72 protein-coding genes, 3 tRNA genes, 1 other RNA gene and 1 pseudogene are annotated in these 107,101 nt (G+C 64.0%); 48 read left to right on the plus strand and 29 right to left on the minus strand.

The annotated features are described in order from the left end of the window. The 8 genes from MSG32_RS00005 (at nucleotide 1) to MSG32_RS00040 (ending at nucleotide 5,001) form a co-directional block, all read left to right on the plus strand. Nucleotides 1-76 (plus strand) — tRNA-Glu (locus tag MSG32_RS00005). 35 nt (nucleotides 77-111) lie between these two features. After that, nucleotides 112-186, plus strand: a tRNA-Gly gene (locus MSG32_RS00010). A gap of 368 nt (nucleotides 187-554) precedes the next feature. Then, nucleotides 555-1,523 carry an ABC transporter ATP-binding protein gene (locus tag MSG32_RS00015; RefSeq protein WP_043333884.1) on the plus strand — a complete coding sequence of 323 codons (969 nt, stop codon included), beginning with the start codon at nucleotides 555-557 and terminating at the stop codon, nucleotides 1,521-1,523. After that, a complete protein-coding gene (locus tag MSG32_RS00020) occupies nucleotides 1,520-2,293 on the plus strand; it encodes an ABC transporter permease (RefSeq protein WP_043333883.1) in 774 nt (257 codons plus the stop codon). Before MSG32_RS00015 ends, MSG32_RS00020 begins: the two co-directional genes overlap by 4 nt. A gap of 132 nt (nucleotides 2,294-2,425) precedes the next feature. Beyond that, nucleotides 2,426-3,304 (plus strand): NADPH-dependent 7-cyano-7-deazaguanine reductase QueF, encoded by an 879-nt coding sequence (gene queF / locus MSG32_RS00025; protein ID WP_248376834.1) that lies wholly within the window; start codon nucleotides 2,426-2,428, stop codon nucleotides 3,302-3,304. Between the two features lie 150 nt (nucleotides 3,305-3,454). After that, on the plus strand, nucleotides 3,455-4,015 hold the full coding sequence (locus MSG32_RS00030; protein ID WP_054555640.1) for an NAD(P)H nitroreductase: 561 nt from the start codon (nucleotides 3,455-3,457) through the stop codon (nucleotides 4,013-4,015). Between the two features lie 94 nt (nucleotides 4,016-4,109). After that, nucleotides 4,110-4,697: a YiiD C-terminal domain-containing protein gene (locus MSG32_RS00035; protein WP_248376835.1), complete on the plus strand. Its 588-nt coding sequence runs from the start codon at nucleotides 4,110-4,112 to the stop codon at nucleotides 4,695-4,697. Nucleotides 4,698-4,913: 216 nt separating this feature from the next. After that, nucleotides 4,914-5,001 (plus strand) — tRNA-Ser (locus tag MSG32_RS00040). Nucleotides 5,002-5,120: 119 nt separating this feature from the next. Here MSG32_RS00040 and MSG32_RS00045 read toward each other — a convergent pair. Together MSG32_RS00045 and MSG32_RS00050 are read right to left on the minus strand one after the other, a co-directional pair. Beyond that, the gene (locus MSG32_RS00045) at nucleotides 5,121-6,449 is read right to left on the minus strand and encodes an HlyD family type I secretion periplasmic adaptor subunit (RefSeq protein ID WP_248376836.1); all 1,329 of its coding nucleotides are present in this window, start codon (nucleotides 6,447-6,449) and stop codon (nucleotides 5,121-5,123) included. Then, the gene (locus tag MSG32_RS00050; protein WP_248376837.1) at nucleotides 6,446-8,227 is read right to left on the minus strand and encodes a type I secretion system permease/ATPase; all 1,782 of its coding nucleotides are present in this window, start codon (nucleotides 8,225-8,227) and stop codon (nucleotides 6,446-6,448) included. The genes MSG32_RS00045 and MSG32_RS00050 overlap by 4 nt, the downstream gene beginning before the upstream one ends. 731 nt (nucleotides 8,228-8,958) lie before the next feature. Here MSG32_RS00050 and MSG32_RS00055 point away from each other — a divergent pair. The 4 genes from MSG32_RS00055 to MSG32_RS00070 all read left to right on the plus strand — a co-directional run bounded on the left by MSG32_RS00055 (nucleotide 8,959) and on the right by MSG32_RS00070 (nucleotide 27,179). After that, complete coding sequence (locus MSG32_RS00055; protein ID WP_248376838.1) at nucleotides 8,959-23,277, plus strand: carbohydrate-binding protein; 14,319 nt, start codon at nucleotides 8,959-8,961, stop codon at nucleotides 23,275-23,277. Between the two features lie 558 nt (nucleotides 23,278-23,835). Next, nucleotides 23,836-24,117: a peptidylprolyl isomerase gene (locus MSG32_RS00060; protein WP_043333877.1), complete on the plus strand. Its 282-nt coding sequence runs from the start codon at nucleotides 23,836-23,838 to the stop codon at nucleotides 24,115-24,117. Nucleotides 24,118-24,211: 94 nt separating this feature from the next. Then, entirely contained in the window at nucleotides 24,212-25,801 is a 1,590-nt protein-coding gene (locus MSG32_RS00065) for an ABC-F family ATPase (RefSeq protein ID WP_248376839.1), read from the plus strand. Between the two features lie 181 nt (nucleotides 25,802-25,982). Continuing rightward, nucleotides 25,983-27,179, plus strand: a complete 1,197-nt coding sequence (locus MSG32_RS00070; RefSeq protein ID WP_248376840.1) for an NAD(P)/FAD-dependent oxidoreductase — start codon at nucleotides 25,983-25,985, stop codon at nucleotides 27,177-27,179. Between the two features lie 28 nt (nucleotides 27,180-27,207). Here MSG32_RS00070 and MSG32_RS00075 read toward each other — a convergent pair whose 3' ends face one another. Continuing rightward, nucleotides 27,208-28,116 (minus strand): LysR family transcriptional regulator, encoded by a 909-nt coding sequence (locus MSG32_RS00075; protein ID WP_107336115.1) that lies wholly within the window; start codon nucleotides 28,114-28,116, stop codon nucleotides 27,208-27,210. 254 nt (nucleotides 28,117-28,370) lie between these two features. On the opposite strand from MSG32_RS00075, the gene MSG32_RS00080 reads away from it, so the two are divergent. Continuing rightward, complete coding sequence (locus MSG32_RS00080) at nucleotides 28,371-29,567, plus strand: MFS transporter (RefSeq protein ID WP_248376841.1); 1,197 nt, start codon at nucleotides 28,371-28,373, stop codon at nucleotides 29,565-29,567. A gap of 96 nt (nucleotides 29,568-29,663) precedes the next feature. Here MSG32_RS00080 and MSG32_RS00085 read toward each other — a convergent pair whose 3' ends face one another. The 4 genes from MSG32_RS00085 to MSG32_RS00100 form a co-directional block, all read right to left on the minus strand. Beyond that, a complete protein-coding gene (locus MSG32_RS00085; RefSeq protein WP_052384593.1) occupies nucleotides 29,664-30,014 on the minus strand; it encodes a YqjK-like family protein in 351 nt (116 codons plus the stop codon). Nucleotides 30,015-30,048: 34 nt separating this feature from the next. Further along, entirely contained in the window at nucleotides 30,049-30,471 is a 423-nt protein-coding gene (locus MSG32_RS00090) for a phage holin family protein (RefSeq protein WP_043333873.1), read from the minus strand. Next, nucleotides 30,471-30,809, minus strand: a complete 339-nt coding sequence (locus tag MSG32_RS00095) for a DUF883 family protein (RefSeq protein WP_082388358.1) — start codon at nucleotides 30,807-30,809, stop codon at nucleotides 30,471-30,473. The genes MSG32_RS00090 and MSG32_RS00095 overlap by 1 nt, the downstream gene beginning before the upstream one ends. Nucleotides 30,810-31,291: 482 nt before the next feature. Next, complete coding sequence (locus tag MSG32_RS00100) at nucleotides 31,292-32,506, minus strand: phospholipase A (RefSeq protein WP_248376842.1); 1,215 nt, start codon at nucleotides 32,504-32,506, stop codon at nucleotides 31,292-31,294. Between the two features lie 413 nt (nucleotides 32,507-32,919). On the opposite strand from MSG32_RS00100, the gene mscK reads away from it, so the two are divergent. Continuing rightward, a complete protein-coding gene (gene mscK / locus MSG32_RS00105) occupies nucleotides 32,920-36,465 on the plus strand; it encodes a mechanosensitive channel MscK (RefSeq protein WP_248376843.1) in 3,546 nt (1,181 codons plus the stop codon). A gap of 173 nt (nucleotides 36,466-36,638) precedes the next feature. Here the strand turns inward: mscK and MSG32_RS00110 are convergent, their stop codons facing one another. From MSG32_RS00110 to MSG32_RS00120, 3 genes are all read right to left on the minus strand, one after another. Next, nucleotides 36,639-37,862, minus strand: coding sequence for an ABC transporter substrate-binding protein (locus tag MSG32_RS00110; protein WP_248376844.1), 1,224 nt, complete (start codon nucleotides 37,860-37,862; stop codon nucleotides 36,639-36,641). Nucleotides 37,863-38,005: 143 nt separating this feature from the next. Beyond that, the gene (locus MSG32_RS00115; protein ID WP_248376845.1) at nucleotides 38,006-39,730 is read right to left on the minus strand and encodes a sensor histidine kinase; all 1,725 of its coding nucleotides are present in this window, start codon (nucleotides 39,728-39,730) and stop codon (nucleotides 38,006-38,008) included. Further along, entirely contained in the window at nucleotides 39,727-40,557 is an 831-nt protein-coding gene (locus MSG32_RS00120; protein WP_248376846.1) for a response regulator transcription factor, read from the minus strand. The genes MSG32_RS00115 and MSG32_RS00120 overlap by 4 nt, the downstream gene beginning before the upstream one ends. Nucleotides 40,558-40,736: 179 nt before the next feature. Between MSG32_RS00120 and MSG32_RS00125 the strand changes: the two genes are divergently transcribed. The 13 genes from MSG32_RS00125 (at nucleotide 40,737) to MSG32_RS00185 (ending at nucleotide 57,545) form a co-directional block, all read left to right on the plus strand. Continuing rightward, nucleotides 40,737-41,900, plus strand: a complete 1,164-nt coding sequence (locus tag MSG32_RS00125) for an AbrB family transcriptional regulator (protein ID WP_348983944.1) — start codon at nucleotides 40,737-40,739, stop codon at nucleotides 41,898-41,900. Between the two features lie 129 nt (nucleotides 41,901-42,029). After that, nucleotides 42,030-42,126: signal recognition particle sRNA small type (gene ffs, locus MSG32_RS00130), an RNA gene on the plus strand. 430 nt (nucleotides 42,127-42,556) lie between these two features. Then, the gene (dnaX, locus tag MSG32_RS00135) at nucleotides 42,557-44,815 is read left to right on the plus strand and encodes a DNA polymerase III subunit gamma/tau (RefSeq protein WP_248376847.1); all 2,259 of its coding nucleotides are present in this window, start codon (nucleotides 42,557-42,559) and stop codon (nucleotides 44,813-44,815) included. Nucleotides 44,816-44,996: 181 nt separating this feature from the next. After that, complete coding sequence (locus tag MSG32_RS00140) at nucleotides 44,997-45,329, plus strand: YbaB/EbfC family nucleoid-associated protein (RefSeq protein ID WP_043333871.1); 333 nt, start codon at nucleotides 44,997-44,999, stop codon at nucleotides 45,327-45,329. Then, nucleotides 45,329-45,955: a recombination mediator RecR gene (gene recR / locus MSG32_RS00145; RefSeq protein WP_248376848.1), complete on the plus strand. Its 627-nt coding sequence runs from the start codon at nucleotides 45,329-45,331 to the stop codon at nucleotides 45,953-45,955. Before MSG32_RS00140 ends, recR begins: the two co-directional genes overlap by 1 nt. Nucleotides 45,956-46,178: 223 nt before the next feature. Continuing rightward, on the plus strand, nucleotides 46,179-47,360 hold the full coding sequence (rnd, locus tag MSG32_RS00150) for a ribonuclease D (RefSeq protein ID WP_131432637.1): 1,182 nt from the start codon (nucleotides 46,179-46,181) through the stop codon (nucleotides 47,358-47,360). A 116-nt stretch (nucleotides 47,361-47,476) separates the two neighbouring features. Beyond that, complete coding sequence (locus tag MSG32_RS00155) at nucleotides 47,477-47,833, plus strand: YcgL domain-containing protein (RefSeq protein WP_348983945.1); 357 nt, start codon at nucleotides 47,477-47,479, stop codon at nucleotides 47,831-47,833. Between the two features lie 69 nt (nucleotides 47,834-47,902). Further along, nucleotides 47,903-48,382, plus strand: a complete 480-nt coding sequence (locus MSG32_RS00160; RefSeq protein ID WP_054555633.1) for a YcgN family cysteine cluster protein — start codon at nucleotides 47,903-47,905, stop codon at nucleotides 48,380-48,382. A gap of 352 nt (nucleotides 48,383-48,734) precedes the next feature. After that, a complete protein-coding gene (locus tag MSG32_RS00165) occupies nucleotides 48,735-49,361 on the plus strand; it encodes a TetR/AcrR family transcriptional regulator (protein ID WP_248376849.1) in 627 nt (208 codons plus the stop codon). Nucleotides 49,362-49,445: 84 nt separating this feature from the next. Then, nucleotides 49,446-50,678 carry an efflux RND transporter periplasmic adaptor subunit gene (locus MSG32_RS00170; RefSeq protein ID WP_248376850.1) on the plus strand — a complete coding sequence of 411 codons (1,233 nt, stop codon included), beginning with the start codon at nucleotides 49,446-49,448 and terminating at the stop codon, nucleotides 50,676-50,678. 3 nt (nucleotides 50,679-50,681) lie between these two features. After that, complete coding sequence (locus tag MSG32_RS00175) at nucleotides 50,682-53,765, plus strand: efflux RND transporter permease subunit (protein ID WP_248376851.1); 3,084 nt, start codon at nucleotides 50,682-50,684, stop codon at nucleotides 53,763-53,765. Between the two features lie 241 nt (nucleotides 53,766-54,006). Beyond that, on the plus strand, nucleotides 54,007-56,634 hold the full coding sequence (locus MSG32_RS00180; RefSeq protein WP_248376852.1) for a YbeU/YbeR family protein: 2,628 nt from the start codon (nucleotides 54,007-54,009) through the stop codon (nucleotides 56,632-56,634). Nucleotides 56,635-56,945: 311 nt separating this feature from the next. Next, on the plus strand, nucleotides 56,946-57,545 hold the full coding sequence (locus tag MSG32_RS00185; RefSeq protein ID WP_082388350.1) for an NlpC/P60 family protein: 600 nt from the start codon (nucleotides 56,946-56,948) through the stop codon (nucleotides 57,543-57,545). 119 nt (nucleotides 57,546-57,664) lie between these two features. On the opposite strand, the gene MSG32_RS00190 is transcribed toward MSG32_RS00185, so the two are convergent. Next, entirely contained in the window at nucleotides 57,665-58,639 is a 975-nt protein-coding gene (locus MSG32_RS00190) for a LysR family transcriptional regulator (protein WP_248376853.1), read from the minus strand. A gap of 222 nt (nucleotides 58,640-58,861) precedes the next feature. Between MSG32_RS00190 and MSG32_RS00195 the strand changes: the two genes are divergently transcribed. Next, entirely contained in the window at nucleotides 58,862-60,181 is a 1,320-nt protein-coding gene (locus MSG32_RS00195; protein WP_248376854.1) for an MFS transporter, read from the plus strand. A 141-nt stretch (nucleotides 60,182-60,322) separates the two neighbouring features. Here MSG32_RS00195 and msrA read toward each other — a convergent pair whose 3' ends face one another. After that, complete coding sequence (msrA, locus tag MSG32_RS00200; RefSeq protein ID WP_248376855.1) at nucleotides 60,323-61,000, minus strand: peptide-methionine (S)-S-oxide reductase MsrA; 678 nt, start codon at nucleotides 60,998-61,000, stop codon at nucleotides 60,323-60,325. Between the two features lie 296 nt (nucleotides 61,001-61,296). On the opposite strand from msrA, the gene MSG32_RS00205 reads away from it, so the two are divergent. From MSG32_RS00205 to MSG32_RS00225, 5 genes are all read left to right on the plus strand, one after another. Further along, complete coding sequence (locus tag MSG32_RS00205) at nucleotides 61,297-63,519, plus strand: FAD-dependent oxidoreductase (RefSeq protein WP_248376856.1); 2,223 nt, start codon at nucleotides 61,297-61,299, stop codon at nucleotides 63,517-63,519. A gap of 67 nt (nucleotides 63,520-63,586) precedes the next feature. Beyond that, a complete protein-coding gene (locus MSG32_RS00210) occupies nucleotides 63,587-64,870 on the plus strand; it encodes an ABC transporter substrate-binding protein (protein WP_248376857.1) in 1,284 nt (427 codons plus the stop codon). Next, entirely contained in the window at nucleotides 64,846-66,609 is a 1,764-nt protein-coding gene (locus tag MSG32_RS00215; protein WP_248376858.1) for a hypothetical protein, read from the plus strand. The genes MSG32_RS00210 and MSG32_RS00215 overlap by 25 nt, the downstream gene beginning before the upstream one ends. Before the next feature lie 59 nt (nucleotides 66,610-66,668). After that, nucleotides 66,669-67,331 carry a CDP-alcohol phosphatidyltransferase family protein gene (locus tag MSG32_RS00220; RefSeq protein ID WP_225347177.1) on the plus strand — a complete coding sequence of 221 codons (663 nt, stop codon included), beginning with the start codon at nucleotides 66,669-66,671 and terminating at the stop codon, nucleotides 67,329-67,331. 82 nt (nucleotides 67,332-67,413) lie between these two features. Beyond that, on the plus strand, nucleotides 67,414-68,112 hold the full coding sequence (locus MSG32_RS00225; protein WP_225347176.1) for a DUF3047 domain-containing protein: 699 nt from the start codon (nucleotides 67,414-67,416) through the stop codon (nucleotides 68,110-68,112). Nucleotides 68,113-68,314: 202 nt separating this feature from the next. On the opposite strand, the gene MSG32_RS00230 is transcribed toward MSG32_RS00225, so the two are convergent. Beyond that, on the minus strand, nucleotides 68,315-68,797 hold the full coding sequence (locus tag MSG32_RS00230) for a peptidylprolyl isomerase (RefSeq protein WP_043333860.1): 483 nt from the start codon (nucleotides 68,795-68,797) through the stop codon (nucleotides 68,315-68,317). Between the two features lie 493 nt (nucleotides 68,798-69,290). On the opposite strand from MSG32_RS00230, the gene MSG32_RS00235 reads away from it, so the two are divergent. Continuing rightward, on the plus strand, nucleotides 69,291-69,575 hold the full coding sequence (locus MSG32_RS00235; protein ID WP_043333859.1) for a hypothetical protein: 285 nt from the start codon (nucleotides 69,291-69,293) through the stop codon (nucleotides 69,573-69,575). Between the two features lie 158 nt (nucleotides 69,576-69,733). On the opposite strand, the gene MSG32_RS00240 is transcribed toward MSG32_RS00235, so the two are convergent. From MSG32_RS00240 to MSG32_RS00290, 11 genes and pseudogenes are all read right to left on the minus strand, one after another. Next, nucleotides 69,734-70,711, minus strand: coding sequence for a lipid A deacylase LpxR family protein (locus MSG32_RS00240; protein WP_107336769.1), 978 nt, complete (start codon nucleotides 70,709-70,711; stop codon nucleotides 69,734-69,736). A gap of 549 nt (nucleotides 70,712-71,260) precedes the next feature. Continuing rightward, entirely contained in the window at nucleotides 71,261-71,764 is a 504-nt protein-coding gene (locus MSG32_RS00245) for a glycine zipper 2TM domain-containing protein (RefSeq protein WP_052384587.1), read from the minus strand. Nucleotides 71,765-72,252: 488 nt separating this feature from the next. Then, complete coding sequence (gene aceA / locus MSG32_RS00250; protein ID WP_225347175.1) at nucleotides 72,253-73,563, minus strand: isocitrate lyase; 1,311 nt, start codon at nucleotides 73,561-73,563, stop codon at nucleotides 72,253-72,255. A 197-nt stretch (nucleotides 73,564-73,760) separates the two neighbouring features. Continuing rightward, nucleotides 73,761-74,531 (minus strand): hypothetical protein, encoded by a 771-nt coding sequence (locus MSG32_RS00255; protein ID WP_225347174.1) that lies wholly within the window; start codon nucleotides 74,529-74,531, stop codon nucleotides 73,761-73,763. A 338-nt stretch (nucleotides 74,532-74,869) separates the two neighbouring features. Continuing rightward, nucleotides 74,870-75,301, minus strand: coding sequence for a GNAT family N-acetyltransferase (locus MSG32_RS00260; RefSeq protein ID WP_225347173.1), 432 nt, complete (start codon nucleotides 75,299-75,301; stop codon nucleotides 74,870-74,872). Beyond that, complete coding sequence (locus MSG32_RS00265; RefSeq protein WP_248376859.1) at nucleotides 75,298-76,542, minus strand: cupin domain-containing protein; 1,245 nt, start codon at nucleotides 76,540-76,542, stop codon at nucleotides 75,298-75,300. Before MSG32_RS00265 ends, MSG32_RS00260 begins: the two co-directional genes overlap by 4 nt. 270 nt (nucleotides 76,543-76,812) lie before the next feature. Next, nucleotides 76,813-78,180 carry an adenylosuccinate lyase gene (purB, locus tag MSG32_RS00270; protein ID WP_248376860.1) on the minus strand — a complete coding sequence of 456 codons (1,368 nt, stop codon included), beginning with the start codon at nucleotides 78,178-78,180 and terminating at the stop codon, nucleotides 76,813-76,815. 149 nt (nucleotides 78,181-78,329) lie between these two features. Further along, the gene (gene hflD, locus MSG32_RS00275; protein ID WP_043333854.1) at nucleotides 78,330-78,965 is read right to left on the minus strand and encodes a high frequency lysogenization protein HflD; all 636 of its coding nucleotides are present in this window, start codon (nucleotides 78,963-78,965) and stop codon (nucleotides 78,330-78,332) included. Beyond that, a complete protein-coding gene (mnmA, locus tag MSG32_RS00280) occupies nucleotides 78,962-80,143 on the minus strand; it encodes a tRNA 2-thiouridine(34) synthase MnmA (RefSeq protein WP_054555617.1) in 1,182 nt (393 codons plus the stop codon). Before mnmA ends, hflD begins: the two co-directional genes overlap by 4 nt. A 201-nt stretch (nucleotides 80,144-80,344) precedes the next feature. Continuing rightward, the gene (locus tag MSG32_RS00285) at nucleotides 80,345-80,794 is read right to left on the minus strand and encodes an NUDIX hydrolase (RefSeq protein WP_043333853.1); all 450 of its coding nucleotides are present in this window, start codon (nucleotides 80,792-80,794) and stop codon (nucleotides 80,345-80,347) included. A gap of 269 nt (nucleotides 80,795-81,063) precedes the next feature. Next, nucleotides 81,064-81,600, minus strand: a pseudogene (locus MSG32_RS00290) (pseudouridine synthase); the annotation flags it as partial. Between the two features lie 100 nt (nucleotides 81,601-81,700). Between MSG32_RS00290 and icd the strand changes: the two are divergent. From icd to clpA, 3 genes are all read left to right on the plus strand, one after another. Continuing rightward, nucleotides 81,701-82,963 carry an NADP-dependent isocitrate dehydrogenase gene (gene icd / locus MSG32_RS00295; protein WP_043333852.1) on the plus strand — a complete coding sequence of 421 codons (1,263 nt, stop codon included), beginning with the start codon at nucleotides 81,701-81,703 and terminating at the stop codon, nucleotides 82,961-82,963. A gap of 498 nt (nucleotides 82,964-83,461) precedes the next feature. After that, nucleotides 83,462-83,863: an ATP-dependent Clp protease adapter ClpS gene (gene clpS / locus MSG32_RS00300; protein WP_082388342.1), complete on the plus strand. Its 402-nt coding sequence runs from the start codon at nucleotides 83,462-83,464 to the stop codon at nucleotides 83,861-83,863. Between the two features lie 33 nt (nucleotides 83,864-83,896). After that, complete coding sequence (gene clpA / locus MSG32_RS00305) at nucleotides 83,897-86,161, plus strand: ATP-dependent Clp protease ATP-binding subunit ClpA (protein ID WP_043333850.1); 2,265 nt, start codon at nucleotides 83,897-83,899, stop codon at nucleotides 86,159-86,161. 576 nt (nucleotides 86,162-86,737) lie between these two features. On the opposite strand, the gene infA is transcribed toward clpA, so the two are convergent. The 3 genes from infA to aat all read right to left on the minus strand — a co-directional run bounded on the left by infA (nucleotide 86,738) and on the right by aat (nucleotide 88,893). After that, nucleotides 86,738-86,956 carry a translation initiation factor IF-1 gene (gene infA / locus MSG32_RS00310; protein ID WP_024953359.1) on the minus strand — a complete coding sequence of 73 codons (219 nt, stop codon included), beginning with the start codon at nucleotides 86,954-86,956 and terminating at the stop codon, nucleotides 86,738-86,740. 380 nt (nucleotides 86,957-87,336) lie between these two features. Beyond that, on the minus strand, nucleotides 87,337-88,140 hold the full coding sequence (locus MSG32_RS00315; RefSeq protein ID WP_248376861.1) for an arginyltransferase: 804 nt from the start codon (nucleotides 88,138-88,140) through the stop codon (nucleotides 87,337-87,339). Between the two features lie 36 nt (nucleotides 88,141-88,176). Further along, nucleotides 88,177-88,893: a leucyl/phenylalanyl-tRNA--protein transferase gene (aat, locus tag MSG32_RS00320; RefSeq protein WP_043333849.1), complete on the minus strand. Its 717-nt coding sequence runs from the start codon at nucleotides 88,891-88,893 to the stop codon at nucleotides 88,177-88,179. A 170-nt stretch (nucleotides 88,894-89,063) separates the two neighbouring features. Here aat and MSG32_RS00325 point away from each other — a divergent pair, with 170 nt between their 5' ends. Together MSG32_RS00325 and lolA are read left to right on the plus strand one after the other, a co-directional pair. Next, nucleotides 89,064-93,152, plus strand: coding sequence for a DNA translocase FtsK 4TM domain-containing protein (locus MSG32_RS00325; protein WP_248376865.1), 4,089 nt, complete (start codon nucleotides 89,064-89,066; stop codon nucleotides 93,150-93,152). A 193-nt stretch (nucleotides 93,153-93,345) separates the two neighbouring features. After that, nucleotides 93,346-94,014: an outer membrane lipoprotein chaperone LolA gene (gene lolA / locus MSG32_RS00330; protein ID WP_054555615.1), complete on the plus strand. Its 669-nt coding sequence runs from the start codon at nucleotides 93,346-93,348 to the stop codon at nucleotides 94,012-94,014. Between the two features lie 131 nt (nucleotides 94,015-94,145). Here the strand turns inward: lolA and MSG32_RS00335 are convergent, their stop codons facing one another. After that, entirely contained in the window at nucleotides 94,146-95,513 is a 1,368-nt protein-coding gene (locus tag MSG32_RS00335; RefSeq protein WP_153636423.1) for a replication-associated recombination protein A, read from the minus strand. 312 nt (nucleotides 95,514-95,825) lie between these two features. On the opposite strand from MSG32_RS00335, the gene MSG32_RS00340 reads away from it, so the two are divergent. From MSG32_RS00340 to MSG32_RS00380, 9 genes are all read left to right on the plus strand, one after another. After that, the gene (locus tag MSG32_RS00340; protein ID WP_043331576.1) at nucleotides 95,826-96,374 is read left to right on the plus strand and encodes a hemerythrin domain-containing protein; all 549 of its coding nucleotides are present in this window, start codon (nucleotides 95,826-95,828) and stop codon (nucleotides 96,372-96,374) included. Nucleotides 96,375-96,626: 252 nt separating this feature from the next. Then, nucleotides 96,627-98,180: an NAD-dependent succinate-semialdehyde dehydrogenase gene (locus tag MSG32_RS00345; protein ID WP_248376867.1), complete on the plus strand. Its 1,554-nt coding sequence runs from the start codon at nucleotides 96,627-96,629 to the stop codon at nucleotides 98,178-98,180. Nucleotides 98,181-98,276: 96 nt separating this feature from the next. Next, nucleotides 98,277-99,737, plus strand: a complete 1,461-nt coding sequence (locus MSG32_RS00350) for an aminotransferase (RefSeq protein ID WP_248376868.1) — start codon at nucleotides 98,277-98,279, stop codon at nucleotides 99,735-99,737. A gap of 3 nt (nucleotides 99,738-99,740) precedes the next feature. After that, nucleotides 99,741-100,850 (plus strand): pyridoxal-phosphate dependent enzyme, encoded by a 1,110-nt coding sequence (locus MSG32_RS00355; RefSeq protein ID WP_248376870.1) that lies wholly within the window; start codon nucleotides 99,741-99,743, stop codon nucleotides 100,848-100,850. 57 nt (nucleotides 100,851-100,907) lie between these two features. Beyond that, nucleotides 100,908-101,936, plus strand: a complete 1,029-nt coding sequence (locus tag MSG32_RS00360) for a cyclodeaminase (RefSeq protein ID WP_248376871.1) — start codon at nucleotides 100,908-100,910, stop codon at nucleotides 101,934-101,936. 134 nt (nucleotides 101,937-102,070) lie between these two features. Next, nucleotides 102,071-102,931, plus strand: coding sequence for an HAD-IB family hydrolase (locus MSG32_RS00365; RefSeq protein WP_248376872.1), 861 nt, complete (start codon nucleotides 102,071-102,073; stop codon nucleotides 102,929-102,931). A 6-nt stretch (nucleotides 102,932-102,937) separates the two neighbouring features. Then, the gene (locus MSG32_RS00370) at nucleotides 102,938-103,993 is read left to right on the plus strand and encodes a DMT family transporter (protein WP_248376874.1); all 1,056 of its coding nucleotides are present in this window, start codon (nucleotides 102,938-102,940) and stop codon (nucleotides 103,991-103,993) included. 264 nt (nucleotides 103,994-104,257) lie between these two features. Next, nucleotides 104,258-105,745 carry a SulP family inorganic anion transporter gene (locus MSG32_RS00375; protein WP_054555610.1) on the plus strand — a complete coding sequence of 496 codons (1,488 nt, stop codon included), beginning with the start codon at nucleotides 104,258-104,260 and terminating at the stop codon, nucleotides 105,743-105,745. A 179-nt stretch (nucleotides 105,746-105,924) separates the two neighbouring features. After that, the gene (locus MSG32_RS00380; RefSeq protein ID WP_248376876.1) at nucleotides 105,925-106,815 is read left to right on the plus strand and encodes a universal stress protein; all 891 of its coding nucleotides are present in this window, start codon (nucleotides 105,925-105,927) and stop codon (nucleotides 106,813-106,815) included. Nucleotides 106,816-106,874: 59 nt separating this feature from the next. Here MSG32_RS00380 and MSG32_RS00385 read toward each other — a convergent pair. Beyond that, on the minus strand, nucleotides 106,875-107,101 hold a 227-nt coding region (locus MSG32_RS00385; protein ID WP_248376878.1), incomplete at its 5' end, for a hypothetical protein.

Consider the following 107,101-nt stretch of genomic DNA (forward strand, 5'->3'; position numbering starts at 1 on the left):
GTCCCATTCGTCTAGTGGTCCAGGACACCGCCCTTTCACGGCGGTAACAGGGGTTCGAACCCCCTATGGGACGCCATTCTGTTTTACGCCGCAGTTTTTGTGTTTCGACAGGCGGGAATAGCTCAGTGGTAGAGCACAACCTTGCCAAGGTTGGGGTCGCGAGTTCGAATCTCGTTTCCCGCTCCAGTCGAATGTGACGTTGCAAGCTGAAGCATGACATAGCAGTACGCCATCGCCTGACAGACACGATCATCGTGTTACGTCACTGGCGATTTTTTTGTGCCTGACATTCCTCCCCGCCCTGTTCTGCGCCGCTCGCTGGTGCTGCCCCCGCGTGATTTTCTCCCTCTGCTTGTTTCCCGTGGCGCACTAATGCCTTTCTGCCGTGTGTCTGATGTGGCAGCGCCGAATGCGTTACCATGCGCATCCAATATCTTGCGTCTGATTTTCATGTTCGCGGACGGCGAAACGGTGCCATCACTGTTGCGCAATTGTTCTCAGATGCGTCTTTTCTGCTGTGCTGGCTGACAGCGTCAATCGATTACAGGTGTCCGATGTCACGACCTGCCTTGTCTATCCGTGGCCTGACCAAGGTCTACGGCAACGGTTTTGAGGCGCTCAAGGGGATTGATCTTGACGTCCCCGAGGGCGATTTCTTCGCGCTGCTGGGCCCCAATGGGGCCGGCAAGTCCACGACCCTCGGCGTGGTGAGTTCGCTGGTGCAGAAGACCGCAGGCAAGGTCGAGATCTATGGAATCGATATCGACAAGGACTTCTCGAAGGCCAAGTATCACCTCGGTGTCGTGCCGCAGGAGTTCAACTTCAATCAGTTCGAGAAGGTGCAGGACATCGTGATGACCCAGGCGGGTTATTACGGCATGCCGATGAAGGAAGCGCGCCCGCGTGCCGAGCGTCTGCTCAGGGACCTCGGGCTGTGGGACAAGCGCGACACCCCGTCACGCATGCTGTCCGGTGGCATGAAGCGCCGTCTGATGATTGCCCGTGCGCTGATTCACAAGCCGCGTCTGTTGATTCTTGATGAGCCGACGGCCGGTGTGGATATCGAATTGCGCCGCTCGATGTGGGAGTTCATGCGCCGCATCAATCGGGAGGAGGGCACCACCATCATCCTCACCACGCATTACCTGGAAGAGGCCGAGAGCCTGTGCCGCAACATCGCCATCATCAACCATGGCGAGATCGTGCATAACACCAGCATGCGTGAGCTGCTCAAGGAGCTGGATGCGGAAACCTTCCTGCTCGACATTCGTGAGCCGCTGACCAAGGCGCCGGTGATTGCCGGGTTCGAGGTTTCCTTGAGTGACCCTCAGCAGCTGGCGCTCGCCGTGCGCAAGGGCCAGTCGATCAATACCGCCTTCGCGGCGCTGGATCGTGCCGGTATCACCGTGGTGTCGATGCGCAATCGTGCCAATCGTCTCGAGGAGCTGTTCGTCGACCTGGTCGAGCGTTCCAACGCCGAAAGCGGTATCGCCTCCAATGTTGCCAAGGAGATCACGCAGTGAACCCCCGTCAGCTATGGGTGGCTCTGGTCACCATCGTCGTCAAGGAAGTCCGTCGTTTCACGCGCATCTGGCCGCAGACGCTGTTGCCGCCTTCCATCACCATGACGCTCTATTTCGTCATCTTCGGCAACCTCATCGGCTCGCGCATCGGCACCATGGATGGCATTAGCTACATGGATTACATCGTGCCGGGGCTGATCATGATGTCGGTGATCACCAACTCGTATTCCAACGTGGCCTCGTCATTCTTCTCCAACAAGTTCCAGCGCAGCATCGAGGAGCTGATGGTCTCGCCACTGCCCTCGTGGATCATTCTGCTCGGCTACATCATCGGTGGCGCCGTGCGCGGGCTGGGGGTCGGCATCATCGTGACCGCCGTGGCCTTCCTGTTCACGGACCTCGATATCCATCACCCCTTCCTGACCATCATGGTCGTGGTGCTGACGGCGCTGCTGTTCTCCATCGGTGGCTTCATCAATGCGCTGTTCGCGCGCAAGTTCGATGACATCTCGATCATTCCGACCTTCGTGCTCACGCCGCTGACCTACTTGGGGGGCGTCTTCTATTCCATCCACATGCTGCCGGAATTCTGGCAGACGGTGTCGCTGGCCAACCCGATCCTCTATATGGTCAACACCTTCCGCTACGGCATTCTGGGCGTCTCGGACATCAGCGTTGGCCCGGCGATGGCCGCCATCGTGGCCTTCATCATCGGCCTGTTCGCCTTCGCGCTGTGGCTGCTGGAGCGTGGCAAGGGCATCCGCAGCTGAAGATGTCGCCCAGACGATGATGGTAAGATGCGCGCTATCGCGCCAGTGCATGCAACGCCGGCTTCTGCCGGCGTTCTGCTGTCTGCGCCCCTGATATCGATGCTTATTGGCCTATTTCACTGGAGTGCTGTCATGGCTCACCCCACTGCCGTCAACGTGCCCGACGAGGCGCGCCCCGAGACCCTCAAGGATGCCCCGCTCGGGCGAGAGTCCGCCTATCCCGAGCACTACGATGCCAGCCTGCTGTTCCCCATCGCGCGGGCAGCCAATCGTGGCCCCATCGGCATCGATGACGCGGCGCTGCCGTTCGTCGGTGAGGATGAGTGGCACGCCTTTGAAGTCTCCTGGCTGGATGAGGCCGGCAAGCCGTGGGTGCGCGTGGCCCGTTTTCGCCTGCCGGCAGCCTCGCCGAACCTGATCGAATCCAAGTCCTGGAAGCTCTATCTCAACAGTCTCAATCAGAGCCGTTTCCCTGATCAGGCAGCGGTGCAGGCAACGCTGGAGCGCGACCTCGCCGCCGCGGCCGGTGCGCCGGTCGAGGTGTGCCTGCTGGAGCTGGACGATAGCGAGCTGGACGTCGGGCGTCTGCCGGGGGAGTGCCTCGATGACTTGCCGATCAGCGTCGAGCACTACACACCGTCGCCGGAGCTGCTCAGCGCCGATGCCGCCGACATCGTCAGCGAAGACCTGCACAGCCACCTGCTCAAGTCCAACTGCCCGGTCACCGGTCAGCCGGACTGGGGCAGTGTGTGGATCCGTTATCGCGGCCCGCGTATCGACCGCGAGCGCCTGCTGGCCTATCTGATCAGCTATCGCCAGCACCAGGATTTCCATGAGCACTGCGTCGAGAACCTGTTCGTCGACCTGATGGCGCGCGTGAAGCCCGAGTCTCTGCTGGTGATGGCGCGTTATGTGCGGCGTGGTGGCCTGGATATCAGCCCGTGGCGTGCCACGGCGGATCTCGAGGCCGAGGCCCGCGCCAGCCTGCCGCTGCGTCTCTCCCGGCAGTAGTCGTCCCCGTCGCCTTGCCAATCAGGTAGCGCCTCGCCAACCAGATAGCGCCTTGCCAATCAGGTAGATAGCAGCGAGTGATGAGACGGCGTACCGGCGACATGCTAGTGTGAGAATCATTCTTATCTTAAGTCTGTGACAGGAGAGACGATGGACGCGCTGACGTTACTGCATGAACGCAATTCCATGGGCAAGTTGATGGCACCGGCCCCGAGCGCTGAGCAGATGGAGGCCATCTATCAGGCCGCCCTGCGCGCGCCGGACCACGCCGAGCTGACGCCCTGGCGCTTCATCGAATTCACGGGTGGCGGGCTTGAGCGCCTCGGTGAGCTGTTCGCCGAGGCGGAGCGCAACAAGTCGCCGGCCGGTGACGAGGCCGCTCAGGCCGCCGCCAGCAAGAAGCCGCTGCGTGCGCCGATGGTGATCGCGGTGATCGCCAGGGTCACGCCGGACCACCCCAAGGTGCCGCGTGTCGAACAGGTGGTCAGCGCCGGCTGTGCCGCCCACGCCATGCTGTATGCCGCTCAGGCCCAGGGGCTCGGTGGCATGTGGCGCACCGGCGGCTACGCCTTTGACCCCATCGTGCACGCAGGGCTGGGCATGGGCGAGCAGGATGAGCTGGTCGGCTTCCTCTACCTCGGTACTCCGGGCGGGCGCCTCAAGCCATTGCCGAACCGCAACAGTGCCGACTTCGTCGAACGCTGGCAGTGAAACGCTGAATGAGCGAGGCCCTTGGTGAGGAGCGCTGAGCGAGGGCCTGAATGAGAGAGGCGCTGAGCGAGGCCCTTGATGAGAGAGACGCTGAGTGAGTGAGACGCGAAATGAGCCGTCGCGCCTGAGTGGTGAGGCCTGGCCTCCGTTGCCTCTGCCGCGTGATGCGCAGGGGCAGCCGGGCAGTCTCGCGGCGCCGGTCAGCGACGACCTGTCACGGTTTCGTGGCTGGCTGACGCAGGCGATCCCGCTGGCCGCTCATCTCGGGCTCGTCGAGATGCAGTGGTCAGAGCCCGAGCGTGCGACGGGTCAGCTGAGCTGGCACCTGCATCTGCCGCCCAATCTCAACGACAAGGGCACTGCCTTCGGCGGCGCCATGAGTCTCGAGGCGACCCTGTGTGGCTGGAGCTGGCTGACGCTCTGGCTGCGTGCCCGCGGTATCCAGCGCGATATCGTGGTGTCGCAGGCCAGTCAGCAGTTTCTGGCCCCGGTCAGTGGCGACTATTACATCATCTGCGCGCCGGATGACATGGCAGCGCTGCACGAGGTGGGCGAGCGCCTGGCGGCAGGGCGGCGAGCGCGACTGTCGCTGACCCAGCAGCTGTGGTGTCAGGTCGAAGGGCAGCCCGCTCCGCGACTGTATTTCGAGGCCCGCGGCGATTACGTGGTGCTGGGGCCGTGACGACGAGTGCGGTCTCGGGCCAGTGCGCGGGTTGAGAGCACAGGGTGCAATAGCAGTGCGAGGGCGCAGGGTCAGTGAACAGAGTGAGAGCGCTGACGCTATCTATCTGAAAGTTTTTGGAAAAAAGGCTTGCGCCACTCGAAGGTTATCGATAATATACGCCGCGTTCTCAAGGGAAACACGACGCAGTCGGGTGACCAATGAGAGCACTGATCTGGAGGGGTGTCCGAGTGGTCGAAGGAGCACGCCTGGAAAGTGTGTAAGTCGAAAGGCTTCGAGGGTTCGAATCCCTCCTCCTCCACCAGATTCAGAAAAGCCCGCATCTCACGATGCGGGCTTTTCGCGTTTCTGAGGGATGGTCTGTCGCTCGCCTCTCATTCAGCGGCGTCTCAGCCACCAGCCTTCCTTATATTCCGCTCTCATCTATTCCGCTCTCATCGCGCGCGCCAGCATGTCCGTCATGGGTTTGCCGATGTAGCTGGCAAAGCTGCGCTCGCCAGTACGGATCATCACTTCCGCCGGCATGCCGGACAGCAGACGCATGCTGTCCGTCATGTCGCCCTTGCCGGCTTCGGTGACACGAATTCGTGCCTTGTAGTAGCGCGCTCGGGTCGCTTCATCCTCGAAGCTGTTGGCGCTCAGGTGGGTCACCTCACCATCGATGATGTTGGACAGGCGCTGGTTGAACGCGCTGAAGCGGATTTCCGCCGGCTGGCCAAGGTAGAGGTGGTCGATATCGTGGTCCGGGACCCTTGCCTCGACGATGAAGCCATCGCCGGCGGGCACGATATCGAGCAGGGGGTCGCCGCTGCGTATCACCGCCCCCAGCGTATGAACCTTGAGCCCGACCACGGTGCCGGCGACCGGGGCGATGACTTTGGTGCGCCTCAGGTTGTCATTGAGCGCGACCAGCCGCTCTTCCGCGTCGGTGACTTCGGCCTGCACCTGACGCAGGGACTCGCCGATCTGCTGCTGGAATTCCTGCAGGCGAATCTGTTTCTGCAGCTCGTTCTCGCTGATCTGCGAGCGCAGACGCGCGACCTCGGCAAACTGGCCCGCGTTGTCGCTCTGGTATTCGAGGCTCTCGCGCTCCATCTCCCGCAGACGCTGATTGTTGATCAACCCATTGCGAAACAGCTTGCGATGGTTGGCAACGTCATCATTGAGTGAGTTGATGCGCCGCCGCGTGATGGCCTGGGTATTCTCGAGGCCTGAAATCTGCTCGTTCATCTGCACGATCTGCTCATCCAGCGCCGCCATGGCACCGTTCAAGGATTGGCGACGGACCTCGAACAGACGCTGCTGGACTTCGAGGACTTCCTGCACCCGCGGATTGGTCGAACTGACCAGCGAATCCGGGAAGACCAGGCTGTCGGCATTGCTGTACTCCGCCAGCAGCCGAATCTCACTGGCCCTTGAGATCAGATATTCGGCTTCGACGATCTTCTGCTGTGAGCGTGCCTGGGTATCGTCGAAAACGATCAGCACATCGCCGGTCTCGACATGATCGCCATCCTCGACCTCGATCGATTCGACGATACCGCCCTCCAGGTGCTGAACCGTCTTGGTAAAGCTTTCCACCGATACGGAGCCCGGCGCGACGACCGAAATGGCCAGATTCGCCATCACCGACCAGCTGCCGAATCCGCCCACCGCGACCAGCAGCACGGCCAGACCGAAGCGTCGATAGCCGTGATCGCGCAGCGGAACGTCACTCTCGGCACTGGTATTGCCGGATGTGGAGTGGGTCATGAGGCGCTCTCCTCGCCGCCCTCATGGCGGCCTCTGGCACTGGGTTTTAGCTTGGTGACGCGCTGGACGCCTGTCGATCGGGCCTGATGGCCGTTGCCTGCCACGGCCCGTGTCACGGGGGGCTCACGCGTCGGCGCGGCCAGTGACACCACTTGGCCATCATTGAGTACGAGGATGCGATCGACCTGCTGCAGCAGGCGCTGACGGTGAGTGATGATCAAGGTCGTGGTGCCTTCGCGACGCAGACGCATCAGGCACTCAGCCAGCGCCTGTTCACCGCTGGCATCCAGATTGGCGTCAGGTTCATCGAGTACCACCAGCACCGGTTTGCCGTAGAGGGCTCGGGCCAGACCGATTCGCTGGCGCTGACCCGCGGAGAGGGCGGCGCCGCCATGCGACAGCCAGGTGTCATAGCCCTGGGGGAGTCGCAGGATCATCTCGTGCACCCCGGCGCTCTGCGCGGCTTGCACCACGAGTTGCGCATCGACCTCCTGGAAGCGAGCGATGTTCTCGGCAATGGAGCCGTCGAACAACTCGATGTCCTGGGGCAGATAGCCGAGGTGAGGCCCCAGCGCGGTCCTCTTCCACTGGGAGATGTCCGCGCCATCGAGTCGCACGCAGCCCAGCTGCACCGGCCATAGTCCCAGTACCACTCGCGCGAGGGACGACTTGCCTGAGGCGCTGGGGCCCACCACGGCAATGTGCTCGCCCTTGGCGAGTGTCAGGTTGATGTCCTTGAGGGTCGGCAGGCGCTCGCCCGGCGGGGCGGCGTTGACCGCCTCGAGCTTCAGCCGGCCCTTGGGGATCGGCAGCGGCATGGAAGGCGCCTCGGCTGGCACCGCCTCAAGCAACTCCTCCAGGCGCGCGCGTGCGGTTCTGGCGCCGCTGAAGCCTTTCCAGCCATTGATCATCTGATCGATTGGCGCCAGCGCACGTCCCATCAGAATCGAGCCGGCAATCATCATGCCCGGAGTCAGGTCACCGGCCAGCACCAGATACGCGCCCAGCCCAAGAATCAACGACTGGAACATCAGGCGCAGTATCTTGGAGGTGTTGGTCAATAGGCCCGCGCGGTCGCTGGCTTTGGACTGCAACGCCAGATACTCACGATGGCGGGCTGCCCAGCGCCCCTGAATGCCGGGCAGCATGCCCATGGCATGCAGCACTTCGGCGTTGCGCAGATTGCTGTTGGCGAGGTCCTGGGACAGGACGTGTTGTCCGTTGGCATCGGCCAGCAGCTGTCTGGTCGTCTTCTCATTGATCAAGGCGATCACGGCCAGCACGAGACCCGCACCCAGGGCAAACAGGCCAAACCACGGGTGAAACAGCGCCAGCACGCCGATATATACCGGCACCCAGGGAGCATCGAAAAACGCGAACAGCCCATTGCCGGACAGAAATTGGCGCAGGGTAGTGAGGTCATTCAGCGGTTGCGCGGACGGCTTGCCCGGGGTGGTCAACGAGCGCTTGAACATGGCGCCGTAGAGCCGAGGGCTGAGCAGCACATCCAGACGATTGCCGACCCGGACAAGGATTCTGGAACGCACCAGTTCCAGCGCGCCCATCACCATGAACAGAAACACGACCACCAGAGTCAGCATCAGCAGCGTTTCCTGGCTGCGTGTCGTGATGACGCGATCATAGACCTGCAGCATGTAGAGCGGAGGCACCAGCATCAGCAGGTTGATGAAAAGACTGAAGAGACCGACGTAGACGAAGCTTCGTCGGCAATGGTCCAGGACCTTTTGCAGGTCATTGCCTTCCTGTGGGGTGGCCATGATCTCGTTCCCTAGCGTCATTGTTGTTCTTTTTATCCAGGTCACCGTCGTTGACGGCTGCCCTGAGCCTGGATCTTTTCATGATGTGCTACTTGGCGATGGAATGAATCGCATTGCTCAGCAATTCATATTGGTTATCTATTTATTAGATTTTTATGTTTTGTTTTTCAGATAGCCTATTGAAATATTGCGTCTGAAAGGTTGGCTAGCAAGTGAATATTTTGATGATCATCAAAAACATTTCAGGGTTTTATATTGTTGGTTTTTGCTGTTCATTTTGCTCACCTCCGAATCTATAAATCCACCTGATTCTCGTCTTTATAAAAGCATGGGGTTTCTGGTTTCCTGGTGGATTAACCTTTTTGGTGCTCGGTATTGTTTTTCTCCTCATCTGACACATGACAAGGGCTTAAAGGGGTGCTTTTTTATTGTTTTAAATAATTATGGTATTGTTTTTATTGGGCTTATTTTAACTTTCTGTTCCTTTGCATATTGCCATTGCAGGGAAGGTGTCAAAAACCTCTTGTCTTGCCATGGGCCGCGTCTAGACTCGTTTTTGACGGGTTGAAGGGGATTTGGCCGGTCATCTTCGAAAGTATCGGGATAGCGTTGGAGTGGAGAAAACACTGGAACTTCAGTTCCGGTGTGGGGGAGTCGTGTCATGAGGTTTCAAGATGGCGTAGCGGTTTCGCCACGATAATAATATTCAGGGGGTAAGGAAAATGTATTCCATGTCATTCGTATCCAGCCGTCTTGACGCCGGCAAGGGACGTCTCCGCAACGGCGACCGTCTGGAAGAAAGGGCTTTCCAGAGTCACGATATCAGTGTCACGCCGTTTCCCTCTGCGTGGGGAGATTCGATCAAGGCAGTGCGAATGACCCTGGAAGATGCCCAGGATCGATTGTCGGTATTTGAGCGCTTCGAGCGCCCCTTTGTCTTTGATCATCTGCCTGCCCCCATGTCCGGCAAGCTCAAGATGATGATCGAGGCGTTGGATGATGCGGGCGAGGTACTGCCCGGATCTGGTGAGCAGTTCGGCTTTGAGATCGAAGCCCCCGATGTCGTCGTCGTCGAGGAGGTGAGTGAGCTGGGCGGCACGCCACAAGCTGACCCGCAAGATGCGCCTCCGGCTGACCCCGGCGAGGCCCTGACCCTCCAGAGCGATGATGTCATCGGCGAGCCCATCGCTCAGGAAGACCCGCTTGCCCAAGCGCTGCTGGCCAGTGATGACGAACCTGCCGCAGGCGCCGAGCCTGTGCTTCTGGCCGAGCCCGCGCCTCTGGCAACGGCGGCGCTCATCGCGCCGGAAAGCTTTGCCACCCTGCGCATCGAGGCGGAAGACCTCACGGACTCAGATGGTGATGGCAATCTTGCCTCCCTGAGTGGCGCCGGTATCGAGGTGGTGTCGGGAGCGCAGAGCCCCCTCAATACCGGGAATGCCTCAGGCAGTGCCTATGTGGACTTCGCCGCCGCGACCGGCGAGACGCTGACCTTCAGCTTCAGCGTTGCCGAGGCCGGCGAGTATGAACTCGCCCTGGGGTATGCGCTGAGCCGCGATGAGGATGGCTCCGAGCGTAATCGCCCTCTGCGTCTGGACGTCAACGGCGAGCTTCAGGATCGAATGTTCGACCTGCCGAGCACCAGCCTGACGAATGACACTTCGGATTTCAGCACCTTCGGTGAGCGTACCATTCGCGTTCAGCTGCAGGCAGGCGAGAACACGGTGTCGTTCACCTCCAACGGGGCCAGTGGCCCCAACGTCGATTATCTGGAAGTGCGTGCGCCGGACCCGGACGTCTACGTCATCCAGGGCGAGGATCTCGACATCGGCCCGAACTCTGATGTCGCCGATGCTGGCACCAATCGCGTGGTGACGGTCGACAACATCGCCAGTTTCACCAACGGCGGGGAAACCTTCCGGGTCGGGGCCGAAGGGGCCAGCTATCTCGATTGGGCGTCGGGCAATGTCGAAGCCTACGGAGAATTCACCCTCGAGGTGGCCACCGCCGGCACTTACAGCGTCACCGTGACCTATGCCAGCAGTTCTGCACGTCCCATTGATCTCTTTTTGGTCGATGACGACACGCAAAGTCAGGTCGGCATCTTCCAGTTCGCAGCGGTAGAGGCGCCGGGCTACTACCCCGATGATGTCGATGATGTGCCCGCGGACAACCAGCCAGGCAATGGCGGGTCTTCCGCGTGGGAAGGCTGGACCACCGAGACGCTGGAAATCACGCTTGCCGCCGGCAGCAATACCCTGCGTCTGGGCGGCGCGACCAATGGCCCGAATATCGACAAGATCGAGGTGGCGCTACTGGAAGCCGACGAGGTAGATCCTGTCGATCTGGTGATTGCGCCAGTGGTGGTGCAAGCCGAGGACGCCGCGCTGGGCGTCGACAACGGGGCCGCCACCTTGGTGCGCGACGCCGCCAATCCCGAGGCCGGTGGCTTTGTCGGACTGCGCCCGGACTTTTCCGGCACCGGTTATGTGGATTTCGGCAGCGCGCCGGGAGATAGCCTGACCTTCACCGTCAATGTGGCCGAGACGGGTGACTACGACCTCAACTTCCGCTATGCCAGCACTGGTACGCGTCCGCTGGATCTGTCGATCAACGCAGGCGAGCCCGCCGCGCTTGCCTTTGTCGCGACGGACCCCAACGCCACCAACGTCGACCCTGAAGGCTTCGATGTCTGGGAGTACCAGACCCTGACGACGCGACTGGAAGCCGGCGACAACACCATCACCCTGGCGATTCCGCAAGGGCGCAACAATGGCCCCAATGTCGATCGCCTGGAGGTCACCACCGCGGGCACGGGGCCGGTAGGGGACGTCGTGGCGGATGATGATGCCTCTCCGCTGGCCTTTGCCGCGGTGGAGCCCCTGCTCAATGGCGCGACCGTCGGCGAAGCCGGCTTCAGCGTCACCGGGCTTGATGCCGACATCACCTTCGTCGGCGTGACCTTCGATGAGGGCGTCACGGTCCAGGAGGTGGTGCCGACGCCGGAAGGCAGCTTCACGCTGGACCTGTCGGGCTTCGCCGATGGAGACCTGTCGGCCACGCTGATCGCCATGGATGCCTGGGGCAACCGTGCTGAACAGAGCGTGGCACTGACGCTGGATACCACTGCCGATGAGGGGGGCGACCTGGCCCTTGCAGGCCCGGAAGAGGCCATCGAATCGGCCGACAGTGCCAGTGTGGTGTTCAGTGTCGTGGGGATCGATGCTGGCTCGACCCTCGAAATCAGCTTCGATGGCGGTGCGACCCGCCAGTCTGTCGTCAGCGATGGAGATACCCTGACGGTGGATCTCTCGGCGCAGGCCCCGGGCGATATCACCGTGACCTTGATCGTGACGGATGCTGCGGGCAACGAGGCGAGTGCCACGGACACGGTAACGCTGGCCGCCGCTGGTGCCGAGAGCCTCGCCGTCAGCTTCGATGACGCTACTCTCAGCGCCTACAGCGCCACCCAGGACAACCCGTCCGACGGCACGGGGGCGGTGGTGGAAGACGACGGCGGCACATTGACGCTGAACGATAACGTCTGGAAACGGGCGGCATTGCCCAGTGACTACACGATCACCGATGCCACCCTCCTGACGGTGGACGTGGCCATTTCCGGCTCGCCAGTGCCCGAGATCGTCGCCATCGGCTTCGATGCGGATTCCAACCCCTTCAATGGCGGCAACAGCGTCTACCAGCTGGGTGGTACCCAGACCCAGGGCGGCTTCGTCGATCTGCGAGGCCAGGGGGGCGACAACGGTGATGGCACCTTGCGCTTCATCATCGACCTGTCGGCGCATGCGGGCACCACCCTCGAGTCTCTCGTCTTCGTCAACGACGACGATGCGGGCGCCAAGGGCAGCACGAGCTTCAGCGCCGTCAGCCTGTCGGAAGCCGATACCGGCGACACCAACAGCGCCCCGCGCGTGGTGGGCGGCGGCATCGCCGACCTGAGTCTCGACGAAGGCGCGAATCTCGAAGTCGACCTGCCCTTCGTCGATGACGATGGCGACGACCTCACCTACAGCTTCCTGGTCACCGATGGCGATGGTCAGCCCGTCAGCGCTCCGGGGCTGAGTGTCAGCGACAATGTGCTGTCCGGAAGCCTTGCAGGACTGGCGCCGGGCAGTTACACCGTGACAGTGACCGCCGATGATGGCACCACCAGCACCGACACCGACTTTGCCCTGACGCTCGAGAACGTCAACGACGCGCCGGTGGCCGAGCCCGTCGCCCTCGAACCGTACTTCGGGGAAGTGGGCGAGGACTTCCTCCAGATTCCGCTGTCGGACTTCGCAGCGCTGTTCTCCGATGCCGATGGCGATAGCCTGATATTGACGGCCGAGGACCTGCCGGCCGGGCTCGAGGTGGTCGATGGCATCATCCAGGGCACGCCCAGTCAGGGCGGCACCTTCGATGTCATCGTGCGGGCCACCGACCCGGGCGGTCTATCAGCGACCCAGACGCTCAGCTTCATCATCGAAGGCACCCAGGTCGGCGATAGCATCACGATCGAGGCGGAAGACTTCACGGATCTCGACGCCAGCAATCTGATCGTCACCGGCAGCGCATCCGCGTCCAATGAACAGCTGATTCGCCTGACCAGCAATGCGCCGGCCACGATTGGCACCGACCTTTCGGCGGGCGGCGTGGAGCCCGGCTGGTACGTCGCACGTCTCTATGTGTTCGATGAAACCGACGGTGAAGGCACCTTGAGCCTGACCATCGGCGACACCGTGCTTGAAGCGCGCAACACGACAACCGACACCCTGAGTGCTGACGTGGTGTTGAATGACGACTTCGGCACCTTCGTCGGCAGTGGCGCGCGCGGCAACGCAGGCCAGAGCGGCAACCGCAAGGAAATCGTCTTCGAGACACCCTTCGAGGTGACCGCCGGTGATCTGGCGAATCTCGAACTGATGGGGGCCGATGGCGAATTGATGCGGATCGATTCGCTGGTCTTCGAGCGCATTGATGAGCCGGTCAACGGCGCGCCGACCCTTGACGGGCTGGAAGAGAGCCTGAGTGTCGACGAGAACGGCACTGCCGTGGCCAGCCTGATACTGGATGACCCGGACGGTGACGACCTGACCGTGACGCTGTCCGGTGCCGATGCGGCGCTGTTCCGCTATGACGAGGTGAGCCAGGGCATCGCCTTCATCACTCCGCCGGACGCGGAGCTTGCCGCTGACAGCGACGAAGATGGCGTCTACGAGCTGACCGTGACGGTGTCCGATGGCGAGGACAGCGTGTCACAGGACGCTCTGATCACCGTGGCCGATCTCAACGAGAGCATCGCCATCACCCAGACCGAGTTTGCGGTGGACGAGAACCTGACCGAGATAGGCGCGATCCCCCTCGTCGATGAGGATGGCGTGGCCCTTGGCCTCAACGCCCCGGTGTTCGCCATCACCGGCGGGGTCGACTCTCCGCTGTTCAGCATCGATCCGAGCACCGGCGTGCTGAGCTTCACCAGCGCTCGCGATTTCGAGCTGGCGGTCGATGACGACGAGGACGGCGTCTACGAAGTCGAAGTCAGCGTCACTGACGGCGATCTCTCCACCACCGAGCAGCTCTCGGTCACCGTCAATGACGTCGACGAGGCACCTTTCTCGCCCCTGAGCCTGCAGGCCGAGGACGGGGTGGTCGAGAGCTTCGATACCGATGCCAACAACACCGACACCCAGGTCCGTGATCCGGACAACCCCGAGGCGAATCAGCCCACCGGCCTGCGTCCGGGCTTCACCGGCAGCGGCTATCTGGACTTCGGGGATACCCCGGGAGACAACGTCAGCTGGCAGATCGACGTGGCCCAGGCCGGTCAGTACGACATCAGTGTGCGTTACGCCACCAACAGCGATCGTCCGCTGGATCTGGTGATCAACGGCGGTGATCCGCTGGCGTTGGGCATGGCCAGTACCGACCCGGATGGTGCCGGTAGCGAGGAAGGCTTCGACCACTGGGAGTTCGAGACGCTCACCGTCACCCTGGCGGCGGGCAGCAACACCATCGCGCTGGCGATCCCGGCGGGTGCCAACACCGGCCCCAACATTGACCGCATCGAAGTGACCGCGGCGGGCAGCGGCCCGATCCCGGAGGATGTCAGTGCCGATGAGGATGGCGATCTCGCCATTGTCGCCGCTGACGAGACGCTCGATGCCAGCCAGCTGGCGGCGGCCGTCTTCAACGTCTCCGGCATCGATGATGACGTGACCAGCGTCGCCGTGTCCTTCGATGGTGGCGCGTCCCGCGGTGAGGTGACGCCGGATGTCGATGGCAACATCACCCTGGACCTGAGCGGCCTGCTTGATGATCAGAGTGGCGATCTTGTCGTCTCGCTGTTCGTCACCGACGCCGCCGGCAACGAAGCCAGCGCCAGCGAGCTGGTCAGCTTCGAGGACGCAGGCGTGGTGGTGGCGCCGATCACCCTGCAGGCGGAAGACGCCGATATCGTCGATGTGGGCGGTAGCGCGATAGGTGAGGAGACGCGGGTGGTCGATGCCGACAATCCCGATGACTTCGGCAACCATCGCCCCGATGCGGTGGGAGATGCCTATGTGGACTTCGGCTCCAATCCCGGCGACCAGATCACCTTCAACGTCAACGCGCTGGAGGCCGGCAGCTACACCGCCACCGTGCGCTATGCCAACGGTGGAAACGCCCCGCGGCCGCTGGATTTGACCGTCAACGGCACTGATCAGGGCCAGCTCGGCTTCGCCAACGCCACCGGTACTGACCCCTGGGATCAGTGGCAGACGCTGGAGGTCGAGGTGGAACTTGCCGAGGGTGCCAATACCTTCACCCTGACCATGCCGGCCGGTGCCACCGGCGGGCCCAACATCGACCAGGTGGTATTCGACTTCAATGAGGTCGACGTCGGCACCCCGGCGTTCAACTTCGCCATCGAAGGCGAGGCGCTGACCATCGTCGATGTCGACGGCGATACCCAGGTGCGCGATGCCGACAATCCGGAAACCAACACCGCAGCCGGGGCCGACGGTCTGTGGGATGACTTTACCGGCACCGGCTATCTGGACATGGGGGGCGACGCCGGTGACGCCGCCGAGTTCCAGGTGAGCGTGGACGAGGCGGGCACCTACACCCTGGAGGTGCGCTACACCAATGCCGGCACCAACGGCGCCGATCGCCCCATGGACATTCTGGTCGACGGCCAGAGCCAAGGCAGTCTGGCCTTTGCCTCTACCGGCACCAACGCGGCTGGCTGGGAGAACTGGACCACCACCACCCTCGAGGTAGAGCTCGCAGCCGGCGACAACACCATTCGCCTTGCCAACCTGGGCAACGCCGGCCCCAACATCGACAGCCTGACGGTGAGTCGTGACGGGGTGGAGCCGGACCGTCCGGTGGAGCCGGGCGAACGCTTCTCGGTCAAGATCAACTTCCAGCCCGAAGGCACCGCGGTGCCGGATGGCTACATCGCCGACAACGGCAAGGCATTCGGCACCCAGTCGGTCACCGTGGACGGCCAGACCTACCAGTACGGCTGGGTCACCGAGGCGTCGATCTACGACGCCGAGCCCGGCACCGAGCCGCTGGATATCAGCGCGCTGACCAGCGTGGCGGTCAATGACCGCACCGATGACATTGCGGGTCTCGATCCGCGCCAGGGCACCTACGCCCACTTTGACCAGCCCAGCGCCAACTACGTGCGCGCCGGCTGGGAGATCGAACTGGAGAATGGCTACTACGAGGTCACCATCTCCATCGGCGACACCAGCGGGCCCTACGACAGCCACAATGTGCTCAATGCAGAGGGCGAGCTGTTCAATGACCCCTTCACCCCGTTCCGCCCCGAGGATTTCCCGGCGGACGGCAACCCGTCCGATGATACCGAGGGCTTCCGCTCGGACCTGGTCACCCGCATCGTTCAGGTCAGCGACGGGCGTCTGACGCTGGATTCCCTGGGACTCGACAGCGAGAACACCGAGATCCAGTACCTCGAGATCCAGGCGCTACCGGACCTGACGCCGGAAGATGACCGCATCGCGGTCGAGGACTACGCCTTCTTCACCGATGCCCGTGCCATCGCCGGGGTCGGCGAGAACGAGCTGGAGGTGGACCTTGATCCGGAGGATGGCGGCATCCCCACCGGGGTCGATCCGACATCCGACATCTTCGTCGGCATCTCGGTGGTGGATGGGCGCGGCGGGGCCCTGCTGGAAAGCCTGGGGGATGGCTCGATCCGGTTGTTCGAGACTGTCACCGGTCAGGAAGTCACCTTCAACGCCAACACCACCGGCGGCTTCGATTCGCTGACCATCTCGCCGAGCCAGACCCTCAAGCCGTTCACCAGCTACACCCTGGTGATCGATGGCTTCCAGGACCGCGGCCCCAACGATGATGCGAGCGCGCCGACCCGCGAGTTCCAGAAGTACACCAACACCTTCGTCACCGGTGCCGAGCCGGAGGTGGTCGCGCGCGACGTGGCCTTCAACGACGTGGTGGAACTCAACGGTGCCGCCGACGGTGCCTTCGGCTTCACCTCGCTGGAGATGAGCCCGGATGGTGCCTTCATGTACGTCGCCACCATCAGTGGTGAATTGTTGCGCTACGACGTCGACCCGGTCGATGGTTCGCTGTCCAATCGCCAGGACCTGAGTCTGCCCAACGACTACTTCGACCAGCCGGGAGAGAGTCAGCAGCGCGGCATCATCGGCCTGGTGGTGGACCCGACCGATCCCAACGTGCTGTGGATCACCGACAACTATCCGATCCCGCTGACCGGGCGTGACAACGGTGTGCCGGACTTCAGCGGCCGGATCACCAAGATCACCCTGGATGACGGACCCGGCTTCTCCGGCACCGCCGAGGCCTATATCACCGGCTTGCCACGCTCCAACGGCGACCACGTGACCAATAGCCTTGAGTTCCGCGAGAACCCGGACTACGACCCGGACACCAACCCGGACGTGCCGAGTCACCTGCTGTACCTGATCCAGGGCTCGAACACCGCCATGGGTGAGCCGGACAGCGCCTGGGGCAACCGTCCCGAGCGTCTTCTGAACGCGGCGGTGCTGGAGATCGATCCGACCCGTGACGTGTCCAATGGCCCCTTCGACGTCAGCACCGAACCGCTGCCTGACGATGGCCTGAACCGGCGCTTCGATGACCCCGATGGTCATCCCAAGGATGATCCCATCCCCATGGGCAACGGCGAGTTCCTGGTCTTCGATGAGCGCGGCGTCGCCACGGTGCAGGATGAGTCCGGCAACGTGCTCGAGTCCTACTACGACCCCTACGCCAGCGATGCGGTGCTGACGATCTTTGCCACCGGGGCGCGCAATGCCTACGACCTGGTGTGGCACTCCAACGGCTTCCTCTACGTGCCGACCAACGGCTCGGCGGCCGGCGGCAACGTGCCGGACGATCCCTCCACGCCGGAGGACGAGCGCTACACCGGGGTCGAGAAGCAGGATGACTACCTGTTCCGTATCGAAGAGGGTGGCTACTACGGCCATCCCAACCCGCTGCGTGACGAGTACATCCTCAATGGCGGCAACCCCACCGGTGCCAACGACCCCAACCAGGTCGACAAGTACCCGACGGGCACCAATCCCGAGGGCACCTACGACATCGCCGGGGTCTATTCGCTGGGCGAAAATCGCTCGCCCAATGGGGCGGTGGAGTACACCAGTGATGTCTTCGGCGGCAATCTGCAGGGCAACGTGCTGTTCACCGAGTATTCCGGTGGTGACGATGTCCGCTCCATCACCCTGGATGCCAATGGCAACGTGATCGGCGATGACGTGTTGCGTGATCCCGAGGGCAACGTCATCAGCTACGTCGACCCGCTGGACATCATCGAGAACCCGGCCACCGGCCAGCTCTACCTGCTGACCCTGAATCGCGGCAATGGCCAGAGCCAGATCATTCGCCTCGACCCGGCCCCGGGTGGGGTAGTGGACCCGGTGGATCCCGTCGACCCTGTCGATCCTGTCGATCCGGTTGATCCCGGCGATGATCTGGTCTCGCTGCTGGCCATCCAGGCCGAGGACAGGACGCCTGAGGACGGCACTGCCGTGACGATCGCTACCGGGGCGGAGATCCAGATCCGTGACATCGACAATCCCGAGACCAACCAGCCCGACCTGCCCAACGGCCTGCGCCCCGGCGCCTTCGGGGTGGACGGCAATGACGTGGATGATGATGGCGTGCCCGGCGGTTATGCCGATTTCGGCAGCACCAATGATGACTTCATCACCTTCAGCTTCACGCTGGACCCCGAGCAGGCCGGTGACTCGGTGCTGCGCCTGCGCTATGCCAATGGCGGCAGCGCCGATCGCCCGCTGGAAGTGTTCGTCAACAACGTGAGCGTCGGGGTGTATGACTTCAGCCCGCCCGAGGGTCTGAGCGGTGATGCAGCCTGGGCCGAGTGGCTGACCGAGGACGTGGCGGCCACGCTGGTCAGCGGCCAGAACACGGTGCGCCTGCAGGCCACCGCTGACACCGGCCCCAATATCGACCAGCTGGAGGTCCTGCAGGAGGCGCCGGACACGACTCCGGGCTTCGATGAGTACGAGGCCGAGGGAGCCGCGCTCGATGGGGCGGTGGTGGTGCTGGCCAGTGAGGAGGATCGCAATGCCTCCGGCGATGGCTTCGTCGACTTCGATGGCAGCGGTGACCAGACCATTACCTGGACGATCGATGTTGCCGAGACCGGCAGTTACGACATCGCCTTCCGCTATGCGCTGGCGGCGACCAAGGCCGACCGGCCGCTGGGTCTGAGCATCAATGGCGTCGACCTGGGGCAGGTGAACTTCGAGGGCCAGAGCAACGGCGATGAAAGCGACTGGTTCTTCCAGAATGCCCTGGTCGCGCTGCAGCAGGGCAGCAACACCATCACTCTGACTGCGCCGGGAGCCGTGGGGCCGAACATCGATCTGCTGAGAGTGCCGGATGCGCCGTCTGACACCTTCGTCCCCGTCTATGCCGATGTCTCGGACGGGTCGCGCATCGAGCTGGAGAGTGGCGATAGCGCGCGCACCCTCAACGAGCTGACCGCCGACTTCTACTTCACCGTGGACAGCAGCGGGCTCTATCGTTTCGACCTGGCCGCGAATGCGGGCGCCGATGATGGCCAGGGCCTGGCCCTGACGCTCAACGGGCAGGCGCTGGAAACGCTGGCCTATCCGGGAGAGGGCGATGCCGGGGAAGAGGGCACCTATGTCGAGCTCGAGGCCGGCGTGGAGTACAACCTGCGTGCGGTGTCCGCCGCCGATGGTGCCGATGATCTCGACTATCTGGACGTGACGCGGGTGGTCGGCAACGACAATGCCGACATCGCGGTGCAAAGCGGCGATGCCGCCTATTACTCCGATCGCCTGCATTTCAGCTATCTGGAGAACAACAGCGCCTCGAATGCCGACCGCGACTTCAAGGAAAGTGCCACGGTGACGATTTCCAACACCGGGACGGAGTTGCTGGAAATTCTCGAAGCCGATATCGAAGGACCCTTCGTGCTGCAGGACCCTGCTGCCTTCGACGGCCTGACGCTGGCCGCCGGGGAGTCGCTCGAGGTGACGGTGCTGTTTGACAGTACAAGCTACGAAGCGCCCACCACCGACGCCGGTGACGGAGTCTTCGAGGGGCGGATCCGGCTGGTGACCAACGACCAGGATTCGCCGGTGGCCGAGATCCATATGGCGGGCTTCTGGCAGGCACGCGACGAGGGTGGCTGGGAGCCCAACGTCAATGAGGTGTGGGAGGTCTTCGGCCTCGGTAACCGCATCGATGGCTTGCCGACCGAGGGTGGCGGCCAGAACTCGGTGCTCAACGACTTCGATCTGTATCGCCCGATCAATGATGACGAGGTGCTGTCGCGCTACTGGACGCTGGCGGAGGGCGTCAGCGAGGCCACGATCACCCAGCTGGCGGCCTATCACGGCGGCGGCGGGGCGACTCTGGGCATCCACAACCCCGGTGACAAGGGCGAGGATGTCATCTTCTCCAATCATGCGGGAGACAATAACCAGACGATCCTGCCGGTACTGAGCAATGGCGAATTCGCCAGCGCGACCTTCGGTCTCGATGACATCCCCGCCGAGTGGGCCGGGAGTGGCGTGTTCGGGATTGAAGTGGCCAACCTGTCCACTGACCCGTCACTCAATCCGTCAGGCGGCGGTACACCGCCGGCAGATGCCGATGGCATCGAGCGCGGCTACACCGTGCGCATGTTCCGGGCGCTGGATGCAGAGGGCAACGTGATCCCCGATACCTATGTGGGCATCATGGATTACACCGGCATCAACTATGACTACAACGACAACATGTTCCTCATCGAGGGGGTGACGCCTGTCTCTGGCGGTGACCTGACGGTGATCAACAATGATGTGCTGCCGTCCAATGATCGTCTGGTGATGTCGCGCATCGAGAATCCGGTCAACAATCAGGTGGTGCATGACGAGGCCACTATCACCTTGCGCAATGACGGCTTCGAGGACCTGACCATCGATGATGTCGTCGTCAGTGACACGACACTGTTCGAGTTGACCCAGCCGTTCAGTGCGCTGACGCTGGCACCGGGAGAGACGGCGGATGTCACGGTGCGCTTCATCGCTGATGACCCCAACGATGGCAGCCTCTACGAGGCGAGCCTGATCATCTCCTCAAGCGATTCCGATGAGAGCGAGAAGGTCATCCAGCTTGCGGGCCTGGCCCAGAACCAGTCCGAGAGCGGTCAGGAGCCGACGGTGCAGGAGATCGTCAACGCCTTCGGCTACTCCACCAACGTGGTGCAGGACCAGATGAACCAGGGCGGCCTGGTGGAGGCCAACGGAGACGAGATCCTGTCCCCGTACTTCCAGCGTGCCGATGGCGATGAACCGATCAAGATCACCCAGATCGCCGCCTATCATGGCCAGGGCGACATCGCGCGGCTGTTCGTGCATGACGTCGACAGTCGGGAGCTCGAAGAGGTCATCGTGCATGACGAGCAGGATGGCCAGACGCTGTTCCCGCGGGCGCTCGATAGCGGCGACCAGCAGGCAGTGGTGAGTCTGGATCGCGATGATCCCTTCGGCTTCTACGCCGAGATATCCGACCGCCAGGGCTATATCTCCTGGTCCGACCCGGATGCCAACCTCTACGAGGACACCATCGATGCCATCGGCAATCCCGGCAACAATCTGAATTGGGATGAAAATGATGGCCACCTGATTCGCGTCTATGTGGCCAAGGATGCCGACGGCAACGTGATTCCGGACACCTATATCGTCATCCAGGACTACGCGGGGGTGAACTACGACTACAACGACAACATCTTCCTGGTCGAGAACGTCACCACCTACGACCCCACTGGCGCGGAAGATGCCGATGGCAACGGGCGTGTGGACCTGTACGACGACGATGACAACGACGGCGTGCCGAACTTCCTCGACACGCCTGATCCGGTCGGACAGAGCGCCTTCAATGACGATCAGACGGCCTGGGCGGTCGGGGCCGATGGCCTGAACCTGGAGGCACGCCTGTTCGACAACGGAGGCCAGGGCGTGGCCTACAACGACACCACGCTGTCCCACCAGGGCGATGGCTTCCGCTCCGATGAGGCGGTGGATATCTCCAACGGCACTCTGGCCATCGGCTATGTCGCCGACGGCGAGTGGCTGGAGTACACCCTGAATGTGGAGACAGCCGGTAGCTATGCGCTGAACTTCTCCGCCTCGGCGGTCTCCGACGGCAAGTCGATCACCGCAGCCTTCGAGCAGGACGGCAGCTTCTATACCGACGCCCAGGCGGTGGCGGTGCCGGACACCGACGCCTTCACCAACTTCACCGATGTGGGGCCCTTGACCTTCGAGCTGGAGGAAGGCGAGCAGGTGCTCAGGCTGACCTTCAACGGCGGACAGCTGGATCTGGCATCTCTCGACCTGTCGCTGGTGGCACCGGTGGATGACGGTCAGCAGGCGTTCACCGACGATGGCCAGCCCTGGCAGGTGGGTAGCGAGTTCAGCCTGGAGGCGGTGAATTACGATGAGGGTGGCCAGGATGTCGCCTACAACGATTCCAGCGAGGTACAGCAAGGCAGCAATGTGCGTGGCGAAGGGGTGGACCTGGCCAACGGCGGCACTGCCATCGGCTGGATCCAGGATGGCGAATGGGTGGAATACACCCTCGATGTCGAGCAGGCCGGCACCTATGACATTGCCTTCCTGGCAGCGCGGGGCTCCACCGGTGGCGCGCAGCGCACCGTGACCGCGACCTTTGCCAAGGAGGGCGACACTCCCTATGCCAGCGTCACGCCGGTGGAGGTCGAACCGACCGGTGGCTGGACCAACTATGTGGAAACCGACACTGCCCAGGTGACCCTGGAGGCCGGCGAGCAGGTGCTGCGGCTGACCTTCAACGGCGGCGCCATGGACCTGCAGGGCTTCACGCTGTCCCGGGATGGCCAGCAGGCCTTCAATGCCGGCGGGGTTCCCTGGCAGGTGGATGCCGATGAGGGTCTCACCCTCCAGGCGGTCGACTTCGACGAAGGCGAGCAGGGCGAGGCTTACAATGAGCTCTCCAGTGCCCAGCTTGGCTCGGGGTATCGTGACACCCCGGTGGACACCGTCGGCGAGGGCGAGGCGATAGGCTGGGTGGAGGATGGTGAGTGGCTTGAGTACACCATCGATGTCGAAGAGGCGGGCTCGCACACGCTGTCGTTCGTCACCTCCGCGCCTGACAATGGGCGCAGCATTACCGCCTCGGTGGAGAAGGATGGCGAGTTCTACGATGAGGACAGTGGCACGCTGCCCAATTCCGGCGCCTGGGGCGTCTACGTCGATGGCCCCTCGCTGACGCTGGACCTGGAGGAGGGGGTGCAGGTGCTACGCATCACCTTCAATGGCGGCTCGCAGGATCTGGCGTCGTTCCAGATCACGCGTGACCCCGACATTGCCCCGGCCAGCGCGCCAAGCAATACCGCGCTGATGAGCCTGGTCGATGAGGGCGATATCGCCCCGGTCTCCAACGATGAGGAGGTGCCGATGAGTGATGATGTGACCCTTCAGGGCGTGCAGGATGACGCCCCGGGGAGCCTGCTCTGAGAGTGTGACGCAGCACGACGGAGCAATCCGCGACACGGGCGCGGGGCGGCAACGGTGACAGGGTGAGACACAAGGCGAGCACTGAGCGCAAGGCGCCTCGCCTGCTGTCACCGTCATCCGTCCCGGCACCCGATGCATGTCACTGCCAGCCTGGGCGTGAGTGAGTGTGAAAGTCAGCACGTCACTCGCGCTCAGGTTGGCAACGGCGTTTGTGGTTCAGTCATGCACGGCTGTCTGCTGTGGCATCGTCTCTCGCACCGCACCCCGCACCCCGCACACAGCACACCGCGCTCTCGGCGCTCCCTGCCTTTGTCTGCCTGTCTGCCGACCGGGCGATGGATACACACGCATACAGCGTCTGTCATCCTGAGCTGTTATCATGCCCGCCTTCAGACTCACCCCATCGCCTGTCGAACCTTCCCCGAACGCCTGATCTCGCGTCATGACGACTGTCATGTCGTCAGGGGCGTGCTCGGGTGACGTCGGGCCCGCCTCCGGGATGCCCGGTGCCCGAGATGGTGTGAGGCAAGACCGATTCCGCCTGCAAGAGGACATGAGATGGCTCGTATTGCCATGGCACGCCACATTCTGGTGAAGACCGAGGCCGAGGCGCAGCGTCTCAAGCAGTCATTGGAGCGCGGCCAGCCGTTCGAGAAACTGGCCAAGAAGCACTCCACCTGTCCCTCCGGCAAGCAGGGCGGTGACCTGGGCGAAGTGCGCCCCGGCCAGATGGTCGGCGGCATTGATCGCGCCATCTTCAAGGGGCCGCTCAATACCCTGCAGGGGCCGCTGAAGAGCAAGTTCGGCTATCACCTGCTGGAAGTCTTCTTCCGCGGCTGATGCCTGCCAGGCCTTTGCGGCTCCCCGTATTTCCCGGCGCCAGCGTGACGCTTCGTCACCGCCCACCTTTTTCATTTCAAACGGATATTCCCTCGTGATCTCTACCGCCAATCTCACCATGCAGTTCGGTGCCAAGCCGCTGTTTGAAGACGTCTCCGCCAAGTTCGGGCGTGGCAATCGCTACGGCCTGATCGGCGCCAACGGCTGCGGCAAGTCGACCATGATGAAGATTCTCGGTGGCGATCTGGAGCCGTCCGGTGGTCACGTCATGCTCGAGCCCAACATCCGTCTGGGCAAGCTGCGTCAGGACCAGTTCGCCTATGAGGAATACACGGTGCTCGACACCGTCATCATGGGCCACGAGCGTCTGGCCGTGGTCAAGGCCGAGCGTGACCGCATCTACTCGCTGCCGGAGATGAGCGAGGAAGACGGCATGAAGGTCGCCGACCTCGAGGTCGAATTCGCCGAGCTGGATGGCTACACCGCCGAAGCGCGTGCCGGTGAGCTGCTGATGGGCCTCGATATCCCCATCGAGCAGCACCTGGGGCCGATGAGTGAAGTCGCACCGGGCTGGAAGCTGCGCGTGCTGCTGGCGCAGGCGCTGTTCTCCGATCCTGACGTCCTGCTGCTCGATGAGCCGACCAACCACCTGGATATCAACACCATCCGCTGGTTGGAAGGCGTGCTGACCGCGCGTTCCAGCACCATGATCATCATCTCGCACGACCGTCACTTCCTGAACAGTGTCTGCACCCACATGGCGGACCTGGACTACGGTGAGCTGCGTCTGTTCCCGGGCAACTACGATGAGTACATGACCGCTGCCACCCAGGCGCGCGAACAGCTGCAGGCCGACAACGCCAAGAAGAAGGCGCAGATCGCCGAGCTGCAGTCCTTCGTCAGCCGCTTCTCCGCCAACGCCTCCAAGGCCAAGCAGGCGACCTCGCGTGCCAAGCAGATCGACAAGATCCAGCTCAACGAGATCAAGCCGTCCTCACGCGTCAGCCCGTTCATCCGCTTCGAGCAGACCAAGAAGGTCCACAACAACGCGGTGATGATCGACAAGCTCTCCAAGGGCTTCGACGGCAACACCCTGTTCGAGAACTTCAGCTTCACGGTCGCCGCCGGTGAGCGTGTCGCCATCATCGGCCCGAACGGCATCGGCAAGACCACGCTGCTGCGCACCCTGGTCGGCGAGATGTACCCGGACGCCGGTGAAGTGAAGTGGACCGACGCCGCGGACGTCGGCTACTACGCGCAGGACCACGCCCATGACTTCGCCAACGACATGAGCCTCTATGACTGGATGGCACAGTGGACCGGCGGCGGCGAGCAGGTCGTGCGTGGCACCCTGGGTCGCATGCTGTTCTCCAATGACGACATCCAGAAGTCGGTCAAGGTCATCTCCGGTGGCGAGCAGGGCCGCATGCTGTTCGGCAAGCTGATCCTCAAGCAGCCCAACGTGCTGGTGATGGATGAGCCGACCAACCACCTGGACATGGAATCCATCGAGGCGCTCAACCTCGCGCTGGAAAACTACCCGGGCACCCTGATCTTCGTCAGCCACGACCGCGAATTCGTCGGCTCGCTGGCCACCCGCATCATCGAGTTGAAGGCCGATGGCGTGGTCGACTTCTCCGGCACCTACGACGACTACCTGCGCAGCCAGGGCGTCATCGTCTGAGACGCGCCGTGACTGGCTAGTCTGCCCGGTCTGACAAGACACCCTCATCGTCTCTGACGGTGGGGGTGTCTTGTTTCCCATCTCCGGCCGCTGGCTGCGGCAGGCTTCTGGTAGAATGCCGGCCCGCGTGTGTCTGCACAGCCGATTTCCTTTCCTTTCTTCGCTTCACGGAGTGTCCCGCATGGCCACATATGACGTCATCATCATCGGCGCAGGCGCGGCAGGCCTGATGTGTGCCGCCACGGCAGGCTATCAGGGCAAGCGCGTGCTGGTGCTGGACCACGCCAACAAGGCCGGCAAGAAGATCCTGATGTCCGGCGGTGGGCGCTGCAACTTCACCAATCTGGATGCCGGACCAGCCAACTTCTTCTCGCGCAATCCGCACTTCTGCATCTCGGCGCTCAAGCGCTATACGCCGCACCATTTCCTGGAACTGGTGGAGCGTCATGGGCTGGAGCACGTCGAAAAGAAGCCGGGACAACTGTTCTGCGCCGATTCCGCCAAGGACCTGCTGGCAATCCTGCTGACGGAATGTGAATGGGCCGGAGCGGAGATTCGCCTGAGTACGCGCATCACCTCGCTGGAGCGCGCGGGCGAGGGCATGCGGGTCGAGACCAGCAATGGCACGCACACGGCAGGGCGCGTGGTGGTGGCCACCGGTGGCATGTCGATTCCGACGCTGGGCGCGACCGGCTTCGGCTACGACATCGCGCGCCAGTTCGGGCTCGAGGTCACCGATACCTACGCCGCACTGGTGCCGTTCACGCTGACCTCGCAGTGGAAGGAGCGTCTGTCGCCGCTATCGGGGCTTGCCTGTGACGTCAGCGTCACCGCCGGCAAGGGCCATTATCGCGAACCGATGCTGATCACCCATCGCGGGCTTTCCGGCCCGGCGATGCTGCAGGCCTCCAGCTGGTGGACACCCGGTCAGCCGCTGGACATCGACCTGCTGCCGGGCGTGGATGCCTACGCCGAGCTGCTCACCCTGCGTGAGCAGCATCCCAAGCGCCAGATCGGCCCCTGGCTTGGCGAGCGCCTGCCCAAGCGCCTCGCCCAGTCGCTGGTCGAGTGGCAGGACGCCGACGCCGGTCGCATCAGCGAGCGCAGTCTCGCCGAGCTTTCCAACGCGCGTCTCGAGCAGCTGGCCAAGGCGCTCAATCACTGGCAGCTCAAGCCGGCGGGCACCGAAGGCTGGCGCACCGCAGAAGTCACCATGGGCGGCGTGGTCACCGACGCCATCTCGCAGAAGGACTTCAGCGTGCGCGATCTGCCGCAGCTGGCCTTCATCGGCGAGGTGCTGGATGTCACCGGGGAACTTGGCGGCTACAACTTCCAGTGGGCGTGGTCCTCGGCGGTGGCCTGCGGGCTGAACTGCTGACCGGCACCTTCTCGCCACTGGCTGCGTCTCACGCCATCTGCTGACGGATGGCGGGCAGGCGCTGCTCGACCAGCGCGACGAAGGCCTCGATTACCGGGCGGACCGGTGTGGTCGGGTAGTGCAGCTCCAGCGGTACCGCGCCGAGTGCCGGGCGCAGGGGAATGAACTGGCAGCCATCGCGTTGCAGGCGGCGAATGCAGCCGGGCGCGATGGCGACTCCCAGTCCCGCCGCCACCTCACTGAGCAGTGTCTGCATCAAGGCCGGTTGGCGCTGGATGCGCGGCGAGAAGCCGGCATCGCCGCAGGCACTGATGATCTGATCGAACAGCCCCGTCGCCTGCCCGCGCTGAAACAGCACGAAATCTTCCTGCGCAAGCTCGCTGAGGGCGAGTCGCTTGCGGTGCGCCAGACGATGCCCCTCGGGCACCACCGCCATCAGCCTATCCTCGTAGACCGCCAGGGCGGTCAGGCTGTCACGCTGCTCGCCGGGAAGCGGGCGCGACAGCCCGATGTCGATCTCGTCACGCGCGAAGGCATCCAGCTGCTGCTGGGCGCTCATCTCATGCAATGACAGGCTGACCTCGGGATGGTCGCTGGCGAAGTCGCGCATCAGTCCGGGCACGAAGCTTGCGCAGGCCGAGCTCATGTAGCCGATGCGCAGTGTGCCGGTCTGGCCGCTTGCAGCCATCGCCACGCGCTTGCGTGCCTGCGCCTCCAGCGCCAGCATGCGCTGCGCTTCTTCCAGCAATGCCTCCCCCGGTGCCGTTACCTTCACTTCCCGCGTATTGCGCCATAGCAGGCTGACGCCCAGTTCGGCTTCGAGATCGGCGATCTGGCGGCTGATGGCGGGTTGCACGGTATGCAGCTCGCGGGCGGCAGCCGAGAAGCTTCTGTGCGTCGCCACCGAGACGAAGGTTTTCAGTGTGCGGAGTTCCATGCCGGCCCTCGTGGCTGATTGATGTTCAGTCAGTATAAGTCATATCAAGTATTGTCATTTCTATTATAAGCCTGCACTCGCTAGTCTGAAGGCCTGCCAAACCTCCCTTCGTCAGTCTCTGCCGTCTCGCCTTGTCTCCTGTCTCTTGCTGCTTGCCGCTGGCTTTGCCTCGCAAGCACGCAAGCACGCAAGCAAGCGAGAAGGCGGGGCGCGTAGCGGCTGACAGGAGGGTTCTGAATTCGAGTGGAGCCAATATGACGACATCAACGAGTGGAGTGGCCGCGCAGGATACGCGCGGGCCCTCACAACCGCTTTCTGCCGGCGGCCGTTTCACGCTGCTGGCCATCGCCTGTCTGACCATCATGGTGGGTACCGTGGTCGCGCCGGGGCTTCTGAGCATCGCTTCGGCGCTTGAGGTGGAGAGCCATGCCAGCTGGCTGATCACCTTGCCATCGCTGGGCGCCGTGCTGTTCGCTCCCATCGCCGGGCGCATGATCGATCGTGTCGGTGCCTATCGCTCGCTGGTAGGCGGGCTGTTCCTGTATGGCGTGCTGGGCGCGGGCGGCGCACTGCTGGAAGGCACCGTCGTAGTGTTCGCCGATCGCATCCTGCTCGGCGGCGTGACCGCCGTGGTGATGGCGGGCGGCACCACGCTGATCTCCGAGTGGTATCACGGCCATGCGCGTCTGGCGATGATCGCCCAGCAGGGCATGTCCATCGAGCTTGGCGGGGTGATCTTCCTGTTCGTCAGTGGTGTGCTGGCGGGTATCGCCTGGCAGTGGCCCTTCGCCCTCTATCTGCTGGCCTGGGTACTGCTGGCCATGCTGTGGATGATGGTGCCGAAGCAGTCGCCTGAAGCGCCTGCCGAGGAGAGCGGAAATGCCGGCGGTGAGGCCTTGTCCTCCTCGCTGACCAGCGTCTACCTGGCCGCGGCCATCTCGTTGACGCTGTTCTTCACCGCCATCGTCATGCTGCCGATGCGCTTGAATCTGCTGGGGCTGGATGAAGCGGCCACCGGTATCTTCCTGGCGGGCATTTCGCTGGTCGCGGTGGTCGCGGCGATGCTGATGCCGAAGGTGTCGCGTGCCCTGGGTGAGATGCCGACGCTGGTGCTGGCCTTCCTGCTCTATGCCGGCAGCCTGTTCCTCTTCCAGCAGGCCGAGAACATGACGCTGATGAGCGTCGGTGCCGTGTTGTCCGGCATGGGCTTCGGCTTCTCGATCCCCTTGCTCAACCACATGACGGTGGAGCGCAGCCACACCTCGGTGCGCGGTCGCAATCTCTCCTACCTGACGATGGCGATCTTCCTGGGACAGTTCCTGACGTCCTTCCTGGAATTCCTGCCCGGTGACGGCAGCAACGTCTTCGGCGCCGCCGCCGTGCTGGGGCTGATCTTCGCGGTGCTCTATCTGGGCGTGTATCTGCTCAAGCGTGACAGCCGCAGCGCCTGATCGCGGCAGGGTTCACGGAGCTGCATGTTGCAGCGACGAAAAAAAAGCCCCGCCACCTGACTCTCAGGTGGCGGGGCTTTCGCTGTAATACCGCGATCATTTGTCGAACAGTATTCTCAGACGGCGAATCATCACCCAGCTCATCAGCCCGCGCTTGAGCAGGCTCAGGCCCTTCTTTGGCCGGAACCCGCCCCGCGCCGCGATCAGGCCGCCCACCAGCACCAACGGGCCGCGGTATTGCTGGACCTTGGCCCAGCCGCGGTCGATGGGGGCGGTGGCCTCCTTGAGTTCGCGCATCGCATGGCTGACATCGAGGCGCTGCTGACTGATGCGTGCTTCGAGTTCCGCACGCCGAGCGTCACGCGGATGTGCTGACCGGCGTCCGTTCCCCTGTACGGGGGGCAGCGCCGGCTCGCGTCGCGCGAGGGACTGTCTGGAAGAACTCATCTCGCCTCCTTGGCAGGCACTGGCAGGCGGGGCATCAAAGGTTTTCGCGTTGGCGCTGGCGTTCCAGTGCGTCGGCACGCACATCCTTGAGGCTGTCGCTGTCACGGCTCAGGTTGCTGAGCGTGGAACGCAGCAGGCTGCGCTGGGAAGCGATCACCTTGACGCGCCAGGCGATCAATCCCCCCAATGCCAGCAGGATACCGCCGCTCAGGGCGATGGCCAGCAGGCGGTGGGTATCCCAGAAGGCCACGACCACCAGCAGGATCGCCAGGCCGATGCCGAAGCAGATCAGCATCAGGGCGATACCCGACAGCAGCAGCATCACGAACAGCCGTTCGCGCTCTTCCTCGAGCTCCAGCACGGCGAGACGCAAGCGCGTCTCGCCACTCTCGACCAGACTCGCAGTCAGACGTCGGATGGCGCCAAGTACGCGTTCAACCGGCCCTTGCTCCTGCATCAGCGACGGCCAAGCAGCATGCCGACGACGACACCGGCGGCCGCGCCGATACCGACACTGGTCCACGGGTTGTCGTGCACGTAGCGATCAGCGCAGTCCACGGATTCGCGCGCGCCGGCGGCGAGGCGATCGCCCTGGGCGCTGAGGCGGGCGCGGGTGGCTTCCAGGCGAGTCTGGGCGCGGGCGCGGGCTTCCTTCATGCTCTCGCGGGAATCTTCAGCCGAGGCGTGCAGCAGTTCCTCGACGGTCTGGGACAGATGGCGCAGATCTTCCTTCAGCTGGTCGGTGTTGGCACCGGTCGCGGAAGTGGTGTGATCGCCGATCTTTTGCATAGCCATGGTGTAACTCCTTCCCGTATGTCGAATCAGATTTCGCGAATGGTGAGCGCGGTGTTGTCTGCGCTTGACTCTCGAACTCTCTCTTCCCTGGGGCGCCGCAGGCGGCAGGGCATGACCTGAATCCACTTGCACGAGACTCTCTGCAAGCATCGTCAGCACGTCGTCATGACGCGTCTTGCGTGGTCATGCACAAGTCGTGGGGGTCGAACGCGACAAACACAAGGGCAAGACACGCACAGAGCACGATATCGCCATGTCACGGGCGGGAGGCATGATCTGGATCATGGACATGCCACTAGGTCTACATGGGCGGTCCACATGGGCAGTCCACATGGGCGGCCCACATGGGCGGTCCACATGAGAGCGGTGCATACGGAGGGCAGATGGCAAGACGGGCAGCCTGGGCTGCCCGTTGCGGGAGGGTCGTGCGAGTTCTTTTATCAGAACTTTTTGATCAGAGCTCTTTGATCAGAGCTCTTTGATCAGGTCTCTGGCGAGCCGGCGAAGAAGGTATTGATCGAGAAGCCAAGGCCAAAGCGATTCACGCTGTGGTCGTAGTCGATCAGGCTCTCACCGTAGCCGTGGTAGTACTGCACGTAGCCACGTACCTTGCCGAACAGCGGGAAGGAGTAGTCGAGCTGGTTGCCGTAGTTGCCCTTGGAGGGGTTGCCACGCACCATCCAGGTGACTTCGTGCTGATCGGAGGTATAGCCGACCGTGATGTCGCCGTAGCCGATGTAGTTGTAGAGGTCCGGGTTGTCGTCCTCGTCGGACTCCTCCGGCACGCGCCAGTGCGGCGTGACCGCGATGGCCCAGTCGCCGTTCTGGAACATCATGTCGGCATAGACGCGGTTCCAGCTGCGCGACAGCGGGTCGGAACGGCCGTTGGACTGATGCGCGAAACCGATGCGGTTGCGGGTATTGGTCCAGCCGAACAGCTCATAACGATTGTCGAACTGCAGGAAGGCTTCCGGCTCGTAATTGGTCTCGCGGAACGGCGCCGAGGCATCGGAATTGTAGGCCTGCCACCAGCTGCGCTGGGTATAGGCGAAGAACAGGTCGCCATTGTCACCGAAGATGTCGTCCATCAGCTCGACCTTGAGGCTGAGCTGGTATTTCACCTCGGTCTTGTCCACCTCGCCTTCCTGGGTGACTTCGGCAAAGCCGTTGGCATCCGGGTTGGTGTTGTAGGCCCAGGGCAGCAGGTAATTGCGCTTGTAGGCGGTGATGGCCAGCGGATTCTTCTCGGCGTCGTTCTCAAGAACGACACGCTCCTTGGCGCGCTGCTGGGCCAGGCTTTCATCGAGGGGCGCATCAACGCTCTGGCCTTGTGCCTGCTCGGTCTCGGCCGCTTCCGCCGAGTAGCGGTCGTAATCCGCGTCTTCGCGGTTGGAGAGGAAGACCTGCTCGGTACGCGGGTCACTCTCGACGCCGTCCGCCGTGCCCGGTGCAGAGGCCGCCAGCTCGCGCCAGTCAGCCTGGCTCATGGCGCCCGCGCGGGCCTGGGCGGCAGTCATGCCCAGTGCTTCGGGAGCGAAGCGCTTGCCGTTGGCCAGTACCACGCGTCCTTCGGCATCCATGGTGTAGGGCACGTCGGCCGCTGCCGGTGCGGCGGCACCCAGCAGTACTGTGGCCAGCACTCCCGAGAGGCGTGCAGGGACGGACCGGAATCCGATGGAGGCAAGGCGGAGGGGCATGGAAATATCCTGTCGGTTACACCGCGGCGGGGGAGCAGCGCATTATGGAGCAATGTTCATGACATGTCTGCCATTCTACTGGCGGCGCAGTGTCCGGTTCCAGCACGAAGATTCCGACAGGTGCGTCGCCTCGATGCGACGATGCATGTCGCTCACGCTGGCCTGAAAGCACCGCTTTCTCGCCCCGTCACTCTTTGCTGCATTTTCTAGTTCATTCTCCACTTGACCCTTTGCTGGGCGCCCGCCGGCGGACGTTTGCCGACAAGGATTGCGCGGGATGCAGCGCCAGTCGACAATGCGGCCCTTGCCCGCGTTTGCGGCCTGTCACGATGCCATCCTGCATGGCTGGCGGCGGCCTGGCGGGGCAGCAGAGCCGATGAAGAAGCGCGGTGGTGACCATTGAGGAGACAGCTGTGACAGGTAACAAGTCCTTGAGACTGATGATGTTGGCAGGCGCCTTGCTGCTGATGGTGCTGCTGGCCTGGGTGCCGGCCACGGCCAGTGCGGACGCCCCGAAGCGTGCTGATGTCCAGACTCAGCTTGAAGACCTGCAGAGCGTCGAGAAACCGGATGCCGACACCCGTCAGCGCATCGCGGACCTCAAGGATACCCTGACGGTGCTCGACGACCTCGCCGAGGCCACCAGCAGCCTGAATTCCCTCAAGAGTGAGGTCAAGGAGGCACCGGCGGAGTTGGCGAAGGCGCAGACCGAGCTGGCGCGTCTGCCTCAGGACTACACCCCGCCCAGCATCGCGTCGTTGGAAGACGAGTCGGTCGAGGCGCTGGACAAGCGCATGACCTCGATTCTCGACTCGCTTCAGAACCTGCAGGACAAGCTGGCCGATACCAACCGGCGCCTGATCAATGCCCAGAGCCTGCCGGAGCGTTCGCGCTCGACCCTGGCCGATGCGCAGCAGCAGGTGCAGCGTCTGCAGACCCAGCTGGGTGGCAGCGGCGATGCCGACCTGTCCGGCACCGGGCGTGACCTGATCGAGGCGCGTCTGGCATTGGCCGAGACGCGTGGCGAGCTGAGCCATTCAGAGCTCAATTCAAGCTCCCTGCTGCGTGAGCTGGCCCAGGTGCGCAAGACCCTCTACAGCCGCCAGATCGCCAATCTGGAGCAGGATCTGGAGCAGGTCCAGACGCTGGTCAACGACAAGCGCCGCAACCAGTCCGAGCAGACCATCGCCGATGCCACCAGTGGCGAGAATGCCGCGCTGGCCGACAATCCCATCTTCCAGCAGGTGCTCAACCGCAACCGCGAGCTCAGCAGCCAGCTGCTGGCGATCACCGATCGCGTCAACGCCGTGATTCGCGACGGGCTGGAGGTGCGCACCCAGCTTGATCGCGTCACCCAGGTCGAGCGCACCATGAGCGAGCAGATCGAGGCCATCAAGGGCAGCGTCCTGCTGGCGCGTATCCTGCGTGAGCAGCAGAGTCGCCTGCCGCAGGTCGATGTACGCAAGGACCTGAAGGAAGAGATCGCCGACCTGCGGCTCAAGCAGTTCGAACTCAACAAGGTGCGTGAGCAGCTCGCCGATATCCCGGGCTACCTCAATTCCTACGTGCTGGGCGAGGCCGCGGCGCTGGAACGCCCCGGCGGCAATGCCGATGTCAGTCAGATCAGCGCCGAGCTGCGTCAGGCGTTGATCGGTCAGCTGGAGGCGCGCAAGGAGCTGGTCGACAAGCTCGACAAGGAATACGACAGCCTGCTGGCACGCGCCATCGACCTGCAGCTCAACCAGCAGCAGCTGCTGGAAGTGTCAGGGCGTCTGCGCCAGACCATCGAGGAGCAGCTGTTCTGGGTCGCCAACGGCAAGCCGCTGGATCTCGACTGGCTGTCGCGTACCCCGGAAATGCTCGCCGAGGAGCTCAGGCCCAACGTCTGGCGTGGCGTGGTGGCGGGGCTGTCCAAGGGCTTTCAGCTCAGTGACCTGTGGGTGGCGCTGCCGGGCTTGCTGCTGCTGATCTTCATCACCTGGAAGCGTTCGCGCATCCGTGCGCGCCTGGCGGACCTGCACGCCCAGATAGGGCGCCTGAAGCAGGACACCCAGCTGCATACGCCGCGCGCCATTCTGCTCAACGTCCTGCTGGCCATCCCCGGTGCGCTGGCGCTGGCCTTGATTGGCGGCGTGCTGTCGCTGGGCGAGGGCATCATGCTGTGGGCGCTGGGCCAGGCACTGTTGAAGCTGTCGCTGGCGTGGGGCATCTTCGCCATCTTCCGCCGCCTGCTGGTCAAGGACGGCGTCGCCGAGCGTCACTTCCAGTGGCCGGCCAACTACGTGGCGGAGCTGCGCCGTCATATCTGGTGGCTGGGCTTCGCGCTGCTGCCGGTGGTGCTGACCACCAACATCATCAGCGAGGCGGACCTCAACCTGCTCGAGCGCCCGTTGGGGCTGGCCATTCTGTTCGTGGGCCTGATGGCGATGAGCTTCTGTCTGTCGCGACTGATTCTGGCGCATGTCCCCTTCTTCGGCCTCAAGCTGTTCCGACTGATTCTGGGCCTTGCGATGGCGCTGGTGCCGGTGGCGCTGGGCGTGCTGATCTGCCTCGGCTACGAGTACACCGCGCTGCGCCTGTGTGGCCGCTTCATCACTACCATCTTCCTGTTCGGGGCCTGGATTCTGGTGGAAGCCACCGTGGTGCGCGGGCTGGCAGTCGCCGCGCGGCGTCTGGCCTATCGTCGCGCCGTGGCGCGTCGCCGTGCCCAGGTGCAGGAGGGCGCCGAAGGCGGTGTCGAGGTGGTGGAAGAGCCGCCGCTGGACATGGAGCAGGTCAACTCCCAGTCGCTGCGTCTCTCGAAGCTGATCCTGGTCATCAGCTTCCTGTCGATCTTCTATGTGGTGTGGGCCGATCTGCTCAATGTGCTCAGCTATCTCGACAGCGTGGTGGTGTGGGAAATCGCCGCTTCCGTCGAGGGCGATTCGGCGACGCCCATCTCGCTGGCGGATCTGATCGCGGGCATGATCACCCTCGCCGTGGCGGTGATGATGGCGCGCAACCTGCCGGGCCTGCTGGAGGTCTCGATCCTGTCGCGGCTCGAGCTCAAGCAGGGCTCCAGCTACGCGATCACCTCGCTGCTGTCCTACGTGATCATGGCCACCGGCTTCGTGATGACATTGGGCAGCATGGGCGTCAGCTGGGACAAGCTGCAGTGGCTGGTGGCGGCGTTGAGTGTCGGGCTGGGCTTCGGTCTGCAGGAGATCTTCGCCAACTTCATCTCGGGCCTGATCATCCTGTTCGAGCGCCCGGTGCGCATCGGCGACACCATCACCATCGGCAACCTGCATGGCACGGTCAATCGCATCCGGATCCGCGCCACCACGGTGACGGATTTCGATCGCAAGGAGATCATCATCCCCAACAAGGTGTTCGTCACCGACCAGCTGATCAACTGGTCGCTGTCGGACAACGTCACGCGGGTGGTGCTCAATTTCGGTGTCGCCCATGGCAGTGATCTGGATCTGGCGCATCGTCTGCTGATGCAGGCCGCCCAGGAAAACAGGCGGGTGCTCAAGGACCCGGAGCCGCTGGTGTTCTGCCTGACCTACAACCAGGACAACTTCGGTTTCGAGCTGCGCATCTACGTCAATGACCTGACCGATCGCCTCTACGCCACCGATGAGATCAACCGCTGGGTGGACGCACGTTTCCGTGAGCATGGCCTCAAGGTCGCCTTCCAGCAGATGGATGTCTGGCTGCATCGCGACGATGGCACCGAGCGTCTCGTCGAGCAGCGCAGCGCCTCGGCGGAGCCGTTGCGCCCCGCCAGCGGCTCACCGGAAAGCAGCGAGACGGAAAGCACGGAGTATCAGAGCAGCGAGCACCGGGAAGGTGGTGCACTGATCGCGCGTCGCAAGCCCGCCGAGGGTCTGGCAGGCCGTGAGGACGCCGGGCTGCGTGAGGCCGCACCGGACGCCGATGGCGGTGACGGCGGCGGAGATGCCGGCGGTCGCTGACGCTGAATCCACTGCTCATGTCATTGAATGCCGCATGGCATCACGCACAAGGCGCCCCGCGGGGCGCCTTGTGCGTGATGGGCTCGGAGCTGTGTCCAGGGCGCCCTGCAAAGGCGACTTGTACAGATCGAGCCGAAAAAAGGGGAGGGGCTAGCCAGGCCTGACGCCACGTATCATTGGTTCAATTCGGGCTGCGTGGCTAACGGGGCCTGCCCCTGACCCTGACCCTGACCCTGACCCTGACCCTGACCCTGGCTCGCCTCACCGGCAAAGGGAGCTGGGGCCTCGAATTCCAGCACCCAGCGGCTCAGGAAACTGGCCTGCTTGAGGCGGTCGAGTGTCGCCAGCAGGCCAGGGCCGATCTCGATCGGGCGCAGCGCATCGCCCAGTTGCTCGCGCATATGCTGAGCGCTGCCCTCGCCACGCACCTCGGGGTGCAGTGCGCCCAGCTGGCTGTCGCTGGCCACCGCCTGCTGGCCTTCCAGACTCAGCCACCAGTCGAGAAAGGCCTCACCGGCCTCGGGATGAGGTGCCTGCTGGGGGACGAAGGCCAGCCGGCGCTGAATCAGCACGTAGTCTTCCGGCACGATCACCACCAGCTCCGGATGGGCGCGGGCAAAGGTCACCGCGTAGGGGCCGACCAGGTTGTAGGCGATGTCCACCTCACCGCTGGCCAGTGCCTCGAGCATGGCGCCGGTGGTGCTGACCAGTCTGGCATCGGCCTGACCCATGGCGCGCACCAGCGTCCAGTAGCGCGGTGATTGACGGGCATCGGACACGGCATAGGTAAAGCCTGAGCCGCTGCGGCGCGGGTCGTAGCTGATGATGCGGCCGCGCAGCTGCTCGCGGCGCGTCTCGAGCAGGTGCCAGAAGTCGCGATGGCTGCGCAGCACATCGCGGGGATTGCGCAGGCCGTCGAGGTCCGCCAGGCGCTTGAGCGCATCACGTCGCGCCACCATCACGATCGGCTCGAAGCTCATCGCATACAGCTCATTGCGCCAGCGTGAGTTGGCCGGCCAGGCGGCCAGATTGGGGGTCTCGAGTGCCAGGGCGTGACCCTGATTGGCGAGTCGGTACTGCAGCCCCATGGCCGAGGAGATCATCAGATCCGCCTGCGGTGTCAGCGGCGCCTGCAGGTACTGTGCTTCAAGCCCCAAGGCGGAGCGATTGACGTAGTGCAGCACTCGCTCAGGATGCTGGCGGCTGTAACGCAGCAGCAGCGGGCGAATCTCGGGCAGGTCCAGCGCGGCATGAATCGTAAGGTCGGCCGCGTGGCTGGCGTCGCTGTCAGGCGCGGGCGCCGTGACTGGCTGGCCGCCCTGCAACCACAGCGATTGATGCTCTTCGAGCAGCGGATCGAACGCCGCCTTGGTTGCCGCCTGACAAAAGGGGCTCACAAGCACGGCCAGCGCAAGGCAGGCCGTCAGCCGTCCAGATCGCTGTCTGCCCGGGCGGTGATGATCCGGGCGGTGATGATCCGATCGGTGATTGTCATGACCGTGATGGTCAGGGCGCTGCTGCCCGGTTGGCGGTCGTCTCGCTAGCATGCTGTGCCTCCTGTCTTCGCAGGCTTGCCGGCCTGTGCTGATTCATCATCCCCATCCACTCTCACCTCAGGCGCTGCACAGGGCGCCAGATGCAGACTGACGCATAGCCCGCAGGACGTGCCTGTCTCGGCTGTGCCGTTTGCGTCGGCTGTACGGGTTGCATCGCCTGTGCGGGATGCAGAGTCAGCAGCCTGCGTCATGCTGCGTGCTGTCGCGTCGCTGAGCGTCAGGCGCGCATCGTGGTGTCGCGCGATGCCATCGACGATCGCCAGCCCCAGTCCGGCGCCTTCGTGATGCTTGAGCTCATCGGGCTGCTGCGCCGGCGCCTGATCATGACTGTCGGGCTGGGTGTTGCGGTGGAAGGGGCGCAGTACCAGCAGGCGCCGTTCGGCGTCGATGCCCGGGCCGTCATCCTCGACACTCAGCCGCCAGCGGCCCGCCAGTGCGGCGCTGTCCGGTTGCGTGAACGTGGCATCGCTCGGTGCCGCCATCCGGCTCAGGGTGAGCGTGACGGTGCGCGCGCCGTGCTTGCAGGCATTGTCGATCAGATTGGCCAATGCCTCCTCGAGCTGCCACTCGACGCCCAGCGTCCAGGCGGCGCCATCGATATCCGGGGCGATCTCGAGGCCGAGGTCCACCCCGGCGCGATCACAGCGCAGGAACAGGCGGCTGACGGTGGCGCGCGCCAGCGCCGATAGCTCCAACGGCACGCGCGGCGGCTGCACCTCCGGGTTGTTGAGGCGTGTCAGCGACAGCAGCTGATTGGCCAGATGGGCGGTATGGCTGGCGGTGGCCTGCATCTGGCCCAGCGCGGCATGCCAGGCGCTGGGGTCCTGCTGGCGCAGTGCCAGCTCGGCGTGAGCGGAGAGTCCCGCCAGCGGGGTGCGCAGCTGGTGCGAGGCATCACCGATGAAGCGCTCCTGGTTGGCACGCACGCGGCGCATGCGCGCCAGCAGGTCATTGATGGTGTGCTTGAGTTCCTCGAGCTCGCGCGGCAGGGGCAGGTTGAGCGGCGCCAGACTGCGCGAGTCACGTTCGCGAATGGCGCGCCGCAGGCGGGTCAGCGGCGACAGCGCCAGCCGGACGCCGATCAGCACCACCAGCAGTGCCAGCGTGGCCATGCCTGCCAGACGTACCAGCGAGCCACTGAACAGCTCACGCGTCAGGGTGTCTCGTCCCTCGCGGGTATGGGCGACGCGAATGCTGTAGCGCTGGCCGTGGCGTGGGTCATCGCCCCAGCCGCCCAGCCGGGTATCGAGGCTGCCCAGCCGCAGTGCCTGTCCCTGCCAGGCGATATCGCGAAACGACAGCTCGCCGCTGCGTCCGAGCGATTCCTGTGGGGCCAGGCGACCATTGGCGGCGCGATTGGCATCCGGCAGGTGGGTATTGCCGGTGACCTGCTCGCCATCGGCGTCCACCAGGCTGTAGAAGACGCGCTCCTGGGCGTCGGTGGCCAGCATCTCGAGGGCGGCGGGCGGCAGGTCGAGCCACAACTGGCCGTCCTGCCATTTGACCTGCTCCGCGATGGTGACCAGCGAGGCTTCGAGCAGCCGGTCATAGGCGCGATCTGCTGCCTCACGCGCCGACAGGAAGGCCTGCACCAGCAATAGCGTGCCCAGCGCCAGCAGGGGCAGCAGCAGCCAGCTCAGCAGGCGCCGATAGAGGCTGATGCTGCGTTTTGCCTCTGTCTGTGGGCGTGGTGAGGGGGCGGAATTCAAGCGCTGCCGTCCGTGGTCTGTTCCAGTAGATAGCCAAGGCCCCGGATGGTGCGCAGATTGACGTCGCTGCCTTCCAGGCGCTTGCGCAGGCGATGCACATAGACCTCGATGGCGTTGTCGCCCACGGCTTCCTCCTCATCGAAGGCCTCGCGGGTCAGACGCGCCTTGTCCACCGGCTCGCCGGCATGCTGGATCAGGCAACCCAGCAGGCGCTGTTCGCGGGGCGGCAGCGCCAGCGGGGCATCGGCGAGCAGAAAGCGTGCATTGAGTGGCTCGAAGGCCAAACTGCCGAGGGTCAGGCGTGGGGCGATGCCAGGCGAGGGCGCCGGCTGCTGACTGGCCTGAAGAGTGGCCTGCTGACTGGCCTGAAGAGTGGCATGGCGGCGCAGCAGGGCGCGCACGCGGGCTTCCAGCTCATCGAGCACGAAGGGCTTGGCAAGATAGTCATCGGCGCCCAGGTCGAGCCCGCGCACGCGATCTTCGATGGCGCCGCGCGCGGTGAGAATCAGCACCGGTGTCTGGCGATCGTGCTGGCGCAGCGCGGCGAGAATCTCGAGCCCGGAAGCGCCGGGCAGGTTGAGGTCGAGCACGATCAGCGCGAAGCCGTGATCGTGGTGGGTCGCCAGGCGGGCAAGCGCCGCAGCGCCATCGGCCAGGTGGGTGACCGCAAGGCCCTCGGCGGAAAAGACGCTGCACAGCGTGCTGGACAGCAGGGCGTCGTCCTCGACCAGCAACAGGGCCGGGGGCGGGGCGGTGGCTGGGCCATGCGCTGAAGCGTCAGCCGCTGAATCGTCAGCCGCTGAGGGGAGTGAGTCGGGAGAAGTCATCCGGGCTCCGCAAGGGCGCGTCAGGTACGCGTCAAGAGTGATGAGAGTCAGGCACAGGGCCGGTCTGCGACCTGCAATGGCCGCTTGAAGGCGCAATATTGCCTCAAACAGGCAGCCAATGGCGCTTGCGCCAGCGTATCATTGGTGGCCTGTTTCGTGTCGCTGACAAGGAAGCCAGCATGCCATCCGTTCCGCTATTGCAGCGCCTCAAGGCGCGCGCCTCTCGTCTCTCGCCAGCCCATTGGCTTACGGCTGTCATGTCGCTCAGGGCTGTCATGTCGCTCAAGGCTGCCACCTCGCTCAAGGCTGACGCGCCGCTCAGGCCGCTGCTGACCTCGCTGGCGCTGGGGGGGGTGGGCGGTTGGCTGTTCCAGCTCACCGGCATGCCGCTGGCGTGGATGCTGGGGCCGCTGGTCGCCAATCTGCTGGGCGCGATGGCCGGGCTGAAGCTTGGTGTGCCGGACCGGATGCGCAATCTGTTTCTGGGGGTGCTGGGTCTGACGCTGGGCGCGCGCGTCTCGCCGGAGCTGGTCTCGCACCTCTCCAGCTGGTGGTTGTCGGCATTGCTGTTGCTGGCGGGGGTATGGGCCTCGACGCTGGCCTGCGCCGCCTGGTATCGCCGCTGTGGTTTTGACGCCACCAGTGCGTGGTTCTCCTCGGTGCCTGGTGCGCTGACGGCGATGGTGGTGATCGGCGAGCGCATCGGTGGCGATCCGCAGCGCATCGCGGTGGCGCAATCGTTGCGGGTGCTGCTGGTGATCATGATTCTGCCGCCGCTCTATTGGGTGCTGGAAGGCGCGGCGGGCACGCCCGGCATCGGCAGCGATGTGGCGGTAAGCGGCCTGTGGCTGATCGCGGTGCTGCCGATTCTGCTGCCCCTGGCCAGGCGACTGCGCATTCCCAATGCCTCGCTGCTGGCGCCGCTGTTGCTGGCGCTGGTGCTGTCGCTTGGCGACGTGGTGCGTTTCTCGCCACCGGTATGGGGCACCGATGTCATGCAGCTGGTGCTGGGCTGCGCCATCGGGGCGCGCTTCAAGGGCCTTACGCCGCGGGTGCTGGTCGGGGTGATGGGCCAGTCGGGCGTGGCGACCCTGATCTCGCTGTCGGTGCTGGGCTGCTTTGCCGAGCTGATCCATCAGCTGATGGGCGTGCCGCGTGACGTGGCCTTTCTCGCCCTGGCACCCGGCGGTATCGGCGAGATGGCGCTATTGGCGGTGGCGCTCGATCTCGACCCGATCTTCGTCGCCTTTCATCACCTTCTGCGCCTGATCGTCCTGATGCTGTTGCTACCGGTGATGGCGCGTCATTTCCGTCACCGCCGAGCGCGTGAGGCGACGCAATAGCCCACGGCGTGATCTCCCCTTGTGAGGGCGGCGATGCGCTGTTATAGTGTGCGCCTTGATCACGCCAAGTGCTTGAAGTTCAAGCGATTGGCTCGGTGGTTCACCGAATGATCATATTTGTGGTGGCCCTGTCGGTCCTCCCGCAATGCTAGGCTGCAAACCCCGCCAGGCCCGGAAGGGAGCAACGGTAGTGGCTGACGCGTGTGCCGGGATGTGGCTGATGGGGCCGCCTCCATTTCAGGGCCCTGAAAGTGGCTGCTCGTGAAATGTCCGCATCATCCCGCCTGCTGCGCAAGGCTCTATCTCAAGTCCTCGCAAGCCCCCCCTGCAAGCCCTTCGCTTTACGTTGCCTGAAGCCTTTCGCCACACCCTCGCTGTCTGAATCTGTCATCTCCTGCCTGTCCCGAGCCCCGCTTGGCGTTTCGTCGTGCCCGCAATTCGGGACGAGCACCACGCCTGTCATCCGGCCTCGTGCCCTCAATCCTGCTGCGCAAGTGGCATCGTGCTTTGAAGCCACACGGCAAGTCGCTAGAATGAGCGCATTCTCAGCGAGGCCTCGTCATCGGTCTCCGTCTGTCGACCGTCGGGGGTAAAGCCCAGCCGGGTCGTGCAGGTTTCAGCTCATGTTTCAGATCGCCCAAGGAATGCCCCGCTCAATGAGCTATCAGGTATTGGCGCGCAAGTGGCGCCCGCGCAATTTTCACGAACTGATCGGTCAGGAGCATGTCAGCCGTGCGCTGGTCAATGCCCTCGATCAGGGGCGCCTGCACCATGCCTATCTGTTCACCGGGACCCGCGGTGTCGGCAAGACGACGCTGGCGCGCATCCTGGCCAAGTGCCTGAACTGTGAAGAGGGCGTCAGCTCCAGGCCGTGTGGCGTTTGTGGCACCTGTCGCGAGATCGATGAGGGCCGCTTCGTCGACCTGATCGAAGTCGACGCCGCCTCGCGGACCAAGGTCGAGGATACGCGTGAGCTGCTGGACAACGTCCAGTACGCGCCGACCCAGGGCCGCTACAAGGTGTACCTCATCGATGAGGTGCACATGCTGTCGACCCACAGTTTCAATGCGCTGCTCAAGACGCTGGAAGAGCCGCCGCCCCACGTGAAGTTCCTGCTCGCGACCACTGATCCGCAGAAGCTGCCGGTCACCATCCTGTCGCGCTGCCTGCAGTTCACGCTCAAGAACATGCCGCCGGTGCGCGTGGTCGAGCACCTGTCCGACATTCTCGCCCGCGAGGAAGTCAGCTTCGAGGAAGACGCGCTGTGGCTGCTCGGCAAGGCTGCCGATGGCTCGATGCGTGACGCCATGAGTCTGACCGATCAGGCGATCGCCTTCGGCCATGGTCAGGTGCGGCGCGAAGATGTCGCCGCCATGCTCGGCACGCTGGATCACCGCCACGTGCTGGCGTTGCTGGAGTGTCTGGCCTCGCTGGACGCCGCGAGTCTGCTGGCGGAGGTGGCGACACTGGCTGAGCAGGGGCCGGACTACGGCGGGGTGCTGGATGACATGGCCTCCGTCTTCCACCGTCTGGCGATCGCGCAGATGGTACCGAGCGCACTGGACAACGGGCATGGTGACCGTGATGCGTTGCTGGCGCTGGCCAGCCGCTTCACCGGCGAAGACGTGCAGCTCTATTACCAGATCGCCCTGCAGGGGCGTGGCGACATGGCCAACGCCCCGGATGCGCGCACCGCGCTGGAAATGACGCTGCTGCGCATGCTGGCCTTCCGCCCGCAAGGCGTGCCGCGCCCGGCGCAGACGCCGCTGCCGATGACCGGCCAGGCGGATAGCGCTCAAGCTCCGGCGCCTGTCCCGCAAGCGCCTGTTCAACAGGCTTCTGTTCAACAGGCTTCTGTTCAGCAGGCTTCTGTTCAGCAAGCTCCGGCTCAGCAGGCTCCTGTTCAAGAAGCTCCGGTTCAGCAGGCACCTGTCCAGCAGGCTCAGCCTCAGCAAGCACCGGCAGCCCCGATGGCACCCGCGCCTCAGCCTGCCGCACCAGTGGCCGCGCCAGCGACCGAAGCACATCCGCCGATGGCCGACGAGCCGCCCCCGTGGGCGACGGAGGACGCTTCGCAGGACGCCCGGGATGCCGGCTTTCGCGACGTAGCGCAAGACGTGCCCCAGCCAGCGGCCGCGCCAGTGTCGGCGCCAGCGCCAGAACAGACGGCAGCTCCCGCACAGGCGCCCGCTGCGCCCAGTTCGGCGATGTCACGCCTGAGTGCCGCCTTCGGTTCCGCGTCGGCGCAGCCAGAGGCTGCTGAGTCATCGGCTCCGCAGCCCGCTGAAATGGCAGCGCCGCAGCCCGCTGAAGCCGTACCAGCAGCGCCGGAAGCCGCTGAAGCTGAAACGTCAGCACCAGCACAGCCCGAGCCCGCTGTATCGCCGTCGCCTGAGCCTGTCGTGTCTGAGCCTGTCGCGTCCGTGGCAGCGCAACCGCTGCCGGAGCCTGCTCCCGCACCGGCGCCGGCACCCACGCCTGCGACTGCGCCGAGCGCCCCGAGTACCGATGGTCGCTTGAATCATGCGGCGTGGCTGGAGCTGTTCCCCTCACTGGGGCTGGGCGGCATCACGCGCAATATCGGCGCGCATTGCCTGGTCGAGCACGATGACGGCACCCACCTCAAGTTGAGGCTGGACCCCGCTCAGTCGGCGATGATGGCCGAAGTCCATCAGGAGCGCATTCGCAAGGCGCTGGCGGGCCAGGGCGTGGAGCGTGTGCTGGAGATCAGCGTCGCGCCGCTGCCGGAAGGTCTGGAAACGCCGCACAGTCGTCGCATTCGTCTGCTGGGCGAACGTCATGTGCGCGCGGTTGAAGCCTTGCGTGCTGACCCGCATATCCAGTCCATGGAGCAACAGCTGGGCGCACGTCTGATCGAGGAAAGCGTCAACTCCTTCGAGCCGGACGATTTCTGACGCTCTGGGCAGTTTCGACCGAGCGTCGGCGGTGCCAGGCATCGCTGATGCTTTCCCGGATTCGCGGTGCGTGTGCCGACAAGGCACGCACACCACAGGCCGGAGGTGCCACGACATGGCACGTCCGCCAGACAGCATTTATCGTTAGGTCATGTTCAACACGTTATTGATGAGGTGAGCCATGTTCGGTGGAAAAGGCGGTATGGGTAACATCATGAAGCAGGCGCAGGAAATGCAGGAGCGCATGCAGAAGGTCCAGGAAGAAGCCGCCAAGGCGGAAGTCCAGGGCGAATCCGGCGCGGGCATGGTCAAGGTCACCATGAACGGTCGTCATGACGTCGCGCGCGTCGAGATCGACCCGAGCCTGATGGAAGAAGACAAGGAGCTGCTGGAAGATCTGCTGGCGGCCGCCGTCAATGACGCGGTGCGCAAGGTCGAAGTCAATTCCAAGAAGCAGATGGAAGAGGCGACTGCTGGCATGAACCTTCCGGCCGGCTTCAAGATGCCGTTCTGATGGGATTTTCGCCGCTGGTAGATCAGTTGCTGGATGCCTTGCGCGTGCTGCCGGGCGTTGGCCCGCGAACGGCACAGCGCATGGCGCTGCATCTGCTGGAGCGTGATCGCATGGGCGCCGACCGTCTGGTCGGCGTGCTGGACGAGGCGCTGGAGCGCGTCGGTTATTGCGCGCGCTGTCGCACGCTGACCGAGGAAGAGGTCTGTCAGCTGTGCCTGAGTCCGCGGCGTGATGAGCGCGTGCTGTGCGTGGTGGAATCGCCCGCCGACCAGCTCGCCATCGAGGGCGCGGGTGGCTATGTGGGGCGCTATTTCGTGCTGCACGGCCATCTGTCGCCGCTGGATGGTATCGGGCCCGAGGATATCGGGCTGGATGCGCTGGAAACCCGCGTCCGCGAGAGCCAGATCGAGGAGCTGGTGCTGGCCACAAACCCGACGGTCGAGGGCGAGGCCACCGCACATTACATCGCCGAGCAGCTTCGCGATGTGCAGCACGATGGGCAGCCGCTCAAGCTGACGCGTCTGGCCTATGGCGTGCCGATGGGCGGGGAGCTTGAATACGTCGATGGCGGCACGCTCAGTCGTGCTTTCAGCGGCCGTCTGCCGTTCACCCTCGGCGAGATCTGATGCGATACCGGTGCCGACGCTGTTCGGCACTGGCACCGGCATCAAGGCAACTTCGGTAGCAAAGCAGCTTCGGTATCAAAGCAACTACAGCAGCACGTCTGCGGGCGTGGTGGTCAGGAACCACCACGCCCGCGGTCGTTTACCGCCCGGTGTCTGGCGAGTGCCCGTCACCTTCAATTTCCGCTTGCCCGGGCAAGCCTGTCACCACGAGATTTCCTTGCTGATGAGTGATCAACCCGCCACCGCACTGCTGTCAGAACTCGATTTCGAGGCCGTCTGGGTCGAGACCCCCGAGGCGCTGGCCGCTGCCTGTGCAGAACTGGAAGGCGCCGATTGGCTGGCGTTGGACACCGAATTCATCCGCGAGTCGACCTTCTTCCCGATTCCGGCACTGGTGCAGCTGATGGCCGCCCGTGACGGCGAGCTGCCCGGTGCGGACGGCAAGACGCCGCGCATCTTCCTGATCGACCCCACCGTGGTGCCGGCCAGCGAGGCGCTCAAGCGTCTGCTGGGGGCAGAGGGTCCGCTCAAGCTGCTGCACGCCTGTGGCGAGGACATGGAAGTCTTCCTGCGCTGGGCGGGCGTGGCGCCGACGCCGCTGATCGACACCCAGATCGCCGAAGGCCTGACCGGCGGCGAAGCCTCGATGGGCTATCAGCGTCTGGTCGAGCGCGTGGTGGGCGTCACCGTGCCCAAGGAAGAGACGCGTTCCAACTGGCTCAAGCGCCCCTTGAGTCAGGCGCAGTGCGATTACGCCGCGCTGGACGTGCTGTTCCTGCCGCAGGTGTGGTCCGAGCAGCGTGATGCATTGCTCGAGCTGGACCGCATGGCGTGGCTTGAAGAGGATTGCCGGGACCCGGGCAGCAGCGGCGGTGCCACGCCGGACCCGGAGTACTGGAAGCGTCATCGCAGCCTGTGGAAGCTCTCGCCGCGTGGCCTGGCCGCCTGGCAGGTGCTGTGTGACTGGCGCGAGGAGCAGATTCGTCTGCGCGACGTGCCGCGTTCACGCCTGCTGGCCGATGCGCAGCTGTTCGGGATCTGCGAGCGACTGCCGACCAATCGCTTCGAGCTGGCCAAGGTCGATGGCATGCATCCGCCGCAGATCAAGCGCCACGGGGACACCGTGCTGACGCTGCTCAAGGACGTGGCGATGATCGATGACAGTCAGCTGCCGCGCGTGCCGCCGTCGCCGTTGGCGCCGGAGTGGAAGAACTGCATGAAGCGCCTCAAGCGTGAGGTCAATGCGGTGGCGGAGGCACAGCAGCTGAAGCCTGAGATTCTCGGCAAGCGCCGTGACATGGAAGCGCTGGTGATCGCCGATTACGAGGGCGAGCCGCTGCCCTTGCCGCAGGGCTGGCGTGGTGAGCTGCTGGCCGCGCGCCTGGCCAAGGCGCTCGAGAGCTGACGCTCGCCGCTTTCGTGGGCCAGACTGCAAGGGGGCATGCGCGAGGCTCGCGCAGCCTGGCCTGCCAGCAATACAGGTCAGAAACAGGCCAGAAACCGGTAGTGAGCTCTCGGGTCATGCCCGTGACGCGAGAGCTCGCTGATGCGCACAAGCGCTGCAAGATGATGGGTAGCCCGATGACAGACGACAAGATGATCTGCGAGATCTACAAGAGCGCCAGGAAGGACGAGATGTATCTCTACGTCGAGAAGGCGCGTGGACTCAAGGATGTGCCGGAATCCCTGCTGGGCATCTTCGGCACGCCGACACCTTTGATGACACTGCTGATTCGTGCCGACAAGCCGCTGGCGCGCGTTGCCAGCACCACGGTGCTCGAGAAGATTCGCGAGCAAGGCTTCTATCTGCAGATGCCGCCGGCCAAGGAAAATCTCCTCAAGGAGATTGGCGTGACGCCGCCGGAAACGCATTACTGACGCCCTGTCCGGCAGACAAGACCGTACTGATGAAACGACCCTGCTGCCCGGCAGGGCGAGGAGAGCAAGATGAGCGATGTTCCGCAGCCTGACGGCGGAAAGCGTGAGCGTTTCTGGGAGCGCCACGCACTCTCGGAGCTGAATACCGCCGAGTGGGAGGCGCTGTGCGATGGCTGTGGCCAATGCTGCCTGCTCAAGTTCGAGGATGAAGACAGTGGCGATATCGCGGTACTCGATGTCGCCTGTCGTCTGCTGGATGTGCGCAAGGTCAGCTGCCGCGATTATCCCAATCGCGCCACGCGCGTGCCGGGCTGCATCCCGCTGGATGTCGAGACGGTGGGCAAGTTGCGCTGGTTGCCGGAAACCTGCGGCTATCGTCGCCTGAATGAAGGCCGTGAGCTGCCCGAATGGCACCCGCTGTTGACCGGGGATGCCAAGAGCGTCAAGCGCGCCGGGGTCTCGGTGTCACGCTTTGCCGTCTCCGAGGTATCGGTGCGCCAGCAGGACCTGGAAGACCACATCATCGCGATCATCGATCCCGAGAGCTGAGGCGTGCCGCGGGCGCGAGTCAATTTCAGGTGGATGCCTTTAGAAAGCGCAGCTCAATGAGCTGCGCTTTCTTGTTTCTGACATTCTGTATCTGGCATTCCGTGCCTGACATTTCGAGTCAGGCATTTCGAGTCAGGCATTCAGTGGCCTTGTATTTGACGCCTCTGACCCTCAGTCACGGCTTGATCTGCTAGATACGATAATTTGCATAAGCTGATTTGCATGAGCTGATTTGCATGGCCGAGGCGGGTGCACGCACTCGGCCGCGCAATGTCTGGTTGTAAATAAATGAACGTTCATTTATTTTGTGGGGATTCGCTCAAGACCAGAACAGACCAGAGGCAGACGGGCCATGCGCCATCGTGATGAACACAAGCAGCAGGCGTTGCTGGAAGCCACGCTGCATGAGGTGGCCGAGCATGGTTTTGCCGTGACCTCCGTGGCGCGCATCGCGCGTGCCGCCGGCATGTCGCCCGGCACGCTCTATCTCTACTACCGCGACAAGGATGACCTGCTGGAGGCGACCTTTCGTGAGGTCAGCCGGCGCATCATCGCGGTCGCCATCGAGGCCTTCCAGGCCGAGCCGGCAGAGGCGCTCGAGGCCGAGCCGTCACCGCTGTCGCCGGCCGCCCAGCAGCTGAAGTCGGCACTGTGTCGGGTGTGGAATGCCCTGGTGGCGCTGGGGCGCCGTCAGCCTGCGTTGTTCCTCTTTCACGATCAGTTTCTGCACTCTTCCCATATGCAGGACGCCCTGAGGGTGGCCAATCAGGAGCGCGCCGCGCCCTTGCTGGACGCCTTCGCGCTGGGCCAGCAGTCCGGCATTCTCAAGCAGATCGATCTCGCCCTCATCGAGGTGTTCATGTTCCGGTCGATCTACAGCCTGCTGCAGGGCTCCAGTTGCCAGTTGCCGGCCATCAGTGATGCCAGCTTCGACCAGGCCTTCGAGATGGCCTGGGACGCGATCGCGCTTCGCCAGTGAGGGCGACTAGCCCTGCAGCGCACGCCGGACAGATGACAGATTTTCGCTTGTGCCATTTTATTCCAACGACTCAAGGGCCCGCTGATGAAACTTCGACCTGGTGCCAAGCCACACCTGCGTACTCCTTTCGCCTGGCGGGGAGGCCGCGTCCTTCAGCTGTTCGCCGGACTCGTGCTGGCCCTCGGGCTTGCGGCCTGCAGCGAGGAAGAGGCACCGCTGGAGAAGCAGAAGGTGCATCCGGTCAAGTTGCTGTCGCTGTCGGATGAAGGTGGCGGTGTCATCCAGCGCTACCCCGGTGTGGTCGAGGCCTCGGAGCGCTCCAACCTGTCGTTCCGTATCGGCGGTGAGCTGCGCGAACTCAAGGTCCAGGCCGGTCAGGAGGTCGAGAAGGGCGAGCTGATCGCGCGTCTGGATGATCGCGATGCCAGAAGCGAGCTCAACAATGCCCGCTCCAGCTTCAATCTGGCGCAGGCGACCTACAAGCGCATGAAGTACTCGGTGGAGAAGGGCGCCATCAGTCGGGCGCGCTTCGATGAGGCGCAGGCCGAATTCCAGTCAGCGCAGGCCCAGTATTCCCAGGCGCAGGACCAGCTCAGCTACACCTATCTCAAGGCGCCCTATGACGGGGTGATCGCGCGCGTGCCGGTGGACAACTATCAGGTGGTCGCCGCCCAGGAAACCATCGCCGTGCTGCAGCAGCCGGGGCAGATCGACGTGATCTTCAACATGCCGGAGCGTCAGGTGCGCGCCATCGATCGTGAGCGTGCCGAGGCCGGGCGCCTTGAGGATGCCGCCCTGGCCTGGGTGCGCTTCGGCAGTGGCGAGTCGCGCTATCCGGCCCGTTACAAGGAGCACGACACCAGCGCCAGCGAGGGCTCGCTGAGCTATGAAGTCACCCTGACGCTGCCGGAGCCGCAGGACATCACCGTGCTGTCAGGCATGAGCGCCACCGTGGAGCTGGACATGCAGCAGCTGACGGCGGCGACCCAGGGCCAGTGGCGCGTGCCGATCGAGGCGGTGGTCACTCAGGAGGAAAGCCCGAACCAGGCCGTGGTGTGGCGCTATGTGCCCAAGGGCGGTGACGCTCAGGTGAGCGAAACGATCAACGAGGACGCCGGCAAGAGCGAGGGCAAGCAGCAGGAAGCTGGCGCCCAGGGCACCGTCGAGGCCGTGCCGGTCACGGTACTGCAGGCCACCGGCGAAGGGCTGGTGATCACGGGAGAACTGAGTGCCGGTGACCGTCTGGTCACGGCGGGCGCCAGTCGCATGGAAGCCGGGGAGCCTGTGCGTCCCTGGGTCAAGGAAGCGGGGCTCTGATCCATGGTCGATTATTTCCTGAGACACAAGGTCATCAGCTGGATGGTCGTGCTGCTGCTGTCGGTGGGTGGCGTGACCTCCTTCTTCGGCCTCGGCCAGCTGGAATTTCCCGAGTTCACCATCCGCAACGCGGTGGTGATTACCCAGTACCCGGGCGCGACGCCCAAGCAGGTGGAAGAGGAAGTCACGCTGCCGCTGGAGAAGGCGATCCAGCAGATTCCCAATCTCAAGCGCGTCAGCTCGGTCAACAGCTCCGGTCTTTCCCAGATCACGCTGGAGCTCGAGAGCAGCGTGCGCGAAGGCGAGATGCAGCAGTACTGGGATCTGCTGCGCCGCAAGATCAATGACGCCCAGTCGAGCCTGCCGCCCGGCAGTGGCTCCTCGATCGTCAATGATGACTTCGGCGATGTGTTCGGGCTGCTCTACAACCTGAGCGGCAAGGGCTATTCGGCGCATGACCTCGAGGACCAGGCCGACTTCCTGCAGCGCGAGCTGACGCTGGTGGAGGGGGTCAAGAAGGTCTCCATCGTCGGCGCGCGCAGCGAGCAGGTCATCGTCGCGCTGGATCGTGATCGCATGCAGGCGCTGAACATCTCGCCGGATCAGCTCGCCAACCTGCTCAATGCCCAGAACGTGGTCGGCGACGCCGGGCGGATCCGTCAGAACGGCCTGTCGCTGGAACTGCAGCCAAGTGGCGAGTTCCAGAGCGTGCAGGACCTGGAGCGTCTGGTGGTCGGTCGTCCCGGCAATGGTGGCCTGATTCGTCTCGGCGATATCGCCTCGGTCAGCCGCGAGTACACCGAATCGCCGTCGCGCCTCTATCACACCGATGGTGAGACGGCGCTGTCGCTGGGCATCTCGTTCGCCTCTGGCGTCAATGTGGTCGAGGTCGGTGCGCTGGTCGACAAGCGTCTTGGCGAGCTTGAGTCGCGCATGCCGCTGGGCATGGAGCTGACCACGGTCTATCACCAGCCCCAGGTGGTGGATGAGGCGGTGTCCGGCTTCTTGATCAATCTGGCCGAGGCCGTCGGCATCGTGATTCTGGTGCTGCTGGTATTCATGGGCGTCAAGAGCGGCGTGCTGATGGGGCTGGTGCTGTTGATCACCATTCTCGGCACCTTCGTGATGATGTCGGTTCATGGCATCGAGCTGCAGAAGATCTCGCTGGGGGCCTTGATCATCGCGCTGGGCATGCTGGTGGATAACGCCATCGTGGTCACCGAGGGCATGTTGATCGGTCTCAAGCGCGGCAAGACCAAGCGCCAGGCCGCCTTCGAGGTCGTCAACCAGAATCGCATGCCGCTGCTGGGGGCCACGGTGATCGCGATCACCGCCTTCGCGCCCATCGGTCTGTCGCCGGATGCCACCGGCGAGTTCGTCGGGTCATTGTTCTGGGTGCTGTGCTACTCGTTGCTGTTGAGCTGGATCACCGCCCTGACGCTGACACCGTTCTTCTTCGACATGTTCTTCCGCGAAGCGCGCGAGACGGCAGGCAGCGACACGGATAAGAATCAGGAGGAAGACCCCTATCGTGGCGTCATCTTCCGTGGCTTCCGCAGCCTGCTGAGCTGGGCGATTCGCCTGCGCTGGCTGACCCTGGGGGGCGCGGTGGCGTTGCTGGTGGCGGCCGTGATGAGCTTCGGGCAGGTCAAGAATGCCTTCTTCCCGGATGCCTCGACACCGCTGTTCTTCGTCGATGTCTGGATGCCGGAAGGCACCGATGTGCTGGCGACGGAAGCGCGCATCGCGGATCTTGAGCAGCAGGTGCTCAAGATGGACAAGGTCAATCATGTCACCAGCGTCACCGGCGGGGGCGCCCAGCGCTTCACGCTGACCTACTCGCCGGAAGACAGCTATGCCAGCTTCGGGCAGCTGATCGTCGAGACCCAGGACCGTGCCAGTCGCGAAGCGCGCATGGAGGAGGTGATACGCCTGGTGCGCGCCGAGTATCCCGAAGTCGAATACAAGGTCCAGGCGTTGCAGGTCGGGCCCTCGGCCAAGGCGAGTCTCGAGGCGCGCCTCTACGGCGAAGACCCCGCAGTGCTGCGTCAGCTGGCGGGCAAGGTGCGTAGCGTCTTCGAGGAGGAGCCGCTGGCCGACAGCATTCGTCTGTCATGGCGCAATCGCGTCAATCGCATCGAGCCCGAATTCCTGGATGATCAGGCGCGGCGTGTCGGTGTGACGCGTGACTCGCTGCATCAGGCGCTGCTGATCAACAGCGACGGCGAGAGCGTCGGTGTCTATCGCGAAGGCTCCGAGCTGATCCCGATTCTGCTGCGCGGTGAAGAGCGTCAGCGCTTCGACCTCGACACCCTGGCGAGCCTCAACGTCTGGAGCGATGAGCAGGAAACCTACGTGCCGGCGGGCTCGGTGATGGGGCCGCTCGAGACCGAGCTGCGCGACCCGCTGATCAAGCGTCGCGACCGTCAGCGCATGCTGGCGGTGTACGCCGAGCCGATGCCGCTGTCCGGCGAAACGGCCGCCAGCGTGCTGGGGCGTATCCGTCCCAAGATCGAGGCCATCGAGCTGCCCGAGGGCTATCACCTGGAGTGGGGCGGCGAGTACGAAACCTCATCCGAGGCTCAGGAGGCGCTGTTCTCCTCGCTGCCGATGGGGCTGCTGGGCATGTTCGTGATCACGGTGCTGCTGTTCTCCAACCTACGTCAGGCGCTGGCCATCTGGTCCATCGTGCCGCTGACGCTGATCGGTATCGTCAGTGGCCTGATCGTGTTCGGCGCGCCGTTCACCTTCATGGCGCTGCTCGGCACCTTGAGTCTGATCGGCATGGTGCTCAAGAACGCCATCGTGCTGGTGGAGGAGATCAACGTGCAGCTCGATGAGCAGGAGGATCGCTTCCAGGCGGTGGTGCAGGCGGCCGTCAGTCGTGTGCGGCCGGTGTCGATGGCGGCCATCACCACCATGCTGGGCATGATTCCGCTGTTCCCGGATGCCTTCTTCTCGAGCATGGCGGTGGTGATCGTGTTCGGGCTGGGCGTGGCGACCCTGCTGACGCTGGTGGTGCTGCCGGTGGCGTACTGCGCCTTCTTCCGCATCCCGACCGGCAACAACTCCATGAAGACATCCTGATGTGATGATCCTGATGTGATGAGAATGCGGTAATCTTGGTCTGCGCAGTCGCGGCCACCCACACCATGACGCCCGATGACAGTGCCTTTGTCATCGGGCGTCATGGTGTGGTTCGTGCTCGCTATCCTGCGTGAGGGGCATCGCCGCAAGCCCCTTTCCGTTACACTATGCGCCGCCGGTTGCGAGTTGCCCGGTCGCAAGTGTTGCGTCAGTCGAATCCTATCGAGTCGTGAGGTGTGCCTTGGTCGAACCCCTGAGTGCCTGGTGGGGGCAACAGCTGGTGTTGTGCGGTTGGGGTTTCAGTGCAGCGCCGGAAACGGTGTGGACACCGGCCCAGGCGTGCGCGCGTCTGAAGGCCCAGGAAGTCCCGGATGCGGGCGAGTTGGGATGGCGTCTGCTGGAGGCCTTCCCCAATGACACCCCGGACCCGCTGCACCAGCTGGAGGCGTTGGAATTGCTGGCGCTGGCACGTACCGCCGGCTGGCTGTCAGAGACGCGCACGCGTGCCTGGCTGATACGCCTGCTCACGGCGATCGGCGGGCGTTTCACCTCGCTGGATGACTGGCTCAAGGCCCTGGCCCATTCGCGCAGCGATGCGGGCTGGACGCGAGGCGATGATGGCTTCTTCGAGGCCAGCCTCGCGCTGTCCCAGTTGGAGCACGAAGACGCCGGCGTCACCTGGCCGCGTCTGCAGGAGGCGCTGGAGGCACAGCCTCCGGTGGCGGTTACTGAGCTCTGGCCTCAGGGCGAGCGCGACCGGGTCTGGATGGCGCGCGCCATCTTCTCGCCGTGGCTCGGCGGTCAGACATTGACCACCGATGACAGCGGCCCGCACGAGGACGGTGCCAGCGGTTTTGACGCCGCGGCGCACTGGCCGGACGTCACGCGCTGGCTGGCCGAGACCTGGGCGATCACCGGGCGTGATGAGCTGATTCGACTGCTGCTGTGGCTGGCCTCGCAGGGGCATCGCTATGGCTGGGACATCGACAGCGCACGCCTGATGACGGCCAGCGACAGCGAGCGTGCCAAGTGGCTGGATGAGCTGGAAGCGGATGCGGCTCAGGAAGAGGCCGAACGCAAGACGGAAGGGCGCAAGGGCGCCCCCGCGCATGCCTCCTCCAGCATCGACGTCGCCGATGGCGGGCTGGAAAAGCCCCCGTCACCGACGGCCTATGGCGAGCTGCTGCTGCAGTATCTCGATCGTGGCGAGCCGTTGGAATTCGCCGCCTGGGACTGGCTGCGTCTGGTCGATCTCGCCTTCGCCGGGCTATGTGCCGGCTGGCTGAGTCGTGAGGAGGGCGAGGACTTCGCCGCCCACGGCATCGACCTGCTGGTGCGCCGCTATGCCGACTGGCAGGGCGTGGCCCGCGCCTATCAGCGCGGTCGCAGTCTGTTCGAGGGTGTCGATCTGACCCGCGACACCGAGAGTGACTGGCGTCCGCTGATGGCGTCGCCGCTGACGCCGCTGCGTTGCGAGCTGCATGCGCTGCTGCCTGCCGCCCAGCGTGAGCGCTGCCGTGCGGCGATTCGCGCCTGGCGCAATGACAGCCGCCACTGGGTGCTGGCCATCGCCAGTATCCGCGAGCCGGACCTGCTCTATCGTCAGGGCCTTGTCGCCGAGGTCGATACGGCGCGCCGCGAAGAGGCACGCCAATATCTCAACGAGACACTGGCGCTGGACACCCGCGATGGCGTGCAGGGCATGGCGCGCTTCTGGCTGCCGGCGCAGGCGCATCATCTCAATCAGCTGGCCGCCGATGCCGCGCGTGGCGCCTTGCCCGACGCCCAGACGCCCTTCGGGCGTGCCGATGCCGTCGAGCTGGAACGCCGTCAGCGTCTGGCCGTCTGTCATCGCTATCCCGCCAGTGTGGTGATGGCCGAGAAGTACGCCTTCTATCTGCTGATGGTGAAGGACAGCGGTGATTTCCCGGCCGATGAGCTGGCCCAGTGCGCCGAGCGTCTGCGCAGTGCCCTGTGCCGCTACTATCCGGACGCCATGCGTCTGCTGGAAGCCTGGGCGGTATGGGAATCCGCGGTACCGGAACTCGAGGATCATCCGCTGGTCAACGAGATCCGCTGGCATCTCGATGACCCTGGCAGCCTGTTCCATTGGCTCGACTGGCGTGCCAGCGACTGGCAGGAGCCGGGGCTGCGCCCGAGTCTGGATCGCTTCACGGCGCTGGCGCTGAGCGGTCCGCTCAATACGCCGTGCTGGGGCGAGCCGATGGTCGAGTATGGGCGGGGCGTCGAGGAACTCAGCGGCTGGCTCGAAGGCCATTACGGCCTCGCCAATGCGGAGGCGCTCAAGGGCTTCCTCGACTTCCTGCGCGATGCCGGTGATCGGGACGAATACCAGATCAATTACGGCCCCTACACCCTCAATCGCGCCCGCCTCGACAATGAGATCGACGTGCTGGAAAGCGCCGAGCGCGGCGATGATGAGCAGGTGCATCTGGACCGTCTGCGTCGCGTCAGGGACAACGAGGCGCGCTGCAACGAGCTGGATATGGCGGCGTGGGACATCGCCCAGATGGTGGACCTCGCGATTGCCGGGCGCCAGCTGGGCTGGCTGGACGATGCGACCTTCACCGCCTATCTGGACAGCGCCTATGCGATGGCGCGCGACCACTACGGCAGCTGGAAGGAATATGCCCGTGGGCTGTTCGCCGGCTATGCCTTCTTCATGGGCGACACCGACCAGCGTGACAGCTTCCTGCGCGGCTTCCGCGATGCGCTCATCCAGTGGTTGACGGCAGCGCCACCGCTGGCCGGTGCCTGGTCGAGTCTTGATTTCCCGGGCGCGCGCCCGGGGCATTGGCCGGCGTTGCATCTGGATGTGCTGAGCGGAGACGCTCGAACGTTGCACTGAGCGGGATTCAATTCAGGTTGGGTGAGCGGCAGGGGGCACTTTCTCTGATGCTTTGGTCTAACTTGTGCGGCAATGGCATACGGTTTGCGGAAACATGAACTACTATCCTGCGAACGACTCGAGTTTGTCATCTGACTGTCGTCATCGTGTTGCAATGTGTGCTGCTGCCTGATCCGGCCCACCTTGTCAGATAGTCGCCGTGTTACCCCTGATCGATCAACGATCATCGTCATGCATCAATGGTTATCGCCGTCCGCAAGCGCTGCTCACCTTCACCCTTCCAGCGCCGGGCCCACGACGAGGAATGCTGGATGCGCCACGCGTTATTATGCTGTTTTCTGATCCTGCCACTGGGTGTGGCAGGCTGTGCCAGTCACTCAACACCGTCCAATGATGTGGCCTACTACGATGTGGACCTGCCGGAACTGCCGAAGCTCAAGCGCTATCGCCAGTCCGCGTCCCAGCCGGCCGCCGAGTCGCAGGACTACGCCATGTCAGGGCCGAGCATCCGCGATGTCCTGCTGGAAGAGCATGACCGCTGGGCCGGGACGCCCTACCGTCTGGGGGGCACCAACACCCGCGGCATCGATTGCTCCGCCCTGATGCAGCATGTCTTCAGTGATGGCTTCGGCATCGATCTGCCGCGTACCACCACCGACCAGGTGAAGCGTGGCAAGCGCATCGACAAGTCGCAGCTCAAGCCGGGTGATCTGGTCTTCTTCCGGCCCTCGCGTCGCTACAACCATGTGGGGGTCTACGTCGGCAACGGCTACTTCCTGCATGCCTCCACCTCGCGTGGCGTGAAGCTGTCGCGACTCGACAATGTCTACTGGTCCCAGCACTACTGGCAGTCGCGTCGCCCGATGCCCTACGAGGCCATGCAGATGAAGCTGGCCATGCGCAGCCAGTGAGCCGATCACGCTTGGCACTGAAACAGACAGGCTCTTGAAGAGACAAGTACCTTCCCCGACAGCACCCGGCCCTGGCCGGGTGTTGTCGTTTCTGAGCCCCGGCAAATGTCAGCCACTGCTCAGGAAGGAGGCTCCAGTGCAATGCTGTCGGCCTGATCATCAGCGCTCAAGGCATCCGGGGTGGGCCTCCCGGCTGCCGAGTGTTCAATGACGAAATCGACCAGCGCCTGCTCGGCGCGTGACAGGCCGCGCTCGCGGCGCCAGGCGAGTGACAGCTCAAGCCAGGCGGGCTCATCGAAGGAGACGGCGGTCAGGTTGTTCTCTTCACGGTCATCCTCGACCACACGCTTGAGGAAGGTGGTGATCCCGAAGCCGCGCGCGACGATCGCCTTGTTGAGGGCGATCAGGTTCGATTCGAAGGCGATGCTCGGCGCGAGATCATGCTGGCTGGCCAGGCGCTCGATGAAGTCGCGATGGAAGTAGCCACGCTTGAAGACCACCAGCTCCTCGGCGAAGAACTCCTCGACGCTGATCTGCGCGCGGGCGGCCAGCGGATGATCGTTCGCCAGGCAGACCACCATTTCCTCGCTCAGGAAGTGGCGTCGAATCAGGCCGTGGGTGTCGGTGCCGAGCTGATCCTCGACGATGACGCCCAGGTCCAGCTCGGCATTGTCGATCATCCGGCGCAGGCTCAGGGTGCCGCCCTCGATCACGCTGAGCTTGATGTCGGGATAGCGTGCCTTGAATGCCATCAACAGCGGCGGGAAGTAGTAGGAGCCGAGCATCGAAGAGACGCCGATGCGCACCTCGCCCTTGACCAGCCCCTCGAGCTCCGCCATCGCCAGTGCTGCGCGCTGTGCCTGTTGCAGCAGGGGCCGGGCATGCTCGAGCAGCGTATCGCCGGCCGGTGTCAGGCGCAGACCGCGTGAGCCCCTGACCAGCAGTTGCGTGCCCAGCCGGCTTTCGAGCCCGGCGATCGACTGGCTGACCGCTGACTGGGCCAGGCTGAGTGACTGAGCGGCAGTGGTGAAGCTCTGGTGCTCGACGACACTGACGAATATCTCCAGTGCACGCAGATCGAAGGGCAGTTTCATCGCGGGGTCCTGTTGATCGCGAGGTGCTTTTCAGCGCGGAGTCCTTTTCGTCGCGAAGTCCTTTATCAGCGCAGCTTCCTTCTCGGCGCAGTTTGCGACATCCCTGTGTCGCCACGGCCATCAGCTTTGCTGATGGTCAGCATCATGTCGAGCTATTTTACTGATGCGAGCGCGCGGCGCAGACTGGCGCCATCCCCATGCTTGATTGAGTGCAGGTACCTGATGGCTTCATCGCTTTCCGCGTCTTCTTCCCCCGATTCCGCCGCCTCGGTCTCTACCGCGCAGTCCGAGCTGCCCGAGCCGCTCAAGGCGCGCGGGCGTGACTGGCGGCGCATGACCCAGGCGCTGTGCCTGGGCTCCTTCGTGGTCTTCATCAACCTCTATCTGGTGCAACCGCTGCTGCCATTGCTGGCGACGGATCTGGGCCTGAGCTCGCTGCAGGCGAGTCTGTCCCTGTCGGTGAGCACCCTGACGTTGGCCATGGCATTGCTGGTGTTCGGCCCGCTGTCCGATGCGCTGGGGCGGCGGCGTATCCTGCTGTGGACCCTGGCCGGCGGGGTGGCCTGTTCAGGACTGGCACTGTTCGCCGAGGGCTTCTGGTCGCTGCTGGCGGTGCGCGCGCTGCAGGGCTTTCTGCTCGGCGGCCTGCCGGCGGTGGCAGTGGCGTACATGAGTGATGAGATGGAGCAACCCGCCTTGATGATGGCGGTGGGGCTCTACATCAGTGCCAATTCGCTGGGCGGCATCTCGGGGCGGGTCGCGGGGGGCGTGATCGCGGAGCACTGGGGCTGGCAGGCCAGCTTTGCCGCCATCGGCGGCGTCAGCCTGCTGGTGCTGGGGGCGTTATGGCAGCTGCTGCCGCGCCAGAGACGCTTCGTCGCCCAGCCGCTCAAGCTGAGCAGCATGCTGGCAGGTCTGGGGCGCCATCTGCGCAACCCTCGTCTGTGGCCGGTGTTCCTGCTCGGTGGGCTGAATTTCTTCATCTTCGTCAATCTCTACAGCTACATGACCTTCCGGCTGAGTGAGGCGCCCTGGTCGCTCAGCAGTCAATGGCTGGGGCTGTTGTTCCTGACCTATCTGGCGGGCACCTTCGGCGCCTCCCAGTCTGGCCGGCTGGCACGGCGTCTGGTACCGGGAGGTGCGGCTGAGGACGGTGAGGCCGCGCTGGCCATCGCTCAGCGACGCGGTCAGGCGCTGACCATGATGCTGGGCACCGGCATCGTGATGCTCGGCACGCTGCTGACGCTGAGTCACTCGCTGATCGGCATGTTGATCGGCCTGAGTCTGAATGCCTTCGGCTTCTTCCTCGCGCATGCCACAGCTTCGGCCTGGGTCGGGCGCAATGCCGAAGGCGCGCGGGCCAGTGCCAGTGCGCTGTATCTGACCGCCTACTATCTGGGCGCGAGTCTCGGCGGTTTCTGGCTGGAACCCTTCTGGCAGGCTGCCGGCTGGCCCGGGGTGGTGGCCGCCAGCGTACTGGTGCTGGCGGTGACCTTCTCGCTGGCGATCCTGTGCTGGCGCCGGGCCACCACGCAGTATTGAGCCTGAGAGCAGGGCTGATGGAAGGTCAGAGAGCAGGCCAGACCGCAGAATAGAGAGCAGAGCACGCAAATCAGAGCATGCAAACGACAACGGCTCGCCAGATGGCGAGCCGTTGTCGTTCAGAGGGCCTGGAGGGCGAGATCAGTGCGCGGGCGCGTCGTCACCCCAGATCTCTTCCAGGCGATCATCGCGGCCACAGCCGGCGCGGTAGAAGCGATAGCGCACCGGGTTCTTCTTGTAGAAGTCCTGATGGTAGTCCTCGGCCGCATACCAGGGCCCTGCCGCCTCGATCTCGGTGGCGATGCCTTCGGGGAACCTGTCCTTCAGCGCATCGCGACTGGCTTCGGCGGCGTCACGCTGGGCCTCATCGAGGGGGTAGATGCCGCTGCGGTACTGGGTGCCGGCATCGCAGAACTGGCGGTCCACCGCGACCGGGTCGATGTTGTGCCAGAAGACCTCCAGCAGGGTGTCGTAGCTGACCTTTTCCGGCTCATAGACCACCTTGACCGCTTCGGTATGCCCGGTGCCGCCCGATGAAACCTGCTTGTAGGTCGGGTTGTCCTGTTCGCCGGCGGTATAGCCGGAGGTGGTCGAGATCACACCATCAAGCTTGTCGAAGGGGCCTTCCATGCACCAGAAGCAGCCACCGGCGAAGATGGCGACTTCCTGGCCTTGAGCGACACCTTCGGCGACGCCCTTGGGCGCGGTTCCCGGGTCGAAGGCATGGGCGTGGCCGACAAGCAGCAGGCCGCCGAGCAGGCTTGTCAGTGGCGTGAGACGTCTGAGCGCAGGGAAGGGGATTCGCGTGTATCGGGTCATGGTGTCTCCGGGAAAGGCGTCATTCCTTCGAGATGAGTACACGGAAAACTCCATGTCTCGGTGAGCCGTGAGGTGACTGGCGCTGTTGAGTCCTCACTGCCTGTATAGGTTTCTACGCGAATAAACGTGGGATGGATGCGAACATGCAGAATGAAACGTTACCGTTGTCGTGATCAAGCCACTGCCATTCACCCCGCTACGCGAATCTGTGCATCCAGTCAGCGACATGCCTCGTAAGGACACGGTACATCCCAATGACATGCCCATGACGGCAGGAATCGAAAAGGAAATCGCCAGTGAATAAACGCAAGTTACTGCTTCTGGGCGCCATCGTCGCTGCCATCGTGGTGTTCTTCGCCAGCGGGGCACAGGATTACTTCACCCTGCAGAGCCTCAAGGCCAGCCAGTCCGAATTCCAGGCGTTGTTCGCGGAGTCACCCTACAAGGTCGCGGGCACCTTCTTCGTCGTCTACGTGGCGATGGCGGCACTCTCGCTGCCCGGTGCAGCACTGCTGACGCTGCTGGGTGGCGCGCTGTTCGGCTTCGGCTGGGGGCTGCTGCTGATCTCCTTCGCCAGCACCATCGGTGCGACGCTGGCCTTCCTGATTTCCCGCACTCTGCTGCGCGAGAGCATCGAGAAGCGCTTCCGCCGTCAGCTGGAATCCCTCAATCGTGGCGTCGAGCGTGAAGGCGGCTTCTATCTGTTCACGCTGCGCCTGGTACCGGTCTTCCCGTTCTTCATCGTCAATCTGGTGATGGGCCTGACCCGCATGCGCGTGGTCACCTTCTACGTGGCAAGCCAGCTGGGCATGCTGGCGGGCACCGCCATCTACGTGAACGCCGGGCGAGAGCTGGGCCAGCTGGAATCCCTGTCCGGCATCCTGTCGCCGGGACTGATTGCCTCCTTCATCGCGCTGGGCCTTTTCCCGTTGATCGCCAAGAAGATCGTCGGCGTGCTGCGCAAGCGCAAGCAGCAGGCGGCCTTCGACAAGCCGAAGACCTTCGACTACGACATGGTCGTCATCGGTGCCGGTTCCGCCGGCCTTGTCACCAGCTATATCGCCTCCGCCGTCAATGCGCGTGTCGCGCTGATCGAGCGGCACAAGATGGGCGGCGACTGCCTCAATACCGGCTGCGTGCCCTCCAAGGCGTTGATTCGTGCCGGACGTGCGGCCCATGAGATCCGCCAGTCCGCGCGCTTCGGTATCACCGCCAACGAGCCGGAAATCGATTTCGCCAAGGTGATGGGCCATGTGCATGACGTGGTCGAAAGCGTCGAGCCGCATGACAGCATCGAACGTTATGAAGGGCTGGGCGTGGAAGTGCATACCGGCAGTGCCATGCTCAAGACGCCCTGGGAAGTGGAAGTCGATGGCCGCGTGCTGACCACGCGCAACGTGGTGATCGCTACCGGTGCCCGTCCGCGTGTGCCAGCCATCCCGGGTATGGAATTGATCACGCCGCTGACCTCCGAGAACCTGTGGGACCTCAAGGAACAGCCTCGGCGTCTGGTGGTGCTGGGTTCCGGCCCCATCGGCATGGAGCTGGGCCAGAGCTTCGCGCGTCTCGGCAGCCAGGTCACCATCATCGAAGGTGCGCCACGCGTGATGCCGCGCGAGGACGAGGAAGTCAGCACCTTGATGCATGAACAGCTCTCGGGCGAAGGCGTCGATCTGCGCGTCAATTCCACCGCCACGCGTATCGAGGTGCTCAAGGGCAAGGACAGCCAGCCGATGCGTCAGCTGGTGGTCAGCTCCCCCGAAGGCGAGGAAAGCTGGATCGAGTTCGACGAGCTGCTGGTGGCCATCGGACGCGAAGCCAACGTCGAAGGCTTCGGTCTGGAAGAGCTGGGCATCGCGGTCTCCGAGCGCGGCACCATCGATGTCTCCGAGTCGCTGCAGACCCTGCAGCCGAACATCTGGGCATGTGGCGATGTCGCTGGTCCGTACCAGTTCACTCATGCCGCCGGTCACCAGGCGTGGCACGCGGCGGTCAACGCGCTGTTCGGTGGCCTGAAGACCTTCAAGGTCGACTACCGTATCATGCCGATGGTCACCTACACCGAGCCGGAAGTGGCACGTGTCGGCCTCAACGAAACCGAAGCCAAGGCCCAGGGTTACGAGTACGAAGTCACGCATTACGAAATGGGCGAGAGCGATCGCGCGCTGGCCGAGCGTGCGACGGAAGGCTTCGTCAAGGTGCTCACCGAGAAGGGGCGTGATCGCATCCTCGGCGTGACGCTGGTCGGTGCCTCGGCAGGGGAGTGGCTGGCCGAATTCACCATGGCGATGAAGCATGGCATCGGTCTCAACAAGATCCTGTCCACCATCCATCCCTATCCGACACTGTCCGAGGCCAACAAGGCCGCGGCGGGCATGTGGAAGAATGCCCACAAGCCGGAAGGCGTGCTCAAGGTGCTCGACCGTTACTTCACCTGGCGCCGCAACGGCCGCTTCGAGCCGACCAAGACCCTCAAGGCAAGCGCTGCCGAGCGGACCGTGGCTGTCGAAAAACAGTAATTGCTGATTCATGCCGCGGGCCTGCAGGTGCAGGGTCGCGGCATTTTTCCATCAGGAGAAGCCCTTCATGAAGACGAATCATCTGGCGGGTCGCCGTCGTGCCCTGGCGCTGATGGGTGGCTCGCTGGTCTTGCTGGCCGGCGTCACTGCCAGTCCCTGGGCCGCTTCTCTGGCGTATGCCGCCGACGCGCAGGCCGGGCGCCCGGCCCCTGAGCTCGCCTCGCTCGAGTGGCAGGTGATCGCCGAGCGTGCACGTGGGCAACGTATCGACTTTCATGCCTGGGGCGGCAGTGAGGCGACCAACGCCTATCTGCGCGCCCAGGCCGAGACAGCGGCGGCGCGGCATGGCATCGAGGTGCGCCACGTCAAGATCGCCGATACCGCCGAGAGCGTCTCGACCCTGCTGGCCGAGAAGGCGGCCGGGCGCCGCGACGGCAGCATCGATGTGATCTGGATCAACGGCGAGAACTTCCGTGCGCTCAAGCAGGCCGAGCTGGTGTGGGGGCCCTTCGTCGAGCGTCTGCCCAACAGTGACTATCTGCTCGAGGAGATCGGTGCGCGCGATTTCGGACTCGCCACCGATGGTCTGGAGGCGCCCTGGGGGCGTGCGCAGCTGATCTTCATGTATGACACCGCGCTGCTGGAATCGCCGCCGCGCTCCATGCAGGCGTTGCTGGAGGTGGCCAGAGAGCATCCCGGGCGCGTGACCTATCCACAGCCGCCCAGCTTCCACGGCACCACCTTCCTCAAGCAGGCGTTGCTGGAGCTGTTGCCCGTCGAGCAGCGCGAGGTGCTGGCATCTCCCGTGGCGAGTGATGCTCAGTTCGCTGAGGTGACCGCACCGCTGTGGGACTATCTCGATGCGCTGCATCCGCTGATGTGGGCGCAGGGTGAGCGTCAGCCAGCCGGTGCCGAAGAGCAGATGAAGTTGCTGGCTCAGCGCAGCGTGTGGATCGCGCTGACCTTCGTGCCCCAGGAAGTGGCCAATGCCCGTCAGGAAGGGCGGCTGCCACCGACCATCGAGCCGTATATCCATGACGGCGGCACCCTTGGCAATGTGCACTATCTGGCGATTCCGGCCAGTGCACCGCACAAGGCCGCGGCTCTGGTGTGGATCAATCAGTTGATGTCCGCCGAGGCCCAGGCCGCCAAGGCCGACCCCTCACGCTGGGGCGATGACACGGTGCTGGATGTCGCCCGCCTGCCGCCACAAGAACGCGCCGCCTTCGAGGCCTTGCCGCAGCTGCCCGGCAGCATGTCGCCCGAGGCCTTGGGCACTCCGCTCAGCGAGCCACACCCGAGCTGGACCGACGCGTTGGAGGCCGAGTGGGCGCGACGCTATCGCAACTGACGCAATGGGTCGCTGATCGCTGGCGTGTCGCCCCCGCCACTGGTCATGCACCGCTGACGCCCGCCCGCGTGCTGCGCTGGGGCGTCTTGCTGTTGCTGCTCGGCCCGACGGCGCTGGGGCTGGCTGGACTGGTCGCGCCGGCCTTCGGGCTGTGGCCGACGCTGGGCTTCGAGGAGGTCTCGGCGGTCGCCTGGCAACGCTGGTGGGCCTTGCCCGGGCTGGCGGAGGGCTTTCGACTGACGCTGGTCAGTGGCCTCGGCGGTACGCTGCTGGCGGTGCTGCTGACCATGGGGTGGGTCTCGGCGGCCGCCGGAACTCGTTTCGGCGAGCGCATGGAGCGCCTGCTGGCCCCGATACTGGCGATGCCGCATCTGGCGCTGGCGCTGGGGTTGCTGTGGCTGGCCGCCCCGAGTGGCGTGCTGATGCGCCTGCTGCTGGCGCCCTTCGAGGTGCTGGTACCGCCGCAGTATCCGCTGCCGGATGCCCATGGTATCTCGCTGGCGGTCGGTCTGGCGCTCAAGGAGGCGCCATTCTTGATGCTGATGGCGCAGACGGCGCTGTCACGCCTGCCGGTCACGGCGCAGCTGCAGGCAGGTCAGGCGCTCGGCTACAGCATCTCTCAGCTGCGCTGGCGCATTCTGATGCCACAGGTGATGCGCGCCATCGCCTTGCCCATTGGCGCGGTGCTGGCCTACTCGCTGGCGGTGGTGGATGTGGCGCAGGTGCTGGGGCCGACGCGTACGCCGACGCTGGCGGTGCGCCTGATCGAGCTGTGGCGCGACAGTGACCCGACGGCGCGCCTGCCGGCGAGTGTCGGCGCCCTGATGCTGGCCCTGCTGGTGATCGGGATGATGGCGCTGGGCGCGGCGCTGGGGCGTGCTCTGCTCGCCTGGCATCGCGACTGGGTACTGAGCCATCACCCGGCGCGCGCAAGCCGCCTGGCGCTGGCGAGCGAAGCCCTGTTCGGGCGTGTCGCGCGCGGAGTGCTGGGCGTGGTCACGCTGATCTCATTGCTCGCCTTCGTGGTGATCGGCGTGCAATCGGTGGCCAGAAGCTGGTTCTTCCCTGCGCTGTTGCCGTCTCGCTGGGGCTGGGAGAGCTGGCACCAGGCCCTCGCTGGCCTGGGGGATGCCTTCAGCAACAGCCTGTGGCTGGCACTGCTGGTGGCGACACTGGCCGTCATCCTCAGCGTGGCGGTGTTCGAGCGTGAGCGGGAAAGTGGCCGCCTGCGCGGCTTCGTGGTCTGCCTCTATCTGCCATTGCTTCTGCCGCAGGCCAGCTTCCTGTTCGGCTTTCAGGTCGGTTGGTTGAGCCTGGGGGCCAGCCCCGGTTGGGCGGGAGTGGTGATCGGCCATCTGCTGTTCGCCCTGCCTTACGCCTGGCTGACGCTGGCCGGCCCCTGGGCACGCTTCGATACCCGACTCGAGCAGGCGGCACGCCTGCTGGGGCGTTCACGGCTCGAGGTGCTGATCGGTATCCGCCTGCGCCTGATGCTCAGGCCGCTGGCCATCAGCTGGGCAGTGGCCTTCGCGGTCAGTATCGCGCAGTACGTGCCGACGGTGGTGCTGGGCGGCGGGCGTGTCCCGACCCTGACCACCGAAACCCTAGCGCTGGCGACGGGGGCCGACCCGCGCCTGACCGCGGTGGCCGCCTGCCTGCAGGCCTGTCTGCCGCTGGTGGTCTACCTGCTGGCGCGTGCGGTACCTGCCGGGCGCTCGGTCTCGCCGACGCGCGGCTGAGCGCCTGTCAGGCGCTGGAATGACGATGACCTCAACGACTTCATGGGAGTAGATGCAACATGCTGGACAAGTGGACCTCACGCTGGGTACAGCCGCCTCTGAAACGTCTTGCGAAAAGTGCGGCGGCGCGCGGTCTGCATCCGGATCAGCTGACCCTCGCGGGCTTCGCCATCGGCATGCTGGCGTTGCCGTTGCTGGCTTATGGGCATTTCGGGTTCGCGCTGGTCGCGATCCTGATCAATCGGGTGGTGGACGGGCTGGATGGCGCGCTGGCGCGGCATGCCGGCCTGAGCTCCGATGCCGGTGGCTTTCTGGACATCTGTCTCGATTTCCTGTTCTACGCCGCCGTGGTGGTGGGCTTCGCCCTGGCAGACCCTGGTGCCAATGCGATGGCGGCGGTGGCGCTGCTGTTCGCCTTCGTCGGCACGGGCTCGAGCTTTCTGGCCTTTGCCATCATGGCGGCCAAGCATCAGCTGGAGCGGCCCAATTTCACGCGCAAGGCCTTCTATTATCTGGATGGCCTGACCGAGGGCACCGAGACCATCGCCTTCTTCGTACTGGCCTGCCTGATGCCACAGCATTTCGCATTGTTGGCATGGATCTTCGCCGCGGCATGCATCCTGACCACACTGACGCGCGTATGGGGAGGGTATGTCACCTTGCGAGCCCAGGATCGATGCGAGCAGCATGGCGCTGATCCGCACAATGCTGACCGGAGATGATGCGCTGCGAACCTGGCCTTGCTGATGATACGGCTCGTTACCTTTCTCACTCGCCTTGCTCAGGCGCCTCGGAGTCCTGCCAATGAAGATTGCTTCCCGTCAGTTGCCATCATTCCTGCCCCTGTTCGCGGCAGTCGCCTCCAGCGGCCTGCTGGCGGCGCTACTGCCCTCGGTGACCCACGCGGCTGACAGGAGTTTCTCGCCTGCGCAGATTCTTGCCTGGGGCGAGAAGACCTTCGAAGGCCAGACGGCCTATCGCGTGGTGGAGCGCGATGGCAGACCTGCGCTCGAGGCGCGCGCTCGGGGCCAGGCGTCCGCGCGCTATCTGGAGCAGGATATCTCGCTTGAAGAGACGCCCTATCTGAAATGGTGCTGGCAGGTGGATGGCATCTACCCGAGCGTGAACGAGAAGACCAAGGGCGGCGATGACTATCCGGCGCGTCTCTACGTGGTCAACAAGACCGGTATCCTGCCGTGGCAGGTCGAGGCCATCAATTACGTCTGGTCCAGCAATGAAGCCAAAGGCAGCCATTGGGACAATGCCTTCACGGATCGTGCCGTGCTGCTGGCCGTTGAATCCGGTGATGAGAAGGTGGGGCAGTGGGTGGCGGAGGTGCGTGATCTGCGTGCTGATTACGCGTCACTGTTTGGCAGCAAGCCGAGCGAGATTGCCGGACTGGCGCTGATGGCTGACGGTGACAATGCCGGCGGTGATGCCACGGCGCTGTTTCGTGGCCTGAGCCTTTCCAGCGATGCCACGCCGCCCAGCTGCGGTGCCTGATCCGGAATCATGAGTGATCAGGGCTGTGAAGAGAGGGCTGAGCCAGTCTGACAAGCGCGCCAAGCCAGTCAGGCCGACACGGAGCCAGACACGAAAAAGCCCCGCGACTGATGACTCAGTCGCGGGGCTTTCGGTTCCGGCCTCCCACACTGTGGGAGGCGCTCATCCGGGGAGATGCCTCAGATGAGGGAAGAGGCGGAGCTTAGTGCTCCACGCCGCCTTCGCCGTGAACGTGGCCGTGTTCCAGCTCTTCAGCAGAAGCTTCACGCACGTTGGTGATCTGCACGTCGAAGTTCAGGGTTTCGCCGGCCAGCGGGTGGTTGCCATCGACAGTGACAGTGTCGCCTTCGACCTTGGTGACGGTGACCATCAGCGGGCCGCCCTGGGTCTGCGCCTGGAACTGCATGCCAGCTTCGATGTCTTCGACACCCTGGAAGGCTTCACGCGGCACTTCCTGGACCAGGGCTTCCTGGACTTCGCCGTAACCTTCTTCCGGAGAGACGGCAACTTTCAGCTCGTCGCCGGAAGTCTTGCCGTCGAGTTCCTTCTCGAGGCCCGGGACGATGTTGCCAGCGCCGTGGATGTAGGCCAGCGGCTCGCGACCTTCGGAGCTATCCAGCACTTCCCCTTCGTTGTTGGTCAGGGTGTAGTGGAAGGATACGACGGCATTCTGGGCGATTTGCATGATGAGAGCCTTTCGATAGGTATATGAACGTCAATGGTAACGTGCCCCTGAGGTGACTGTCAGGGGGGAAACTGGAAAAAAGCCGCGTATCACGTGGCTCCTGGCCCGCTGATGACATTGCCAGAGAGGCAATCCAGCGCACGTTACCTTGTCTTGAAAGTATAGGTGACGCTCGCAGGCGTGCATTTCAACCCTGAGGCAGGGTTTTTTCTCACCCCCGACGCCATCGGTGAACAAAGGGGCAAAACGGTTGGATTATCAGGTGTCTGGCGGGGTTGCCCTGTCAGCGCACAGCGGCCTTGCTGCTGGCGGCCAGACAAGGTTGGGGCGATGGCTTGCGAGGGCCACAGGGTCTGGTTACTCTGCCTACTCGGATATTGCGGATTCTGACGCGCGGCCCGAGGTGGCCTCGCTCTGCACACTCTGTCCCGTCGCCTGACGGGAAATGACAACTCAGGCGCCATGCGACCCTATTTTTCAGGAGAGAATTTCGATGACCGTGACATTGATCTGGCTGGTGAGCTTCGCTGCGATCTTCATGCTGTGCTTGAACCGCTGGGAAGGCTCGCTGGGTGCCACCGTCAAGCGTGTCCTGCCGGAGGCTCTGAGCATCGATAGCGGTGACCGCTACGTCTGGGGCGTGGCCCTGGGTATTCTGGGTGCGACCTTCATCGTCAATCCCGTCTCCATGCTGATGGCATTGATCGTGCTGGCGCTGATCGTTCTGATCGGCGGCAAGCTGATCTGCTGGGGCATGAGCAAGGTCAAGATGCACTGATCTCACCAGCAGCAACCTTCCGGGAAGCATGACGTTTCCCGCAGACAGAAAGGCCGGGCTATCTGCCCGGCCTTTCTGTTTCTGCTCATCAGACACTTCTCATCAGGCTCTGCTCATCCATCGCGTCTTGTCAGTGCCGCCTGCAGCTCAGCGCCGAGTCATAGCCAGGTCGAGAGCGTCAGCGAGCCGAATTGATCGCTCTCCTGCTGCGTCTCGAATTCGTGAGTGCGCCACACGTTGACGAACGCCAGCTGCCAGCGTTGCCAGCTGAGTGCGAAGCCCAGTTGCAGGTCGCCGACCAGTGGGCGACGGTCTACCGAGGCGCTGTCCTCGAAGCCATTGCCATCCAGCAGCATGTTGTAGGCCATCGCGCGGCCCTCGATATTGGCGAACAGGTACCAGGCGAAATCACCGTCGGGATGGAAGTACTGACGGCCGCCCTGGGCCGGCGCCACTGTCGGTATCCCGTAGCTGCGGGTCAGCCCCTGGCCGATGCGTACCCCGCCACCGACGCCCGCATAGGTGTAGAGATTGCCCAGCGCCACAGAAGCCGAGGGGCCGTACTCCACCTCCAGCCCTGCGGCCCTGGCCGGCAGCCATAGCTGCGTCTGCCAGCCGGTGCTGATCACCGGCTCGTTGTGCAGCTGGTGATCCCAACCCTCCGGCTCATCACTGCCGGTCAGCTTGTGTACCGCCTTCTGAGCATCCTTGGCGCCCGAGGCCGGGCCGACGATGCCGAGATCCAGATTGAAGGTGTCCACCCGTCGCCAGTCATCTCCCTCTTCACCGGCGAACAGCGAGACGCCACCGAACAGGTAGCCCGCGTAGGGGCGGTCATCCTGATCCGGTTGCTCTCGCTTGATGTCATTGGGGGTATAGATCTGCTGTCCGAAGCGGTAGGCCGTGGCGTCCAATCGCGCCGCGCTGAAGCCGGGCACCCAGTCCGCGAATGAGCGTGACCAGTGCTGCTCTGGTGTCTTGAAGGTGTAGCTCAGCGCAAAGCCGTTGGTGTAATGGCCATCATCGCCGGAGGTGAGAATGTCGTTCTCGACCTTCAATGACAGCACGCCACCCTCGTCCTCGGCGGCCTCCACCATGGGAGCCAATGCCACCGCGCCCAGCATGATCAATGCCATGCCCAGGCGCCGGGTCGAGAAGGCCGGCGCCATCTGCGGGGCATGGCTTGAGGCGGCGGTACCGCCAGGGTTCTCATTGACTGGACTGGGATAAGCGCGGGGAGCGTTTCTTGAAGAAGACGTGACACAAGACAGCTTGCGGGTGCCTGGGCGAGAACCTGGCGGACGGGCAGTGACGGGACGCATCGCAACTCCTGGGACGGGTAGTTGTGTACAGAGTCAAGTTAGGCTGCAGGCGTATAACTTTGCACAAAAAATCCCGATTTCATAGCCTGTTAATCAATAGGCAGTCTGCATATCGCCCACTGCGGCGAGCCGTGCCTGTGTGAGATCGAGGGAGGGGATGCGAAGCGAAGCGAGGGGGTGGGGCGTGTGGGAGATGCAGAGCGCGAGAGGTGCGAGAGACGCGAGAGAGGCGGGGATGCGTGAGCCAGGCGAGATGGGGAGAGCGTGGCGGCGTTTCCCGCGCAGGGCTGCGACAGGCGTCGCTGAAGGCGCAGAATCAGAACGGCTGGCGTCCCGGCAAGGGAGCGCCAGCCGTCGAGAGACTCAGTAAGGCGCGACGCTCAGGTTGGCGCCGTAGCCGACCAGGCGGACACGTTGGCCAACCGAGAAGGCGGTGTCGGCTTTCTGGACGACGATGAGGCTGTCGCCGGCATCGCGGCGGACTTCAATCTCGTAGGCGTCGATCTGGTCGACATTGTCAGCGATCGACTTGCCGGCCACGCTACCGCCGATGGCACCCGCGGCAGTGGCGATCGCACGACCGGAGCCGCCGCCGATCTGGCTGCCGAGCAGGCCGCCGACGACCGCACCACCCAGGCCACCGAGCACGCCGCTGCCTTCATCCTGTGCCTGGATCTGCACCGGGCGCAGCGAGGTGATGGTGCCGTAGCTGACGGACTGTGCGCGCTTGGCCTGATCGCCGGTGTAGACGTTGCCGGAGTAGATGTCGCTGTTCGCGCAGCCGCCAAGCGTCAGCACGCCGAGTGCGATCACGGGCAGCCAGCGGCGTGCGCCAGTCGATCGTTTGTGAGTCAGTGAGAGTGTCATGGTGTGTCTCCTCGCATGATGCGGTGCAGCTTGAGGTTGTGATGGAGAATGCTGAGGCTGAGAGAGCAAGGCTCAGGTAGGCGATCACTTCCTTGGGCCGCCAGCAGGTTCTTGTCACGACGGGCGTGCGAGAACACTGTTTCTTAACATTATAGACCACGTCGACCATGACGGGTTCCCGACCTGAAACGCTGAGGTGACGCAACTTCTGCACTTCCCGGTCGCGTGAGTGCTACCGCGTGAGTACCGACCACGTGAGTACCGGCGCATGAGTGCTGCCACGCAAGTACTTCCGCGTGAGCACTTCTTCTTGAGCCATACCGAGTGAATGTCAGCGCAGGGGCGTTCGTTGCTGATGGTGGACATTCGCGGCGGGCATTCAAGGCGTAAAGCACGAAAAAGCCCGCGTGAGCGGGCTTCGGTCAGTCTGCGAGTGGCACCTCGCGCAATCCGGTCATTGCGAGGTGCCATGCCGTGATGTCAGCGGTCTAGAACTGGTCTTCTTCCGTGGAGCCCGTCAGTGCGGTGACGGAGGAGTTGCCGCCCTGAATGACGTTGGTCATGTCATCGAAGTAGCCGGTGCCGACTTCCTGCTGGTGCGCCACGAAGGTGTAGCCCTTCTCGGCTGCGGCGAATTCGGCTTCCTGCACCTTCTCGACGTAGTGCTTCATGCCTTCGCCCTGCGCATAGTCGTAGGCAAGATCGAACATGTTGAACCACATGTTGTGGATACCGGCCAGGGTGATGAACTGGTACTTGTAGCCCATGTCCGACAGTTCCTGCTGGAACTTGGCGATGGTGGCGTCGTCGAGGTTCTTCTTCCAGTTGAAGGAAGGCGAGCAGTTGTAGGCCAGCAGCTGGTCCGGGTATTCCTTCTTGATCGCTTCGGCGAAGCGGCGCGCCTCCTCGAGGTCCGGCTTGGCGGTTTCACACCAGATCAGGTCGGAGTAGGGCGCGTAGGCCAGGCCGCGGGCAATGGCTTGATCCAGGCCTGCATTGACACGATAGAAGCCTTCGTCGGAGCGCTCACCGGTCAGGAACGGCTTGTCGTAGTCGTCGACATCGGAGGTGATCAGGTCAGCGGCATTGGCATCGGTACGCGCGATGACCAGGGTCGGGACACCCGCCACGTCAGCAGCCAGGCGAGCGGCCACCAGCTTCTGCACCGCTTCCTGGGTCGGCACCAGTACCTTGCCGCCCATGTGGCCACACTTCTTGACCGAGGCCAGCTGGTCCTCGAAGTGCACGCCGGAGGCACCCGCACGGATCATGGCGGTCATCAGCTCGTAGCCGTTGAGCACGCCACCGAAACCGGCCTCGGCATCCGCCACGATAGGCGCGAAGTAATCGACGAAGTCGGCATCGCCCGGATTGGCCCCTTTCTGCCACTGGATCTGGTCGGCGCGGCGGAAGGTGTTGTTGATGCGCTTGACCACGGTCGGCACGGAATCCACCGGATAGAGCGACTGATCCGGGTACATGGCTTCACTGGTGTTGTTGTCGGCGGCGACCTGCCAGCCGGACAGGTAGATGGCCTCGATACCGGCCTTCACCTGTTGCATGGCCTGGCCACCGGTCAGGGCGCCCAGACAGTTGACGTAGCCCTTCTTGGCATCACCATTGACCAGCTTCCAGAGCTTCTCGGCACCGCGGGTCGCCAGGGTATTGGCTTCCGGAACGGAACCGCGCAGGCGCACCACATCCTCGGCGGAATAGGGGCGAGTGACCCCTTTCCAGCGCGGATTCTCGGCCCAGTCCTTTTCGAGCGCGGCAATCTGATCGGCACGTGTGTGACTCATGGTGGCATCTCCTGATGGCTTCGTCGTCGGGGCTCAGCCCCTGGCGTGTTGTCTGTGTCTTGTGTCTGTTCGCTTGTCTTTCGTCTGGCGGTCGACGCGAGAGCGACGCGTGAAATGGGAGTGTCGGTGCTCTGCGTCTTGAGTTGCTGCATGACAGTTTGTTGTTGTTATTGATCTTTCAGGCGTTACCAGTGGAGTCACGCCGTGCGACAGAAGGCGTCGTCGGTGGCGTTGTCGAGCTCCGCTGGCTCAGCAAGTCTGAAGCGAGCCTTGATCACGCCAAGGCAGGCAGTTTCCAGGCCGGGGGCCGCTGTCAGCGTGATGCTGTCCAACCAGGGCATCAGGAAGTACAGGCTGGCTTCCAGCGTGGGTAACGTGCAGTGGCTGAGGGTGAGGGCGATGCGTGGCGGCCTGCCGTCCGGCGCACGCAGCCGTGAGATCAGCTCTCCCCAGCACAGCGCTTCGCGCACGCTGCTGATCTGGGCAATGGCCAGCACCGAATGACGTTCGCCGCGATGCCGCGCGGCGGCCAGGGTCCAGAGGGCCCGAGGGAGCGGGCGGTTGCCCAGCTGCACCCCAGTCACGTCATCGGTGAGTCCGGCAAGCGCCAGCTGGTCAGGCGCGTCCTGCGTCTCGCCTGCGGTTGCCGGCTGCACACTGCACTTCAGCTTCCCATTGCACTTCAGCTGCCAGCCGCTGCCCTGTGAGCGCAGTTGCCACTGCTCGCCGGGAAGCTGCCAGCGCTGGTCGCGACTCAGATGGCAGATCGTCTGCGCCTGTGCCGCCACCGACTCCGCTGTCTGCGGTGGCAGCAGGTCCTTGAGGGGACGTGCCAGCTTGAGAATCCGCGTGCGGATCTCGGCGTTGTGCCATTGCTCGGCCAGAGCGGCATCCTCAGGCTGCCCGAGTACCTGGTCACCTCTACCGCCCATCAGGGTGGTCTGCGTTCGTGAGTCTGAGGTGAGCATGGGCGAATCTCCTGAAGGCGGTGCCGGGTCGGGCAGCGTGTCATGTCGCAGTGCAGCGTAAATGACCTGATCTCTAGCATCGCTCCGAAATTGAGTGCTGTCTTTCATTCCTTGGTCGCATTAAAACGATCGTTTTATACCAGTTTCAACGTTGTGGAATTCCTGCCGACAAACAGTCGTTTTAATATTTATCAATGACGTCATGATGTCAGTATCCATGGGCCTTGGGGAATGATGACATGGTCAAGGAGCGGGTTGTAGCCAGACTACAAGAAACTTCAAGGCACAAAAAAACCGGCCCCAAATGGGGCCGGTTTTTGTAAGGCGGACGCTAAAATTCAGTTCAGAATCAAGCGCATGCTGCGGTGCGGTATGCCGGCATCGAGAAACTCGTCGCCGTAAGCCGTGAAGCCGAGGCGTTGATAGAATTCCAGCGCATGGGTCTGAGCATCCAGTAGCACTTCAGCATGACCAGCCTGGCGCGCAGCATGGATGACCGCTTCCATCAGGCGTTGGCCAAGCCCCAGTCCGCGCGCTTCGGAGAGGATGGCGACGCGGCCGACATGGCCGTCCGGCAACAGACGGGCCGTGCCGACGGTGCGGCCATCCAGATGCACGAGGAAGTGTTCGCAGGTGTCATCGCGCCCGTCCCACTCCTCATTCTGCGGTACCTGCTGTTCCTCGATGAACACGACGCGGCGGATCTCGCTGGCCTCGTTGCCCAACGTCTGCCAGTCGCCCCGTTCCAGGCTGATCATGGCGTCACTCATTCTTCATCGTCCTCTTCGTCCTGAAGGTCGCATTCCAGTATCAGGCTGCCGCGGTTGATCAGCGCCGTCAGCAGGCTGACCACGGCACTGCGATCAAGGTCTGCTGTGGTGTAGTCAAGCAACACCGCCGTGAGGCGCTGATCGGAGGCCAGCGCTTCCGCCAGCGGCTGAGGGGCCAGGATGCCATCGCCATCGACGAACAGCGTGCTGGTGCCATTCTCGCCGTGACGGAAGGCGAAGCGTGAGCCCAGGGAGCGCACCAGTACGCCTTCATCTTCCAGATACTCGACCAGCTCATGCGTCTTGAGGGCCGGTTCGCGGGCGGCGAGCTGCTCCAGATACTTGGGTTGGGTCATGTAGCGACCGAACCACTGTGCCAGCTGGGTCGGGTTGTCCAGCGTGCTGAGCAGCAACTCACGCACGCGCTCGAGCGAGGCGTCGTCCAGCTCGCCGGCATTGGCGACCGGTGCCATGCCCTGGTCACGGTAGCGCAGCGATTCCGGCAGACTGGCACCCAGATAGTCGGCGTAGGAGGTGACGACTTCATCGGCGGAAGGCGCACGGAAGCCGACGGAGATGGTCATGCAGTCATCGGACTGGCTGACACCGTGGTGCGCCAGGCGCGGCGGCACGTAGAGCATGTCGCCGGGTTCCAGCACCCAGTCCTCGCCCGGAGTGACCTCGAAGTGCTTGAGGATGCGCAGGTCGATGCCATCGATGATCTCGGCGTGGTCACCATGCATGCCGCCCAGCTGCCAATGACGCTGGCCCTGGGCCTGCAGCAGGAAGACATCGTAGTTGTCCAGGTGCGGGCCGACGCTGCCACCGGTCGGCGCGTAGCTGATCATGATGTCATCGAGGCGCCAGCGCGGCAGGAAGGTGAAGGGCTCGAACAGCGCGGCGACGTCGGGGACGTAATGGTCCACCGCCTGTACCAGCAGGCTCCACTGGCTGTCGTCCTTGGCGTCGAGACGCGCGAAGGTCGCCTCATCGAAGGGGCCGTGGCTGACCTGCCAGGCCTTGTCCGGGCCGTTTTCCTCGACCAGACGGGCTTCGATGCCATCTTCACAGGCCAGACCGGCTAGTTCATCGGCTTCCAGCGGCGTCTCGAAGTCTGCGAAGGCTCCGCGGATCAGCAGCGGCTTCTGCTGCCAGTAATCGCGCAGGAATTCACGGATGCTCAGGCCGCCCAACAGTGCCAGTGGCGTGTCGGTGTCGCGGGGGGCGGGGGATGTGCTCATGCAGAACCTCTCGAACGCGAACGGCAGCCTGTCAGGTGGCGGCGGTCTCGCGATGACGTCGTTGAAGCCGTTTTGCCGGATGGCAGACGGCGATGCGTTCCATGCCGAGCCTCGAGAGCGTGGCATGTCGTGCCCACTGACGGAGAGCGTCAGTGGTCGTGAATCCAGTGTGTCGTTCAATGTGCAGCGTGCTGCATGCTGTCTAATACGCAATGCATGACGCCGGAGCAGAGGCCCCGGCGTCTTGAGACTTGCAGTGACCTGCGCCGCTTAGAGCGCCTTGGCCTGTGTAATGGCGTTGCCGATGTAGCTGGCCGGGCTCAGTGCCTTCAGCTCGGTCTTGACGTCTTCCGGCAGTTCCAGCGTCTCGATGAAGGCGGCGAAACCGGCCTGGTCGATACGCTTGCCGCGGGTCAGCTCCTTGAGCTTCTCGTAGGGCTTCTCGATGCCGTAACGACGCATGACGGTCTGGATCGGCTCGGCGAGCACTTCCCAGCTGTTGTCCAGATCGGCGTTCAGGCGCTCCGGGTTGGCTTCCAGCTTGCTGATGCCTTTCAGGGTCGCCTGATAGGCGATCAGACCCTGCGCCAAGCCGGTGCCCAGGTTGCGCAGCACGGTGGAGTCGGTCAGGTCACGCTGCCAGCGGGAGATCGGCAGCTTCTGTGCCAGATGGCCCAGCACGGCGTTGGCGATGCCCAGATTGCCTTCGGAGTTCTCGAAGTCGATCGGGTTGACCTTGTGCGGCATGGTGGAGGAGCCGATCTCGCCGGCCACGGTACGCTGCTTGAAGTAACCCAGCGAGATGTAGCCCCAGACGTCACGATCGAAGTCGATCAGGATGGTGTTGAAGCGGCAGATGGCATCGAACAGCTCGGCGATGTAGTCGTGCGGCTCGATCTGGGTGGTGTACGGGTTGAAGGTCAGCCCGAGGCTCTCGACGAAGGTTTCGGCGTTGGCCGCCCAGTCGATGGCCGGGTAGGTGGTCAGGTGGGCGTTGTAGTTGCCCACGGCACCGTTGATCTTGCCGAGCATCTCGATGCGTTCGATCTGCGCCAGCTGACGACGCAGACGCGCAGCGACGTTGGCCATTTCCTTGCCGAGGGTGGTCGGGCTGGCCGTCTGTCCATGGGTGCGCGACAGCATCGGCTGTTCGGCGTGCTGGTGGGCCAGCGCGACGATCGCTTCGGTCACTTCACGCATCTGCGGCAGCAGCACGTTGTCCAGGCCGCCACGCAGCATCAGGGCGTGAGACAGGTTGTTGATGTCTTCACTGGTGCAGGCGAAGTGGATGAACTCGGTGACGGCGTTGAGTTCGGCGTTGCCCTCGACCTTTTCCTTCAGGAAGTACTCGACCGCCTTCACGTCGTGGTTGGTGGTGCGTTCGATGTCCTTGATGCGCTGGGCATCCTCGACACTGAATTCACTGACGATGCTATCCAGCACGGCGTTGGCATCCGCGGAGAAGGCCGGCACTTCAGCGATCTCGGCGTGGGCGGCCAGGCGTTGCAACCAGCGCACCTCGACGATGACGCGGGCACGGATCAGGCCGAATTCACTGAAGTGCTCGCGCAGGGCCTCGGTCTTGGCGCCATAGCGGCCATCGACGGGAGACAGGGCGGTGAGGGCGGACAGCTGCATGATGAGAATCTTCCGATGGTGGCAGGACATGATGCGCTGCCGGTTCAAGTGTCTCGGAGCCCGGTTGATGGGCTCCAGCGTTGTTGAAGCGAATTCGGGTGTGAATCTGGTGCGTCAGGTGACGCGCTGGCGCGAGCGCGGAGGCGGGCTCAGCCCAGCTGCTGCAATGACTTCTTGAGCGCGCTGCGCTGGAAGACCAGCTTCCAGCGACGGCCACCCTGCTGGTCCCACAGCAGGGCGAAGCGCACGCCTGCCAGCAGGGCGCAGCGGATGCGTTCCGGCATCATGCGTTGCTGCAGCAGGCCGGGGTCGCCCTGCACCACTATCCGGTAGCGGAAGGTGGAGAGGGTCTGCTGGTAAAGCTCGCCCAGGCTTGCGATCACGTTCTCGTGGGTCGGCCCGAAGTGCTCGGCCTGGCCCTGGATGCGTGTCAGGCCCGCGCCCAGCTTGTCCAGCATGTCCGGGTCCTTCTTGAGCTTGCTCATCAGCATCACCAGCGAGAAGCCGTAACGCATCACCACAGGCGAGACCTGGCGACGTTCCATCACCGCACTGACGGTGTCGATGCCGAGCCGCAGGCGGTTATGGTGCCCGCCGTAGATGGCTTCGAAGCTTTCCGGATTGGTATCCAGCGTGGCATTGACCAGGGTTTCCCAGGCGCGCTCATCGCACTGGCCGTGGCGGGCCAGCTCATCGACCAGCGCGGCTGCCTGGAAGACGCCCGCCAGCGACAGTGCCTGGCGGGTAGTGGTATCAGTGACGGGACGGATCGGCACGCTGGTCATTGCGCGGCGGACTCCTCGGGGCCAGAGAGCGGGGCGGTGGAAGCGCTGGCGTCCGCCGCCGGAAGTTTCCAGGCGGCATCGATCACGCCGCCGCCCAGACAGATGTCGCCGAGATAGAAGACGGCAGACTGGCCGGGCGTGACGGCGCGTTGCGGTTCATCGAAACGCACCTCGACACGCTGGCCGTCATTGACGATCAAGGTCGCGGCCTGATCTTCCTGGCGATAGCGGTTCTTGCAGCGAATGCGCAGCTCGCCATTGGCATCGGTCTGCGGCGGCTCGCCGGCGACCCAGTCGACGGATTCGGTGCTCAACGCCTGAGTGTAGAGCAGGTCGTGGTGCTTGCCCTGCACGGCGATCAGCACGTTGCGCTCCAGGTCCTTGGCACACACGAACCAGGGCGCGTCCGGATAGCGCTTGAGGCCACCGATTCCCAGCCCCTGGCGCTGGCCGAGGGTGTAGTACATCAGGCCCATGTGCTCGCCGATGACATCGCCATCGGGGGTCTCGATCTTGCCGGGCTGAGCGGGCAGGTACTGCTTGAGGAAGTCGGCGAAACGCCGCTCGCCGATGAAGCAGATACCGGTGGAATCCTTCTTGCGCGCGGTGATCAGCTCATGCTTCTCGGCGATGGCGCGCACTTCGTGCTTCTCGAGCTCGCCGACCGGGAACAGGGTGCGCGCGATGGCCGCCTGCGGCACGGCATGCAGGAAGTAGCTCTGGTCCTTGTTGGTGTCCAGGCCCTTGAGCAGGCGCGGGAGACCATCACGCACGCCGCCACGCACGTAGTGACCGGTGGCGATCAGCTCGGCGCCCAGCATCTCGGCATACTCGAGGAAGACCTTGAACTTGATCTCGCGGTTGCACAGGATGTCGGGATTCGGCGTGCGACCGGCCTTGTACTCGGCCAGGAAGTGCTCGAAGACGTTGTCCCAGTACTCCGCGGCGAAGTTGGCGGTGTGCAGCTTGATGCCGAGCTTGTCGCACACGGCCTGGGCATCGGCCAGGTCTTCGAGGGCGGTGCAGTATTCGCTACCGTCGTCTTCGTCCCAGTTCTTCATGAACAGGCCTTCGACGTGGTAGCCCTGCTCCATCAACAACAGGGCAGAGACGGAGGAGTCGACACCGCCGGACATGCCGACGATGACCTTGGTTCCGGTACCGGTTTCAGCGGTCATCAGTTCTCTCGTCACCCGCATGGCCGCGGGTTGTCACAAACAGGGGAGGCGGCAGACCCGTCATTCTGGCGCCGCTTGAATGGGCGGGATTATACCTGAAGGCGGGGGTGGGATTCACCCCGCCTGCGCCGTCTGCCGCACTGGGCCGCAAGCGCCGCTCGACAGCACGCCCGGCGGCGGACTTCCGGCGCGGGCAATCGCTCAATCGTGCAGCACATCCAGCGGGAAGCGCTTGCCACGCTGGCTGTCGCGAATGCGCCGGGTCACCAGCGGGCTGCGCAGGCGACCCATGTCCTCGAGCTGCTCGATCTCCTCAAGCGACAGCCAGTGCGTTCTGACGATGTCAGGGTCCAGCGGCGTGCACAGGTGCTCAAGGGCGGCGGCCTCGAAACTGTGGGAGTGGAAGTGGGTGCCGTCCTCGGCCACGTGCACATAGAGGCCGAGATAGCCGGTCAGCAGGATGCGCCAGGCGGTTTCCTCGCGCACTTCGCGTTGCACGCCGTCGATGATGCGCTCATGCGGTTCGAGATGGCCGGCCGGCTGGTTGAACACCGTGCAGGGCCCGCCCTTGTCTTCCTCGACGATCAGGTAGCGCCCGGCGCGTTCGACGACACAGGCGACGGTGACATTCGGGGTCCAGCGAGCAGCCATCAGGATTTCCTTCCTTTCTTGGGGGATGAGGGACGACGAGAGGGGGCGCGGGCTCCGGCGCCGGGTGTCTCGCCTGAACTCTTGCCTTCAGTCTGGCCAGAACTCCGACGGGAACCCCGACCTGAACCCTTGCCGCTCTTGCCCGCGCTGTTGCCTTTATTGCCACTGCCTCGGGGGCCAGCGTTGCCAGTGCGGCGCTCGCCCGGCTTGCCCGTCGCGCCCTTGTGACGTGGCGAGCGGGACTCGCGACGAGGTGGCGCAGGCATCTCGACTTCCTCGCTGCGCCATTCTCCGGGGGCAAGGCCGTCGAGCTTCCACGGCCCGATGGCCGCGCGGATCAAACGCAGGGTCGGCAGGCCGACATGGGCGGTCATTCGACGCACCTGGCGATTGCGACCTTCGCTGATGATGATCTCCAGCCAGTGGGTCGGGATGCTCGCACGAAAGCGCACAGGAGGTTGCCTGTCAGGCAACTCGGGGGGCTCGATGCGCCGCACTTTGGCTGGGCGCGTCATGCCATCCTTGAGTTCGACACCGGCACGCAGCGCGGCGATGGCCTGCTCGTCAGGGGCACCTTCCACCTGCACCCAGTAGGTCTTGGGCTGCTTCTTCGGGTGCGCGATCTGGTGGGAGAGCGCGCCATCACTGGTGAGCAGCAGTAGTCCCTCGGAGTCATAGTCGAGGCGCCCGGCGGCATAGACATCCGGCACGTCGATGAAGTCAGCGAGTGTCTGGCGGCCCTGATCGCGGTCGGTGAACTGGGTCAGGACGCGGTAAGGCTTGTGAAGCAGATATATGAGAGACATGGTTTAGACTTTTGTCGCGGCTGCCGTATAAGCCTACTGTGAGAAGCGGCACGGGTGCTATACTCGCGCCTCCACTGAATCCATGACAGGGGAGTTATCAATGGGGTTCCAGAAGATTGTCGTCCCGGAAGGCGGTGCCAAGATCACCGCAAATTCCGACAATACCCTCAACGTTCCGAATAATCCGATCATCCCGTTCATCGAAGGCGATGGTATCGGTGTGGACGTGACTCCGGCCATGAAGATTGCCATCGACGCTGCTGTCGACAAGGCCTATGGCGGCGAGCGCAAGATTCACTGGATGGAAGTCTACGCCGGTGAAAAAGCCACTCACGTTTATGATGCTGACACCTGGCTGCCGGAAGAGACTCTCGAGGCTGTCAAGGATTACATCGTTTCCATCAAGGGTCCGCTGACCACTCCGGTGGGCGGTGGTATTCGCTCCCTGAACGTCGCTCTGCGTCAGAAGCTGGATCTGTACACCTGCCTGCGCCCGGTGCGCTGGTTCACTGGTGTGCCGAGCCCGGTCAAGAAGCCGGCTGACGTCGACATGGTCATCTTCCGCGAAAACTCCGAAGACATCTATGCCGGTGTCGAATGGAAAGCGGGAACGCCGGAAGCCGACAAGGTCATCAAGTTCCTGCGTGAAGAGATGGGTGTCACCAACATCCGCTTCCCGGAGAACTGCGGTATCGGCGTCAAGCCGGTCTCCGAAGAAGGTACCAAGCGTCTGGTCCGTCAGGCTGTCCAGTACACCATCGACAACGACCGTGAGTCGCTGACCCTGGTGCACAAGGGCAACATCATGAAGTTCACCGAAGGTGCCTTCAAGGACTGGGGCTACGAAATCGTCAAGGACGAGTTCGGCGGCGAGCTGCTGGATGGCGGCCCGTGGATGACCTTCAAGAACCCGAACAACGGCAAGGACATCGTGGTCAAGGACGTCATCGCTGACGCCATGCTCCAGCAGATCCTGCTGCGTCCGGCGGAATATGACGTCATCGCCACCCTGAACCTGAACGGTGACTACCTGTCCGACGCTCTGGCGGCGGAAGTGGGTGGTATCGGTATCGCGCCGGGTGCCAACCTGTCCGACACCGTCGCCATGTTCGAAGCGACTCACGGTACTGCACCGAAGTACGCTGGCCAGGACAAGGTCAACCCGGGCTCCGTCATCCTCTCTGCCGAGATGATGCTGCGTCACATGGGTTGGGTCGAAGCGGCTGATCTCGTGCTGAAAGGCGTCGAGAAGGCCATCGCCAAGGGCGAAGTCACCTATGACTTCCATCGCCTGATGGACGATGCCAAGCTGCTGAAGTGCTCCGAGTTCGGTCAGGCTGTTGCTGACAACATGGATGCCTGAGACCCTGCGTTGATCTGATGCCCAGGCATCAGGTTGCGTGACAGGTTTCAGCAGAAGGCCCCCGGACATGTCCGGGGGCCTTCTTGCGTTTGAGATGGAAGCTCTCGGCTGCGCGCCCAGACGGCTGCCAACGATTGCCACCCCTGGGCGTTCTGCGTGGAGCGTTCTGCGCGGGGGTTCTGTGCGGTAGCATTCCGGGTTTCATCGAGAGGCGAGATGCTTGAATGGGTCGCCAGTTGGCGACGCCTGTCGAGAGGTGTCTGTCGCGTATGTGAGCGAAAATGCATGCAAATGTCCGCATTCATGTCAGAGCGTCGCGATGCAGGCATGAACGTGTACGCTCAGGCGTGCGCGACTAAAGCTTGCAACCAGATCGACAAGCCCCCATCTTTTCTTTATCACACCCACATTGAGACGACGTGGCAGCGCTTGACCTTCTCCGCGGCGCGTTGAGGCAATCTGCTTCGTCACGGCTTGTGTTCACCGGATCAGCCCCTTATGTTCAAGACAGAGACATCGCGCGGCAGTCCTCCCTTTCTGGAGACACTGTCGATCAGCAATCAGGCCCCGTCGGCTCAGGAACCCGGATACCAGGAAGACCACGAAGGTGATCTGGCATTCGAGACCGCTGAGCCTGAACTGGCTCCACCGCCCATGTACAAGGTCGTTCTGCACAATGATGACTTCACGCCGATGGACTTCGTCGTGGAGGTGCTGACCACCTTTTTCAACAAGGATCAGGAGCAGGCAGTACAGATCATGCTCGCTGTCCATCATCAGGGAAAAGGAACCTGTGGCATCTTCAGTCGCGATATCGCGGAAACGAAATGCCACCAAGTCAATCAATATGCTCGAGAGTGCCAGCATCCGCTGCTGTGCGACATCGACCGGGCGGAGTGATCCGTCCAAGACGCGGCCTAGAGGGGACTTGCCATGTTGAGCAAAGAACTTGAACTGACCCTGAACACGGCCTTCACCGTGGCACGTTCCAAACGCCACGAATTCATGACCGTGGAACACCTCCTGCTGGCACTGCTGGACAATGCCTCCGCTGCCGATGTCCTGCGCGCCTGTGGTGCCAATCTGGACAAGCTGCGAGTCGACCTTCAGGACTTCATCAATTCCACCACCCCGCTGATTCCGGAAGAGCAGGAAGACCGCGAGACGCAGCCGACGCTGGGCTTCCAGCGCGTCCTGCAGCGTGCCGTCTTCCATGTGCAATCTTCCGGCAAGAGTGAAGTGACCGGCGCCAACGTGCTGGTGGCCATCTTCTCCGAGCAGGAAAGTCAGGCCGTCTACTTCCTCAAGCAGCAGAATGTCGCGCGTGTGGATGCGGTCAATTACATCGCGCATGGCATCTCCAAGGTCGCGGGTCACACCCAGACGCCCCAGGCGTCGGTCGAGAATGAAGAGAGCGAAGAGGCGAGCAGCGAGGGCGGCAACAACCCGCTGACCAACTACGCCACCAACCTCAACGAGCAGGCGCGTCTGGGCAAGATCGACCCGCTGATCGGCCGCGATGGTGAGCTCGAGCGCGTGGTGCAGATTCTGGTGCGTCGCCGCAAGAACAACCCGCTGCTGGTCGGTGAGGCCGGTGTCGGCAAGACCGCCATCGCGGAAGGTCTCGCCAAGCGCATCGTCGAGGAGGACGTGCCGGACGTCATCAAGGAAGCCGTGGTCTACTCGCTGGATCTCGGGGCGCTGCTGGCCGGCACCAAGTACCGCGGTGACTTCGAGAAGCGTCTCAAGTCGCTGCTGGCGGAGCTGCGCAAGGAACCGAACTCGATCCTGTTCATCGACGAGATCCACACCGTCATCGGTGCGGGTGCCGCGTCCGGTGGCGTGATGGATGCCTCCAACCTGCTCAAGCCGCTGCTGTCTTCGGGCGAGCTGCGTTGCATCGGTTCCACCACCTTCCAGGAATTCCGTGGCATCTTCGAGAAGGACCGCGCCCTGGCGCGTCGCTTCCAGAAGGTCGATGTCATGGAGCCGTCGGTGGATGACACCATCCGCATCCTCAAGGGGCTGCGTGGTCGCTTCGAGGAGCACCATGCCATCAAGTACACCGATGCCTCGCTGGAAACGGCAGTGCGTCTGGCGGACCGCTACATAAACGACCGTCAGCTGCCGGACAAGGCCATCGACGTGATCGACGAGGCTGGTGCCCACCAGCGCCTGCTGCCGGAGAGCATCCGCGTCGACACCATTGATACCGAGCAGGTCGAGGCGATCGTCGCCTCCATCGCCCGCATTCCGCCGAAGACGGTCTCCAGTTCCGACAAGAAGCTGCTGTCCAATCTCGAGCGCGATCTCAAGATGCTGGTGTTCGGGCAGGACGACGCCATCACCGGGTTGTCCGCGGCGATCAAGCTGTCGCGTGCAGGCCTCAAGGCGCCGGACAAGCCGGTGGGCAGCTTCCTGTTCGCTGGCCCGACAGGCGTCGGCAAGACCGAGGTCGCCCGTCAGCTGGCGGCGCTGATGGGTATCGAGCTGGTGCGCTTCGACATGTCCGAGTACATGGAGCGTCACACCGTCTCGCGCCTCATCGGGGCACCGCCGGGCTATGTCGGTTATGACCAGGGCGGTCTGTTGACCGAAGCCATCACCAAGCAGCCGCACTGCGTGCTGTTGCTGGATGAGATCGAGAAGGCACACCCGGAAGTCTTCAATCTGCTGCTGCAGGTGATGGACCACGGCCGCCTGACCGACAACAACGGTCGCGAAGCGGACTTCCGCAACGTCATTCTGGTGATGACCTCCAATGCGGGTGCCGAGCAGGTGGCGCGTCGCTCCATCGGCTTCAAGCACCAGGATCACTCCACCGACGCCATGGAAGTCATCCGCAAGACGTTCTCGCCGGAATTCCGCAACCGTCTGGATGGCATCATCCAGTTCGGCGCGCTGGATCTCGCCGTGGTGCGCAATGTGGTCGACAAGTTCCTGGTCGAACTGCAGGCGCAGCTGGATGAGAAGCGTGTGCAGCTGGATGTCGCTGACGAGGCGCGCGACTTGCTGGCGACCCTTGGGTATGACCCGGCGATGGGTGCTCGCCCGATGGCACGTGTGATTCAGGAGAAGCTCAAGAAGCCGCTGGCAGAGATGATCCTGTTCGGCGACCTGTCCGAGTCGGGCGGCATCGTGCATGTCACGGTCGACAACGGCGAGCTGCACCTGGAAACGGAAGCGGAAATGGCGTGATCTGATGCTCAGCTTGCTGCCCTGAAGGGGCGATATGAACGGTCAGTGCTCAAGCACTGGCCGTTTTTTTATGCCCGTCAGTCAGCAAGCTGTCAGCACGTAGCGAGCATGACGTCGATTGCTCAAGCTGGACACGCGCGCACGCCAAGGGGCTCGCCATCCTCAAGAGAAGGGCGGGGGAGTTGGATGAGTACTGGAGGAGGCGAATGCGTATCGGGGGAAGCGAATGCGTACTGGGGGAGAAGATGCCCAGCGGGGATGAGCCGCCTGTCATCATTGAATGGGAGCGAAGACCAGATTGGCGTTCGGGCTCAAGACGCATTCATGGGACAAGGCGGCATCATCGGAATACTCAGGCATACGCCATCGAGGTGGCGGGTGTCTCGCCGCGAAGGGCAAGTCTTGCAACCTCGATGCGTTCCGGGTCCGGGCGGAGGGTTCAGGCGGAGGTGACGCTGGTGCCTGAGGTGCCGGGAACGACCGGTTCAGCCAGCCGGTGTCATGATGATCGCATGCAGGTCCAGGACGTGCAGAGTGATCGATGGCATGGCAACCGGCAGGGCAGTCTGACCGTGCTTAGCGCGAACGGTAGACGATACGGCCCTTGGACAGGTCGTACGGAGTCAGCTCAACCTTGACCTTGTCGCCAGTCAGGATGCGGATGTAGTTCTTGCGCATCTTGCCGGAGATGTGAGCGGTCACGATGTGGCCGTTTTCCAGTTCAACACGGAAAGTGGTGTTCGGAAGGGTGTCGACGATGACGCCTTCCATTTCAATATGATCTTCACGCGCCATATAGGCTGATCCTCAATTATTACAGGGAATACTGCTGGTAGTTCCGAGCCGCCTCAGCACAAAAAGTGCCCGATTCGGGACTTCGATACGCGATATTGTGCCGTAAGGGCGGCGGCAAGGCAAAGTCGAAGCGCGATTGTACGCTCCTTGAGCGCCTGTGGGCAGCTCAGGAGGAAGATAAAAATCGGCATCTTGCGCCGGGGTAATTCCCGGCAGGCGGTTGGTCGGCACTCGGCGCTGTCTGGTGAGCCCCTGCCAGCTGAGCATTGCATCACCTTAGCGTTGTCGGAGCGCTTGCGTCGAGAGGGCGCCTGGAGAGCGCGTCGAAAGAGCCTATGGAATGAGCCTTTGGAATGAGCCCATGCAATGAGCTCAGCGCGTCACTCGCTGGACGTCACTGACGCGCCTTGCTTGACCAGGCTCAGTGGCAGATGGCTGTCGGTATGGTTGGCCGGTATGCGTCGCCGCCAGTGGCTGCCGTCCAGATACTCGAGCGGCTGGAAATGCTGCTTGTAGTTCATCTTGCGGCAATCGCGGATCCAGTAGCCCAGATAGAGGTGGGTCAGGCCTTCGCGGCGTGCCTGCTCAATCTGCCACAGCACCGCGTAGGTCCCCAGCGAGCGCTGATTCAGTGACTCATCCGGATCGTAGAAGGTATAGATGGCGGAAAGGCCATGACTCATGCGGTCCATGGCGGCGACGGCCACCAGACGGCCATCGAGGCGAAAGCTCACCAGGCGGGCATAGTCATCGCGGGAGGTGAGGAAGGTGCGATACTGCTCATGACTGGGCGGGAACATGTCGCCATCCGCATGACGGCTGCGGATGTAATGGGCGTAGAGGCGATAATGCTCGGGGTCGAAGAGTGCCGGCCCCTCTTCGATGACCAGGTCGGCATTGCGACGCACCAGACGCTTCTGGGTACGGTTGGGCGTGAAGTCGGCGATCGGCACGCGCACGGAAATGCAGGCACGGCAATCACCGCAATGCGGACGATAGAGATGAGAGCCGCTGCGACGAAAGCCGAGCAGGGCAAGGGCGTCATAGACACCGGAATTGGGCGCTTCCTGCGGATCGAGAAACAGCGTGGTCGCCTGGCGGCCTTCCAGATAGCTGCAGGCGTGCGGTACCGTCAGAAAGAAGCGCAGATCGCGTTGCGGTTGCTTGGGGGTATTGCTGCTCACCGTTGCATCATCTCCCTCTTGGAATTGCCGTAGCCATCATTCCCGGGCGTGCTGCGTGGGCCAGGATGTCAGTGACCACTTGCCCTCATGCCCTTGGCCAGTGGCATACTGGTCAAGATAGCTGATGAAATCGCTGCGGGCGATGCTGCGGGCGCCAAGACTTGCCAGGTGCGGAGTATGCATCTGACAGTCGATCAACGGGAAATCCCGTGCCTTCAATTCCTGGCACAGGATCACCAGCGCCAGTTTCGAGGCATCGGGCACGCGCGAGAACATCGACTCGCCGAAGAAGATGCGTCCACAGGCGACGCCATACAGGCCGCCCACCAGAGAATCGCCCTGCCAGACTTCAACGCTGTGGGCATGTCCCATGGCATGCAGGGCGATGTAGGCCTGCTGCATTTCTGGCAATATCCACGTGCCTGCCTGGCCATCGCGAGGAATGCTGGCACAGGCATTGATCACACCGGTAAAGTCGCGGTCGATACTGTAGCTCAGGCCTGCATTGCGCAGGCGCTTGGCCAGACTGCGGCGTACACGGACTTCTTCTGGCTTGAGCACCATGCGTGGGTCCGGTGACCACCACAGGATGGGGTCGCCCGGACTGAACCAGGGAAATATGCCGCGGGGGTAGGCCGCCAGCAGCCACTCGGGACTGAGTTCGCCCCCTGCACACAGCAGGCCGTCGGGCTCGCTCAGGGCGGTGGAAGCATGCGGAAAGCGGACAGGGGCAGGGGGAAGCCAGGGAAGCATGGGCAGCCTCTTGTCGGTTCGGGAACATGCACGGAGCAATGGGCTCCTGGCGCCTTGGCGTCATGAGCAGACGTGAATCGGCAATTATGACGTCACTGCCATCGAATGGTTATGATAACCGGCTGAAGGTACATGGAAAATCGCCCACAAGGTGCAAGGGGGATGGCGACTTGACTGCCAAGAGTGCCAGAAAGACAAGTCGGGAACAGGCCAAGCCTGAAACCCGTAGCCGCCGTGCGGCAGCAACACCCAGGAAGCGTGCCCGTCAGAAAGCGGACTCGCCGGGCTTCTTCGCGCGTCTGCGCGGTGCTTCGGCCACTGAGTCCAGCCCGGCACGCAAGACGCCGCGCGTCTCGGGCAAGCCCGCGAGGAAGGACGCCAGCGGCCAGCCTGCTGCCAAGGCCAGAAACAAGCCGCGCGTGCAGGAAGAGAGCCCTGCAGCCCAGCGCCGCGCCGAGCGTCAGGCCGAACGCGCCGAACGCCAGGCCATCCGCGCCGAGCAGCGTGCGGAGAAGGCAGCGCGACCACCGTCACGCCTGACCACCACCCTGCAGGGCGTCAGCCGTGAAGGCGTGGTCATTCTCATGCTCAGCCTCTGTGTCTTCATGCTGCTGGCGCTGTTCAGCTATGCGCCGACGGACCCCGGCTGGTCCTACAGCGGCCCTGAGCTGACGCCCAGCAACTGGATGGGCAGCATCGGCGCCTGGCTGTCAGACGTACTGTATTCGCTGTTTGGCGGCAGTGCCCTGTGGTGGCCGGCGATGCTGGGCTTCGGTGCCTGGCGTCTGATGCGTCAGCCCAGCACTGAGCTGGTGTGGGACCCGACGACCATCGCGGTGCGCGCTGGCGGCCTGTTCCTGCTGATCATGGCGACCTGCGTCATCGGCGATATCCAGTTCTACAGCCCCGACAGCCAGCTGACCAACGGCGCGGGCGGCATTCTCGGCAAGGGCATCGCCGGGGCACTGACGCCATTGATCGGCATGGGCGGCACGGTACTGGTCGCGATGGCCAGCTTCCTGTGCGGCTTCACGTTGTTTACCGGCATGTCGTGGCTGACGGTCATGGATGAGCTGGGCAATGGCTGCATGAGGGTGTCCGGCTGGTTCGCCGAGCGCTTCAACAGCCGCCGCGACGACCAGGACGGCTACGATGACGAGGCAGCCTACGCCGAAGAGTCGCTGACGCACGAGGACGGCGAAGAGGATGACTCGGATCGCGACCCGGCCCCCAGACTGAGCTGGTGGCAGCGCCTGCTGCCGGGCCGTCGTGCCCGAGAGGAGGAGTGGTACGAGGACAGCGACGAGATTCTGCTTGGTCGCCGTCAGGAGGCAGAAGGCATCGCCGCCGAGCCGCGCGGCCAGCGCCGTGTCGAGCCGTCTCTGGATGGCAGCACCGACGAGGCCATCAGCGCTCGCGATGACTTCGCGGATGACCGCAGCACCGATATCCCGTGGCAGACCGCTGAAACCACGCCCTCCGCCAAGGTGCCGGGCGCTGCCTACACCGAGCGCATGACGGTGCAGAGCGCTAATGTCAGCATCGAAGGGGTTGATCTGGCCGCGGCCCTGAAGACCGCCGTGGCGGCAGAGGCCGCCTCCGCGCCGCGTGTCGCGCATGCCGATGTCACGCGCTCCCGTCTGCCGCAAGCTGCTGCCATTGAGGCCGAGCGCCAGCGTCATGCTGACGCCTCAGTCACGACACAGGCTCCCAAGGCGGCGACGCCAGGCCCTGCCGTCGAAGACACGGCATCAGCCTCCGACAGCACGGCTGCCCCTGCTGCCTGGGACGCCGCCTCAGCCTTTGCGCCGACCGCTCGTCACGACACGGCTCGTCATGAGACCGCCCGTCACGACACGGCACAAGACGCTCAGGCGCAGAGCGAGGCCGAAGCTCACAAGGCTCCGTCTCAGGCACAAGCTCAGGCTCAAGAGCTGGCTCGCGAGCAGGAAGCGCAGCGCTTGGCTGATCAGGAAGCGCAACGTCTGGCAGAGCAGGAGGCGCAGCGCGAAGCAGAACAGAAAGCGCAGCGTGCAGCCGAGCAGCAAGCGGCAGAACGTCAAGCACAGCTTGAAAAGCAGGCACAGCTCGAGCAGCAGGCGCAGCTTGAGAAAGAGGCACAGCGTGAGCGCGACGCGCAACTTGCGCGCGAGCGCAGCGATGCCGCACCGGATAGCCGCAATCAGCCGCCGGAGCCCAGGGACGACGATGATGCGCCCCTGCCCGGCAATGGTGGTCAATTCGCCACGGCCGCAGGGCTGGCTGCCGGTGCGGGTGTGATGGCGGCCGGTGTCGCGGCGGTCTCTTCCGAGGCTCCCGCTCGCAAGGCGGTCGTCTCCTGGGATGATGCCTTCGAGCAGCCGGCGGGCAACGCGCCGACACAGGCAGACGCGCCTGCGGCGCCGAGCAGCCCGTCTGCCACGCCGCAGCAGCATGCCCCTGAGCCGCGTCAGCCTGCAGCGCCTCATCAACCGGCCGAGCCGGTCGCGCCAGCGGAGCCCGATTCCGTCGCGCCTCAGGCCGAGCATGTGCCGCCTTTCGAGGCACCGACAGCCACGCCGGAAGCGACCCCCGCACCGGCCGAGCGCCCGTCCTGGGCCTATGACGGCGATGAGTCAGGCATGGTGCCGGGCGGTGGTCGTCTGGCGACGGCGGAGGATGCGCAGGCGGCTGCCAGTGATCCCTCCGGCCCGACCCTGTGGACCGTGGAGCACATGCAGAGTCAGCGCCATGAAGGCGCCGATCACGAGGACGAGCCGGAAGGGGACCTGCCGCAGCTGAGTCTGCTGACGCCGCCGGACGCCCAGAAGCCCAACTACAGCGAAGAAGAGCTCGACCAGATGGCCGAGCTGCTGGTGGTGCGTCTGCGCGAGTATGGCGTCAAGGCCGAGGTGGCGGATGTCTGGCCGGGGCCGGTCATCACGCGCTTCGAGATTCAGCCGGCGCCGGGCGTCAAGGCGTCCAAGATCTCCAACCTGTCGACGGACCTGGCGCGTTCACTGCTGGTCAAGAGCGTGCGTGTGGTCGAGGTGATTCCGGGCCGTCCGACGGTCGGCATCGAGATTCCCAACCCCAACCGCGCCATGATTCGCCTGCGTGAAGTGTTCGATTCCGATGCCTATCAGCTGGCGGAATCTCCGGTCACCCTGGCGCTGGGGCAGGACATCGGTGGCGCCCCTGTCGTGGCCAACCTCGGCAAGATGCCACACCTGCTGGTCGCCGGTACCACCGGTTCGGGCAAGTCAGTCGGCATCAACTCGATGCTGATCTCGATGCTGCTCAAGGCCACGCCGGACGAAGTGCGCATGATCATGGTCGACCCCAAGATGCTGGAGCTGTCGGTCTATGACGGCATTCCGCACCTGCTGGCGCCGGTGGTGACCGACATGAAGGAGGCCGCCAACGCTCTGCGCTGGTGTGTCGCCGAGATGGAGCGTCGCTACAAGCTGATGGCCGCCATGGGCGTGCGCAACCTGGCCGGCTTCAATGCCAAGATCGATGAAGCCGAGGCACATGGGGCCCAGATCGCTGACCCGCTGTGGGAGCCGCAGCCCTGGGAGATGCACCAGCATCCGCCGGTGCTCGCCAAGCTGCCCTACATCGTGGTGGTGATCGACGAGTTTGCCGACATGTTCATGATCGTCGGCAAGAAGGTCGAGGAGCTGATCGCACGTCTGGCCCAGAAGGCGCGTGCCGCGGGGATTCACCTGATTCTGGCCACCCAGCGTCCGTCGGTGGACGTGGTGACCGGCCTGATCAAGGCCAATATCCCGACGCGCATGGCCTTCCAGGTCTCCTCCAAGATCGACTCGCGCACCATCCTCGATCAGGGCGGCGCCGAGGACCTGCTGGGTCACGGTGACATGCTCTACCTGCCGGCCGGTGCCGGCATGCCGACGCGCGTTCACGGTGCCTTCGTCGATGATGACGAGGTTCACCGTGTGGTCGATGACTGGAAGCGTCGCGGCTCGCCGGAGTACATCGAGGAGATCCTCACCGGTGGCGTGCAGGCCGATGCGCTGGCCGGTCTCGAGGCCGAAGGCGAGGACAGCGATGCCGAGCAGGATGCGCTCTACGATGAGGCCGTGGCCTATGTGGTCGAGTCGCGTCGTGCCTCCATCTCTGCCGTACAGCGTCGCTTCAAGATCGGGTACAACCGCGCCGCGCGTCTGGTCGAGGCGATGGAGATGGCGGGCGTCGTCTCCGCGATGGGCACCAACGGCTCGCGGGAAGTGATAGCGCCCAACCACAGCGGCTAGTCGCCGCAGGCCTGGTCGCTGAAACACACGAAGGGGAGCTTTTTGCTCCCCTTCGTGTCAAAGACGTCAGATAACAGATCACTGCCAGCAGGCTGTTGGCAGCAATCATCCCGAATCGCTGAAATGATGATGGTCAGCTGCAGGGCCTCGGTGCCGAGGCTTGCCACTGGTCTTCCTCATCGCAAGGAGTTTCATGAAGACATTGTCCCGTTCTTTCGCTTCTTCGTTGACCGCTCGTCTGGCCAAGGGGCTGGGCGCCGCGCTGATGTTGGGCATGGCCGCTCTGCCAGCGCACGCCGAGGAATCGGCAGGCGATCGCCTGTCGCGCCTGCTGGAGCCGCTCAAGACCTACGCTGCCGACTTCGATCAGCAGATCCTCGATGCCTCCGGTCAGCGTCTGCAGGAAGCCAAGGGCAAGATGTGGCTGTCGCGCCCGGGCAAGTTCCGCTGGAGTGTCGATGCGCCGTACCGTCAGGAAGTGGTGTCGGATGGCAAGGAAGTCTATCTGCATGATCCGGACCTGGAGCAGGTCACCGTGCAGCCGCTGGATGAGCGCGTCACCCACACGCCGGCGCTGTTGCTGTCCGGTCGTGCCAGCGAGCTGACCGCCAACTATGCGGTCAAGCGTCAGCAGCAGGGCGCGCGTGAGACCTTCACGCTGACGCCAAAACAGGCCGATACGCTGTTCGAAAGCCTCAAGCTGACCTTCGACAGCGAGCAGCTCGACATGCTGCAGATGGCGGATTCCACCGGCCAGCGTACGGCGATCGACTTCAGCAACGTGCAGTACAACCCGTCGCTGCAGGATAGCCGTTTCGTGTTCCAGATCCCGCAAGGCGCCGACGTCATTCGCGAGCAGTGATCACGCCCAAGGTGCCGCGCAAATCCTGAATACGCTTGACCAAACAAGAACGCCCGGACCATCTGGTCCGGGCGTTCTTGTCTGTGCCAGTCGCGACTTGGCAGCCATGTGCGCGCAGGATTCGCCGCTGATCAGCTCTGTCCGGGCGTCTCGCCACGGTCTGCGGCGGCGTCCTGCTCGCGGCGCCAGCGCTCAATCTCGGCGAAGCGCTTCTCGCCACCATGCTGGGTCGGGCGGTAGAACTGCTGGGTCGGCAGCTCTTCTGGCCAGGCATCGTGAGAGCGGCCGGCCGGATAGCCATTGGGCTCGTTGTGGGCATAGCGATAGCCTTCGCCCATGCCAAGCTCCTTCATCAGCGTGGTCGGGGCATTGCGCAGGTAGACCGGCACCCCGAAGTGGGGCTGCTGGCGCACGAAGGCCTTGGCTTCCTTCCAGGCCACCTCGATGGCATTGCTCTTGGGCGCGATGGCCAGGTGGATCGCCGCATGGGCGATGGCGCGCTGGCCCTCGTAGTCACCGAGGCGCAGATAGGCGTCCCAGGCGGCGATGGTCAGCGGCAGGGCGCGTGGGTCGGCGTTGCCGACATCTTCGGAGGCAATCGCCGTCAGGCGCCGCACGACATCCAGCGGGTCGCCGCCGCCATCCATGAAGCGCGCCATGTACAACAGCGCCGCGTCGGGCCGCGAGGAGCGTATCGACTTGTGGATCGCCGACAGCAGGTCGTAATAGTCATCGCCCTGCTTGTCGAAGCTGGAGGCCTGATGGCCCAGCACGGCCTCCAGCGAGCTGTCCTCGAGTATCTCGCGCGTTCCCCCCTGGGCGTCTGGCTCACGACGCACGAAGTCACAGGCGGTCTCCAGCAGGCCGAGGGCGCGGCGTGCATCGCCGGAGGCCGAGCGCGCGATGCGGGTCAGCGTCTCGCGGCTGGCTTCGATATGACGCTTGCCGAGGCCGTTGACCTCATCCTGCAGGGCGCGCGTCAGTACCTCGATCAGGTCGTCCGTCTCCAGGGCCTTGAGCACATAGACCCGCGCCCGTGACAGCAGGGCCGAGTTGACCTCGAAGGACGGGTTCTCGGTGGTCGCGCCGATCAGCGTCAGCAGGCCGGATTCCACATGCGGCAACAGGGCATCCTGCTGGCTCTTGTTGAGGCGGTGGATCTCATCGAGAAACATCACCGTCTGGCGATCGCTGGCCTGGAAGTGTCTGGCGCGCTCCACCACCTCGCGGATGTCCTTGACGCCGGCCATCACCGCCGAGAGCTGCTCCAGATGGGCATCACAGCCCTTGGCGAGAATCTCGGCCAGCGTCGTCTTGCCGACCCCCGGCGGCCCCCACAGGATCATCGAGCGCACCACGCCGGAGGCCACCATCTGGCGCAGCGGCATGTCAGGCCCGACCAACGCTGTCTGTCCGATGTAGTCATCCAGGGTGCGGGGACGCATGCGGAAGGCCAGTGGCGCATGGGAATTCGAGGCGGTATCGGCAAAAAGATCCATCGGCGAGTCTGGCTCCGGCAGGCGTGGGGCAGTATTGCGCTCATCATGGCCGATCCTGCAGGACTGTACAAATCAGCAGGGGCGGCACGGTCAGTCAGCGGCCTCAGGCCGCGCGTGGCATTGCACCAGACTGTCATGTTTTCCTGACAGCATGACACGCTCATTTAGGCAATCCCACCCAACGTCTAACTGGCGCTCGGGGGATGTGTCCTACACTTCTAGGTGACGACATTGCTACATTCGGTAGCAATGCCCGAGGCGGCAGCGCTGTCTGCCAGCATCGGCCACCTGTTCCGTAAGGAGGAGGAAGTCATGCCCAATGTGACTCAGCTGCGCCAGGACCACGCCAACATGGCCCGTCTGCTGCACGTGCTTTCGCACCGCCACAAGACGCTCGTCAGTGGTGAGCGTCCCGACTTTCGCATGATGCGTGAGGTGGTGGATTACATTCTCGATTACATGCAGGGCTTCATCATTCCGCTGGAGCGTCAATGCACCCAGATGCTGTGCGAACGCTCCGAAGACGCCGCGCCACTCTGTCAGCGCCTCATCCAGCAATATCGCACCCTGCACGAGCGTCTGGACAAGCTGTCCGACAACCTCGACAGCATCCTGATGGACCAGATCATCCCGATGGACCAGTTCAACGCCGACCTGCGCGAGTATGTGGAGGCACACCGTGACTATCTGCGTGCCGAGCGCCAGGAACTGTTCCCGCTGATGCGCGACAACCTCAGTGACGAGGAATGGCAGCAGCTGACCGATGCCATCCCGCATGCGCGCACCGAGCTTGAGCGCCTCCAGGAAGCCTACCCGGAACTCTACGCCGAGCTGACCGAGAGTGACGTCGTGACCGCCTGAGCCACGTCGGTCCGATCAGTGACGCTCTGATCTATAACGGTCTAGTCAGGAACTCGCCACACAGAAAGAATCCGCACTTTGCCCGCCACAACAGAAAGAACGCCAAGTCGTTGGCGGGTATTCCGAAAGTCTCCACGTCCCATCTCCCCCACACTGAGGTCATCACATGACGCCCGCCGCGTTTCGGTGGGCGTTGTCTTTGGCGGTGTTCCGCCTTCTCAGATGACGGCCGTGCGGCCCGGGAGACAAGCGATGAGTGCTCAATCTCTTGCACGACAGTGGGCAACTTCCCAGGACGGAGCGACGTCCGAGCCCGCCCAGTTCGCCAGCCAAGGCATTGCCCTGGAAGATCCGCGCCTGTTTCGCCAGCTCGCCTACGTGAATGGCTGCTGGGTGCATGGTGAAGGCGGACGCGAGGAGGCGGTCTTCGACCCCGCCACCGGCGAGCGTCTCGGCCAGGTGCCGTGGCTCGAGGAGGCGCAGATCGACGCCGCCATCGCCACTGCCGATGAGGCCCAGCGTGAATGGCGCAAGCTGCGCGTCGACCAGCGCGGCGAGCTGCTGGATGCCTGGTACGACCTCATCCGCGCCCACAAGGAAGACCTGGCCATGCTGATGACGCGTGAGCAGGGCAAGTCGCTGGACGATGGGCGTGGCGAGGTGGAATACGGTGCCAGCTTCGTACACTGGTTCGCCGAGGAGGGCAATCGTGCCTTCGGCGAGACCATTCCCAGCCATATCCCGAATGCCGCGCTGGGCACCGTGCGTGAGCCTATCGGTGTCGCGGCGCTGATCACGCCATGGAACTTCCCGCTGGCGATGATCACCCGCAAGGCCGCGGCCGCGCTGGCGGCAGGCTGCACGGTGCTGGTCAAGCCGGCCGGCGAGACGCCGTTCTCGGCGCTGGCGCTGGCGGAGCTGGCCGAGCGTGCCGGCATTCCCGCCGGTGTCTTCAGCGTCATCACCGGCGAGGCCTCCGAGGTCTCCAGGCAGCTGTGTGACGATCCGCGCGTCGCCGGGCTGTCATTCACCGGCTCCACCCGGGTCGGGCGTCTGCTGCTGAAACAGTGCGCCGACAGCGTCAAGCGCGTCTCGCTGGAACTGGGCGGCAATGCGCCCTTCATCGTCGGGCCGGACATGGACCCCGAAGAGGCTGCGCGCGCCGCCGTCGATGCCAAGTTCCAGACCTCCGGTCAGGACTGCCTCGCGGCCGACCGTATCCTGGTCCACGACAGCCTCTACGAGGACTTCCTGAGCCACTTCTCACGCATCATGAAGCAGCTCAAGGTCGGCAATGGCCAGGTGAAGGGGATCGATCTTGGCCCGCTGATCCACCGCGACGCCGTCGCCAAGGCGCAGACCATCGTCGATGACGCCGTCGAGCGTGGCGCGCGGCTGATCCACGGCGACCAGAGCATGGCGCCGGGCCCCAACTTCTTCATGCCGGTGCTGCTGGCCGACATCACGCCGGACATGCGCGTCTGGCGCGAGGAAACCTTCTCGCCGGTGGCCGGCATCACCGCCTGGCACGACGAGGAAGAGGTGATCGCGATGGCCAACGACACCGAATACGGCCTCGCCGCCTACGTCTATACCCACGATGTGCGCCGCATCTGGCAACTGATGCGTGGCCTGCGCTTCGGCATGGTCTCGGTCAATTCCGTCAAGATGACCGGCGCGCCGATTCCCTTCGGCGGCGTCAAGCAATCTGGCCTGGGTCGTGAAGGTGGGCGTCAGGGGCTCGAGGAATATCTCGATATCAAGTACTACTGTCTGGGTGGACTGGAAAGCGCCTCCGGAAGTTGAGACGGACATCCTTCACTGTCACATGTCGATCATGGCGACCGGTGGCCATTGAGCACCGCCGGTCGATCGCCCCTAGTTGAGCATTCGGAGAGTCACATGAGCACCGATAACACCCTGAGTCAGGCCGCCAGCTTCGACGACGCGACCTCGACCGATGAGCTGATTCGCCGTGATCGCAAGGTCACCTTCCATGCCTCGACCCACCTGCGCGATTACGCCCAGGGTGATGCACCGGGCCGCGTGATCACCGGTGGCGAAGGCATCCGCATCCGTGAGCGTGACGGGCGCGAGCTGATCGATGGCTTCGCCGGCCTCTACTGCGTCAACATCGGTTACGGGCGCACGGAAGTCGCCGATGCCATCCACGAGCAGGCCCTCAAGCTCAGCTACTACCACACCTATGTCGGCCACTCGAACGAGCCGCAGATCGCGCTGTCCGAGAAGATTCTCGAACTGGCCGGCCCCGAGATGTCCAGGGTCTATTACGGCATGTCCGGCAGTGATGCCAACGAGACCCAGCTCAAGCTGGTGCGCTATTACCACAACGTGATCGGCAAGCCGGAGAAGAAGAAGGTCATCTCGCGCTGGCGCGGCTATCACGGCTCCGGCATCGCCTCAGGCTCGCTGACCGGGCTGGCGGCCTTCCATGATCACTTCGATCTGCCGATTCCCGGCATCCTGCACACCGAGGCGCCGGACTACTATCGCCGTCCCGCCGAGTGCGCCGAGATGAGCGAGCGTGAATTCTCCACCTGGTGCGCCGAGAAGCTCGAGGCGATGATTCAGGCCGAAGGGCCGGAGACCGTCGGCGCCTTCATCGGCGAGCCGGTGCTGGGCACCGGTGGCATCGTGCCGCCGCCGGAGGGCTACTGGGAGGCCATCCAGGCCGTGCTCAAGCGCCACGACATCCTGTTGATCTGCGATGAGGTGGTGTGCGGCTTCGGGCGCATCGGCAGCCAGTTCGGCTACCAGCACTTCGGCATCAAGCCGGACCTGGTCACCATCGCCAAGGGCCTGACCAGCGCCTATCAGCCGCTGTCCGGGGTCATCGTCGGCGACCGCGTGTGGAAGGTGCTGGAGCAGGGCACCGGCGAATTCGGCCCCATCGGCCACGGCTGGACCTACTCCGGGCATGCGCTGGGCGCCGCCGCCGGTGTTGCCAACCTGGAGATCATCCGTCGCGAGGGCCTGGTCGACAACGCCCGTGATACCGGCGCCTATCTGCAGAACGCCATGCAGGAGGCTTTCGCCGATCACCCCATCGTCGGCAATGTGCGTGGCATCGGCCTGCTGGCGGCGCTGGAGTTCTCGCCGCAGCCGTCACAGCGCAAGGCGTTCGACTCAGCGCTCAAGGTCGGCCCGCGCATCTCCGCGGCAGCCCTCGAGGAAGGCCTGGTCGCTCGCGCCATGCCGCAGGGCGACATCCTCGGCTTCGCGCCGCCGCTGGTGGTCACGCCTGAGGAAATCGATGACATCGTCGCCCGCGCGCGTCGCGCCGTGGACAAGGTGCATCAGGAGCTTGTCGACAATGGCGATCTCACGTCTGGTGATCAGTAGGCCATGGCATTGACCTTACCCCCGCTCAAGAGCACACGGGAAACGCCGCTGGCGCTGGCCGATATCCATGCCGCGCGCCAGCGGCTGTTTCATTCATCGATGGCCACGGGTGTCGAACGCACGGCGCTGGTGCCTTCACCGGCGCTGTCGCGACGCTTCGATGCCGAGATTCTGCTCAAGCTGGAGACCCGCCAGCCCACCGGCGCCTTCAAGCTGCGCGGGGCCAGTAATCTGCTGGCTGCCGTGGCGGAGCAGGCCGCCGGGGAGGCCTACGAGCGCCTCCAGCGCGGCGTGACCACCGCCTCCACCGGCAACCATGGTCGCGCGCTGGCCTACGCCGCGATGCGCCGTGGCCTGAGGGCGGTCATCTGTCTCTCCGAGCAGGTGCCCGCCAACAAGGTGCGTGCCATCGAGGCGCTGGGTGAGCTGGGCGGTGCCACTGGCGGCAGTGTCGAGGTGCGCCGGGTCGGGCGCAGCCAGGACGAGGCCTTCCACGAGGTCAATCGGCTGGTCGAGGAGGAGGGCATGCTGGCGGTGCCACCCTTCGATGACCCGCTGATCGCGGCCGGTCAGGGCACCATCGGGCTTGAGTTGATGGAGGATTGCCCGCAGCTCGATCAGGTACTGATCGGACTGTCCGGCGGCGGCCTGCTCGGCGGCATCGGGGCAGCGCTCAAGGCGATTCGCCCCGAGACGCAGGTGCATGGCGTCAGCCTCACCGAAGGCGCAGCCATGTGGCACAGCCTGCAGGCAGGCACACCGGTGGAGGTGGAAGAGGTCGCCAGCCTCGCCGATTCGCTGGGCGGCGGCATCGGGCTTGGCAATCACACCACGCTGCCGCTGGTGCGCCGCGTGATGGATGAACACCATCAGGCCAGCGAGCGCGCCATCGCTCGCGCCATGCTGATGCTGCTGGAAGAGGAGAAGCTGCTGGTCGAGGGCGCCGCCGTGGTCGGGCTTGCCGCACTCGAGGCCTCGCGGCTGGGCGAGACCGACCCGGCGCTGGCCGAGTCGATCCGCGGCCAGCGTGTCGCGCTGATCATCAGCGGCAATGGGGTCAGTCTGGAAACCTTCGATCAGGCCCGAGCGCTGCTGGCGGACGCTCAGCAGTGATTTTTCGCCCATGGCTCACAGCGTGAGACAGATGACGGCACACCAGGAGGAGGGCGCATGACGGAACCGACTCAAGAAAGCATGCAGACGTATTCCCGTGAACAGATCGAGCAGGTCGTGGGGCTGGACGCCACGGCACTGGGCACCATTCGCGATGCCTTCATCGCGCTGGGCCAAGGCAAGGTGGTGCAGCCGCCGATCCTGTCGATGGCCATCGAGGAGGCCAACGGCGAGGTGGACGTCAAGACCGCCCACATCCAGGGGCTCAAGCACTTCGCGATCAAGATCAGCCCCGGCTTCTTCAACAATCCCGCCCGCGGCCTGCCAAGCCTCAATGGCCTGATGGTGGTGTTCTCCGCCGAGACGGGGCTGGCCAAGGCCCTGCTGGATGACGGTGGCTATCTCACCGCCATTCGTACCGCGCTGGCCGGTGCCGTTGCCGCAGAGGCCCTGTCACGCCCCGACAGCAAGCGCGTCGCGCTGATCGGCGCGGGCGAGCAGGCGAGCCTGCAGCTGGAAGCGCTGCGGCTGGTGCGCGACATCGAGAGTGTCGATGTCTGGGCACGCGACAAGGAGCGCGGCGAGCGCTTCGCACGCGACACCGAGCAGCGCCTGGGGCTCACCGTGCGCAGCCATGACAGCCTGCATGCGGTGTGTCAGAACGCCGATATCATCATTACCGCCACGCCGTCCCACACGCCGCTGCTGGAATACTCGATGCTGCCGGAAGGCGTGCATGTCACCGCGATGGGCTCCGACAGCCCCGAGAAGCGCGAACTGGAAGCCGATGTGCTGACCGATTGCGACTACTTCGTGTGTGACAGCCGCGCCCAGTCGGAAATCAATGGCGAGCTGAAGGGGCTGGATGAAGACCAGGCCAAGGCATGCGAGGTCTACGAGCTGGGCAAGCTGCTGGCCGATGGGCGTCGTCTGCGTGACGGTGACCAGAACAGCGGTGACCAGAACAGCGGTGAACAGACCGATACCGCCACTGATACTCTCATCACGGTGGCAGACCTTACCGGCACCGGCGTGCAGGACACCGCGATTGCCAGTCTGGCGCTGGCTCGACTCGCCCAGCGCTAGTGCCGCGCGCAGCGACAGCGGGTCATGAAGGTGCGACGGACTTGCCCAGCGTGGCGCCGCATGCGAGGGTCACGCAGTAACGGCAGGAAGCCGTTGACTCCCTCGTCCACTCGGAGCCTGTCGTGACTCGAACCATGCCCTCACCCTCTGCTGCGCCGCGCGCCCTCAATGCTGCCCCCGGGGTAGAGGTCCGCCGCTCACCGCTGGCGGATCTCTGTGCCGACTGCGATGCCGTGACGCTGCTGCCACCGCTATCCCCGCCGGGTGAGGGGTATCTGCGCCATTTCTGCCAGCTGGATTCCCCGCTGGCGGTGTTCGATCTCGACGATACCCTGCTCGATGGCGACTGCACCGGCATGTGGATGCGCTGGATGGCCGCCTGTGGCTGGATCGAGGATGTCGATGCCTTCATGGCCATCGGCGAGCGCCACCAGAGCGAGTATCACGCCGGCACCCTGGACATCCACGAGCACACGGGCCATCTGCTCAGCCCGCTCATCGGGCGGCATCGCGATGAGGTGCGTCGTGAAGTCGATGATTTCGTGGAAGAAATGGTGATGCCGCGCCTGCTGGAAGGCGGCATCGCGCGGCTGGCCGAACACGGCGAGGCGGGCCATCGCACCCTGATCATCTCCGCCTCCATGCATCATCTTGTCGGCCCCATCGCCAGTCGCCTGACCGCCGATGGCGCGCTGGCCACCCATCCTGCCTTCGATGATCAGGGCTGCTTCACCGGTGAGACCACCGGCATCGTCACCTTCCGCGAAGGCAAGCTGGCGGCGCTGGATGCCTGGCTGGAAGATGCCAGCCAGCTCAAGCGTGCGCCGCAGGCACTGTGGGGCTACTCCGATTCCCACAACGACCTGCCGCTGCTCGAGCGAGTCGATCATCCCCACGCCACCCAGCCGGATGCGCCGCTGCGCCAGTTCGCCGAAGCGCGTGGCTGGCCGGTGGTCGACTGGCGCCAGTCGCACCTGTCCATCGAATCGGACTGAGCGTGCATGCAGCCGTCGACTGACTCCCACCTTTCCCGCGATCACAGCCCGGATGCCAGAGCCCTGCAGGCGCGCGGCGTCGCGCTGACGGCGCTGGGCGTATTGCTGATCTCGCCGGATGCGCTGTTGCTGCGTCTCGCCGATGTCGCCGATGGTCCGCTGGTGTTCTGGCGCGGCCTGCTGACGGCCATCGGCTTCGCGCTGATTCTGCTGCTCACCCAGCGCGGCGGGCCTGCCCAGCGCTTCGCCAGTGCGCTGGCGCGCATGCGTGGCTGCGGGCGCACGGGACTGTGGGTCGCGCTGCTGTTCACCGGCTCCACGTTGGGCTTCGTGCTCGCCAATCAATACACCCGCGCCGGCAATGTGCTGATCATCCTCGCCGCCAGTCCGCTGTTCGCGGCGCTGATGTCGCGGCTATGGCTGGGCGAGCGCCAGCCGCGCCATGTGTGGGGCGCGATTCTGGTCTCGCTGGCGGGCATCACGCTGCTGGTGATGGACGAGGCGGGCAGCGGCTCGCTGACCGGCAATCTGCTCGCGCTGGGCTGCAGCCTGTCACTGGCGGGCAACTTCACGCTGTGCCGCACGCGCCCGGGCCTCGACATGAGCCCGATGCTGACACTGTCGGGACTGCTGACCGCGCTGTGCGGCCTGCTGGCCTGCATATGGTTGGCAGTCTCTGGGGTAGGGGTAGGCGAGGGTGCAGCAGAGGGCCTCGAGAGCGTGCTCACCCAGCTGTGGCCCTCGCACAGCGCTGATTTCGCCCAGCGCGCCGGCTGGCTGGTGCTACTGTGTCTGGTGCTTTCGCCGCTGGGCTTCACGCTGATCCAGCGTGGTCCGCTGTATCTGCCGTCCGCCGAGGTGGCGCTGCTGATGCTGCTGGAAAGCGTGTTCGGCATCCTGTGGGTGTGGTGGGTGCTGGACGAGTCGCTGACCCTGCGCGGCTGGGTAGGCGGCGCCATGGTGCTGGGCGCGATGCTGATCAAGAGTCTGATCGACCGCCGTCTGCGTCACCTGCAGGCCACGCGTACGCCTTCTGCGGATGCGTCTGCGGGCGGCAGCTGATACAATCCCGCCCATCCCCGAGTTTATTCACTGTCAAATGACAGCCCTCTGGACGCCTCACGGCGACCGGAGCGAATAGCTCATGGCGCGAAGAAAGCCACAGGGCGACCGGAAACGACGGCGACTTCACGACGCGAGCCAGGCGCGAGCGGCACTGCCCCTGACGGCAGTGATGAAGATTGCAACAACCGTACGCCAGACTGACTCGACAGCGCCAGGATTCAGCACGCACACCACCTTCCCCAACCTGTTGCGGACGACTCGATGACAAGCAGCCTCAAACAGCAGTGGCTCTCCAACCTCCGGCCCGACATCCTGTCCGGCCTGGTGGTGGCGTTGGCCCTGATCCCCGAAGCCATCGCCTTCTCCATCATTGCCGGTGTCGACCCCAAGGTCGGCCTGTATGCCTCCTTCTCCATCGCCGTGGTGACCGCCATCGCCGGTGGCCGTCCGGGCATGATCTCCGCTGCCACCGGTGCCATGGCACTGCTGATGGTCGACCTGGTCAAGGACCACGGCCTGGAATACCTGCTGGCCGCCACCGTGCTGACCGGCGTGATCCAGATCATCTTCGGCTACTTCAAGCTCGGCTCGCTGATGCGCTTCGTGTCGCGCTCGGTGGTCACCGGCTTCGTGAATGCGCTGGCGATCCTGATCTTCATGGCCCAGCTGCCGGAGCTGACCAACGTCACCTGGCACGTCTACGCCATGACGGCGGCCGGTCTCGGCATCATCTACCTGCTGCCGCTGGTGCCGAAGGTCGGCAAGCTGCTGCCGTCGCCGCTGGTCTGCATCATCGTGCTGACCATCTTCGCGATGGTCGTCGGTCTGGATATCCGCACCGTCGGCGACATGGGCGAGCTGCCGGACAGCCTGCCGGTGTTCCTGATTCCGGACATCCCCTTCAATCTGGAAACCCTGTGGATCATCCTGCCGTACTCGCTGCCGCTGGCGGTCGTGGGTCTGCTGGAATCCCTGATGACGGCCACCCTGGTCGATGACCTGACCGATACGCCGTCCGACAAGAACCGTGAGTGCAAGGGCCAGGGCGCAGCCAACGTCGTCACCGGCTTCCTCGGCGGCATGGCGGGTTGCGCGATGATCGGCCAGACGATGATCAACGTGAAGTCCGGCGGTCGTACGCGTCTCTCCACCATGGTGGCGGGTGTCGTGCTGCTGATCCTGGTCGTGTTCCTCGGCCCGTGGGTCTCGCAGATCCCGATGGCCGCACTGGTCGCGGTGATGATCATGGTCTCCATCGGCACCTTCTCCTGGCAGTCGATCCGTGACCTCAAGACCCACCCGATGTCCACCAACATCGTCATGCTGGGCACCGTGGCCGTCGTGGTCGCGACCCACAACCTGGCGATCGGCGTGCTGGTCGGCGTGCTGCTCTCGGCGCTGTTCTTCGCCAACAAGATCGGTCAGGTGCTGCACATCGGCAGCGACATGAATGCCGATGGCCGTACTCGCGAATACCGCGTGGTCGGTCAGGTGTTCTTCGCCTCCAGCGAGCAGTTCCAGGCCGGTTTTGACCTCAAGGAGACCGTCGAGCGTGTCGTCATCGACGTCAGCCGTGCGCACTTCTGGGACATCACCGCCATCGGCGCGCTGGACACCGTGGTGGTCAAGTTCCGCCGCGAGGGTACCGAGGTCGAGGTGCGTGGCCTCAACGAAGCCAGCGCCACGCTGGTGGATCGCTTCGCGGTGCATGACAAGCCGGATGCGGTCGAGAAGCTGATGGGGCATTGATCCCATTGGCGCCACCCGCCTGAACGAGGGCGGCGGCGCCAGTAGCGTGATTGATGCGTAAAGACGGCGGGCAGTCCTTCATGGGCTGCCCGCCGTTTGCGTTGGTGGGGTCGGAAAGTGGTAATCTCGAAACAGGCGCCTGAAGCGCCACCTTGATCGTCAGCATAAGGAAGCACGCCATGAGCCAATCCTCTGCCAGTGCCCTGACAGGCCATGACAAGGTCACCGCCTGCATTGACGGCTCCGCCTTTGCCGTCTCCGTGTGTGATGCCGCCGTATGGGCAAGCCAACGTCTCTCGGCGCCGCTGAGCTTCCTGCATGTGATCGACCGCCAGGAAGGGGCGGGCGAGACCAACAGTGATCTCTCCGGCAGCATCGGGCTCGGCGCGCGCGAGCACCTGCTGGAAGAACTCGCCACCCTGGATGAGCAACGCGGGCGTATCGCCCAGGAGCAGGGCCGTTTGATGCTGGAGGCCGCCTACGAGCGCGCCGTGCAGGCGGGTATCGCGGAGCCGCGCCCACGCCAGCGCAATGGCGAGCTGGTCGAGACCCTCGCGGAGCTGGAAGACGAGATTCGTCTGCTGGTGATCGGCAAGCGCGGCGAAGGGGCGGAGCAGGCCAGCGAGCACCTGGGCAGCAATCTGGAGCGCGTGATTCGCAGCCTGCATCGTCCGGTGCTGGTGGTGCCGGGCGAGTTCAATCAGCCGACGCGGGTGCTGATCGCCTTCGATTGCAGCACCACCATCAAGCGCGCCGTCGAGGTATTGGCGGCAAGCCCGCTGCTGCAAGGCGCGGAGCTGCATCTGGTGATGGTCGGCGCGGAGTCGGTGGAACATCAGGCCCCGCTGGACGCCGCGCGCGACACCCTCACCGCGGCAGGTTTCAGCGTGCAGGCAAGCTTCAGAGCAGGGGAGGTGGAAGCCTGCCTGCGCGAATATGCCAAGGAGCACGCCATCGACATGCTGGTGATGGGCGCCTATGGCCACTCGCGCATCCGTCAGCTGCTGGTCGGCAGCACCACCACCGAGATGATTCGCAACGCCACGGTGCCGCTGCTGATCCTGCGCTGAGCCGTGTCTGAGTCGCTCAGGCGGCTCTCTGAGCATTGGCTGATGAGCGAGCTGTTCCATCATTGCCGTGACGCCGCGCTTCCGTAATCTCTTGGGCGCGGCGTCTTGCTGTCTGGCGGGTGTCTTCGTATACCGGCAGTCTTGAGTTCACGCACGTTTTCCTGCATCGCCAGCAGCACGCGTGAAACAACAGGTGTCACCACAAGAGCCACCACAAGAGCCACCACAAGAGCCACCACAAGAGCCACCACAAGAGCCACCACAAGAGCCACCACAAGAGCCACCA

The sequence above is a fragment of the Cobetia sp. 1CM21F genome (assembly GCF_023161745.1).
Classification (GTDB): Bacteria; Pseudomonadota; Gammaproteobacteria; order Pseudomonadales; family Halomonadaceae; genus Cobetia; species Cobetia amphilecti.

Bases quoted from the DNA above. Each gene is read 5' to 3' on its own strand.
- MSG32_RS00015 (WP_043333884.1), top strand. From the start codon at position 555: ATGTCACGACCTGCCTTGTCTATCCGTGGCCTGACCAAGGTCTACGGC.
- queF (WP_248376834.1), top strand. From the start codon at position 2,426: ATGGCTCACCCCACTGCCGTCAACGTGCCCGACGAGGCGCGCCCCGAG.
- MSG32_RS00030 (WP_054555640.1), top strand. From the start codon at position 3,455: ATGGACGCGCTGACGTTACTGCATGAACGCAATTCCATGGGCAAGTTG.
- MSG32_RS00045 (WP_248376836.1), bottom strand. From the start codon at position 6,449: ATGACCCACTCCACATCCGGCAATACCAGTGCCGAGAGTGACGTTCCG.
- MSG32_RS00050 (WP_248376837.1), bottom strand. From the start codon at position 8,227: ATGGCCACCCCACAGGAAGGCAATGACCTGCAAAAGGTCCTGGACCAT.
- MSG32_RS00055 (WP_248376838.1), top strand. From the start codon at position 8,959: ATGTCATTCGTATCCAGCCGTCTTGACGCCGGCAAGGGACGTCTCCGC.
- MSG32_RS00060 (WP_043333877.1), top strand. From the start codon at position 23,836: ATGGCTCGTATTGCCATGGCACGCCACATTCTGGTGAAGACCGAGGCC.
- MSG32_RS00070 (WP_248376840.1), top strand. From the start codon at position 25,983: ATGGCCACATATGACGTCATCATCATCGGCGCAGGCGCGGCAGGCCTG.
- MSG32_RS00075 (WP_107336115.1), bottom strand. From the start codon at position 28,116: ATGGAACTCCGCACACTGAAAACCTTCGTCTCGGTGGCGACGCACAGA.
- MSG32_RS00080 (WP_248376841.1), top strand. From the start codon at position 28,371: ATGACGACATCAACGAGTGGAGTGGCCGCGCAGGATACGCGCGGGCCC.
- MSG32_RS00085 (WP_052384593.1), bottom strand. From the start codon at position 30,014: ATGAGTTCTTCCAGACAGTCCCTCGCGCGACGCGAGCCGGCGCTGCCC.
- MSG32_RS00090 (WP_043333873.1), bottom strand. From the start codon at position 30,471: ATGCAGGAGCAAGGGCCGGTTGAACGCGTACTTGGCGCCATCCGACGT.
- MSG32_RS00095 (WP_082388358.1), bottom strand. From the start codon at position 30,809: ATGGCTATGCAAAAGATCGGCGATCACACCACTTCCGCGACCGGTGCC.
- MSG32_RS00100 (WP_248376842.1), bottom strand. From the start codon at position 32,506: ATGCCCCTCCGCCTTGCCTCCATCGGATTCCGGTCCGTCCCTGCACGC.
- MSG32_RS00120 (WP_248376846.1), bottom strand. From the start codon at position 40,557: ATGACTTCTCCCGACTCACTCCCCTCAGCGGCTGACGATTCAGCGGCT.
- MSG32_RS00125 (WP_348983944.1), top strand. From the start codon at position 40,737: ATGCCATCCGTTCCGCTATTGCAGCGCCTCAAGGCGCGCGCCTCTCGT.
- dnaX (WP_248376847.1), top strand. From the start codon at position 42,557: ATGAGCTATCAGGTATTGGCGCGCAAGTGGCGCCCGCGCAATTTTCAC.
- MSG32_RS00140 (WP_043333871.1), top strand. From the start codon at position 44,997: ATGTTCGGTGGAAAAGGCGGTATGGGTAACATCATGAAGCAGGCGCAG.
- recR (WP_248376848.1), top strand. From the start codon at position 45,329: ATGGGATTTTCGCCGCTGGTAGATCAGTTGCTGGATGCCTTGCGCGTG.
- rnd (WP_131432637.1), top strand. From the start codon at position 46,179: ATGAGTGATCAACCCGCCACCGCACTGCTGTCAGAACTCGATTTCGAG.
- MSG32_RS00155 (WP_348983945.1), top strand. From the start codon at position 47,477: ATGCCCGTGACGCGAGAGCTCGCTGATGCGCACAAGCGCTGCAAGATG.
- MSG32_RS00160 (WP_054555633.1), top strand. From the start codon at position 47,903: ATGAGCGATGTTCCGCAGCCTGACGGCGGAAAGCGTGAGCGTTTCTGG.
- MSG32_RS00165 (WP_248376849.1), top strand. From the start codon at position 48,735: ATGCGCCATCGTGATGAACACAAGCAGCAGGCGTTGCTGGAAGCCACG.
- MSG32_RS00170 (WP_248376850.1), top strand. From the start codon at position 49,446: ATGAAACTTCGACCTGGTGCCAAGCCACACCTGCGTACTCCTTTCGCC.
- MSG32_RS00175 (WP_248376851.1), top strand. From the start codon at position 50,682: ATGGTCGATTATTTCCTGAGACACAAGGTCATCAGCTGGATGGTCGTG.
- MSG32_RS00185 (WP_082388350.1), top strand. From the start codon at position 56,946: ATGCGCCACGCGTTATTATGCTGTTTTCTGATCCTGCCACTGGGTGTG.
- MSG32_RS00190 (WP_248376853.1), bottom strand. From the start codon at position 58,639: ATGAAACTGCCCTTCGATCTGCGTGCACTGGAGATATTCGTCAGTGTC.
- MSG32_RS00195 (WP_248376854.1), top strand. From the start codon at position 58,862: ATGGCTTCATCGCTTTCCGCGTCTTCTTCCCCCGATTCCGCCGCCTCG.
- msrA (WP_248376855.1), bottom strand. From the start codon at position 61,000: ATGACCCGATACACGCGAATCCCCTTCCCTGCGCTCAGACGTCTCACG.
- MSG32_RS00210 (WP_248376857.1), top strand. From the start codon at position 63,587: ATGAAGACGAATCATCTGGCGGGTCGCCGTCGTGCCCTGGCGCTGATG.
- MSG32_RS00220 (WP_225347177.1), top strand. From the start codon at position 66,669: ATGCTGGACAAGTGGACCTCACGCTGGGTACAGCCGCCTCTGAAACGT.
- MSG32_RS00225 (WP_225347176.1), top strand. From the start codon at position 67,414: ATGAAGATTGCTTCCCGTCAGTTGCCATCATTCCTGCCCCTGTTCGCG.
- MSG32_RS00230 (WP_043333860.1), bottom strand. From the start codon at position 68,797: ATGCAAATCGCCCAGAATGCCGTCGTATCCTTCCACTACACCCTGACC.
- MSG32_RS00235 (WP_043333859.1), top strand. From the start codon at position 69,291: ATGACCGTGACATTGATCTGGCTGGTGAGCTTCGCTGCGATCTTCATG.
- MSG32_RS00240 (WP_107336769.1), bottom strand. From the start codon at position 70,711: ATGGCATTGATCATGCTGGGCGCGGTGGCATTGGCTCCCATGGTGGAG.
- MSG32_RS00245 (WP_052384587.1), bottom strand. From the start codon at position 71,764: ATGACACTCTCACTGACTCACAAACGATCGACTGGCGCACGCCGCTGG.
- aceA (WP_225347175.1), bottom strand. From the start codon at position 73,563: ATGAGTCACACACGTGCCGATCAGATTGCCGCGCTCGAAAAGGACTGG.
- MSG32_RS00255 (WP_225347174.1), bottom strand. From the start codon at position 74,531: ATGCTCACCTCAGACTCACGAACGCAGACCACCCTGATGGGCGGTAGA.
- MSG32_RS00260 (WP_225347173.1), bottom strand. From the start codon at position 75,301: ATGAGTGACGCCATGATCAGCCTGGAACGGGGCGACTGGCAGACGTTG.
- MSG32_RS00265 (WP_248376859.1), bottom strand. From the start codon at position 76,542: ATGAGCACATCCCCCGCCCCCCGCGACACCGACACGCCACTGGCACTG.
- purB (WP_248376860.1), bottom strand. From the start codon at position 78,180: ATGCAGCTGTCCGCCCTCACCGCCCTGTCTCCCGTCGATGGCCGCTAT.
- hflD (WP_043333854.1), bottom strand. From the start codon at position 78,965: ATGACCAGCGTGCCGATCCGTCCCGTCACTGATACCACTACCCGCCAG.
- mnmA (WP_054555617.1), bottom strand. From the start codon at position 80,143: ATGACCGCTGAAACCGGTACCGGAACCAAGGTCATCGTCGGCATGTCC.
- MSG32_RS00285 (WP_043333853.1), bottom strand. From the start codon at position 80,794: ATGGCTGCTCGCTGGACCCCGAATGTCACCGTCGCCTGTGTCGTCGAA.
- icd (WP_043333852.1), top strand. From the start codon at position 81,701: ATGGGGTTCCAGAAGATTGTCGTCCCGGAAGGCGGTGCCAAGATCACC.
- clpS (WP_082388342.1), top strand. From the start codon at position 83,462: ATGTTCAAGACAGAGACATCGCGCGGCAGTCCTCCCTTTCTGGAGACA.
- clpA (WP_043333850.1), top strand. From the start codon at position 83,897: ATGTTGAGCAAAGAACTTGAACTGACCCTGAACACGGCCTTCACCGTG.
- infA (WP_024953359.1), bottom strand. From the start codon at position 86,956: ATGGCGCGTGAAGATCATATTGAAATGGAAGGCGTCATCGTCGACACC.
- aat (WP_043333849.1), bottom strand. From the start codon at position 88,893: ATGCTTCCCTGGCTTCCCCCTGCCCCTGTCCGCTTTCCGCATGCTTCC.
- lolA (WP_054555615.1), top strand. From the start codon at position 93,346: ATGAAGACATTGTCCCGTTCTTTCGCTTCTTCGTTGACCGCTCGTCTG.
- MSG32_RS00335 (WP_153636423.1), bottom strand. From the start codon at position 95,513: ATGGATCTTTTTGCCGATACCGCCTCGAATTCCCATGCGCCACTGGCC.
- MSG32_RS00340 (WP_043331576.1), top strand. From the start codon at position 95,826: ATGCCCAATGTGACTCAGCTGCGCCAGGACCACGCCAACATGGCCCGT.
- MSG32_RS00345 (WP_248376867.1), top strand. From the start codon at position 96,627: ATGAGTGCTCAATCTCTTGCACGACAGTGGGCAACTTCCCAGGACGGA.
- MSG32_RS00350 (WP_248376868.1), top strand. From the start codon at position 98,277: ATGAGCACCGATAACACCCTGAGTCAGGCCGCCAGCTTCGACGACGCG.
- MSG32_RS00355 (WP_248376870.1), top strand. From the start codon at position 99,741: ATGGCATTGACCTTACCCCCGCTCAAGAGCACACGGGAAACGCCGCTG.
- MSG32_RS00360 (WP_248376871.1), top strand. From the start codon at position 100,908: ATGACGGAACCGACTCAAGAAAGCATGCAGACGTATTCCCGTGAACAG.
- MSG32_RS00365 (WP_248376872.1), top strand. From the start codon at position 102,071: ATGCCCTCACCCTCTGCTGCGCCGCGCGCCCTCAATGCTGCCCCCGGG.
- MSG32_RS00370 (WP_248376874.1), top strand. From the start codon at position 102,938: ATGCAGCCGTCGACTGACTCCCACCTTTCCCGCGATCACAGCCCGGAT.
- MSG32_RS00375 (WP_054555610.1), top strand. From the start codon at position 104,258: ATGACAAGCAGCCTCAAACAGCAGTGGCTCTCCAACCTCCGGCCCGAC.
- MSG32_RS00380 (WP_248376876.1), top strand. From the start codon at position 105,925: ATGAGCCAATCCTCTGCCAGTGCCCTGACAGGCCATGACAAGGTCACC.